This window comes from Serinicoccus shuyuelongi (genome assembly GCF_045032955.1).
In the GTDB taxonomy this organism is placed as follows: domain Bacteria; phylum Actinomycetota; class Actinomycetes; order Actinomycetales; family Dermatophilaceae; genus Ornithinicoccus.
Window position 1 is genome coordinate 110,950 of the sequence record NZ_JBJFZU010000006.1, and the last position, 113,391, is coordinate 224,340.

105 protein-coding genes and 1 tRNA gene (1 of these 106 only partly in view) are annotated in these 113,391 nt (G+C 73.1%); 32 read left to right on the forward strand and 74 right to left on the reverse strand.

What is annotated here, in order from left to right; translation table 11 throughout:
- From lepA to ACI3EY_RS09705, 6 genes are all read right to left on the reverse strand, one after another.
- Positions 1-218, reverse strand: partial view of a translation elongation factor 4 gene (gene lepA / locus ACI3EY_RS09680; RefSeq protein ID WP_405037559.1) — the beginning only. The gene continues 1,672 nt to the left of window position 1, outside the view; only the first 218 of its 1,890 coding nucleotides appear in the window; its start codon is at positions 216-218; the stop codon falls past the left edge of the window.
- A gap of 168 nt (positions 219-386) precedes the next feature.
- The gene (locus tag ACI3EY_RS09685; RefSeq protein ID WP_405040271.1) at positions 387-1,118 is read right to left on the reverse strand and encodes a fasciclin domain-containing protein; all 732 of its coding nucleotides are present in this window, start codon (positions 1,116-1,118) and stop codon (positions 387-389) included.
- A gap of 32 nt (positions 1,119-1,150) precedes the next feature.
- Positions 1,151-2,704, reverse strand: a complete 1,554-nt coding sequence (locus ACI3EY_RS09690; protein WP_405040272.1) for a molybdopterin-dependent oxidoreductase — start codon at positions 2,702-2,704, stop codon at positions 1,151-1,153.
- Between the two features lie 44 nt (positions 2,705-2,748).
- Positions 2,749-3,195 carry a GNAT family N-acetyltransferase gene (locus ACI3EY_RS09695; RefSeq protein ID WP_405037557.1) on the reverse strand — a complete coding sequence of 149 codons (447 nt, stop codon included), beginning with the start codon at positions 3,193-3,195 and terminating at the stop codon, positions 2,749-2,751.
- Between the two features lie 44 nt (positions 3,196-3,239).
- Positions 3,240-4,355 carry a heparan-alpha-glucosaminide N-acetyltransferase domain-containing protein gene (locus ACI3EY_RS09700; RefSeq protein WP_405040273.1) on the reverse strand — a complete coding sequence of 372 codons (1,116 nt, stop codon included), beginning with the start codon at positions 4,353-4,355 and terminating at the stop codon, positions 3,240-3,242.
- Positions 4,352-5,452, reverse strand: coding sequence for a hypothetical protein (locus ACI3EY_RS09705; protein WP_405040274.1), 1,101 nt, complete (start codon positions 5,450-5,452; stop codon positions 4,352-4,354). The genes ACI3EY_RS09700 and ACI3EY_RS09705 overlap by 4 nt, the downstream gene beginning before the upstream one ends.
- A gap of 105 nt (positions 5,453-5,557) precedes the next feature.
- Between ACI3EY_RS09705 and aceB the strand changes: the two genes are divergently transcribed.
- The 5 genes from aceB to ACI3EY_RS09730 are packed head-to-tail and all read left to right on the forward strand — an operon-like array spanning position 5,558 to position 12,098.
- Complete coding sequence (gene aceB / locus ACI3EY_RS09710) at positions 5,558-7,171, forward strand: malate synthase A (RefSeq protein ID WP_405040275.1); 1,614 nt, start codon at positions 5,558-5,560, stop codon at positions 7,169-7,171.
- 51 nt (positions 7,172-7,222) lie between these two features.
- A complete protein-coding gene (locus tag ACI3EY_RS09715) occupies positions 7,223-8,710 on the forward strand; it encodes an FAD-linked oxidase C-terminal domain-containing protein (protein ID WP_405040276.1) in 1,488 nt (495 codons plus the stop codon).
- The gene (locus tag ACI3EY_RS09720; protein ID WP_405040277.1) at positions 8,710-9,966 is read left to right on the forward strand and encodes an FAD-binding oxidoreductase; all 1,257 of its coding nucleotides are present in this window, start codon (positions 8,710-8,712) and stop codon (positions 9,964-9,966) included. Before ACI3EY_RS09715 ends, ACI3EY_RS09720 begins: the two co-directional genes overlap by 1 nt.
- The gene (locus tag ACI3EY_RS09725) at positions 9,967-11,346 is read left to right on the forward strand and encodes a (Fe-S)-binding protein (RefSeq protein ID WP_405040278.1); all 1,380 of its coding nucleotides are present in this window, start codon (positions 9,967-9,969) and stop codon (positions 11,344-11,346) included.
- Positions 11,343-12,098 carry an IclR family transcriptional regulator gene (locus ACI3EY_RS09730; protein ID WP_405040279.1) on the forward strand — a complete coding sequence of 252 codons (756 nt, stop codon included), beginning with the start codon at positions 11,343-11,345 and terminating at the stop codon, positions 12,096-12,098. The genes ACI3EY_RS09725 and ACI3EY_RS09730 overlap by 4 nt, the downstream gene beginning before the upstream one ends.
- Positions 12,099-12,117: 19 nt before the next feature.
- On the opposite strand, the gene ACI3EY_RS09735 is transcribed toward ACI3EY_RS09730, so the two are convergent.
- From ACI3EY_RS09735 to ACI3EY_RS09790, 12 genes are all read right to left on the reverse strand, one after another.
- The gene (locus ACI3EY_RS09735; protein ID WP_405040280.1) at positions 12,118-13,341 is read right to left on the reverse strand and encodes an MFS transporter; all 1,224 of its coding nucleotides are present in this window, start codon (positions 13,339-13,341) and stop codon (positions 12,118-12,120) included.
- A 61-nt stretch (positions 13,342-13,402) separates the two neighbouring features.
- Positions 13,403-13,475, reverse strand: a tRNA-Ala gene (locus ACI3EY_RS09740).
- Positions 13,476-13,553: 78 nt separating this feature from the next.
- Positions 13,554-14,177 carry a histidine phosphatase family protein gene (locus ACI3EY_RS09745; RefSeq protein WP_405040281.1) on the reverse strand — a complete coding sequence of 208 codons (624 nt, stop codon included), beginning with the start codon at positions 14,175-14,177 and terminating at the stop codon, positions 13,554-13,556.
- Between the two features lie 10 nt (positions 14,178-14,187).
- Positions 14,188-14,580, reverse strand: coding sequence for a ribosome silencing factor (rsfS, locus tag ACI3EY_RS09750; RefSeq protein ID WP_405037547.1), 393 nt, complete (start codon positions 14,578-14,580; stop codon positions 14,188-14,190).
- A complete protein-coding gene (gene nadD / locus ACI3EY_RS09755; protein WP_405037619.1) occupies positions 14,581-15,150 on the reverse strand; it encodes a nicotinate-nucleotide adenylyltransferase in 570 nt (189 codons plus the stop codon).
- 14 nt (positions 15,151-15,164) lie between these two features.
- Entirely contained in the window at positions 15,165-15,389 is a 225-nt protein-coding gene (locus ACI3EY_RS09760; protein WP_405037546.1) for a hypothetical protein, read from the reverse strand.
- A gap of 45 nt (positions 15,390-15,434) precedes the next feature.
- Positions 15,435-16,718: a glutamate-5-semialdehyde dehydrogenase gene (locus ACI3EY_RS09765; RefSeq protein ID WP_405040282.1), complete on the reverse strand. Its 1,284-nt coding sequence runs from the start codon at positions 16,716-16,718 to the stop codon at positions 15,435-15,437.
- A 37-nt stretch (positions 16,719-16,755) separates the two neighbouring features.
- Positions 16,756-17,901, reverse strand: coding sequence for a glutamate 5-kinase (gene proB / locus ACI3EY_RS09770; protein ID WP_405040283.1), 1,146 nt, complete (start codon positions 17,899-17,901; stop codon positions 16,756-16,758).
- Positions 17,902-17,982: 81 nt separating this feature from the next.
- Positions 17,983-19,488: a GTPase ObgE gene (gene obgE, locus ACI3EY_RS09775; protein WP_405037543.1), complete on the reverse strand. Its 1,506-nt coding sequence runs from the start codon at positions 19,486-19,488 to the stop codon at positions 17,983-17,985.
- A gap of 163 nt (positions 19,489-19,651) precedes the next feature.
- Positions 19,652-19,921: a 50S ribosomal protein L27 gene (rpmA, locus tag ACI3EY_RS09780; protein WP_405037542.1), complete on the reverse strand. Its 270-nt coding sequence runs from the start codon at positions 19,919-19,921 to the stop codon at positions 19,652-19,654.
- Between the two features lie 31 nt (positions 19,922-19,952).
- Positions 19,953-20,261: a 50S ribosomal protein L21 gene (rplU, locus tag ACI3EY_RS09785; RefSeq protein ID WP_405037541.1), complete on the reverse strand. Its 309-nt coding sequence runs from the start codon at positions 20,259-20,261 to the stop codon at positions 19,953-19,955.
- A gap of 160 nt (positions 20,262-20,421) precedes the next feature.
- Positions 20,422-22,998 carry an Rne/Rng family ribonuclease gene (locus ACI3EY_RS09790; RefSeq protein WP_405040284.1) on the reverse strand — a complete coding sequence of 859 codons (2,577 nt, stop codon included), beginning with the start codon at positions 22,996-22,998 and terminating at the stop codon, positions 20,422-20,424.
- 343 nt (positions 22,999-23,341) lie between these two features.
- On the opposite strand from ACI3EY_RS09790, the gene serC reads away from it, so the two are divergent.
- Together serC and ACI3EY_RS09800 are read left to right on the forward strand one after the other, a co-directional pair.
- Positions 23,342-24,421: a 3-phosphoserine/phosphohydroxythreonine transaminase gene (gene serC, locus ACI3EY_RS09795; protein ID WP_405040285.1), complete on the forward strand. Its 1,080-nt coding sequence runs from the start codon at positions 23,342-23,344 to the stop codon at positions 24,419-24,421.
- Between the two features lie 10 nt (positions 24,422-24,431).
- A complete protein-coding gene (locus ACI3EY_RS09800) occupies positions 24,432-25,634 on the forward strand; it encodes a phosphoglycerate dehydrogenase (protein ID WP_405040286.1) in 1,203 nt (400 codons plus the stop codon).
- Positions 25,635-25,643: 9 nt separating this feature from the next.
- On the opposite strand, the gene ACI3EY_RS09805 is transcribed toward ACI3EY_RS09800, so the two are convergent.
- Complete coding sequence (locus tag ACI3EY_RS09805) at positions 25,644-26,582, reverse strand: sugar-binding transcriptional regulator (RefSeq protein WP_405037537.1); 939 nt, start codon at positions 26,580-26,582, stop codon at positions 25,644-25,646.
- Between the two features lie 165 nt (positions 26,583-26,747).
- On the opposite strand from ACI3EY_RS09805, the gene ACI3EY_RS09810 reads away from it, so the two are divergent.
- From ACI3EY_RS09810 to xylB, 5 genes are read left to right on the forward strand one after another with little or no spacing between them, the layout of a single operon-like run.
- Positions 26,748-28,106, forward strand: a complete 1,359-nt coding sequence (locus tag ACI3EY_RS09810; RefSeq protein ID WP_405040287.1) for an ABC transporter substrate-binding protein — start codon at positions 26,748-26,750, stop codon at positions 28,104-28,106.
- Complete coding sequence (locus tag ACI3EY_RS09815) at positions 28,103-29,053, forward strand: carbohydrate ABC transporter permease (RefSeq protein ID WP_405037535.1); 951 nt, start codon at positions 28,103-28,105, stop codon at positions 29,051-29,053. The genes ACI3EY_RS09810 and ACI3EY_RS09815 overlap by 4 nt, the downstream gene beginning before the upstream one ends.
- The gene (locus ACI3EY_RS09820; protein ID WP_405037534.1) at positions 29,050-29,943 is read left to right on the forward strand and encodes a carbohydrate ABC transporter permease; all 894 of its coding nucleotides are present in this window, start codon (positions 29,050-29,052) and stop codon (positions 29,941-29,943) included. Before ACI3EY_RS09815 ends, ACI3EY_RS09820 begins: the two co-directional genes overlap by 4 nt.
- Entirely contained in the window at positions 29,940-31,445 is a 1,506-nt protein-coding gene (locus tag ACI3EY_RS09825) for a mannitol dehydrogenase family protein (RefSeq protein WP_405040288.1), read from the forward strand. Before ACI3EY_RS09820 ends, ACI3EY_RS09825 begins: the two co-directional genes overlap by 4 nt.
- Positions 31,432-32,865: a xylulokinase gene (xylB, locus tag ACI3EY_RS09830; RefSeq protein ID WP_405037532.1), complete on the forward strand. Its 1,434-nt coding sequence runs from the start codon at positions 31,432-31,434 to the stop codon at positions 32,863-32,865. Before ACI3EY_RS09825 ends, xylB begins: the two co-directional genes overlap by 14 nt.
- On the opposite strand, the gene ACI3EY_RS09835 is transcribed toward xylB, so the two are convergent.
- From ACI3EY_RS09835 to ACI3EY_RS09875, 9 genes are all read right to left on the reverse strand, one after another.
- Positions 32,853-34,691 carry an AMP-dependent synthetase/ligase gene (locus tag ACI3EY_RS09835; RefSeq protein WP_405040289.1) on the reverse strand — a complete coding sequence of 613 codons (1,839 nt, stop codon included), beginning with the start codon at positions 34,689-34,691 and terminating at the stop codon, positions 32,853-32,855. The two genes, xylB and ACI3EY_RS09835, sit on opposite strands and share 13 nt — an antisense overlap.
- Positions 34,692-34,756: 65 nt before the next feature.
- Entirely contained in the window at positions 34,757-35,872 is a 1,116-nt protein-coding gene (gene rodA / locus ACI3EY_RS09840) for a rod shape-determining protein RodA (RefSeq protein ID WP_405037530.1), read from the reverse strand.
- Between the two features lie 2 nt (positions 35,873-35,874).
- Positions 35,875-36,837 carry a bifunctional riboflavin kinase/FAD synthetase gene (locus ACI3EY_RS09845; RefSeq protein WP_405040290.1) on the reverse strand — a complete coding sequence of 321 codons (963 nt, stop codon included), beginning with the start codon at positions 36,835-36,837 and terminating at the stop codon, positions 35,875-35,877.
- Positions 36,838-36,847: 10 nt separating this feature from the next.
- Entirely contained in the window at positions 36,848-37,795 is a 948-nt protein-coding gene (truB, locus tag ACI3EY_RS09850) for a tRNA pseudouridine(55) synthase TruB (RefSeq protein ID WP_405040291.1), read from the reverse strand.
- On the reverse strand, positions 37,792-38,253 hold the full coding sequence (rbfA, locus tag ACI3EY_RS09855) for a 30S ribosome-binding factor RbfA (RefSeq protein WP_405037527.1): 462 nt from the start codon (positions 38,251-38,253) through the stop codon (positions 37,792-37,794). Before rbfA ends, truB begins: the two co-directional genes overlap by 4 nt.
- Before the next feature lie 212 nt (positions 38,254-38,465).
- Positions 38,466-41,312, reverse strand: a complete 2,847-nt coding sequence (gene infB / locus ACI3EY_RS09860) for a translation initiation factor IF-2 (protein WP_405040292.1) — start codon at positions 41,310-41,312, stop codon at positions 38,466-38,468.
- A 195-nt stretch (positions 41,313-41,507) separates the two neighbouring features.
- Positions 41,508-41,765 (reverse strand): YlxR family protein, encoded by a 258-nt coding sequence (locus tag ACI3EY_RS09865; protein ID WP_405040293.1) that lies wholly within the window; start codon positions 41,763-41,765, stop codon positions 41,508-41,510.
- 76 nt (positions 41,766-41,841) lie between these two features.
- Positions 41,842-42,873, reverse strand: a complete 1,032-nt coding sequence (gene nusA / locus ACI3EY_RS09870) for a transcription termination factor NusA (RefSeq protein WP_405037522.1) — start codon at positions 42,871-42,873, stop codon at positions 41,842-41,844.
- A complete protein-coding gene (locus tag ACI3EY_RS09875; RefSeq protein WP_405040294.1) occupies positions 42,873-43,388 on the reverse strand; it encodes a ribosome maturation factor RimP in 516 nt (171 codons plus the stop codon). The genes nusA and ACI3EY_RS09875 overlap by 1 nt, the downstream gene beginning before the upstream one ends.
- A gap of 93 nt (positions 43,389-43,481) precedes the next feature.
- Here ACI3EY_RS09875 and ACI3EY_RS09880 point away from each other — a divergent pair, with 93 nt between their 5' ends.
- The 4 genes from ACI3EY_RS09880 to ACI3EY_RS09895 are packed head-to-tail and all read left to right on the forward strand — an operon-like array spanning position 43,482 to position 48,965.
- Positions 43,482-44,459 carry a ferritin family protein gene (locus ACI3EY_RS09880; protein WP_405040295.1) on the forward strand — a complete coding sequence of 326 codons (978 nt, stop codon included), beginning with the start codon at positions 43,482-43,484 and terminating at the stop codon, positions 44,457-44,459.
- A gap of 53 nt (positions 44,460-44,512) precedes the next feature.
- The gene (locus tag ACI3EY_RS09885) at positions 44,513-46,522 is read left to right on the forward strand and encodes a thioredoxin domain-containing protein (RefSeq protein ID WP_405040296.1); all 2,010 of its coding nucleotides are present in this window, start codon (positions 44,513-44,515) and stop codon (positions 46,520-46,522) included.
- 11 nt (positions 46,523-46,533) lie between these two features.
- Positions 46,534-47,703: an LCP family glycopolymer transferase gene (locus tag ACI3EY_RS09890; protein WP_405037518.1), complete on the forward strand. Its 1,170-nt coding sequence runs from the start codon at positions 46,534-46,536 to the stop codon at positions 47,701-47,703.
- Positions 47,700-48,965 carry a CapA family protein gene (locus tag ACI3EY_RS09895; RefSeq protein WP_405040297.1) on the forward strand — a complete coding sequence of 422 codons (1,266 nt, stop codon included), beginning with the start codon at positions 47,700-47,702 and terminating at the stop codon, positions 48,963-48,965. The genes ACI3EY_RS09890 and ACI3EY_RS09895 overlap by 4 nt, the downstream gene beginning before the upstream one ends.
- A 10-nt stretch (positions 48,966-48,975) precedes the next feature.
- On the opposite strand, the gene ACI3EY_RS09900 is transcribed toward ACI3EY_RS09895, so the two are convergent.
- The 3 genes from ACI3EY_RS09900 to ACI3EY_RS09910 all read right to left on the reverse strand — a co-directional run bounded on the left by ACI3EY_RS09900 (position 48,976) and on the right by ACI3EY_RS09910 (position 52,938).
- Positions 48,976-49,770: a TSUP family transporter gene (locus ACI3EY_RS09900; protein WP_405040298.1), complete on the reverse strand. Its 795-nt coding sequence runs from the start codon at positions 49,768-49,770 to the stop codon at positions 48,976-48,978.
- 12 nt (positions 49,771-49,782) lie between these two features.
- Complete coding sequence (locus ACI3EY_RS09905) at positions 49,783-51,594, reverse strand: proline--tRNA ligase (RefSeq protein ID WP_405040299.1); 1,812 nt, start codon at positions 51,592-51,594, stop codon at positions 49,783-49,785.
- 102 nt (positions 51,595-51,696) lie between these two features.
- Positions 51,697-52,938 (reverse strand): cysteine desulfurase-like protein, encoded by a 1,242-nt coding sequence (locus ACI3EY_RS09910; RefSeq protein WP_405040300.1) that lies wholly within the window; start codon positions 52,936-52,938, stop codon positions 51,697-51,699.
- A 59-nt stretch (positions 52,939-52,997) separates the two neighbouring features.
- On the opposite strand from ACI3EY_RS09910, the gene ACI3EY_RS09915 reads away from it, so the two are divergent.
- Both ACI3EY_RS09915 and ACI3EY_RS09920 read left to right on the forward strand, forming a co-directional pair.
- Complete coding sequence (locus ACI3EY_RS09915; protein ID WP_405040301.1) at positions 52,998-53,831, forward strand: alpha/beta hydrolase; 834 nt, start codon at positions 52,998-53,000, stop codon at positions 53,829-53,831.
- 31 nt (positions 53,832-53,862) lie between these two features.
- Positions 53,863-55,929: a prolyl oligopeptidase family serine peptidase gene (locus tag ACI3EY_RS09920; RefSeq protein WP_405040302.1), complete on the forward strand. Its 2,067-nt coding sequence runs from the start codon at positions 53,863-53,865 to the stop codon at positions 55,927-55,929.
- 9 nt (positions 55,930-55,938) lie between these two features.
- On the opposite strand, the gene ACI3EY_RS09925 is transcribed toward ACI3EY_RS09920, so the two are convergent.
- Positions 55,939-56,781, reverse strand: a complete 843-nt coding sequence (locus ACI3EY_RS09925; RefSeq protein WP_405040303.1) for a GNAT family N-acetyltransferase — start codon at positions 56,779-56,781, stop codon at positions 55,939-55,941.
- Positions 56,782-56,944: 163 nt separating this feature from the next.
- Here ACI3EY_RS09925 and ACI3EY_RS09930 point away from each other — a divergent pair, with 163 nt between their 5' ends.
- The 3 genes from ACI3EY_RS09930 to glpK are packed head-to-tail and all read left to right on the forward strand — an operon-like array spanning position 56,945 to position 61,077.
- Positions 56,945-58,699 carry a glycerol-3-phosphate dehydrogenase/oxidase gene (locus ACI3EY_RS09930; RefSeq protein WP_405037510.1) on the forward strand — a complete coding sequence of 585 codons (1,755 nt, stop codon included), beginning with the start codon at positions 56,945-56,947 and terminating at the stop codon, positions 58,697-58,699.
- A 49-nt stretch (positions 58,700-58,748) separates the two neighbouring features.
- The gene (locus ACI3EY_RS09935) at positions 58,749-59,480 is read left to right on the forward strand and encodes an MIP/aquaporin family protein (RefSeq protein WP_405037509.1); all 732 of its coding nucleotides are present in this window, start codon (positions 58,749-58,751) and stop codon (positions 59,478-59,480) included.
- 46 nt (positions 59,481-59,526) lie between these two features.
- Positions 59,527-61,077: a glycerol kinase GlpK gene (gene glpK, locus ACI3EY_RS09940; RefSeq protein ID WP_405040304.1), complete on the forward strand. Its 1,551-nt coding sequence runs from the start codon at positions 59,527-59,529 to the stop codon at positions 61,075-61,077.
- Between the two features lie 30 nt (positions 61,078-61,107).
- Here the strand turns inward: glpK and ACI3EY_RS09945 are convergent, their stop codons facing one another.
- From ACI3EY_RS09945 to ACI3EY_RS09990, 10 genes are all read right to left on the reverse strand, one after another.
- Positions 61,108-61,815, reverse strand: coding sequence for a nucleoside/nucleotide kinase family protein (locus ACI3EY_RS09945; RefSeq protein WP_405040305.1), 708 nt, complete (start codon positions 61,813-61,815; stop codon positions 61,108-61,110).
- Positions 61,812-62,675: a GNAT family N-acetyltransferase gene (locus ACI3EY_RS09950; RefSeq protein ID WP_405037506.1), complete on the reverse strand. Its 864-nt coding sequence runs from the start codon at positions 62,673-62,675 to the stop codon at positions 61,812-61,814. The genes ACI3EY_RS09945 and ACI3EY_RS09950 overlap by 4 nt, the downstream gene beginning before the upstream one ends.
- A 42-nt stretch (positions 62,676-62,717) precedes the next feature.
- Entirely contained in the window at positions 62,718-63,863 is a 1,146-nt protein-coding gene (ispG, locus tag ACI3EY_RS09955) for a flavodoxin-dependent (E)-4-hydroxy-3-methylbut-2-enyl-diphosphate synthase (protein ID WP_405037526.1), read from the reverse strand.
- Between the two features lie 108 nt (positions 63,864-63,971).
- Positions 63,972-65,297 carry a M50 family metallopeptidase gene (locus tag ACI3EY_RS09960; protein ID WP_405040306.1) on the reverse strand — a complete coding sequence of 442 codons (1,326 nt, stop codon included), beginning with the start codon at positions 65,295-65,297 and terminating at the stop codon, positions 63,972-63,974.
- 2 nt (positions 65,298-65,299) lie between these two features.
- Positions 65,300-66,523, reverse strand: a complete 1,224-nt coding sequence (gene dxr, locus ACI3EY_RS09965) for a 1-deoxy-D-xylulose-5-phosphate reductoisomerase (RefSeq protein ID WP_405040307.1) — start codon at positions 66,521-66,523, stop codon at positions 65,300-65,302.
- 4 nt (positions 66,524-66,527) lie between these two features.
- The gene (locus tag ACI3EY_RS09970; protein WP_405040308.1) at positions 66,528-67,769 is read right to left on the reverse strand and encodes a threonine/serine exporter family protein; all 1,242 of its coding nucleotides are present in this window, start codon (positions 67,767-67,769) and stop codon (positions 66,528-66,530) included.
- Positions 67,770-67,786: 17 nt separating this feature from the next.
- On the reverse strand, positions 67,787-68,587 hold the full coding sequence (locus tag ACI3EY_RS09975) for a hypothetical protein (RefSeq protein WP_405040309.1): 801 nt from the start codon (positions 68,585-68,587) through the stop codon (positions 67,787-67,789).
- The gene (locus tag ACI3EY_RS09980) at positions 68,584-69,903 is read right to left on the reverse strand and encodes a hypothetical protein (RefSeq protein ID WP_405040310.1); all 1,320 of its coding nucleotides are present in this window, start codon (positions 69,901-69,903) and stop codon (positions 68,584-68,586) included. The genes ACI3EY_RS09975 and ACI3EY_RS09980 overlap by 4 nt, the downstream gene beginning before the upstream one ends.
- A complete protein-coding gene (locus tag ACI3EY_RS09985; protein ID WP_405040311.1) occupies positions 69,900-70,196 on the reverse strand; it encodes a hypothetical protein in 297 nt (98 codons plus the stop codon). The genes ACI3EY_RS09980 and ACI3EY_RS09985 overlap by 4 nt, the downstream gene beginning before the upstream one ends.
- A 99-nt stretch (positions 70,197-70,295) precedes the next feature.
- Positions 70,296-72,209 carry a propionyl-CoA synthetase gene (locus ACI3EY_RS09990; RefSeq protein WP_405040312.1) on the reverse strand — a complete coding sequence of 638 codons (1,914 nt, stop codon included), beginning with the start codon at positions 72,207-72,209 and terminating at the stop codon, positions 70,296-70,298.
- A gap of 35 nt (positions 72,210-72,244) precedes the next feature.
- Between ACI3EY_RS09990 and ACI3EY_RS09995 the strand changes: the two genes are divergently transcribed.
- Positions 72,245-73,468: an LOG family protein gene (locus tag ACI3EY_RS09995; RefSeq protein WP_405040313.1), complete on the forward strand. Its 1,224-nt coding sequence runs from the start codon at positions 72,245-72,247 to the stop codon at positions 73,466-73,468.
- Positions 73,469-73,598: 130 nt separating this feature from the next.
- Here the strand turns inward: ACI3EY_RS09995 and rlmN are convergent, their stop codons facing one another.
- The 6 genes from rlmN to rpsB form a co-directional block, all read right to left on the reverse strand.
- Entirely contained in the window at positions 73,599-74,798 is a 1,200-nt protein-coding gene (rlmN, locus tag ACI3EY_RS10000; protein ID WP_405040314.1) for a dual-specificity RNA methyltransferase RlmN, read from the reverse strand.
- A 118-nt stretch (positions 74,799-74,916) separates the two neighbouring features.
- Positions 74,917-75,810 carry a phosphatidate cytidylyltransferase gene (locus ACI3EY_RS10005; RefSeq protein ID WP_405037495.1) on the reverse strand — a complete coding sequence of 298 codons (894 nt, stop codon included), beginning with the start codon at positions 75,808-75,810 and terminating at the stop codon, positions 74,917-74,919.
- A 30-nt stretch (positions 75,811-75,840) separates the two neighbouring features.
- The gene (gene frr / locus ACI3EY_RS10010) at positions 75,841-76,407 is read right to left on the reverse strand and encodes a ribosome recycling factor (protein WP_405037494.1); all 567 of its coding nucleotides are present in this window, start codon (positions 76,405-76,407) and stop codon (positions 75,841-75,843) included.
- A 50-nt stretch (positions 76,408-76,457) separates the two neighbouring features.
- Entirely contained in the window at positions 76,458-77,213 is a 756-nt protein-coding gene (gene pyrH, locus ACI3EY_RS10015; RefSeq protein ID WP_405037493.1) for a UMP kinase, read from the reverse strand.
- Between the two features lie 161 nt (positions 77,214-77,374).
- A complete protein-coding gene (tsf, locus tag ACI3EY_RS10020) occupies positions 77,375-78,211 on the reverse strand; it encodes a translation elongation factor Ts (RefSeq protein WP_405040315.1) in 837 nt (278 codons plus the stop codon).
- A 39-nt stretch (positions 78,212-78,250) separates the two neighbouring features.
- Positions 78,251-79,216, reverse strand: coding sequence for a 30S ribosomal protein S2 (gene rpsB / locus ACI3EY_RS10025; protein ID WP_405040316.1), 966 nt, complete (start codon positions 79,214-79,216; stop codon positions 78,251-78,253).
- A gap of 314 nt (positions 79,217-79,530) precedes the next feature.
- Here rpsB and ACI3EY_RS10030 point away from each other — a divergent pair, with 314 nt between their 5' ends.
- Positions 79,531-80,694: a pyridoxal phosphate-dependent aminotransferase gene (locus ACI3EY_RS10030; RefSeq protein ID WP_405040317.1), complete on the forward strand. Its 1,164-nt coding sequence runs from the start codon at positions 79,531-79,533 to the stop codon at positions 80,692-80,694.
- Positions 80,695-80,706: 12 nt separating this feature from the next.
- Positions 80,707-81,639, forward strand: a complete 933-nt coding sequence (locus ACI3EY_RS10035; RefSeq protein ID WP_405040318.1) for a tyrosine recombinase XerC — start codon at positions 80,707-80,709, stop codon at positions 81,637-81,639.
- A gap of 57 nt (positions 81,640-81,696) precedes the next feature.
- On the opposite strand, the gene ACI3EY_RS10040 is transcribed toward ACI3EY_RS10035, so the two are convergent.
- The 8 genes from ACI3EY_RS10040 to rplS all read right to left on the reverse strand — a co-directional run bounded on the left by ACI3EY_RS10040 (position 81,697) and on the right by rplS (position 87,815).
- Positions 81,697-82,389, reverse strand: coding sequence for a M23 family metallopeptidase (locus ACI3EY_RS10040; protein ID WP_405040319.1), 693 nt, complete (start codon positions 82,387-82,389; stop codon positions 81,697-81,699).
- Positions 82,368-83,471 carry a DNA-processing protein DprA gene (gene dprA / locus ACI3EY_RS10045; protein ID WP_405040320.1) on the reverse strand — a complete coding sequence of 368 codons (1,104 nt, stop codon included), beginning with the start codon at positions 83,469-83,471 and terminating at the stop codon, positions 82,368-82,370. The genes ACI3EY_RS10040 and dprA overlap by 22 nt, the downstream gene beginning before the upstream one ends.
- On the reverse strand, positions 83,468-84,997 hold the full coding sequence (locus ACI3EY_RS10050) for a YifB family Mg chelatase-like AAA ATPase (protein ID WP_405037486.1): 1,530 nt from the start codon (positions 84,995-84,997) through the stop codon (positions 83,468-83,470). Before ACI3EY_RS10050 ends, dprA begins: the two co-directional genes overlap by 4 nt.
- Positions 84,997-85,374: a YraN family protein gene (locus tag ACI3EY_RS10055; protein ID WP_405037485.1), complete on the reverse strand. Its 378-nt coding sequence runs from the start codon at positions 85,372-85,374 to the stop codon at positions 84,997-84,999. The genes ACI3EY_RS10050 and ACI3EY_RS10055 overlap by 1 nt, the downstream gene beginning before the upstream one ends.
- A 141-nt stretch (positions 85,375-85,515) precedes the next feature.
- Positions 85,516-85,839 (reverse strand): DUF2469 domain-containing protein, encoded by a 324-nt coding sequence (locus ACI3EY_RS10060; RefSeq protein ID WP_405037484.1) that lies wholly within the window; start codon positions 85,837-85,839, stop codon positions 85,516-85,518.
- Positions 85,836-86,561, reverse strand: a complete 726-nt coding sequence (locus ACI3EY_RS10065) for a ribonuclease HII (protein ID WP_405037483.1) — start codon at positions 86,559-86,561, stop codon at positions 85,836-85,838. The genes ACI3EY_RS10060 and ACI3EY_RS10065 overlap by 4 nt, the downstream gene beginning before the upstream one ends.
- Positions 86,561-87,313: a signal peptidase I gene (gene lepB / locus ACI3EY_RS10070; RefSeq protein ID WP_405037482.1), complete on the reverse strand. Its 753-nt coding sequence runs from the start codon at positions 87,311-87,313 to the stop codon at positions 86,561-86,563. The genes ACI3EY_RS10065 and lepB overlap by 1 nt, the downstream gene beginning before the upstream one ends.
- 127 nt (positions 87,314-87,440) lie before the next feature.
- Positions 87,441-87,815 carry a 50S ribosomal protein L19 gene (rplS, locus tag ACI3EY_RS10075; RefSeq protein ID WP_405037481.1) on the reverse strand — a complete coding sequence of 125 codons (375 nt, stop codon included), beginning with the start codon at positions 87,813-87,815 and terminating at the stop codon, positions 87,441-87,443.
- Between the two features lie 231 nt (positions 87,816-88,046).
- Between rplS and serB the strand changes: the two genes are divergently transcribed.
- On the forward strand, positions 88,047-88,928 hold the full coding sequence (serB, locus tag ACI3EY_RS10080; protein WP_405040321.1) for a phosphoserine phosphatase SerB: 882 nt from the start codon (positions 88,047-88,049) through the stop codon (positions 88,926-88,928).
- 7 nt (positions 88,929-88,935) lie between these two features.
- Here serB and trmD read toward each other — a convergent pair whose 3' ends face one another.
- The 5 genes from trmD to ACI3EY_RS10105 all read right to left on the reverse strand — a co-directional run bounded on the left by trmD (position 88,936) and on the right by ACI3EY_RS10105 (position 92,746).
- Complete coding sequence (gene trmD, locus ACI3EY_RS10085) at positions 88,936-89,676, reverse strand: tRNA (guanosine(37)-N1)-methyltransferase TrmD (RefSeq protein WP_405037479.1); 741 nt, start codon at positions 89,674-89,676, stop codon at positions 88,936-88,938.
- A gap of 3 nt (positions 89,677-89,679) precedes the next feature.
- Positions 89,680-90,198, reverse strand: a complete 519-nt coding sequence (gene rimM, locus ACI3EY_RS10090) for a ribosome maturation factor RimM (RefSeq protein ID WP_405040322.1) — start codon at positions 90,196-90,198, stop codon at positions 89,680-89,682.
- Positions 90,199-90,289: 91 nt separating this feature from the next.
- Positions 90,290-90,532, reverse strand: a complete 243-nt coding sequence (locus ACI3EY_RS10095) for an RNA-binding protein (RefSeq protein ID WP_405037477.1) — start codon at positions 90,530-90,532, stop codon at positions 90,290-90,292.
- Positions 90,533-90,534: 2 nt separating this feature from the next.
- On the reverse strand, positions 90,535-91,089 hold the full coding sequence (gene rpsP / locus ACI3EY_RS10100; RefSeq protein ID WP_405037476.1) for a 30S ribosomal protein S16: 555 nt from the start codon (positions 91,087-91,089) through the stop codon (positions 90,535-90,537).
- Positions 91,090-91,222: 133 nt separating this feature from the next.
- Positions 91,223-92,746: a helix-turn-helix domain-containing protein gene (locus ACI3EY_RS10105; RefSeq protein WP_405040323.1), complete on the reverse strand. Its 1,524-nt coding sequence runs from the start codon at positions 92,744-92,746 to the stop codon at positions 91,223-91,225.
- Between the two features lie 117 nt (positions 92,747-92,863).
- Between ACI3EY_RS10105 and aceA the strand changes: the two genes are divergently transcribed.
- Both aceA and ACI3EY_RS10115 read left to right on the forward strand, forming a co-directional pair.
- Entirely contained in the window at positions 92,864-94,177 is a 1,314-nt protein-coding gene (gene aceA, locus ACI3EY_RS10110; RefSeq protein WP_405040324.1) for an isocitrate lyase, read from the forward strand.
- A gap of 49 nt (positions 94,178-94,226) precedes the next feature.
- Positions 94,227-95,828 carry a hypothetical protein gene (locus ACI3EY_RS10115; protein WP_405040325.1) on the forward strand — a complete coding sequence of 534 codons (1,602 nt, stop codon included), beginning with the start codon at positions 94,227-94,229 and terminating at the stop codon, positions 95,826-95,828.
- A gap of 57 nt (positions 95,829-95,885) precedes the next feature.
- Here ACI3EY_RS10115 and ACI3EY_RS10120 read toward each other — a convergent pair whose 3' ends face one another.
- Complete coding sequence (locus tag ACI3EY_RS10120) at positions 95,886-96,983, reverse strand: amidohydrolase family protein (RefSeq protein WP_405040326.1); 1,098 nt, start codon at positions 96,981-96,983, stop codon at positions 95,886-95,888.
- Between the two features lie 72 nt (positions 96,984-97,055).
- Here ACI3EY_RS10120 and ACI3EY_RS10125 point away from each other — a divergent pair, with 72 nt between their 5' ends.
- The gene (locus ACI3EY_RS10125; protein ID WP_405040327.1) at positions 97,056-97,760 is read left to right on the forward strand and encodes an N-acetyltransferase; all 705 of its coding nucleotides are present in this window, start codon (positions 97,056-97,058) and stop codon (positions 97,758-97,760) included.
- A gap of 33 nt (positions 97,761-97,793) precedes the next feature.
- Here the strand turns inward: ACI3EY_RS10125 and ACI3EY_RS10130 are convergent, their stop codons facing one another.
- Positions 97,794-98,966 (reverse strand): M4 family metallopeptidase, encoded by a 1,173-nt coding sequence (locus ACI3EY_RS10130; protein WP_405040328.1) that lies wholly within the window; start codon positions 98,964-98,966, stop codon positions 97,794-97,796.
- Positions 98,967-99,035: 69 nt separating this feature from the next.
- Here ACI3EY_RS10130 and ACI3EY_RS10135 point away from each other — a divergent pair, with 69 nt between their 5' ends.
- Positions 99,036-100,010: a hypothetical protein gene (locus tag ACI3EY_RS10135; RefSeq protein ID WP_405040329.1), complete on the forward strand. Its 975-nt coding sequence runs from the start codon at positions 99,036-99,038 to the stop codon at positions 100,008-100,010.
- A gap of 49 nt (positions 100,011-100,059) precedes the next feature.
- Here ACI3EY_RS10135 and ACI3EY_RS10140 read toward each other — a convergent pair whose 3' ends face one another.
- Positions 100,060-100,401, reverse strand: a complete 342-nt coding sequence (locus ACI3EY_RS10140; RefSeq protein ID WP_405040330.1) for a histone-like nucleoid-structuring protein Lsr2 — start codon at positions 100,399-100,401, stop codon at positions 100,060-100,062.
- 101 nt (positions 100,402-100,502) lie between these two features.
- A complete protein-coding gene (ffh, locus tag ACI3EY_RS10145; RefSeq protein WP_405040331.1) occupies positions 100,503-102,158 on the reverse strand; it encodes a signal recognition particle protein in 1,656 nt (551 codons plus the stop codon).
- A 78-nt stretch (positions 102,159-102,236) separates the two neighbouring features.
- Here ffh and ACI3EY_RS10150 point away from each other — a divergent pair, with 78 nt between their 5' ends.
- Positions 102,237-103,172: an oxygenase MpaB family protein gene (locus tag ACI3EY_RS10150; RefSeq protein ID WP_405040332.1), complete on the forward strand. Its 936-nt coding sequence runs from the start codon at positions 102,237-102,239 to the stop codon at positions 103,170-103,172.
- A 175-nt stretch (positions 103,173-103,347) separates the two neighbouring features.
- Here ACI3EY_RS10150 and ftsY read toward each other — a convergent pair whose 3' ends face one another.
- From ftsY to ACI3EY_RS10175, 5 genes are all read right to left on the reverse strand, one after another.
- Complete coding sequence (gene ftsY / locus ACI3EY_RS10155; protein ID WP_405040333.1) at positions 103,348-104,535, reverse strand: signal recognition particle-docking protein FtsY; 1,188 nt, start codon at positions 104,533-104,535, stop codon at positions 103,348-103,350.
- Positions 104,536-104,604: 69 nt separating this feature from the next.
- Complete coding sequence (locus tag ACI3EY_RS10160) at positions 104,605-104,898, reverse strand: hypothetical protein (protein ID WP_405037464.1); 294 nt, start codon at positions 104,896-104,898, stop codon at positions 104,605-104,607.
- Positions 104,899-104,982: 84 nt separating this feature from the next.
- Complete coding sequence (locus tag ACI3EY_RS10165) at positions 104,983-105,495, reverse strand: tetratricopeptide repeat protein (RefSeq protein ID WP_405040334.1); 513 nt, start codon at positions 105,493-105,495, stop codon at positions 104,983-104,985.
- On the reverse strand, positions 105,492-109,127 hold the full coding sequence (gene smc, locus ACI3EY_RS10170; RefSeq protein ID WP_405040335.1) for a chromosome segregation protein SMC: 3,636 nt from the start codon (positions 109,125-109,127) through the stop codon (positions 105,492-105,494). Before smc ends, ACI3EY_RS10165 begins: the two co-directional genes overlap by 4 nt.
- A gap of 124 nt (positions 109,128-109,251) precedes the next feature.
- On the reverse strand, positions 109,252-109,533 hold the full coding sequence (locus ACI3EY_RS10175) for an acylphosphatase (RefSeq protein ID WP_405040336.1): 282 nt from the start codon (positions 109,531-109,533) through the stop codon (positions 109,252-109,254).
- Positions 109,534-109,555: 22 nt separating this feature from the next.
- On the opposite strand from ACI3EY_RS10175, the gene ACI3EY_RS10180 reads away from it, so the two are divergent.
- Together ACI3EY_RS10180 and ACI3EY_RS10185 are read left to right on the forward strand one after the other, a co-directional pair.
- Positions 109,556-110,605: a Gfo/Idh/MocA family protein gene (locus ACI3EY_RS10180; protein WP_405040337.1), complete on the forward strand. Its 1,050-nt coding sequence runs from the start codon at positions 109,556-109,558 to the stop codon at positions 110,603-110,605.
- The gene (locus tag ACI3EY_RS10185; protein WP_405037459.1) at positions 110,602-110,868 is read left to right on the forward strand and encodes a hypothetical protein; all 267 of its coding nucleotides are present in this window, start codon (positions 110,602-110,604) and stop codon (positions 110,866-110,868) included. Before ACI3EY_RS10180 ends, ACI3EY_RS10185 begins: the two co-directional genes overlap by 4 nt.
- Here ACI3EY_RS10185 and mutM read toward each other — a convergent pair.
- The 4 genes from mutM to ACI3EY_RS10205 are packed head-to-tail and all read right to left on the reverse strand — an operon-like array spanning position 110,865 to position 113,387.
- Positions 110,865-111,791 (reverse strand): bifunctional DNA-formamidopyrimidine glycosylase/DNA-(apurinic or apyrimidinic site) lyase, encoded by a 927-nt coding sequence (gene mutM / locus ACI3EY_RS10190; protein ID WP_405040338.1) that lies wholly within the window; start codon positions 111,789-111,791, stop codon positions 110,865-110,867. The genes ACI3EY_RS10185 and mutM overlap by 4 nt on opposite strands.
- A gap of 3 nt (positions 111,792-111,794) precedes the next feature.
- The gene (rnc, locus tag ACI3EY_RS10195) at positions 111,795-112,574 is read right to left on the reverse strand and encodes a ribonuclease III (protein ID WP_405040339.1); all 780 of its coding nucleotides are present in this window, start codon (positions 112,572-112,574) and stop codon (positions 111,795-111,797) included.
- Positions 112,575-112,588: 14 nt separating this feature from the next.
- Positions 112,589-112,783: a 50S ribosomal protein L32 gene (rpmF, locus tag ACI3EY_RS10200; RefSeq protein WP_405037456.1), complete on the reverse strand. Its 195-nt coding sequence runs from the start codon at positions 112,781-112,783 to the stop codon at positions 112,589-112,591.
- A 1-nt stretch (position 112,784) separates the two neighbouring features.
- Entirely contained in the window at positions 112,785-113,387 is a 603-nt protein-coding gene (locus ACI3EY_RS10205; protein ID WP_405040340.1) for a YceD family protein, read from the reverse strand.
- Positions 113,388-113,391 lie beyond the last annotated feature (4 nt).

Below are 113,391 nucleotides of genomic sequence, written 5' to 3' on the forward strand. Positions count from 1 at the left end.
CTCTTGATGGTGATCCCGCGTTCCCGCTCGATGTCCATCCGGTCCAGGTACTGGGCACGCATCTTGCGCTGGTCGACGACGCCGGTGACCTGCAGCATCCGGTCGGCGAGCGTCGACTTGCCGTGGTCGATGTGAGCGATGATGCAGAAGTTGCGGATGACCTCGGGCGGGGTGGTCGCCGGCTGGGGCACCGAGTCGGGACGGGCGAGCGGAGACACGCTGGGTGAGCACCTCGAGGGATCGCGGGCGGGCTGGGCAGTGCTGCCAGTGTCCCACGGCGGGCGGCGCAGGGACGCCGGGGCACGGGAGGGGGGACACCGACCGCCCGCCACCTGCACAGGCAGGTGACGGGCGGCGGACCCGGGAAAGGGTCGTCAGGGCGGGGATCAGCCCTGCGGCATCAGGACCTCGTCGATGAGGTACACGGTGGCGTTGGCGGTCTGCACGCCACCGCAGATCACCATGGCGCCGTTGACCATCAGCTCGTCACCGGTACCGGTGATCTCGACGGTCTCGCCCTGCACGGTGGTCTGCTCACCGACGACCTCGTCCGGGGTCAGCTGACCCGGGACGACGTGGTAGGTGAGGATGCCGCTGAGCAGTTCGGAGTCCTCGCCGAGCGTGGTCATCGTCTCCTCGTCGATCGCCTCGAAGGCCTCGTCGACGGGGGCGAAGACGGTGAACTCGTCACCGTTGAGGGTGTCGACCAGGTCGACGTCCGGGTTGACCTCACCCGAGACTGCGGCGGTCAGGGTGGTCAGCAGCGGGTTGTTGCCCGCCGCCACGGCGACCGGGTCCTGGGACATGCCCTCGACCGAGCCGTCGCCCTCCGGCACCTGCTCCGCGTAGTCCGCGCAGCCGGCCCCGACCAGGTTGGCGGCCGGGTCGCCCATGGCGTCCTCGGTGGCCATCTCGTCGTCGGCCATGTCCTCCTCGGTGGCCATGTCGTCCTCGGCGGCCATGTCGTCCTCGGACTCCATGTCCTCCTCGGCCATGTCCTCAGTGGTCTCTTCCATGGCCGTGTCGTCGGCGGCCGGCTCTTCCGCCTCGCCGCCACAGGCGGACAGGGCGAGCATCGAGGCCATCGACACCGCAAGGAGTCCCTTGGAGATACGCATCATGCATTCCTTTCTCTGGGGGTGCGGTGGTCTCACGCGACGCTGACGGTCACGTTGTGCCACCCGGTTGACCCGTCCGGAGCAATGGGCTCCCGACGAGAAGTCTGTGTGTTTCCGTCGCGGTCCGTGGCGCGGACCTCGATGCGGTGGGAGCCGGGCTCGGCGTCCCAGGTGTGGCGCCAGGCGCGCCAGGTCTGGTCGTTGTCCTCGGTGGCCAGCTCGGCCTCGTCCCAGGAGCCGTCGCCCACCCGGACCTCGACACGCTCGATGCCGACGGTCTGGGCCCAGGCCACCCCGGCCACCGTGACCTCGCCGGCCTCCAGCTGGGCGAAGGAGGCGGGCACGTCGATCCGGGAGGAGAGCTTGATCGGGGCCTGCGCGGCATACCCCCGGTCGGTCCAGTAGGCGGTGAAGTCCTGGAAGCGGGTCACCTCGAGCTCGGTCAGCCACTTGGTGGCGGAGACGTAGCCGTAGAGGCCGGGCGTCACCATCCGCACCGGGAAGCCGTGCGTGGGAGTGAGAGGTTCGCCGTTCATCCCGACCGCGACCAGGGCCTCCCGGTCGTCGGTGAGCACGTCCAGCGGGGTGCCCGCGGTGAAGCCGTCCACGCTGGTGGACAGCACCGCGTCCGCGCCGGACTGCACCCCGGCCTCGGCCAGCAGGTCCCGCATCGGTATGCCGATCCAGGTCGCGTTGCCGAGCAGGTCCCCGCCGACCGGGTTGCTCACGCAGGTCAGCGTGATCCGGCGCTCCACGAGCTCGCGGTCCAGCAGGTCCTGGTAGGTGAGCTCCAGCGGGGTGTCGACCATCCCGGTGATCCGCAGCACGTAGTCCTGCACGTCGACCTGGGGGATCTGCAGCGCCGTGTCCACCCGGTAGAAGTCAGGCGTCGGGGTGAGGTGCGGGCTCAGCCCCGCGACGTCGAAGCTGACGCCCTCCGGGACCGCCGGGGCGAGGGAGCCCGGTGTCGGCAGGGCCACCCCGGCCGAGCCGGTCGACCCGCCCACCAGACCGCGGGCCGCGCCGCCGGCGGCACCGGCCGCGGCGACCGTGGAGGCAGCGACCAGGAAGCGGCGCCGGTCGAAGCCGGGGGCGTCCTCTCCCGGCTTCAAGGGGCTGGTGCGGGAGGTGGTCGACCTCGGCAGCCGGGTGAGCATCCAGGCGAAGCCGCCCACCCCGACCAGCGCCATCCCGCCGATGCCGGCACTCAGGGCGAGCACGGAGGAGGGGGCCGGGTTGATGATCATCGCGGCCGCGGCCAGCGCGACCAGGATGCCCATCCCGACCACGGTCGGGGTGCGACGACGCGAGCCGAACCAGCCCAGGACCAGGACCGCCAGCACGACGGTGGCCAGCACGCCACCGATCAGCACGGCCTTGTCGGCGGCGCCGAAGGTGGTGATGGCCCACTCCTTGACGGGGCGAGGGGTGAGGTCGACCGCGCGGTTGCCCACGGCGACGACCGGGCCGGTGCCGTCCAGCACCCGGGCCACACCCTCACCGACGAGCAGCCCGCTGGCGCCGGCCACCAGGCCGGTCGCCGCGCCGGCCATGCGGCGCGCGGTGGTGCTCCCAGGAGTGTTCATGCTGGTGATTCGGAACCACCAGCAGGACGGATGGGTGAACTAGGTCACGATTGTGTCTCGGGTCCGGTGAAGCGCACGAAGGCCCGGAGCCGGCCGTCCCCGTGGTCCCGGATCTCGCTCCACCCGAGCGACTCGTAGAACTTGCGCTGCCCCGGCTCGTCGTCGGTCAGCAGCACCTGCTGCCGGCACCGGGAGAACGGGGCGAGCGCCGCGTCGACCAGCGCCCGGCCGACCCCCTCGCGCTGCAGCTCGGGGCGGACCAGGACGTCCTGCAGGTAGGCGATGCTGGCGCCGTCCGAGACCACCCGGGCCAACCCGAGCAGCTCCCCCTGGTAGCGGGCGGTGACGACCTGGGTCGAGCCGCGGACCGCCGCCTCCAGCGTCTGCGGGTCCGTCGTGTACGCCGACCAGCCCACCGCGTCGTAGAGCTCCACCAGCTCCTGCCCGCTGGGTCGCTCCTCGGCGCTGATCTCGATCTCGTGGCCTGGCACGCGGCCAGCCTAGTGGCGCACGGGGCCCGACGGCGGGCGAACGGTCACGCCCTGACGTAGATCCCGGCCCGGTGAAGGAGCATGGCGACCGTCCACCACAGGGCGAGGCTCAGCACGACGAAGCCGACCTCCGGCCCCCCGGGCAGGGGCACCCACTCCCCCAGCCGCTGGGCGAGCGGGGGCTCACCGTGGCGGATCAGCAGCACCGCCAGCAGGTGCGACCCGAAGTAGACCAGCAGGGACTGCCGTCCGAGGGCCACCAGCGGCCAGGACGCACGGTCCCGCAGCCGCGCGGCCCGCCGGCGCGGCAGCACGTCGACGAGCACGTAGGCGACGAGCAGGACCAGCAGCCCCAGGGCTCCGGCGAGCAGCGAGAAGCTGGGCGTCCAGAGCCGCTTGAAGGGTTCCACCACCAGCGCCAGCGCCACGCCGGCCGCGGCGCACGCGATGGTCCAGGCGGACAGCCGCACCACTCCCACCCGCGGCGACCCGTGCCGGGCGTCCAGCACGAGGTGACCGGCGGTGGTCCCGGCGGCGGCGGTGAGGAAGGCCCCGGCGGCGGCCACCAGGCCCTCGGGGTCGTGCCCGGCCCGGCCCTGGGCATACATGTGCTCGCCGAGGAGGCGCCCGTCGATCCACCGGGACGGGTTGCACTCGGGGGTGAGCAGTGAGCCGGGGCACTGCTGCTGGGCCCAGAGGTAGACCACGGCGCCGACGAGCGCGGTGACCCCGGTGACCACCGCCCACCCCCAGGCGCTGCGGGTGACCTGGTGCAGCACCGCCGACACCAGGACCAGGAGCGCGTACAGCTGCAGCACCCCGGTCACGCGCAGCGTGGAGAGCTGGTAGTGGTCCCCGTGCACGGCGGTGTAGAGCACGCCGACCGAGAGCAGCACCAGGACCCGCCGGGCGGTCACCGCGACCCGGGTCGGGCTGCGGTAGGCGAAGGCCAGGCCCACCCCGGACAGGGTCACGAAGAGCGGGAAGATGAGGTCGTACGGGGTGACCCCGAACCAGGCGGGGTGGGTCATCCACGGCGCCGACGGCGGCAGCGCCGAGGCGGTGGTGACCGAGGCGATGAGGAACAGCCCGCGAGCCACGTCCAGCGACATGACCCTGGGCCGGGTGGGGGCCGGTGCTCCCACGGCCGGTGTGCTCACGGGGCGACCACCTCGTAGGACTGCACCCGCGGGAAGACGACCTGGGTGCTCTGCAGGGGCAGGTCCCCCACCCGCCAGACGTCCGGGAAGCCGAGCCAGCCGTAGATCCGCTGGTGGCTGCCCAGCCGGCGGGCACTGTCCGGGGCACCGGGACCCAGCTCCATGAAGGCGTCGTACACCTCGGGGGGCAGCGCCCGGTGCTCGGTCGCCGCGGGGTCGGAGGGGTAGGTCACCAGGAAGGAGCCCTCGGTGGTGCGGGGGGCCAGCTCCCGGGCGGCCTGCATGGCGGCGCGGTGGTCCTCGTGCGCGTACTCGTAGGCCCGCTCCCCGGCCGGGCACAGGGCCGGGGAGCCGCAGCCCGAGGAGTCGTCGGGGTCGTCGGCGCCGTCGGCGCCGGTGCCGACATAGGCGGAGGCGGTCACCCGGGTCAGCGGCAGGTCCGGCAGCGCGGTCCCGGACAGCGCGAGCACCTCCGCGACCGCCTCGCCGACCGCCTCGGGGGTGAGCCGTCCGTCACCCAGGTCGAGCGCGACCACGGTGGCGCCGCGTCCGCGCAGCAGCACGGCCGGCGACCCGCCGAGGGTGGCCGTCGTCTCCTGCGCACCGGACAGGTCCACCGCCGGGGTATGCCGTGCGGCCTCGCCGAGGGAGGCCCGGAAGGCGTCCCAGCGGGCCTGCCGGCAGGCGGGGGTGTCCCGGCCGGTGGTCGGGTCCGGCTCGGGAGGACGCTCGCCGAGCTCGACCTCCAGGTGCGTGGCGAGCACCTCCGGGGTGCAGCGGGCGGTCTGCTCACCCTGGGTGAGCAGCACCAGCACCGGGTAGAGGTCGGAACCGTCGGCCAGGGAGGTCCACCCGGACAGCTCGTCGTCCGCGTGCGGCACCAGGTACAGGTGCAGGCCACGGGCCTGGTCCGCGGTGACCACCTGCCCGGAGTGCACGGCAGGCACTACCCGGGCGAGCGCGACCTGCTGCACCGTCTGCGCGGGCCGCAGCAGGAAGCCGGTGCTCAGGGAGACCGTGACGAGGGTCAGCACCAGCGCCACGCCCACCACCCACCGGGCCGGTCCGCGCCGACGGAGACGACGGGCGGCGGGCATACGACCAGCGTAGGCGTGACCTCGGGCGCCCCCTCGACGGACACGGCCACCACCGCTAGAGTTCCACCATACAAACTTGGTGTTCCACCATACGAAAGGTATGCCATGGCTGCTCCCCCGATGACCCCGACCCTGGACCTGCCCGAGGGGGTGCTGGTCACCGGTGAGCTCCGCCCCGGCTACGAGCAGATCCTCAGCCGCACCGCCCTGGAGCTGGTCGCCAGCCTGCACCGGGCGCTGGAACCGGCCCGGCGGGAGCGGCTGGCCGCCCGGGCCCGGGTGGTGCAGGCCGTCGCCGAGGGCACCGACCTCCACCTCCTCCCCGAGACCCGGCACGTCCGGGACGACCCGGACTGGCGGGTCGCCCCGCCGGCCCCGGGCCTGGTGGACCGTCGGGTCGAGATGACCGGCCCGACCGACCGCCGGATGACCATCAACGCCATGAACTCCGGCGCCCGGGTGTGGCTGGCCGACCAGGAGGACGCCAACACCCCGCTGTGGGCGAACGTCGTCGAGGGCCAGATCAACCTGCGCGACGCGGTCGCGGGCACCATCTCCTTCACCTCGCCGACCGGGAAGGAGTACGCGCTGGAGAGCACCGACCAGCAACGGAACCCGACGATCGTGATGCGGCCACGGGGATGGCACCTGGAGGAGAAGCACGTCCTGGTGGACGGGGAACCGGTGGCCGGGGGGCTGGTCGACCTCGCCCTCTACCTCTGCGCCAGCGCACGCCTGCAGCTGGACGCGGGCAAGGGGCCCTACCTCTACCTGCCCAAGCTGGAGCACCACCTCGAGGCCCGGCTGTGGAACGACGCCTTCCTCTTGGCACAGGACGCCCTGGACCTGCCGCGCGGCACGATCAGGGCGACCTGCCTCATCGAGACCTACCCGGCGGCCTTCCAGATGGAGGAGATCCTCTACGAGCTGCGTGAGCACGCGGCCGGGCTCAACGCCGGCCGGTGGGACTACCTGTTCAGCGTGATCAAGACGTACCGCACCCGGGGCACCGAGTACATCCTGCCGGACCGGAACTCCGTCACGATGACCGCGCCCTTCATGCGCGCCTACACCGAGCTGCTGGTGCGGACCTGCCACCGGCGCGGGGCGCACGCCATCGGCGGCATGTCCGCCTTCATCCCGTCCCGGGACGAGGACGCGAACGCCATCGCGTACGCCGGGGTCACCGCCGACAAGCGACGGGAGGCGGACGACGGCTTCGACGGCTCCTGGGTCGCGCACCCCGGGATGGTCGAGACCTGCCGGGAGGTCTTCGACGCGGTGCTCGGCGACTCCCCGCACCAGCTGCACCGCACCCGGGAGGACGTCCGGGTCGGGCCCGCCGAGCTGCTGGACGTCGCTGCCACCCCCGGCCGCGCCACCCGGGCCGGGCTGCGCTCCGACATCGACGTGGCCGTGCAGTACCTCGCCGCCTGGCTCACCGGGAAGGGCGCGGTCGCGATCCATCACCTGATGGAGGACGCCGCCACCGCGGAGATCTCCCGCAGCCAGGTGTGGCAGTGGGTGCACCACGGCGTCGTCCTGGACACCGGCGAGCAGGTCACCCCGGAGCTGGTGCGCACGCTGACGGACGAGGTGCTGACCGGGCTGCCCGGCGGGCCGGACGCCCACCGGCAGGCGGTCGACCTCTTCCTGGAGCTCGCCCTGGGCGAGTACGTCGACTTCCTCACCGTCCGCGCCTCGGCGTCGCTGCCCTGAGCCGTGGGCGGTCACTAGGGTGGGCACGGACGAGCGGCGAGGAGGCCGGGGATGACCACGGGCGTGCAGCAGGTGCTGGCCGAGCTGGAGGGTGTCCTGCCCGCGCACGGACTGCTCACCGACCCCTCCCAGCGGGAGACGTATGCCTGTGACGGGCTCGCGGCATACCGGGTCATCCCGGCGCTGGTGGTGCTCGTCGAGAGTGCCGAGCAGGTGGCCGCGACGGTCCGTGCCTGCGCCCGGCACGAGGTCCCCTTCGTCGCCCGCGGGTCGGGCACCGGCCTGTCCGGTGGGGCGCTGCCGCACGCGGACGGGGTGCTCGTCGTCACCAGCCGGCTGCGCACGCTGCACGAGGTCCGCGCCGAGGACCAGCGCGCCGTGGTCGACCCCGGGGTGATCAACCTGGCGGTGAGCCGGGCGGCGGAGCCGGTGGGGTACTACTTCGCCCCGGACCCCAGCAGCCAGCAGATCTGCTCGATCGGCGGGAACGTGGCCGAGAACTCCGGCGGGGCGCACTGCCTGAAGTACGGCTTCACCTCCGGTCACGTGCTGGCCCTGGACCTCGTCACCCCGGACGGCGAGCAGGTGCGGATCGGCACCGAGGCTCCCGACTCCCCCGGCTACGACCTGGTCGGCACCTTCGTCGGGTCCGAGGGCACGCTGGGCATCGCGACCCGGGCGGTGGTCCGTCTCACCCGCCTGCCCGAGGAGGTCCGCACCGCCCTCGGCGGCTTCCCCACCATCGACCAGGCCGGCGCGGCGACCAGTGCGATCATCGCCGCCGGCATCATCCCGGCCGCGATCGAGATCATGGACGCCCTGGCCGTCGAGGCTGCCGAGAAGGCGGTCTCCTGCGGCTACCCCGAGGGTGCCGGCGCGGTGCTGGTCGTCGAGCTGGACGGACCGGCCGGCGAGGTGGCGCACGAGTTCGCCGAGGTGGAGCGGCTGTGCCGGGAGCACGGCTGCTTCGAGCTGCGGGTGGCCACCGACGCGGCGGAGCGGGCCGAGATCTGGAAGGGGCGCAAGTCCGCCTTCGCGGCGGTCGGTCGGATCTCCCCGGACTACATCGTCCAGGACGGGGTGGTGCCACGGACGGCGCTGCCCGCGGTGCTGGCGGAGATGGGGCGGATCAGCGCCGAGCGGGGGGTCCGGGTCGCGAACGTCTTCCACGCCGGGGACGGGAACCTGCACCCGCTGGTGCTCTTCGACGCCGCCGAGCAGGGTGCCACCGAACGCGCGGAGGAGGTCTCCGGGATGATCCTGGACCTGTGCATCCGGCACGGCGGATCGATCACCGGCGAGCACGGCGTCGGCGCCGACAAGGCCCGCTACCTGCCCCGCATGTTCACCGACGAGGACCTGGACACCATGCAGCTGGTCCGCTGCGCGTTCGACCCGGCGGGCCTCGCCAACCCGGGCAAGATCTACCCCACCCCGCGGTTGTGCGGTGAGCGACCGCGACGGGTCGGCGCCGCCGACCCCGCTCCCGCCGGGCCCGCGGGCGCGGCCGTCGACCTCGAGGGGGTCGAGGTCTTCTGATGGGCACCCCGCACCGTGAGCTGGACGGCATCTGCGCCCTGCGTCCGGCCGGTCCGCAGGACCAGGTCGGCGGGGTCGCCGGCTCGGTGGTCGCCACCCCGGCCACCACCGAGGAGGTCTCGGCGCTGCTCGCTGCCTGCCACCGGCAGCGGCTGCGGGTGGTGACCCGCGGGCACGGCACCAAGATCGGTTGGGGCCGTCCCCCGGAGGCCCTGGACGTGATCCTCGAGACCACCCGGCTGACCGGCCCGGTGGAGCACTCCCGGGGCGACCTGATCGCCACCGCGGGGGCGGGCACCCCGCTGGCACGGCTGCAGGAGGTGGTCGGCCAGGCCGGGCACCAGCTGGTCGTCGACGACCTGGTCGCGACGGCAGGGGGCCCGGGCAGCACCCTCGGCGGGGCGGTCGCCACCAACCTGGCCGGTCCCCGCCGCCTGTGGACCGGGGCGCTGCGGGACCTGGTCATCGGGGTGCGCCTGGTGCGCGCCGACGGCACCGTCGCCAAGGCCGGCGGCAAGGTGGTCAAGAACGTCGCGGGCTACGACCTGGCCAAGCTGCTGACCGGCTCCTTCGGCACCCTCGCCGTGCTCACCGAGGTCACCGTCCGGCTGCACCCGCAGCCCCGCGCCGCACGCTGGGTGGGCGGGCACCTGGCGCCGGACCGGCTGGCGCCCGTGCTGGCCGGGCTGCACCGTTCCCAGCTGGCGCTGCACGGGCTCGAGGTGCGCGCGGTGCCCGGCGGCGCGGTCGAGGTCTCCGCCCTCCTCACCGGCACCGCGGCGGGGGTCGGGCCACGGGCCACCGCCCTGGTCGAGGAGGCTCCGGACCTCGCCGTCGGCACGTCGGCGCCCCCGTGGTGGGGCGTCCTGCCGGGGGCCACGGGCCGGACCCTGCTGCGCACCACCGCCCGGTTGAGCGGCGTCGCGGAGCTGGTGGAGGTGGCGACCCGGCACGGGCTGGAGGTCACCGGGTCGGCCGGCGTCGGGGTGCTGCACGCGGCCTCCGCCGACGTCGATGACGGCGCCGGCGGCGGCGCCGGCGCCTCCGCCGACGTCACGGCCGCCGCGGTCGACGCGGTGCGGGCGGCCAGCGTGCGGCTCGGCGGCTCGACCGTGGTGCTGGAGGCCCCTGCCGAGGTCCGGGCCCGGGTGGACACCTGGGGACCGGTCCCCGGGCTTGCGCTGATGGGCCGGGTCAAGGCGGAGTTCGACCCCCGGCGGGTGCTCTCCCCCGGGCGCTTCGTGGGAGGACTGTAGATGAGCGACGACACCACCGGACGCCCGCGGACCACCCCGCTGGGGATGCCGCGGGTCCCGGGCCCTCCCCGGGTGGTGGCCGACCCTGCCTTCGACGACGTGCGTCCCCCCGACCCCGGCCTGCTGGACGACTGCGTGCACTGCGGCTTCTGTCTCACCACCTGTCCGACCTACAGCCTGTGGGGTGAGGAGATGGACAGCCCCCGCGGCCGGATCGACCTGATCAGCTCCGCGTCCCAGGGAGCCCCGCTGACGGCGGCGACCGTGGGCCACCTCGACGCCTGCCTCGGCTGCATGGCCTGTGTCAGCAGCTGCCCCTCCGGGGTCCGCTACGACCGCATCCTGGAGGCGACCCGGGCCCAGGTCGAGCGACGGGTCGAGCGTCCCCGCCGGGAGCGGGCGCTGCGGGCGCTGATCTTCGCCCTGTTCCCGCACCCGCGCCGGCTGCGGCTGCTGCGCGGGCCGCTGCGTCTGGCGCAGCGCACGGGCCTGCTGCGTGCGGTGCGCGCCACCGGGCTCGCCCGTCGGGCGGGACCCGGGCTGGAGGCCATGCAGTCGCTGGCCCCCACGCTCGGCCCCCGGGTCGAGGTCCCCGAGCTCACCCCGGCCTCCGGTCCCCGCCGGGCCGTCGTCGGCATGCTGACCGGCTGCGTCCAGCGGGAGTTCTTCGGCGAGGTCAACGCCGCCACCGCCCGGGTGCTGGCGGCGCACGGGTGCGATGTCCTGGCCCCCCGCGGGCAGGGGTGCTGCGGGGCGCTGTCCGTGCACAGCGGACGGGAGGAGGAGGGCCGGGCGCTGGCCCGCTCGCTGGTGGACACCTTCGAGGCGGCGGGGGTCGAGCAGGTGGTGGTCAACTCCGCCGGGTGCGGCTCGACGATGAAGGAGTACGCCCACCTGCTGGCCGACGACCCCGTGTACGCCGAGCGGGCCCGTGCCTTCGCCGGACGGGTCCGCGACCTGTCCGAGATCCTCGTCGAGCTGGGGCCCGTGGCCCCCCGGCACCCGGTCACCGCCCACCGCCGGGAGCTGGTGGTGGCCTACCACGACGCCTGCCACCTGCGGCACGCCCAGGGCGTTGTGGACCCGCCCCGGGAGCTGCTGCGGGGCATACCGGGCGTGCGGCTCGTGGAGATCGCGGATGCCGAGATCTGCTGCGGGTCCGCAGGGATCTACAACATCCTGCAGCCAGGAACCGCGGCCGAGCTCGGGGACCGCAAGGCCACCACCGTGCTGGGGACGGGTGCCGAGCTGCTGGTCACCGCCAACCCGGGGTGCCTCATGCAGATCGGCCAGGCCCTGGAGCGGGCCGGTCGCCCGGTGCCGCTGGTGCACACTGCGGTGCTGCTGGACGCCTCGATCCGTGGCCAGGAGCTGGCGTGACGCCCCCGCCGCCGGACCGTCCCCGGGGCGTCCAGTCCGTCGACCGCACCCTGGACATCCTCGAGCTGCTGGCCTCCTCGCCCGACCCGGTGGGGGTGACCGAGGTGTCCCGCCGCCTCGGGCTCGCCCAGGGCACCGCGCACCGGCTGCTGGGGGCCCTGGTGCAGCGTGGCTGGGCGCGGCACGACGCCGGACGCCGGTATGCCGTCGGCCCGGCCGCGATGAGGGTCGGCGACGCGGCCTACCGGGCGCTGGGCAGCAGCGCCGGCCCGGTGCTGCGGGACGCGGTCCAGGCCACCGGGGAGACGGCCAACCTGGCCGTCCTGGAGGGCACGCAGATGGTCTACGTCGCCCAGGCACCGTCCCCGCACACGCTGCGGATCTTCGCCGAGGTCGGGCGCCGGGTCCCGCTGCACTCCACCGCGGTCGGCAAGGTCGCCCTCGCCCGGATGGCGCCGGCCACCCGCCGGGCCCTGCTCGGGTCCGGCCCCCTGCCCTCCCGCACCCCGCACACGGTGACGACCCCGGACCGGCTGGAGGCGCACCTGGTGCGCGTGCACGAGCAGGGTTTCGCGCTGGACGACGAGGAGCAGGAGCTGGGGGTGCGCTGCGTGGCGGTGCCGGTGCCGCTGGCCGGACTGGAGGTGTCGCTGTCGGTGAGCGGACCGACGGAACGGATGACCCCCGAGACGGCACGCGCAGCGGTGCCGGCCCTGCAGCGCCTGGCACGCCTGCTCAGCGACAGCGGCTGAGACCGCTGCATCCCTCGGGTCAGGGGGCGTCCCGCTGCGCCCGGGCCAGCCCCCGACGGCCGCGGTCGATGCGGGACACCCGGTGCGCCACCCAGCCGCTGCCGGCGAGGCAGGCGGCCCCGAGGGTGAGGCAGACCACCCCCAGGGGCAGCACCAGGGCCAGCGCGCTGACCACCAGCGGTCCGCCGGCTCCCCCGATGTCACCGGTCAGCCGGAAGCCGCCGAGGTACTGCGCCCGCCCCTGCTCAGGGGCGGTGTCCGCGCCCAGGGTCATCACGATCCCCGAGCCGAGGCCGTTGCCCACCGCCATCAGCAGCGCCAGCGCGGTGAACCCGACCAGACCCGAGGTGAGCGGCAGGCTGAGCACACCGAGGCCGAGCAGGGCCACGACCGGCACCGCGACCGCGGTGCGCCCGTGCCGGTCCATCACCCAGCCGGCCGGGTAGAACAGGGCGATCTCGAGCAGCGCGGCGGCCCCGAAGACCAGGGAGGTGGTGGAGGCCGAGATGCCGAGATGGTCCGCCCACAGCGGCAGCAGGGTGATCCGCAGCGACCGCGCACCGGCGATCACCACGACGGCGCTACCCACCGAGAGCAAGGTGCGCAGATGCTGGCGCAGGACCCGCAGCACCGACTCCGGCCGTGCCCGTCCCGGGCCACCCTCGTGCTCCGCGGTGAGGTCCGGGGCGAGCACCACCACCAGCGCGGCCAGCAGGGCCATCACCGCCGCCAGCCAGAAGACCGAGCGCAGGTCCTGGGTGAGCGCGAGCAGCCCACCACCGACCACCGGCCCCACGAAGGCCCCGATCCGGTGGCTGCCCCCCAGCGTGGACATGGCCCTCGCCCGCAGCTGCGGTGGGGCCACGACGATGAGGAAGCCCTGCCTGGCCAGCAGGAAGACCGTCCACGCCATCCCGCTCACCACCACGGCGACGCCGAGCACCCACACCGAGGGGGCGAGCGCGGCCAGGGCCATCGCGGCCGCGTCCACCACCCCCGCCAGCACGAGGGCACGCCGCTCACCGATCCTGGCCACCAGGGCGCCGGCCGGCAGCGAGCCGACGAGGCTACCCAGCCCCAGCAGGGCCACCACGAAGGCCGCCTGGCCGACGCTGGCCCCCAGGTCCCGGGCCAGCAGGGCCAGCACCGGGGTGATGGCGCCCAGGCCGACGGCGTTGACGATGCTGGGGGCGAAGGCCGGCACGGCGACGTCGCGCAGGCGGAAGTCCGCGGCCGACGACATGCGAGCTCCCCTCGACGTGAACGGGCCGGACACCACTGCGGTGTCCGGCCCGTTCGTCCGGTGGAGCTGAGGGGATTCGAACCCCTGACCCCCTCCATGCCATGGAGGTGCGCTACCAACTGCGCCACAGCCCCGTGCTCGAGGACTGGACTACTTTATCCAGGGCCGCAGGCAAACACCAAATCGCTGGTCAGGGCCCCGTCACGGACCCTTCAACGTCCGGTGGCGGCGGGGGCGCCGGTGTTCCAGGCGTCCAGCCGCCACCCGATGTCGTGCTCGACGAGCTCGGCCCAGTGACAGTTGTGCAGCCCGACCAGGGCCTGGGTGAGGCGGGTGAAGTCCATGCCCAGCACGTCCGCCACCAGCGCCCGGCTGGCCAGTCCGTGGCTGGCCAGCACCACCGTGGAGTCCTGTTCCTGGGTGGCGACCACCTCGTCGAAGACCGCCCGCATCCGGCGTGCGACGTCGCGCACCCGCTCGCCGGTCTCGCCGCGGCGGACGTCCTGGCCCTGCTCCAGCTCGGCCTGCAGCTCGGGGAAGCGGGCACGCACCTCGGGGTGGGTCAGCCCCTGCCAGCGCCCGACGTCGATCTCCCGCAACCGACGGTCCGGCTCGACCGTGAGGCCGGACGCGGAGGCCAGCGCGGCCGCCGTCGTCGCGGCGCGGGTCAGGTCGGAGGCCACCAGACGGGCCGGGGACCGCTGCGCCAGCAGCTGCGCAGCCGTGGCCGCCTGCTCCCGCCCCCGGGCGGACAGGGAGGTGTCCAGCTGCCCCTGGTAGATGCCTGCGGCGTTCTGCTCGGTCTCACCGTGCCGCCAGATCAGGACGCGTCGCACAGCCGGCCGCTCAGCCGGGGTCGACGGGGCTCTCCCCCGGACCGTCGGGGGCGGGCAGCACCACCGGGGGGCAGTCGCCCCACAGCTTCTCCAGGTCGTAGAACTCCCGGTCCTCGGCGTGCATGACATGCACCACGATGTCGCTGAAGTCCAGCAGCACCCAGCGACCTTCCCGCCGTCCCTCACGCCGCAGCGGCTTGGACCCCAGCTGCAGCAGGCGCTCCTCCACCGCATCCACGATGGCGCTCACCTGCCGCTCGGTGGGTGCGGAGGCGATGACGAAGACGTCGGTCAGGGCGAGCTGCCCGGACACGTCGAGGCCGACCACGTCCGTGGCCAGCTTGTCGTGGGCCGCAGCGGCGGCCGCCTGGGCCAGCTCGACGGCGCGTTGGGTGGCTCCCACTCAGGAGTCCTTCCGATAGAGGTCGTACTTGCCGATGTACTGCACGACCCCGTCCGGCACCAGGTACCAGACGGGATCTCCGTGGCCGGTGCGTTCCCGGCAGTCGGTGGAGCTGATGGCCATCGCGGGGACCTCGAGCAGGGTCACCTTGTCCTCGGGCATCCCGGCGTCGCTGAGGACGTGGCCCGGACGCGTCACCCCCACGAAGTGCGCCAGCTCCCAGAGCTGGTGGACACCCTTCCAGGACAGGATCTGGGCCAGGGCGTCGGCGCCGGTGATGAAGAACAGTTCGTCGTCGGGGCGCTCCTCGTGCAGGTCGCGCAGCGTGTCCATGGTGTAGGTCGGGCCCTCGCGGTCGACGTCGACGCGGCTCACCGTGAAGCTCGGGTTGGACGCCGTCGCGATGACGGTCATCAGGTACCGGTGCTCGGCGTCGGTCACCTCGGTGACGTCCTTGCGGTAGGGCTGTCCGGTGGGCACGAAGACGACCTCGTCCAGCCCCAGCAGGTGCGCCGCCTCGCTCGCGGCCACCAGGTGGCCGTGGTGGATGGGGTCGAAGGTCCCACCCATCACTCCCAGGCGCATCAGTGCGCGCTGCCGCCCCGCCCGGTGTCCGGGTCGTGCGCGCCCTCGGCGACACCGTGCGGGTCCAGGGCGAGGGTGTTGCGGAAGGAGTAGAGCAGACCGAGCAGCCCGAGGAAGGCGATCAGCGCGAAGACGCCGAACATGATCGGCGGGAAGGGCAGCTCGTTGACGATGTGGTGGCCACCGTCCTCGGCGGCCGTCAGCAGGGTCTGCGCAGGCGTCATGACGCACACTCTACCGGCCCCCGGACGGCCCCGGCTCCCGCCCGGCTAGCGCACCTGCCCGTCGCCCTCCACGACCCACTTGGTGGTGGTCAGCTCTGGCAGCGCCATCGGTCCCCGGGCGTGCAGCTTCTGCGTGGAGATCCCGATCTCCGCGCCGAAGCCGAACTCCCCGCCGTCGGTGAACCGGGTGGAGGCGTTCACGAGCACGGCCGCGGCGTCCACCTCGGTGGTGAACCGCCGGGCGGCGGCCCGGTCGTCGGTGACGATCGCCTCGGTGTGCCCGCTGCTGTGCTCCTGGATGTGACGGATGGCCTCGTCCAGGTCGTCCACCACCCGGGCCGAGATGTCCAGGGACAGGAACTCGGTGTCGTCGTCCTCGGCACTGATCGGGACGTGCTGCGCCCCGGCGGAGCGCGCATACCGGTTCATCGCGTCGTCGCCGTGCACGGTGACGCCGGCCGCCGCCAGGTCGGCCATCAGGCCCGGCAGCACCCGCTCCGCGGCGTCCCGGTGCACCAGGAGCGACTCGGCGGCGTTGCAGACCGAGGTCCGGTGGGTCTTGGAGTTGAGGACGATCTCGGTCGCCATCCCCGCCTGCGCGCCGGCATCGACGTAGACGTGGCAGTTGCCGATGCCGGTCTCGATGACGGGGACCGTGGACTCGGTCACCACCGTCCGGATCAGGCCGGCGCCACCCCGCGGGATGACCAGGTCGACCAGGCCGCGGGCGGTCATCAGGGCCCGGGCCGCGTCGTGTCCGCCGCCCGAGAGCAGCGAGACGGCGTCCGGGTTCAGCCCCTGCCCGGCCAGCGCCGACCGCAGGAGGCCGACCAGGGCCTCGTTCGTGGAGGCGGCGGCCGACCCTCCGCGCAGGATGACCGCGTTGCCGCTCTTGAGCGCCAGCCCGGCGGCGTCGACGGTGACGTTGGGGCGGGCCTCGTAGATCATCCCGACCACTCCCATCGGCACCCGCACCTGCCGGATCTGCAGGCCGTTGGCCAGGCTCGACCCGCGGACCACCTCACCCACCGGGTCGGCCAGCCCCGCCACCTGGCGCAGGGCGTCGGCCACCGCGTGCACCCGCGTCTCGTCCAGCCGCAACCGGTCCAGCAGGTTCTCCGCCAGCCCGGCACCGGCACCCCGCTCCAGGTCCTCGGCGTTGGCGGCGACGACGTCGGCGGCACCGGTGTCGACGGCGTCGGCGAGCGCGTGCAGCGCGGAGTCCTTCTCGGCGCGGGTCAGCAGCGCCAGCTCGCGGGCGGCCACGCGGGCCGCCCGGGCCACGCCCGCCACCCGGTCGATCACGTCGGGGTCGATGGTGGTGCTCATACGGTGCTCCTGCGGTGGGGTCGGGTCTGCGTCGGGGTCACGGGGTGGGTATGCCTTCGCCGAGGACGACGAGGTCGTCCCGGCGGACCACCGGTCGGGGGGCGGGGTCGCCGCTGCGCATCCGGGGGTCGCGCAGCAGCCGTCGCCCGACCAGGGGTCTGAGCTCCTCGGAGTCGTAGCCGACCAGGCCGCGGGCGACGACCTTCCCGTGCTGGTCGCAGAGGTCCACCGGGTCGCCAAGGGCGAACCGTCCCTCGACGCGGGTGACGCCGACCGGCAGCAGCGAGGTCTGCCGGCGGACCACCGCCTCGACCGCGCCGTCGTCGAGGACCACGCGCCCGGAGGCGGTGCTGGCGTGCGCCAGCCACCGACGCCGCGCCGGGCTCTTGGTGCCGACCGGGGTGAACAGGGTCCCCACGTCCGCGCCCGCGAGGGCGGGGTTGACCAGCTCGGCGCTGGTGAGCAGCACCGGGATGCCCTCGGCGACGGCCATCTGGGCGGCGGCCACCTTGGTGGTCATCCCGCCGGTGCCGACGTGCGACCCGGCCTGCGAGACGTCCACCTCGGTGATGTCCTCCGCTCCGCGCACCACCGGGATCCGGCGGGACCCGGGGCGGGAGGGGTGACCGGTGTAGAGGGCGTCCACGTCGGACAGCAGGACCAGCGCGTCCGCGTCCACCAGGTGGGCCACCAGCGCCGCCAGCCGGTCGTTGTCACCGAAGCGGATCTCGTCGGTGGCCACCGTGTCGTTCTCGTTGATGATCGGGACGACCTCCAGCTCCAGCAGCCGCTCCAGGGTACGGGAGGCGTTGACGTAGTGGCTGCGGCGGTGCATGTCGTCCGCGGTGAGCAGCACCTGCCCGACCGCCACCCCGTGCAGCGTGAAGGCACGGGAGTAGGCGCTCATCAGCGCGCCCTGTCCGGCGCTGGCCGCCGCCTGCTGGGTGGCGAGGTCCTTGGGCCGTCGGGTGAGGCCCAGCGGCCCCATCCCCGCCGCGATGGCCCCGGAGGAGACGAGCACCACCTGGGTGCCGAAGAGCGACTGCTTGGCCAGCGTCGTCGCCAACGCCTGCAGGCGGAAGTCGTCGAGGCCGCCGTCGTGCTCGGTGAGCGAGGAGGAGCCGACCTTGATCACGACGCGGTGCGCGTCACGGATGACGGAGCGGTCGGAGCTGGGACCCATAAGGACGAATACTATTCCATGTCAGCGCATACTCATGCACTCAGAGGGGACCCGGCCCAGGACGGCCCAGCCCCGGTGGTGTCAGTCGTCCTCGGTCCAGAACCCGGCGCGCCGCTCCGCCTCGAGCTGCTCGCGCGCCGCGGTCCCGGCGTCCTTGCGGTCGTGGAACTCGTCCCGCTTCTGCGACCGGGTGGGCCGCGAGCGCTCGTCCAGCCGCAGGTCGGTGCCCCGGGCGCCGAGCAGCTCCGCACCGGCCATGGTGGGCTCCCAGTCGAAGACCACGGCGTCGTCCTCGGGGCCGATCAGCACCGTGGACCCGGCGACCGCGCCCGAGCGGAGCAGCTCCTCCTCGATCCCCAGCCGGTTGAGCCGGTCCGAGAGGTACCCCACCGCCTCGTCGTTGGTGAAGTCCGTCTGGCGGACCCACCGGGTCGGCCGCTCCCCCACCACGCGGAAGAGGTCCTCCCCGGAGGAGGTCTTCTCCCGCCGCACGCTGAAGCCCTGGTCGTCGACCGCCTTGGGCCGGATGACCACCCGCTGCGGCTCGACCACCACCTGCTCCTCGCGGGCGGTGCGCACATGACCGGCGAGGGCGAAGGTCAGCTCCTTGAGGCCCTGGTGGGCGACGGCGGAGATGACGTGCACCTCATACCCCTGCTCCTCCAGGTCCGGGCGCACCATCTCGGCGAGCTCACGCGCCTCCGGGACATCCGCCTTGTTGAGCACCACCACCCGGACCCGCTCCGCCAGCGGGATGCCCCCGAGCCGGCCGTGCGGGACGTAGGCCGCCAGCTCGGCCTCGATCACCTCGAGGTCCGTCACCGGGTCGCGTCCTGGCTCCAGGGTGGCGCAGTCGATGACGTGCACCAGCACGTGGCAGCGCTCGACGTGCTGCAGGAACTGCAGGCCCAGCCCCTTGCCCTCGCTCGCCCCCGGGATCAGCCCGGGCACGTCGGCGACGGTGAACCGGTCGCCGCCGGCGGTCACCACGCCCAGATTGGGGACCAGGGTGGTGAACGGGTAGTCGGCGATCTTCGGGCGGGCCGCGGACAAGACGCTCACCAGGGAGGACTTGCCGGCCGAGGGGAACCCGATGAGGGCGACGTCGGCCAGGGTCTTGAGCTCGAGGACGACCTCGTTCTCCTCCCCCGGCTCGCCGAGCAGCGCGAAGCCCGGGGCCTTGCGGCGAGGGGAGGCGAGCGCCTTGTTGCCCAGGCCCCCGCGGCCGCCGCGGGCCGGGACGTACTCCATCCCCTCGCCCACCAGGTCGGCCAGGACCTCACCGCCGCGGGTGGTCACCACGGTGCCGGAGGGGACCGGCAGCACCAGGTCCTCCCCCTGGGCGCCGTTGCGCTCGTCCCCCTCGCCGGGCTTGCCGTTGGGGGCGCTGCGGTGCGGGCCGTGGTGGTAGTCGATGAGGGTGGTCATCTGGGAGTCGACGCGGAGCACGATGTCGCCACCCCTACCCCCGTTGCCGCCGTCGGGACCCCCCAGCGGCTTGAACTTCTCGCGGTGCACCGAGGCCACGCCGTGGCCGCCGTTGCCCGCGCGCAGGTGCAGGACGACACGGTCGACGAAGTTGGCCATGGGGCGATCCTCTCAGGTGCGGTCCACGCGGGGGCGCGGACCGGTGGGGCGGTCGGGGTGGACGTCCGCCCGGGGACAGCACGACGCCGGTGGGACGAGCCCACCGGCGTCGGGTGCGCCGGTCACGGGGTGCGGACCGGCGTCACGGGTGTGGTGTCGCGCCTCAGGCGTCGACGGTCGCCGCCTCGGCGACGATGTTCACGGTCTTGCGGCCGCGCTTGGCGCCGAACGCCACCACGCCGGGGACCAGCGCGAAGAGCGTGTCGTCCTTGCCCCGACCGATCCCCTCACCGGGGTGGAAGTGGGTCCCGCGCTGCCGGACGATGATCTCGCCCGCACCGACGACCTGCCCGCCGAAGCGCTTCACGCCGAGGCGCTGGGCGTTCGAGTCCCGACCGTTGCGGGTCGAGGATGCACCCTTCTTGTGTGCCATCTGCTGCTCCTCTTGTGGGTATGCCCGACGCTCAGGCGTCGATCGCGGTGATCTTGACCTGGGTCAGCGGCTGACGGTGACCCTGGCGCTTCTTGTAGCCGGTCTTGTTCTTGTACTTCTGGATGATGATCTTCGGACCCTTGGTGGCACCGAGGATCTCGGCGGTGACCTTGACCTTGCCCAGGGCACCGGCGTCGGTGGTCACCGTGGAGCCGTCGACCAGCAGGACGGGAGCGAGCTCGACGGTCTCGCCGGCCTGGCTCTCGACCTTGTCGATGGTCAGGACGTCGCCGACGGAGACCTTCTCCTGGCGGCCGCCAGCACGGACGATCGCGTACACGTTGAACTCACTTTCTGCTGCTACGAGTGGGGTTGACAGCTCCGGGACCTCGTCAGACGTGCTCGAGCCGCCGCAGGTGCGTCGTACCTCAGAGCCCGTCCCGACAGACCAGGGCGAACCGACGCACCAGACTAGCGCGCGGGCCGCCCGGTCTCCAAACTCAGCCGGGCTCTTCCTCGCCGACCGGAGGGCCGGCGGGGGCGACGACACGACCTCGGCGACGACGCTTGGGGGCCGGCGGTGCAGGCTCGGCGACCGGCTCCTGCACGGGGTCGGGCACGACCTCCGGCACGACGTCCGACACAGCGACCGGCTCCGGCACGGGGTCGGGCACGACCTCCGGAACGACGTCCGGCTCCACGGCCTCGGTGGCGACCGCCTGCGCGGCCGCGTCGGCCGTCTGGCTGCTGGCACCCACCTGGAGCGCGGCCGCGTGCGCGGCCGCCGCGATCTGCGCCGGCGTCGGTCCGTTGGGGTTGGGCGGGGGCAGCACGTTCTTCGGCTCGGTGGATCCCGCCCCGTTGCCGGAGCTGCTGCCGTTGCCGTTGCGACCCTTGCCGCGTCGCTTGGCACCGCCGCCGCCCGTACCGCCGTTACCGGCGTCCTCGCCACCGCCCCCGGACTTGCCGACCGGCTCGGTCTGCACCTCGATCCCCCGACCTGCGCAGTGCACGCAGGTCTCGGAGAAGACCTCGATCAACCCGGAGCCGACCCGCTTGCGGGTCATCTGGACGAGCCCGAGCGAGGTGACCTCGGCCACCTGGTGCTTGGTCCGGTCCCGGCCCAGGCACTCCAGCAGGCGGCGCACGACCAGGTCCCTGTTGCTCTCCAGCACCATGTCGATGAAGTCGACGACGATGATCCCGCCGATGTCGCGCAGCCGCAGCTGCCGCACGATCTCCTCGGCCGCCTCGATGTTGTTCTTCGTCACCGTCTCCTCGAGGTTGCCCCCGGAGCCGGTGAACTTGCCGGTGTTCACGTCCACCACCGTCATCGCCTCGGTCCGGTCGATGACCAGCGAACCCCCCGAGGGGAGCCACACCTTGCGGTCCATCGCCTTCGCGATCGCCTCGTGCACGCGGTAGGTGGTGAAGACGTCCGAGGTGCCGGTGTACTTCTCCACCCGCGGCGCCAGGTCGGGCGCCACGTCGTCGATGTAGCGCTTGACCTCGCTCCAGGCCTGCTCGCCGGAGACGACGAGCTTCGCGAAGTCCTCGTTGAAGACGTCGCGGATCACCCGCACCGTCATGTCGGCCTCACCGTGCAGGAGCACCGGCGCGTTGGCGCTGCCCGACTTCTTGTCGATGCGCTCCCAGGTGGCGGTGAGCCGCTCGACGTCGGCCCGCAGCTCCGCCTCGGAGGCACCCTCGGCGGCGGTCCGCACGATCACGCCGGCCTCGCTGGGCACCACCTCCTTGAGGATCTTCTTGAGCCGGGTGCGCTCGGTGTCGGGCAGCTTGCGCGAGATCCCGGTCATCGAGTTGCCCGGGACGTAGACCAGGTACCGACCGGGCAGGGACACCTGGGAGGTGAGCCGGGCGCCCTTGTGACCGATCGGGTCCTTAGTCACCTGGACCAGGACGGACTCGCCCGACTTGAGGGCGTTCTCGATGCGCTTGGGCTGGTTGCCCTCCAGGCCGGCCGCGTCCCAGTTGACCTCGCCCGCGTAGAGGACCGCGTTGCGCCCCTTGCCGATGTCGACGAAGGCCGCCTCCATGCTGGGCAGCACGTTCTGCACCCGGCCCAGGTAGACGTTGCCGACCATGGTCGTCTGCGCCGAGCGGGACACGTAGTGCTCCACCGGCACCCCGTCCTCGAGCACGGCGATCTGGGTGCGGTCCTCGAGCCCGCGCACCACCATCGTCCGCTCGACGCTCTCCCGCCGGGCGAGGAACTCCGCCTCGGTGATGATCGTCCGTCGGCGACCCGCCTCGCGACCCTCACGACGTCGCTGCCGCTTCGCCTCGAGCCTGGTGGAGCCCTTGACCGAGGTCACCTCGTCCTTGGCCGACCGCTCGCTGCCGCTGCGGCTGCGGCGCCGACGGCGCTTCGTGCCGGCCGCCGTGTCGGACTCGGACTCGCCGCCCCCGTCGCCGTCGTTATCGCCCCGACCGGCGGCGTCGGGCTGCTGGCCCTTGCCGTTGTCGTTGCCGGTCGCGTCCCGGCGGCCGCCCCGGCGACGACGACCTCCCTGGTCGCCCTCCTGCTCGGTCGACGGCTGGTCGCCGGACTCCGACGACTCCACGGAGTCACCGGCGTCGCCGCCACCGGAACGGGAGCGTCGACCCTTGCCGCCGCGACGCCGGCGCCTGCCCCGACCGCCGGACTCGTCGTCCGTGTCGTCACCGGTGTCGTTGTCGTCGTCCCGCACGTCGCCGGCACCGTCGTCGTTGCTGCCGCCGGCGCCACGACGACGCCGGGCCTGCTCGGCGGCGCCGTCCGGCCGGCGGGCCTCCTGCTCGTCCTCCGCGGCGGGCTGCTGGCCACGCTCCGGCGGGGCGGAAGCGGCGACCGTGGCACGGCGCGACCGCCTCTTCGGCAGGTCGCTCAGGTCGGGCGCCTGGAACACCAGGCCGAAGGAGGAGGCCGCGGCGGCGGGTGCCGGCTCGTCCTGCTCCGGCGACTCCTGCTCCGGCAGCTCGGGCTCCTCGGCCTGCGGGTCCGCAGCGACGGCCACGACGGGCACGTCCTCGGTCCCGGCGGCGTCCGTGTCGGGGGTGGTGCGTTCGTCAGACACTGGGTGTCCTTCCAGGCCGCACGGGTTCAGTCCACATCCGGGCCCCTGTCCGAGCCCACTGCCCGCGCAGCGCGGGTGCTGTGTCGCCGCGACCGGTCGACCGCGACGGAAGTCATCCGTCCACCGTGGCGGCTCGCGTTCCAGCGCGGCACCCTCACGGCGCGGCGAAACCTCTTCGACGCGTCCTGTGGCGTCGCGCGTGCCGACCGTGGCCGCACCGCGAGGGCTCCTACCGAGCCGGGCGACGCTGTGGGACGTCGCTCGACCAGGACCGAGTATCGCACACCACGCCGGGGCGACCACCCCGGCGCGCCCGCCGCAGGTGCCGGTACGGTGGGTCATCGTGCGCGTCTACAACTTCTCCGCCGGCCCAGCCACCATGCCCCTCCCGGTCCTCGAGCAGGCCCGGTCCGAGATGACCGACTGGCACGGTTCCGGGATGTCGGTGATGGAGATGTCGCACCGCAGCCCGGAGTTCGTCGGCATCGCCGCTGCCGCAGAGGCGCGGATGCGCTCCCTCCTCTCGGTGCCCGACGACTACGCGGTGCTCTTCCTGCAGGGAGGGGCGACCGGACAGTTCTCCGCGGTCCCGCTGAACCTGGCCTCCCCCGACCGGCACGCGGCATACCTGAACACGGGGTCGTGGTCGGCCAAGGCGATCGAGGAGGGCCGCAAGTACGTCGATGTCCGGGTGCTGGCGGACGAGAAGGACTCGCGCTACGCCGACGTCCCGACGGAGGGCTCCTTCGAGGTGGCCCCGGACGCGGCCTACCTGCACCACACGCTGAACGAGACGATCGGCGGGGTCGAGTTCCCGTACGTCCCCGAGGCCGGCACCGTGCCGGTCGTCACCGACGCCAGCTCGACGATCCTGTCCCGCACGATGGACGTGAGCCGCTACGGCGTGGTCTACGCCGGAGCGCAGAAGAACCTCGGCCCCTCCGGCCTGTGCGTCGTCATCGTGCGCCGCGACCTGCTCGGGCACGCCCGGCCGGACGTCCCCGCCGCGCTGGACTGGGCGGCCATGGACAAGGCCGACTCGATGCTCAACACCCCGCCCACGCTGGCCTGGTACCTGGTCGGCCTGGTCCTCGAGTGGGTGGAGGAGCAGGGCGGGGTGAGTGCGATGGGCGAGCGCAACCGCGCCAAGGCGGACCTGCTCTACGGCACCATCGACCGCTCCGACTTCTACTCCAACCCGGTCGCGCCCCGGGCACGCTCCTGGATGAACGTGCCGTTCCTGGTGCCGGACCCGGCGCTGGAGAAGCCCTTCGTGGCGGCCGCCGCCGAGGCCGGTCTGTCCGGGCTGGCCGGCCACCGCAGCGTCGGTGGGATGCGCGCCAGCATCTACAACGCCATGCCGATCGAGGGCGTCCAGGCCCTGGTCGACTTCATGACCGACTTCGAGCAGCAGAACGGCTGAGCACCCAGACATGAGCACCTTCGCCATCCAGACCCTCAACGCCATCTCCCCGGTCGGCCTGCAGCGGCTCGACCGCGACGTGTTCGACCTGGGCACCGACATCGCCGCACCGCGAGGCATCCTGCTGCGCTCGGCGGACCTGCACTCCTACGAGGTCCCGTCCTCCCTCTACGCGGTGGCCCGCGCCGGCGCCGGCACCAACAACATCCCGGTGGACGCCCTGGCGGCGCGCGGCATCCCGGTGTTCAACACCCCGGGCGCCAACGCCAACGCGGTCAAGGAGCTGGTCATCGCCGGCATGCTGCTGGCGGCCCGCAACCTCTACCACGCGGCCGACTACACCCGGGCGCTGGTCGCCGAGCAGGGTCTGTCCGGCTCCGAGCTGGACACCCAGGTCGAGGCCGGCAAGAAGCAGTTCGCCGGCTACGAGCTGCCCGGCCGCACCCTCGGGGTCATCGGCCTCGGTGCGATCGGCGTGCTGGTCGCCAACGCGGCCCAGTCGCTCGGCCTGCGGGTGCTGGGCTACGACCCGGCCATCACCGTCGAGCGGGCCTGGCAGCTCTCCCCCAACATCGAGCAGGTCACCAGCGTCGAGGAGCTGTTCTCCCGGTCCGACATGATCACCCTGCACGTGCCGCTGATCGAGGCCACCCGGGGCCTGGTGGACGCCCAGCGGATCGCGATGATGCGCCCCGGCGGGGTGGTGCTCAACTTCGCCCGTGGCGGTGTCGTCGACGAGCAGGCGGTCCTGGAGGCGCTCGACTCCGGTCAGCTCCACTCCTACGTCAACGACTTCCCCAGCGAGCAGGGTGCGGTGCACCCGCGGGTCATCACCCTGCCGCACCTGGGCGCCTCCACCGGTGAGGCGGAGGACAACTGCGCGGTGATGGCGGCCGAGCAGCTGGCGGACTACCTGCTGCACGGGAACATCCGCAACTCGGTGAACTTCCCCGAGGTGGTGATGGCGCGCACCCCGGGCACCACCCGGCTGGGCATCTTCAACGAGAACAAGCCCAACATGATCGGTCAGATCACCGCCGCCCTGGCCGACGCCGGGCTCAACGTGGCGGAGTTCACCAACCGGTCCAAGGGCGAGGTGGCCTACACCCTGGTCGACGTCGAGGGTGAGGTCCGCGACGGCCTCAAGGACGACATCCTGGCGATCGAGGGGATCATCCGGGCCCGCCGGATCGACGGGCCCGCACCGGCCTAGCCGCCGGACTCACCCCAGCAGTGTCCGCGCGGTGTCGTGCGTGGTGACCAGGCCGCTGATCAGCCCTCCGGCCATCGCCGCCCGCACCGCCGCCACCTTGCCCGGTCCGTGGGCGATCGCGATGACCTGCGGGATGTCACGCAGCTGCTCCGGGCCCAGCGCGATGAGCCGTTCGGACAGGCAGGTGGTGACCAGCCGGCCGTCGGCGTCGAAGCAGGTGCCCACCGCCTCCCCCACCACGCCCTGGTCGGTGATCTCGTTCCGGCACTCCTCGTCCAGCATGTCGTAGATGGTCGAGCCGCCCGGGCCCCATGCACCGACACCGACCATCGCGACCGTCACGTCGCCGGCGGATGCCAGGGTGTCGCTCACCGCGGCGTCCCGGCGGACCGCGTGCGCGGCCGCGGCGTCGGGCATCAGCAGCGGCGCGAAGAAGACCTGACGCCCTCCTCCGGCGATCCTGCCGGCGCGGCGCACCAGGTCCACCGCGCTGGAGTCCTCCCGGGTGGTCGCCAGCGCCCCGCTGAGCTGCACGATGGGCACCTTCGGGAGGCTCTCGAGGGCATACACCATGTCGTGCACGGTGCGGCTCCAGGGCAGCCCGAGCACGTCTCCCTCGCGGACGGTGTCGCCCAGCAGCCGCGCTGCCGCGGCGCCCACCTCGCCGCGGACCTCAGGGGCGGTCGAGGACATCGGCACCACCGCGCACCGGGTCAGCCCGAAGCGGTCCATCAGCTCGTCGGCCAGCCCGCCGCCCCTCGGCTCGGGCTCGACGATCTCGATCCGCACCACCCCTGACTCCAGGGCGAGGTCCAGCAACCGGGCCACCTTGAAGCGGCTGATCCCCAGCGCCTCGGCGATGTCCGTCTTGGCCTGACCCTGCTCGTAGTGCCGACGGGCCACCGCGACCGCGAGCATCAGGTCGTCGTCGGAGCGTTCCTGGGCCATCCTCGCCTCTCCTCACGTCGTCGTGCTCGGTCCACACCCTGCTGACCCACCGCCGACGGTCTTGACAGCACGGCAGCGATCCGATGTGATGAGCATACTCATCCGTGCACACTTTTGCGCTCATATGTGCACCTGTTCTGGAGGGTCGGTTTGACAAAGAAGTCCGTGCCGCCACGAAGCCTTGCCGTGGTCGCCACCTCGTGCATCGCTCTCACCACCACCGCCTGCGCCGGTTGGGGAGGTGGAGGCATCGGCGGCGGGGGTCCCGACTCGATCAACGTGCTCATGGTCAACAATCCGCAGATGGTGGACCTGCAGAGCCTCACGGCCGAGCACTTCACGGCGGAGACCGGGATCTCGGTGAACTTCACCGTGCTCCCCGAGAACGACGTCCGGGACAAGATCAGCCAGGAGTTCAGCAGCCAGGCGGGTCAGTACGACGTCGCGACGCTGTCCAACTTCGAGATCCCGATCTACGCCCGCGCCGGCTGGGTCGCCCCGCTCGACGACTTCACCGCCCAGGACGAGGAGTTCGACTTCGACGACATCCTGGAGCCGATGCGGACCTCGCTCTCGGACGACGGGGTCGCCTACGGCATCCCGTTCTACGGCGAGTCCTCCTTCCTGATGTACCGCCAGGACGTGCTCGAGGCGGAGGGTGTGACCATGCCCGAGCGGCCCACCTGGGACGAGGTCGCGGAGATCGCCGCCCGGGTCGACGGTGCCGAGCCGGGGATGAGCGGCATCTGCCTGCGCGGCCAACCGGGATGGGGCCAGGTGATCGCCCCGCTGACCACGGTGGTCAACACCTACGGCGGCACCTGGTTCGAGGAGGACATGACCCCGCGGATCGACTCCCCCGAGTTCACCGAGGCCGTCGACTTCTACGTGGACCTGGTCCGCGAGCACGGGCAGAACGGTGCCCCCGCCTCAGGGTTCGTGGAGTGCCTGAACAACCTCCAGCAGGGCAACTCGGCCATGTGGTACGACGCCACCTCGGCGGCCGGGTCGCTGGAGGCGCCGGACTCGCCGGTCAAGGACCTCATCGGCTACGCCCCCGCCCCGGTGAAGGACACCGACAGCGCCGGCTGGCTCTACGCCTGGTCCTGGGCGATCCAGGAGGCCAGCGAGAACCAGGACGACGCCTGGGAGTTCGTCTCCTGGGCCTCCAGCGCGGAGTACGAGGAGCTGGTCGGCGAGGAGCTCGGCTGGTCCCGGGTCCCGGCCGGCAAGCGCTCCTCGACCTACGACAACGAGGCCTACCTCGAGGAGGCCGGCCCGTTCGCGGAGGCGACCCGGGCGGCGATCGAGTCCGCGGATCCTGAGAACCCCGGGGTGCAGCCGCGGCCGGCGATCGGTGTCCAGTTCGTCGGCATCCCCGAGTTCCCGGACCTGGGCACCCAGGTCAGCCAGGACATCAGCGCGGCCATCGCCGGGCGGATGAGCGTGGAGGAAGCCCTGGAACGCGGGCAGCGCGTCGCCGAGGACATCTCGGAACGGTACGAGGAGAGGGCACAGGGATGAGCACCACCACCGACACCAACCCGGAGCAGGGGACCACCGGGGCGGGCACCCCGGCCCAGCGGCGACGCACCCGGTCCTCCTCCTGGCAGCGGCGGCTCCCACTGCTGCCGGCCCTGATCTTCGTCATCGTGATGACGCAGCTGCCGTTCCTGGGCACCATCGTCATCTCGTTCATGAACTGGAACGCGTACTACCCCGACGAGCGCGGGTTCGCCGGGTTCGCGAACTTCGCCCGGGTGTTCACCGACGTGAACGCGCGCTCCGCGGTCCTGGTCACCATCCTCATCACGGTGGCCACGGTGCTCATCAGCCTGGCCCTCGGGCTGGCCATCGCGCTGCTGCTGGACCGCAAGTTCCGCGGCCAGGGCATCGTCCGGACGATGATGATCGCGCCCTTCCTCGTGGTCCCGATCGCGGCGGCGCTGCTCTGGAAGCACGCGCTCTACAACCCGGAGTACGGCCTGTTCAACGGGTTGCTCACGCTGGTCCTGGGGGACGACGCCCCGCAGCCCGACTGGGTGGGCTCGATGCCGTTGCCGGCGCTGGTCGCCGCCCTGGTCTGGCAGTGGACCCCGTTCATGATGCTCATCCTGCTGGCCGGGCTGCAGAGCCGACCGCTGGACGTGGTCGAGGCCGCCCGGATCGACGGTGCCTCGGAGTTCCGGATCTTCACCAGCATGACCCTGCCCCACCTGCGCCAGTACATCGAGCTGAGCACCCTGCTCGGGACGATCTACGTGGTGCAGAACTTCGACCACGTCTTCACCATCACCGCCGGCGCGACCGGCACGGCGAACCTGCCCTACTTCATCTACCAGACCTTCTACACCGCTCAGGACTACGGACGTGCGTCCGCGGCCGGCGTGGTGACCGTGGTCGGCACCCTCGTCGTCGCCATGTTCGCCCTGCGCACCGCGTTCGCCATCTTCAAGGAGGAAGGCCGATGAGCACCACCTCGCAGTCGCCCAGCGCCGACACCGGGACCCGTGACCGGGCAACCGGCGGCGCCGCCTACACGCACGCCCGGAAGCCGCGGCGGGGCACCTTCCTCACCGTGCTGGCCTGGGTCGTCGGGTTCCTCTTCTTCTTCCCGGTGCTGTGGATGGTGCTCGTCTCCTTCCGCCCCGAGACGAGCGCCGCGAGCAACCCGCCCGAGCTCTTCGCCCCGGTCAGCCTGGAGGGCTACCGCGCCTTCTTCGCGGCCGGCCCCTGGCCGCCGCTGCTGAACTCGCTGACCGCCAGCGTGGTCTCCACCATCCTGGTGCTGCTGCTGGCCTTCCCGGCGGCCTACGCGCTGTCCATCCGTCCGGTGAAGAAGTGGACGGACGTCCTGTTCTTCATGCTCTCCACCAAGATGCTGCCGATCGTGGCCGGCATCCTGCCGATCTACCTCTTCGCCTCGGCGACGAACCTGCTGGACAACATCTGGCTGCTGATCATCCTCTACACCTCGATGAACATGCCGATCGCGGTGTGGATGCTGCAGTCCTTCCTGGCCGAGGTGCCGGTGGAGATGCTGGAGGCCGCCCAGGTCGACGGGGCCGGGCTGATCACCACGCTGCGGACCGTCATCGCGCCCGTGGTGATGCCCGGGATCGCGTCAGCCGCGCTGATCTGCTTCATCTTCAGCTGGAACGAGCTGCTCCTGGCCCGGGTGCTGACCAGCACGGTGGCCACCACCGCCCCGGTCTTCCTGACCAGTTTCGTCACCAGCCAGGGCCTCTTCCTGGCCAAGGTCTGCGCCGCCTCCTTCATCGTCTCGCTGCCGGTCCTGGCAGCCGGTTTTGCGGCGCAGGACAAGCTGGTGCAGGGTCTGTCCATGGGAGCAGTGAAGTGAGCCCGGCCATCCCGCTCAGCGAGGAGACGCTGTCGCAGGTCACGACGGAGGTGGCCAGGCCGGGGTATGACCGCTCCCGCCTGTCGCCGGGGATCGTGCACTTCGGGGTCGGCGGCTTCCACCGGGCGCACCAGGCGATGTACCTGGACGCCCTGCTGGAGGACGGCGTGGACGAGGCCTTCGGCTGGGGGATCGTCGGCGTGGGCACGATGCCCGGTGACGCCCGCATGCGGGACGCCCTGCAGGCCCAGGACTGCCTGTACACGCTGGTGGTCAAGCACCCCGACGGCCACCTGGAGCCGCGGGTGGTCGGCTCGCTGTGCGACTACCTCTTCGCCCCCGAGGACCCCGGGGCGGTGCTCGACCGGCTGACCGACCCGGACGTCCGGATCGTCAGCCTGACCATCACCGAGGGCAGCTACCACGTCAACCAGGTCACCGGCGAGTTCGACCCGAAGGACGACGCGCTGCAGGCGGACATCGCCGACCCCGGGGCGCCGCGCAGCGCCTTCGGCTTCATCACCGAGGCGCTCCGCCGCCGGCGGGCCGCAGGAACCCCGGCCTTCACGGTGATGTCCTGCGACAACCTGCCGGGCAACGGCGACGTGGCCGCGGCCATGCTGACCGCCTTCGCCGCGCTGCAGGACGAGGCGGCGGACGGTCCCGCGCTGGCGCCCTGGATGGGCGAGCAGGTGGCCTTCCCCAACGCCATGGTCGACCGGATCACCCCGGTCACCACGCCGGAGGACATCGAGGCCCTGGCCACCCGGTTCGGCGTCGCCGACCAGTGGCCGGTGGTGTGCGAGCCGTTCACCCAGTGGGTGCTCGAGGACCACTTCCCCACCGGACGTCCCGCGTTCGAGGAGGTCGGCGTCCAGCTGGTGGACGACGTGGTGCCCTACGAGCTGATGAAGCTGCGGCTGCTCAACGCCGGGCACCAGGCCTTGTGCTACCTGGGCTACCTGTCCGGCTACCGCTACGCCCACGAGGTGTGCCAGGACCCGCTCTTCGTCGACTTCCTGCTCGGCTACATGGAGCACGAGGGGACACCGACGCTGCCCGAGGTGCCGGACGTCGACCTGGCCGCCTACCGTCATACCCTCATCGAGCGGTTCGCCAACCCCGAGGTGCGCGACACCCTGGCCCGGCTGTGCGCCGAGAGCTCGGACCGCATCCCCAAGTGGCTGGTGCCGGTCATCCGCCACCAGCTGGAGCACGACGGACCGCTCGAGCGGTGCGCGCTCGTGGTCGCCTCCTGGGCCCGCTACGCCGAGGGCGTGGACGAGCAGGGCGAGCCGATCGAGGTCGTGGACCGGCACCGGGACCGGGTGATGGCCGCCGCCGCGGCCCAGCAGGAGGACGCGCTGGCCTTCCTGCGGGACGAGACCTTCTTCGGTGACCTGGCCCAGCAGGAACGTTTCACCCAGCCCTACACCCACTTCCTGACCCGGCTGCGCACCGACGGTGCCCGTGCCACACTCGAGGACCATGACTGGACCTGACCTGACCCTCGTCGCCGGCGTCGACACCTCCACCCAGGCCTGCAAGGTCGTCGTCTGCGACGCGGACAGCGGAGAGGTGGTGCGCCAGGGGCGCGGGCAGCACCCGAGCGGCACCGAGGTGGACCCGGAGCACTGGTGGAGCGCCTTCGAGGAGGCCACCGCCGGTGGCCTGCTGGACGGCGTGGAGGCCATCGCCGTCGGTGGGCAGCAGCACGGCATGGTGCTGCTGGACGAGGACGACGCGGTGGTCCGCCCGGCGCTGCTGTGGAACGACACCCGGTCCGCCCGGAGCGCGCAGGACCTGGTGGCCGAGCTCGGCGGGCCCCGGGCCTGGGCGGACCGCACCGGGGTCGTGCCGCTGGCGGCGATCACGGTGAGCAAGCTGCGGTGGGTCGCGGAGCACGAGCCCGAGCACCTGGCGCGGGCCGCCACCTGCGTGCTGCCGCACGACTGGCTGACCGGTCAGATCCGGCGACGGCTGGGTGGCGGACCGGGCGGGTGGACCACCGACCGGGGGGACGCCTCCGGGACCGGCTACTTCAGCGCCGCCACCGGGGACTACGACCAGGAGCTGGTCCGGCTGGCGATCGGCCGGGACCTGGACCTGCCACAGGTGCTGGGGCCTACCGAGAGCGCCGGCACCACCGGCGCCGGGGCCGTCGTCGGCCCGGGCACCGGCGACAACGCCGCCGCGGCCCTGGGGCTGGGGCTGACGCCCGGGGACGTCGTGATGTCGTTGGGCACCAGCGGCACCGCGTTCGCCCGGCACCACACCCCGAGCGCCGACGTGCGCGGCGAGGTGGCCGGGTATGCCGACGCCACCGGGCAGTTCCTCCCCCTGGTCTGCACCCTCAACGCTGCCCGGGTGCTCAGCGCCGGGGCCACCATGCTGGGCACCGACCTGGCCGGCCTGGAACGGCTGGCCCTGGCGGCGCCGCTGGGGGCGCAGGGACTCACCCTGCTCCCCTACCTGGACGGCGAGCGGACCCCCAACCTCCCCGAGGCCACCGGCACCCTCTCCGGGATGACCCGGGAGAACCTGACCCCGGAGAACGTGGCCCGCTGCCTGGTCGAAGGGATGCTGCTCGGGGTCGGCGCCGGGATCGACTCGCTGCAGCGCGAGGGCGTCGACGTCCAGCGGGTCCACCTGATCGGTGGGGCGGTGGCCTCACGCGCCGTCCGGGAGATCGCGGCCGACCTGCTGGAGGTCCCGGTGGTGGTTCCCGAGCCGGCCGAGTACGTCGCTCTCGGAGCTGCCCGCCAGGCGGCCTGGACGCTGCGCGGCGGGGACCAGCCTGACTGGCCGGTGCCGCGGGCGGCCAGCCTGCAGGCCCGGCCGGGCAGCGCCGCGCACGAGGTGCGCGCCCGCTACCGCGAGCTCGTCACCACCGTGCACGGCGGCGGGGCTCAGTCCGTGTAGAAGCGGTCCAGCTCGGCCCGGTACTTCTGGGTCACCGCGCGACGCTTGAGCTTCATGCTCGGGGTCAGGTCACCCTCCTCGATGGACAGGTCGTGGTCGAGCACGTGGAAGTGCTTGACCTGCTCGTGCCGGGCCAGCTGCTGGTTGAGCTGGTCGACGTAGCCCTGCACCATGTCCCGGGCCGCCTGGGAGGTGACGATCTGGGCATACGAGTCGCCGGCCATACCGTTCTTGGCCGCCCACCCGGTGATGGCGTCCGGGTCCAGCGTGATCAGCGCGGAGACGAAGTTGCGTCCGTCGCCCTCGACGATGAGCTGGCTGGCGTAGGGGCAGGTCCCCTTGAAGAGCGACTCGATCCGGGAGGGGGCGACGTACTTGCCGCCGGAGGTCTTGAAGAGGTCCTTCTTGCGGTCGGTGATCCGGACGTGCCCGCTGTCGTCGATCTCGGCGATGTCCCCGGTGGCGAGCCACCCGTCCTGCAGGGCCTCCGCCGTGGCCTCGTCGTTCTGGTGGTACCCGGTCATGACGCCGGGGCCGCGCATCAGCAGCTCCCCGTCCTCCGCCAGCCGCACCTCGGTGCCCGGCAGCGGCCAGCCCACGGTGCCGATCCGGTTGGCCCCCGGGTGCGGTCGGTTGACGATGGAGGCGGCGCTGGACTCGGTCAGCCCGTACCCCTCGATGATCGTCAGCCCCATCGCGTCGAACCAGCGCGCGATGTCGTGGTTGAGGGCGGCCGAGCCGGAGATGAAGAACCGGATCCGGCCCCCGAAGCGCTCCCGGATCTTGGAGAGCACCAGCTTGTCGGCCAGCCCGTGCTTGAGCTTGAGCAGACCCTTCGGCTCCCCGCCGGAGGCGCGCATCTGCGCTACCTCCGTGCCGACCCCGGCGGCCCAGCCGAAGAGCTTCGCCTTCACCCCGCCCTCGTCGGCCACCGTGGTGGTGATCCGGCCGTAGGCCTTCTCGAAGATCCGCGGGGCGGCACCCATGAAGGTGGGGCGCACGACCGCCAGGTTGGCGACGATCTTGTCCACCCGCCCGTCCACCGCCGTCGGGAAGCCGATCTGCAGCGGCAGCACGAGCAGCATCTTGCCGAAGACGTGCGCCAGCGGCAGCCACAGGTACTGCAGGTCGTCCTGGCTGAGGATCCGGACCGCGTCGACGGCCGCCCCCTCGTAGGTCCAGGCCGAGTGCGGCAGCCGGACGCCCTTGGGACGACCGGTGGTGCCGGAGGTGTAGATGATGGTGGCCAGGTGGTCGGCGGTGAGGGTGTCGATCCGGGCGTCCACGACCCCGGGCTCGGCCTCCAGCCTGGCCCGCCCCAGCTCCTCGAGCGCGGCCAGCGAGATGACGTCGCCGCCGTCGCCCACGCCGTCGATGACGACGATCTTGAGCACGTCGCCCAGCTCGGAGCGGTGCTCCAGGACCTTGGCCACCTGCTCGTCGTCCTCGGCCACCACGACCCGGCTGCCGGAGTCGGTGATGATGAAGGCCACGTCACCGGAGAGCGTGGTGGGGTAGATGGTGGTGGTCGCCGCCCCGGCGCACATCACCGCCAGGTCCACCAGGACCCACTCGATCCGGGTCGAGCAGGCCAGCGCCACCCGCTCCTCGGGCTGCACCCCCAGCTCGATCAGGCCGGCCGCCAGCGCGTACGCCCGGTCGCGGGTGCCGCTCCAGGAGATCGCCGGCCAGCTCTCCCCGTCGGGGTAGAGGAAGGCGTCCGCGTCCGGGGTCGCGGCGACCCGGTCCCGGAAGAGGTGCCCCACGCTGGGGACACGCTGGTCGATCAGGGCGAGGTCGGGGTTCTCGTCGACGAGCCGGGCCATGGCAACTCCTGTGTCGGATGGTCCTGAGGGGGACATCCTGTCAGGTCCGGACCGGGTATCCAAGGTCACCGGGCCGGACGGGCCTCCGGCGCGCCGGAGAGCGCCAGCAGACCGAGCGCCAACCAGCAGGCCAGCATCGACGACCCGCCGTAGGACAGGAACGGCAGCGGCAGCCCGGTCACCGGCATCAGGCCGAGGTTCATCCCGATGTTCTGGAAGATCTGGAAGGCGAACCAGGAGGCCACCCCCACCGCGACCAGCCGCGCGAACCGGTGCTCGCTGCGCAGCGCCACGAGCAGGGAGCGGACCACGAGGAACCCCAGCAGCAGCACCAGGCCCAGGCAGCCGACGAAGCCCAGCTCCTCCCCCGCCACCGAGAAGATGAAGTCGGTGTACTGGAACGGGATGAACCCGCCCTGGGTCTGCGGGCCCTCGCCGAGGCCGGTGCCGGTCCAGCCGCCGGACCCGATCGCGGCCCTGGCCTGGCGGGTCTGGTAGCCGATGCCGTCCGGGTCCAGGGACGGGTCCCGGAACGCCAGCAGACGGTCGACCTGGTAGGGGTCGAGCAGCGGCACCCGCAGCGCCGCCACCACCAGCGCCCCGGCCGCGGCCAGGGCCGTCGCGGTCCACCGCCAGGACGCCCCAGAGGTGGCGATCATCACCAGCGTGAGCACGGTGAACACGAGGGCGCTGCCCAGGTCGGGCTGCAGCATGATGAGCCCCACCGGCAGGGCGGCCAGCAGCCAGGCCGGGACCACCTCGCGCCACCGCGGTGGGCCGTAGGGGTCCCGCGGCTCGGCCAGGATCATCGCCAGGCCCACCACCACCCCGATCTTCGCCAGCTCCGCCGGCTGCAGCGAGAAGCCTCCGGGCAGGAACAGCCACGACCGTGACCCGTTCACCGTCTGCCCCAGCGGGGTGAGGACCAGCACCAGGCCAGCCACCCCCGCCAGGTAGAACCATAGCGCCGCGGCCCGCAGCCGTCGCACGTCCATCGCGACCAGCGCCAGGGCCAGGGCCACGCCGACGCCGGTGTTGACCAGGTGCCGGACCGCCAGCGCGGGTCCCGCCCAGGTGTGCGTGGCCGACCAGACCAGCGTGGCGCCCACCAGGCTGAGCCCCAGGGCGGCGACGAAGGGCGCCCAGTCCGTGCGGCGCAGCCGCTGCGCGAGGTCCGGCACGGTCAGGGCAGCAGCAGGGTCCGGGCGCGGTCGACGTCCTGGCCCATCTGGGCCATCAGCTCCTCGACCGACCCGAAGCGCACGTTGCCCCGCAGCCGCTGCACGAACTCGACCCGGACCGTCTCGCCGTAGAGGTCGAGATCGGTCCTGTCCAGCACGTAGGCCTCCACCGTCCGCTCGACGACGTCGTCGAAGGTCGGGTTCGTGCCCACCGAGACCGCAGCCGGGAGCCGGCGGTCCGGGTGGCCCACCGGGACCTCGGGCCGCTCGAGCCAGCCGGCGTAGACCCCGTCGGCGGGGACCATCCCCTCGCTCTCGTGGGCCAGGTTGGCGGTGGGATAGCCGAGCTCGCGGCCCCGGTGGTGGCCGTGCACGACCTCCCCGGAGACCCGGTGCGGCCGGGCCAGGATCTCGGCGGCAGCGGCGACGTCCCCGTCGGCCAGCGCCTGCCGGAGGGCGGTCGATGACCAGCTGCGCTCGCCACCGTCGAGGTCACCGGCCGTGTCCTGGACCACCACGTCGAAGCCGTGCAGGGCACCCAGCTCGCGCATGGTGGAGACGTCTCCGCTGTTGTGCAGGCCGAACCGGGTGTCCTGGCCGACCACCACCACCTCGGCCCGCAGCCCGTCCACGAAGGTCTCCACGACGAAGTCCTCGGGGGAGGCGCGGGCATACTCCTTGGTGAACTCGATGACGACCACCGCGTCGAGCCCGGCCTCCTCGAGCAGGTCGAGCCGGTGCTCCAGGCCCGCGATCTCCTGCGGTGCGCGGTCCGGGTGCAGGACCGCGACCGGGTGCGGGTCGAAGGTGACCGCGACCGAGACCAGACCCCGCTCGCGGGCCATCGTGGTGACCGTCTCCAGCACGGCGCGGTGCCCCCGGTGCACCCCGTCGAAGTTGCCGAGGGTGGCGAGGGTCGGGCCGAGGTCGGCCGGGACGTCCTCCAGGCTGGTCCAGCGATGCACGGGCGTCACTCTAACCGGCGCCGGCCGGTGCCAGGACCACGTGCGGTCGTGCCCGCTCGCCGGACTCGTCCAGCATCGCGACCAGGGTGCCGTCCGGGCCGATGGCCGCCACCGCGTCGGCACGGCCGGGGACGGCGGAGGGTATGCGCTGACCGAACCCGAGCGCCCGCGCCTCGGGCTCGCTGAGCTCACGGACGGGGAAGGCGGCCCGGGCCGCGGTGGCCAGGTCCACCAGCCGCTCCCCCACGCCAGCACCGGCCCCGGCGTCGGCGCCGGCATGCAGGCCCTCGAGCTGCTCGAGGGTCGCAGCGTGCTCCAGGGTGATGCCACCGACCCTGGTGCGGCGCAGCGCGGTCAGGTGGCCGCCGACCCCGAGGGCGGCGCCCAGGTCCCGGGCCAGGGCCCGGACGTAGGTCCCGGAGGACACCTCGACCTGCACGTCGACGTCCAGCAGCCCGCCGTGCCGTCGGGTGGCGAGCACCTCGAAGCGGGAGACCCGCACCGGCCGTGCTGGCAGCTCCACCTCCTCGCCGGAGCGGACCCGGGCGTAGGAGCGGCGTCCCTGCACCTTGATGGCGCTCACCGCGCTCGGCACCTGGTGCAGGTCGCCGGTCAGGTCCACGACCGCCGCCCGGACCCGGTCCTCGTCCAGCCCGGAGGCGTCCTGGCCGCCGGTCACCTCCCCCTCCGCGTCGTCGGTGAGGGTCTGCTGGCCCAGCCTGACGGTGGCCGTGTAGGCCTTGTCGCTGCCGACCAGGAAGGTCAGCAGCTTGGTCCCCCGGCCCACGCCCAGGACCAGCACCCCGGTGGCCATCGGGTCCAGGGTGCCGGCGTGCCCGACCTTGCGGGTCCGGCACAGCCGGCGCCCCCGGGCGACGACGTCGTGGCTGGTCCAGCCGGAGGGCTTGTCGACGACCAGCAGCCCGTCACCGATCGACCCCTCGGTCGTCCGGGTCATCGGGCGTCGGGAGCGTCGGGGGCGTCCCCGTCCTCCTCGGTGCGCGGCTTGCGGTAGGGGTCCGGCTCACCGGCGAAGTCGCCCCGTGCCCGGGCCGCGGCCAGCTCGGCGTCGCGGGCGGCCACCTCCCGCAGCAGCTCGTCCATGTGCTGGGCGTCCTCGGGCAGCGCGTCCAGGATGAACTCCACGCTCGGGGTCAGCCGGATCCCCAGGCCCTTGCCCACGAAGGAGCGCAGCCGTCCGCGGTAGGTCGCCAGGATCTCGGCCGCGGTCTCGCGGTCCTCCGGCGTCCCGAGCACGGTGTAGAACACGCTGGCGTGCTGCAGGTCACCGGTCACCCGGACGTCGGTGATGGTGATGAAGCCGACCCGCTCGTCCTTGACCACCTGGGTGAGCCCCTGCGTCACCAGCTGCTTGATGCGCTCGGCGATCCTGCGCGCCCGTGCCTGGTCGACCATGCGGTCCTCCTCGGTCGTCTCGTCGTCTCGGCCCGCTGCCGCGGGCGAGGTCCATCCTACGGACCGTCCGGGGACGGTCCGGTGCCGTGCCACCACAGGCCCGGGGGGGGGGGGGGGGGGGGGGGGCGGGGGGGGGGGGGGGGGGGTGGGGGTGCAGCGCCCGGACCCGCGGTCGCGGGTCCGGGCCTGTGGGGTCGTGCGTGCCTGGGCACTCAGCTGCGGGGGATCTCCCGCATCTCGTAGGTGGTGATCAGGTCGTCCGGCTGCAGGTCGTTGAACGACCCGAGGTTGATGCCGCACTCGAAGCCCTCGCGGACCTCGGTGACATCGTCCTTGAAGCGCCGCAGACCAGCGATCTCCAGGCCCTCGGTGACGACCACGCCGGCACGGGTGATGCGCGCCTTGGCGCCACGGCGGATCTCGCCACCGCGGACCAGGCAGCCCGCCACGTTGCCGAACTTGGAGCTGCGGAAGATCTCGCGGATCTCGGCGGACCCGGTCTCGAACTCCTGGTACTCCGGCTTCAGCATGCCGGTCAGCGCGTTCTCGATGTCCTCGATGGCCTGGTAGATCACCGAGTAGTACCGGATCTCCACGCCTTCCTTGTCGGCGTAGTCGGCGTTCTGGCCCTCCGCCCGGACGTTGAAGCCCAGGATGATGGCGTCCGAGGCGACCGCGAGGTTGATGTTGTTCATCGTGATCGCACCCACACCGCGGTCGATGATCCGCAGGTCGACCTCGTCGCCGACGTCGATCTGCAGCAGCGCGTCCTCGAGCGCCTCCACCGAACCGGAGACGTCACCCTTGAGGATGAGGTTGAGGGTCTCGACCTTCCCTTGGGCCAGGGCCTGGTTGAGGTCCTCCAGGCTGATCCGCTTGCGCGACTTGGCCAGCGCGGCCTGCCGGTCGGCAGCCTCACGCTTCTCGGCGATCTGCCGCGCGGTCCGGTCGTCCGGCGGCACCACGAAGGTGTCGCCGGCCCGGGCCACGGTGTCCAGACCCAGCACCTGCACGGGACGCGACGGCGGCGCCTCGGTCAGGTTGTTGCCGTGCTCGTCGAGCATGGCCCGCACACGACCGTGGCTGGAGCCGGTGACGATCGAGTCCCCGACCCGCAGGGTGCCCTGCTGGATGAGCACGGTCGCGACCGCACCCCGGCCCTTGTCCAGGTTCGCCTCGATGGCCACGCCACGGGCGTCCTTGTTCGGGTTGGCCCGCAGGTCGAGCGCCGCGTCCGCGGTCAGCAGGACGGCGTCGAGAAGGCTCTCGATGTTGAGCTCGTTCTTGGCCGACACGTCGACGAACATCGTCTCGCCGCCGTACTCCTCGGCGATGAGGTTGTACTCGGTGAGCTGCTGGCGCACCTTCGCCGAGTTGGCACCCTCCACGTCGATCTTGTTGACGGCGACCACGATCGGCACGTCCGCGGCCTGGGCGTGGTTCAACGCCTCGATGGTCTGCGGCATGACGCCGTCGTCGGCGGCGACCACCAGGATGGCGATGTCCGTGACCTTGGCGCCACGGGCACGCATGGCCGTGAAGGCCTCGTGTCCCGGGGTGTCGATGAACGTGATGGCGCGCTCGGCACCCTCGTGCTCGGTGTGCACCTGGTAGGCACCGATGTGCTGGGTGATGCCACCCGCCTCGTCGGCGGCGACGTCCACCCGCCGGATGGCGTCCAGCAGGCGCGTCTTGCCGTGGTCCACGTGACCCATGACGGTGACAACCGGCGGCCGGGCCACCAGGTCCTCGTCGGCCTCTGCCTGGGCCTCTGCCTCGAGGTCGATGTTGAAGGAGCTGAGCAGCTCGTGCTCCTCCTCCTCCGGGGACACCACACGGATGTTGTAGTCCAGCTCGGAGCCGAGCACCGAGAAGGTGTCCTCGTCCAGCGACTGCGTCGCGGTCGCCATCTCGCCCAGGTGGAACAGGACGGTCACCAGCGATGCCGGGTCGACGTTGATCTTGTCCGCGAAGTCGGTGAGCGAGGCACCGCGGCGGACCGTGATGCTCATGCCGTTGCCGCGCGGGATGCTGACGCCACCGATGCTCGGTGCCTGCATCTGCTCGAACTCGGCACGCTTGGCCCTCTTGGACTTCCGTCCGCGGACCTTGCTGCCGCCGCGCCCGAAGGCACCCTGCGTGCCACCGCGTCCGCGGGGGCCGCCACCGCGGCCGCCGGGGCCACGGAACCCACCGGGTCCGCCGGCGGGTGCACCACCGGGGCCACCGCCGGGACGTCCACGACCGCCGCCGCCACCGCGGGTCGGGCGCTCGCCCGGACGGGGGACGGAGGCGCGCTCGGGCATCATCCCCGGGTTGGGGCGGGGGCCGCCGGGACGCGGGCCACCGGGCCCGGCCGGACGCTCGCTGCCGGGACCACGGCTGCCACCGGGACGGGGCATACCCTGGCTCGGCGCGAAGGGGTTGTTCCCGGGACGGGTGCTGGCCGGACGCTCGGAGGAGCCGCCCTGCCCGCTCGACCTGTCCGGGCCGCCCCGCCGGTCACGGGACTGGCCCATGCCCTGGTTGGAGCTGAACGGGTTGTTGCCCGGTCGGGGCCCGGGCTTCACGCCGGGACGCGGGCTCTTCGGCGAGGCCTTGGCCGCGGGAGCGGCCGGGGTGGGCTCCGCGGGAGCCGGGCCGGGGGTCGCCGGCTTCGGCGTGGCGGCCTGCTCGGTCGGCGCGCCGGGCGTCGGCTCGGGGCTGGCGGGCTCGGCCTGCCGGGGCGCGGGGCGCTTCGGCTCCTCGCTGGCGGCCGGGGCCGGTGTGGCTGCCGGCTTCTTCGGGCCGGGCTGCGGACTGCTGGGGCGCGCCGGACCGGGGGTCGGCGCCTTCGGGGCAGCGGCCTGCGGGCCGGGCTTGGTGGCGGGAGCCTTGGTGTCCTCGTCGGCGCCCTTCGCGGCGGCCGGCGGGTTCTCCCGGATCTTGCGGACCACGGGGGGCTCGATGGTCGACGACGCCGACCTCACGAACTCTCCCTGGGTCTTCAGGTGGGCGAGCAGCTCTTTGCTCTCGACCCCGAGCTCCTTGGCGAGCTCGTAAACCCTGAGCTTTGGCACGGTGTGGTGTCTCCTTGTGGTTGCGCCACGGCCGTGCCCCGCACAGGGGTGACCGTGACTAGTGCTGCTGGGTGCTCATCGCTGAGTACTCATCGGGTGCTCATCAGCGTCAAACCCGCTTCCGGTGTCCTCGATGACAGGCCCGGTCGGACCCGCCCTTGCTTCCTGACCGCGCCGGGTGGCCCGGTCAGACTGTCACGTGCTCTGCTGCGCCATCCGCTCCTCGACCTCCGCCAGCTCCACCTCGCTCCCCGCCGGCAGGCGGAGGGCGCGGGTGAGACCTCGACGGGTGATCGCGGACCGCAGGCACTGCGGGTCACGGTGCAGGTAGGCACCACGGCCCGGCTCGCGTCGACGCTCGTCCACCAGGATCCTCCACCGGGTGGTGGATCCGTCCGGGCGGGCGACGACCCGCAGCAGTGCTGACTGTTCGTCCCGGGATCGACATCCCACACAGGTGCGCACCGGCGTCTGCCGAGCACGCCCGTCCCGTGCGTCTGCGAGCTCGGTCCGGACAGTTGGACCCATCTTACATGCCGGGGGCGTCGGCCCCCGCCGTGGACCCGCCGTCGACCAGCTCCTCGGTGTCGGCGCGGATATCGATCTTCCAGCCGGTCAACCGGTTGGCCAGCCGTGCGTTCTGGCCCTCGCGACCGATGGCCAGCGAGAGCTGGTAGTCGGGGACGACCACCCGGACCTGCTTCGTCTTGAGGTCGACCACCCGGGAGGAGGCGACCTTGGCCGGCGAGAGCGCCGCGGCCACGAACCGGGCCGGGTCCTCGTCGTAGTCGACGATGTCGATCTTCTCACCCTGCAGCTCGGCCATCACCGCACGCACCCGCTGACCCATCGGCCCGATGCAGGCCCCCTTGGCGTTCACGCCGGGGACCGTGGAGTGCACGGCCATCTTGGTCCGGTGTCCCGCCTCGCGGGCGATCGCGGCCACCTCGACGGTGCCGTCGGCGATCTCCGGCACCTCCAGCGCGAAGAGGCGTCGGACCAGGTTCGGGTGGGTGCGGGACAGCATCACCTGCGGGCCACGCATACCGCGCTTGGCGCTGACCACGTAGCAGCGCAGCCGCTGCCCGTGCTGGTACGACTCCCCCGGCACCTGCTCGGCCAGCGGCAGCTCACCCTCGACGGTACCGAAGTCGACCAGCACGAAACGCGGGTCGCTGGACTGCTGGATGATGCCCGAGGCGATGTCGCCCTCGCGTCCTCGGAAGTCGCCCAGGACCGCGTCGTCCTCGAGGTCCCGCATCCGTTGGGTGATCACCTGCCGGGCGGTGGAGGCCGCGACCCGGCCGAACCCCTCCGGCGTGTCGTCGTACTCGGGGCCGGGCTCGCCGCGGGTGCCGTCCTCGGCCACCTCGGGTGCCTCGCGGGCCCAGACCGTGACGTGCCCGCTGGAGCGGTCCAGCTCCACCCGGGCGTGCCGGGCGTGGCCGTCCTCGCGCTGGTATGCCGACAGCAGTGCCTGCTCGATCGCCTCGACGATGATGTCCATCGGGATCTCGCGCTCACGCTCCAGCAGCCGCAGCGCAGCCATGTCGATATCCATCAGTCGTCCTTTCGGTCGGGGCGCGAGAACTCCACCTGAACCGTCGCCTTGGTGATGTCGGTCGGGGTGAGCCGGTCGGTGCCGTGCTCACCCTCGACAGTGAGCTCGTCCGGAGCTGCGGAAGTGAGTCGTCCGGTGAGCGTGGAGCCGTCGGTCCTGGTCACCTTCACCAGCCGGCCCACGGAGCGGCGGAACTGGTCGGCGGTGGTCAGTGGGCGGTCCAGACCGGCCGAGCTGACCTCCAGGGTGTAGGGGCGCTCCCCCATCGCGCCACAGCTGTCCAGGGCGTCGGAGATCTCCCGGGTGGCCGCCGCGACCTCGTCGAGGCTGAGCGGCTCCACGCCACTGGTGGTGTCCTCGGCCGCGAGGTCGGAGACGTCACGGGCCAGCAGGATGCGTACCAGGCGCCGACGTCCCGCCTCCTGGACGGTCGCCCCGTCGACGACGACCTCGCCGCCGGACAGGGCCCGGGAGGAGTGTTCGGTGATCGTCGCGGCGACTGCGCGGGCGTCCATGGGTGCTCCTCCGTCTCTTCTGCTGTGGGCCGTCGGGCGGGCACCCAAGGGTGCCGGACCGTCCGACCGGAAACGCTCACCCTACCGTCTGAGATGATCGCCGTCATGCCTGCCGCCCCGTCCCGACGTGCCGTCCTCCGGCTGGGCGGGCTGGGTCTGGCCGCGGTCGCGGTCTCCGGCTGCAGCGGGGACCGGCGACGCACGCCCTGGTCCCCGAGCCCGGGGGTGGAGGAGGCCGACCCGTCCCCGCCGCCGGACACCGAGCTGCTGGTGGCGGCCCGTGACCGGGTCGCCCGCTACCGCACGATGCTCGCCGGCGTCACCCCCGAGGGCTCGGGACAGCGGGCCGAGGTGAATGGCCGTCAGGAGGTGTGGCCGGTCCAGCAGGAGCGTCTGGAGACGCTCCTCTCCCTGTCCGGGGTGGAGCCGGCGCCGGCCGACGACGCGGCCCTGACCTCGGCGCCCGAGGGCGGGAGCAGCACCGGTGCCCCGGTGGCCGTGGCGGACCTCGCGCAGGCGCTGCTGGCGGACCTGCCCACGGCCTTCGCGGAGGTGGCCCGCTCGACCCCGACCAACCGCGCGATGCTGACCTCGCTGGCCGCCGAGCACGCGTTCGCGGCGCAGGCCCTGGGGGCGGACCCGCCGTGGCCGATGCTGGTCGGGCCCGCCGGGACCGCGGCGGTGCCGGTGCTCGGCGCCACCCGCCCGGCCGCCGTCGGCCTCGAGGTGGTCGCCGCCCGCTCGGGTGGTGAGGAGCGCGAGCGCTACGAGTCGATCCTGGCCTCGCTGCAGGCGATCACCCGCACGCTGACCACCCTGGCCGGGGACGCCGCCCCGGTCCCCCCGCTCGGCTACGACCTGCCGGAGCCGCTGGACACCGCCGACCAGCGCGCGGAGCTGGCCCGGACCCTGGTGCTGGACATCGCCCCGGCGGTGCTGTCCGTGGCCGACCGTGCCGGCAGCTCCGCGGAGCAGGTCCGGTCCCTGGTCCGGATCGTGGTGGAGGCCAGCACCTGGGGCCGCCGGCTCGGCGCGCCGGTGGACGCCTTCCCCGGGATGACCCTGCCCTGAGCCGGCTCCCGGCCCCACCGGGGCCCGCGGGGCGGGATGGCAGGGTGGGACCCGTGACCAACCGACTCGCCGCCAGCACCTCGCCCTACCTGCTGCAGCACGCCGACAACCCCGTGGACTGGTGGGAGTGGGGCGAGGACGCCTTCGCCGAGGCGCGGCGCCGGGAGGTGCCGGTGCTGCTCTCGGTGGGTTACGCCGCGTGCCACTGGTGCCACGTGATGGCGCACGAGTCCTTCGAGGACCCTGGGGTGGCGGAGGCGATCTCCGGTTTCGTCGCCGTCAAGGTGGACCGCGAGGAGCGCCCCGACGTGGACGCGGTCTACATGAGCGCGACCACCGCCCTCACCGGGCAGGGCGGGTGGCCTATGACCTGCCTGCTGACCCCCGAGGGGGAACCGTTCTGGGCCGGCACCTACCTGCCCCGGGAGGATCTCCTGCGTCTGCTGGAGGCCGCCGGTGAGCAGTGGCGTGCCGACCCGGAGCGGCTGCGCGGTGGCGCCCGGCAGATCCTGAGCGCCCTGCGTGAGGCCCAGGAGCGTGGAGCCGCGACGGGACCGGGCGCGCGCCCCGGGGACGGGACCGCACAGGCCCTCGGACCCGAGGACCTGGCGGCGGCCACCGAGGGCCTGCGTGGGGATCAGGACCACCAGTGGGGCGGCTTCGGCGGCGCCCCGAAGTTCCCGCCGTCCATGGTGCTGGCCTTCCTGCTGCGTCAGCACGGGCGTACCGGTGACCCGGGGACGCTGGACATGGTCCGCGACACCTGCGAGGCGATGGCCAGGTCCGGTCTCTACGACCAGGTCGGCGGCGGCTTCTCCCGGTATGCCGTGGACCGCGCGTGGGTGGTGCCGCACTTCGAGAAGATGCTCTACGACAACGCCCTGCTGCTCGGTGTCTACGCCGACCTGGCACGGCTGGACGAGGCCTCGCGCCCGTGGGCGGAGCGGGTGGTCCGGGAGAGTGTCGAGTGGTTGCTCCGGGAGCTGTGGACCGAGCAGCAGGCCTTCGCCAGCTCGCTGGACGCGGACACCGCCGGGGTGGAGGGGGCGACCTACGTGTGGTCCCCTGAACAGCTGCGGCAGACCCTGGGTGAGGAGGACGGTCGGCGCGCCGCGGACCTGCTGGGCGTCACCGAGGCAGGGACCTTCGAGCACGGGGCCTCCACCCTGCAGCTGCGCGAGGACCCCGAGGACGCCGCCTGGTGGGCGGGCGTGCGCCAGCGCCTGGACGTGGCCCGCAGCCTGCGTACGCAGCCGGCCCGGGACGACAAGGTGGTCACCGCCTGGAACGGGCTCCTGGTGTCCTCGCTGGCCCACGCCGGCTGGGTCCTCGAGGAGGACGACTGGGTGGACGTCGCCGCTCGGTGCGCGGACTTCCTGCTGGCCACGCACGTGCACGAGGGCCGCCTGCACCGCAGCTCCAAGGACGGGGTGCGCGGCACCGCGCTGGGCGTCGCGGAGGACTACGGCGCCCTGGCCGACGGGCTGCTGACCCTGCACAGGGTGACCGGGGCCCAGCGGTGGCTGGACGCGGCGGGAGCGCTGCTGGACGCCGCCCTCGACCTGTTCGGGACCGACGACGGCGGGATCGCCGCCACCGGGCACGACGCCGAGCGACTGGTGCTGGCGCCGACGACCACCGGCGACAACGCCGAGCCCGGCGGGCTCTCCGCGATCGCGGTGGCCCTGGTCCGGCACGGGGCGCAGGGCAGCCGTTCCGACCACCTCCGGCGCGCCGAGCGGGCCCTGCTCCACGCCGCGCCGCTCGCGCGGCAGGCCCCCCGGTTCGCCGGCTGGGCGCTGGTCGCCGCGGAGGAGCTCGTGGCCGGCCCGACCACGGTGCGCCTCTCACCGGCCGCCGCCGGCGAAGGGCGGGACGACGCGCTCGGGCGGGCGGCGCGGCATACCCCGGCGGCCACCTTGGTCGTCGACGGTGACCCGGCGTTGAGCACCGGCCCGGAGGCGCGCACGGCGATGGTCTGCCGCGGCACGGTGTGCGACCTGCCCACCCGCGACCCACGGGACCTGCCCTCCCCGGCTGACGTCGGCACCGGGCTCGGGTGATGATGGGACGCATGCGACGCCGACTCCTCTGCCTGGGGCTGGCCGCCGGCCTGGTCCTGTCGGCGTGCGGGGACGGTGAGGACACCGTCTCCGCCCCGACCACCCCGGACCCGGTGGTGGCCACCGCCACCGAGGCCCCCGCCCCTGACCCCTCCCCCTCGACCGACACCGCCGACGCCACGAGCACCCCGACGGCGTCCGACACCTCGGACAGCACCGCGGGCACGGCCGACGCCGGGCGCGCCACCGGTACCCCGGAGGAGCCCGCCGCGCCGTCCACTCAGGAGGCCACGGCAGCTCCGTCCACGGAGGAGGAGACGGAGCAGCCTTCGGAGGAGCCGGCCACGGCGCTGGAGGACGGCCCCGTCAACGTGCTGCTGATCGGCACCGACGCCCGCGACCCGTCCTCGATGAGCGGGCAGGCCGACACCATCATGCTGCTGCACCTGCCCGCGGACCGGGACCGCGCGGCGTTGATCTCCTTCACCCGAGACATGTGGGTGGACATCCCCGGGCTGGGGTCGGGCAAGATCAACTCCGCGTTCGCCCGCGGCGGCACGGACACGCTGGCCGCGACGGTCTCCGGGATGCTCGGGGGCGTGGACATCGACCACACCGTGCAGGCCAACTTCCAGGGCTTCATCAACCTCACCCGGTGGCTGGAGGGGATCGAGGTCGACAACCAGTACGCGACCACGGTCACGGTGGAGTCGACCGGGCGTCAGATCGCCTTCACCGAGGGCCCGCTGCGGTTGGAGAACACCGACGCCCTGATCTACGCCCGCCAGCGGATGGGTCTGCCCCTGGGCGACCTGGACCGCACCGAGCGTCAGCGCGCGGTGATGATCGGGATCATCGACCGGATGCAGGAGCGGCTCGAGGACGACCCCGCGGCCTTCCCCGAGCTGGTCCGCAACCTGCACGGCAACGTCCGCGTCACCGGTGGACTGGACGCCGCCGACATGATCGGGCTGGTCCCGCTGATGGCCGAGCTGGACCCCGAGGACACGCTGTCGCTGATGGTGCCGGTGACCGGTTTCGGCACCGTCGAGGGCGCGTCCGTCAACCTGGTCGACGAGGCGCGCACCGCCGCCCTCGGCGAGGCCCTGCGCGAGGACGACCTGGACGGGTACGTGCAGCAGTACGGCACCGGCTACGCCCCGGGCGGAGGGCGCCGGTGACCCGCGCCCGCGCGCTGGCGGTGGCGGCGGGCGTGGCCCTGGCCCTCACCGCCTGCCAGCCGGGGCCGGGGGACGTGCCCGAGGACGAGGCCGCCGCCCCCACGAGCGGGGAGTCGGCTTCGCCGCCCGCCGCGACGAGCGAACCGGGGCCTGAGTCCGGGTCGGAGCCGACGACGACCGAGCCTGAAGGTGCGCTGGAGGTGAGCCTCGCGGCGATCGGTGACGTGCTGCCCCACCACACGCTGAACCGCTCGGCCAGCGCCTATGCCGGCGGCGGGGAGGGTGAGTACGACTACGCCCCGATGCTCGCTGACGCCGCCCCGTTGCTCACCGGCGCCGACCTGTCGCTGTGCCACCTGGAGACCCCCGTCTCGGCGGACAACACCCAGCTGTCGGTGCCGGACACGCTCACCTTCAACTCGCCCCACCAGCTCGTCGACGCGCTCGCCGGGGCGGGCGTGGACGGCTGCGACTTCGCCTCGAACCACACGATGGACCGAGGGATGGCCGGGATCGCCACCACCGAGCAGGTGCTGCGCGAGGCCGGTCTCGGGTATGCCGGTCCCGCCGCCGAGGAGGACCGGGCCGGGGTGGCGGAGGTGTACGACGTCGAGACCGCGGACGGGGCGCGGGCCCGGGTGGCCCACCTGGCCTACACCTACACCTATCCCAACGACGGCAGCCCGACCACCCACATCCCGGGCGAGGCCCCGTGGCTGGTCGAGTCCTCGTGGCCATCGATCGGCGGCCAGGGGATCCGGGAGCAGGCGGCCACCGCCCGCGAGGAGGGCGCCGACTTCGTGGTCGTCTCGATGCACTGGGGGCAGGAGTACCAGGCGGAGCCGACCGCCGACCAGACCCGTCTGGCGCAGGAGCTCCTCGGCTCCTCGGACGTGGACCTCATCCTGGGGACGCATGCCCACGTCATCCAGCCGTGCCAGCAGGTCGACGGCAAGCACGTGCTCTACGGGCTGGGCAACTTCCTGTCCAACCAGAGCCCGCAGACCAACGTGAACCTGGGTCCGGGCACCCAGGAGGGGATGATCGCGCTGGTCACCCTGCGCCGGGACGAGCAGGGCACCGTCACCACCGAGCTCGCCTACCAGCCGACCCGGGTCGAGATCTCCCCCGAGGTCGTGCCCAGCCACCTGGTCCGGCTGGTCTCGCCGAGCAGCTACCCGGAGACGTGGGAGCGGACGGCCGCCACCGTCGACCAGCTCGGCGGCTGCGAGGCCGAGCAGCTCGACCCCGACCGGCCCTGATCCACCGGGCTCACCCGAGGAACTGGACCCAGGTGTCGTAGCCGATCTTGAGGATGAAGGCCACCACGAGCACCACGAACACCGACCGCACGAAGCCGCTGCCCCGGGCCACCGCCACCCGGGCGCCCAGGTAGCCGCCGAGGATGTTGCCCACGCCCATCAGCAGACCCACCGGCCAGATCACCGCGCCCTGCGGCACGAACACGACCAGCGCCGCCAGGTTGGTGGCGAGGTTCGCGATCTTGGCCTTGGCGCTGGCCTCCAGGAAGCCGTAGCCGAGGGCACTGACGAGCGCGAACACGAAGAAGGACCCGGTGCCCGGGCCGAGGGCACCGTCGTAGGCACCGACCGCGAGCCCGATGACCGCCGCGGTGCCCAGGTGCCGGCGCCTCGAGTGGCCGAAGCGCAACGCCTGCATCTGGCCCATCGTGGGCCGAGCCAGCGTGTAGCAGCCCACCACCACCAGCACCACCAGGATGATCGGGTTGAAGGCCTCCTTAGTGATCAGGAAGGCCAGGGCGGCGCCGCCCAGACTGCCCACGAAAGCCGCTGCGGCCAGCGGCAGCGCGGTCCGCAGGTCGGGGCGGATCCGTCGGACGTAGGTGATCGAGCTCACCGTGGTGCCGCAGATCGACCCCACCTTGTTGGTCGCCAGCAGCTGCACGGGGGTGGCGCCGGGCAGCCCCACCAGCAGGGCCGGCAGCTGGATCAGCCCACCGCCGCCGACGACGGCGTCGATGAAACCGGCTGCCAGCCCGGCCAGGGCCAAGAAGACCAGGACACCCGGGTCCAGGCTCTCCAGCACCGGGGTCGGCGCTCAGTCGCCTGCGGGTGCGCTGCCGCGCACCTCGGCGAGGACCTCCCCGACCGCGCGCTCCACCGCGACCTCACGGCGGGTGCCGCTGAGCCGGTCCTTGATCTCGATCACACCGTCGGCCAGGCCCTTGCCCACCACCACGACGGTGGGGACACCGAGCAGCTCGGAGTCCTTGAACTTCACCCCGGGGCTCACCTTCGGCCGGTCGTCGTGGATGACCTCCAGGCCGGCGGCCGCGAGATCCTGCACCAGACGCTCGGCGTGCGCGAAGACCTCGGGGTCCCGGCCGGTGGCGACGACGTGCACGTCGGCGGGCGCCAGCTCGCGCGGCCACAGCAGACCGACCTCGTCGTGGGTCGCCTCGGCGACCGCAGCGACCGCCCGCGAGACGCCGACGCCGTAGGAGCCCATGGTGACGGTGACCAGCTTGCCGTTCTCGTCCAGGACCTTGAGGTCGAGCGCCTCGGCGTACTTGCGACCGAGCTGGAAGATGTGGCCCATCTCGATGCCGCGCGCCAGGGTCAGCGTGCCGGCCCCGTCCGGGCTGGGGTCGCCCTCCCGGATGGCCCCGGCCTGGATGACGCCGTCGGCGGTGAAGTCCCGGCCGTGGACGAGGTCGAAGACGTGCCTGCCGTGCGCGTCCGCGCCGGTGACCCAGGCGGAGCCGCGGGCGACCGAGGGGTCGAGCAGGTACCTGATCCCGCTGCCGCCGCGCTGCTCGCTGTCCGTCCCCAGCACCCCGGGGCCGATGTAGCCCTTGGCCAGCATCGGGTATGCCGCGAAGTCGTCCGCCTCGAAGGGTCGCCAGGTCGCGGGCGCCACCTGCGCCTCCAGGCGCTTGGCGTCGACCTCCCGGTCACCGGGCAGGCCGATCGCCAACGGCTCGGTGCGCCCGTCCGGGTGGGTGAGCAGGACCAGCACGTTCTTGAGGGTGTCCGCGGCCGTCCAGGAGCGGCCGTCCGCCCGCGGGTGCAGGGCGTCGGCCTGGGCGACCAGGGTCGCGATCGTGGGGCTGTCGGGGGTGTCCTCGACGTGGGCGGCCGGGGTGGCCGCCACCGTCGCCTCGTCGACGTCCGGTGCCTGCGGCACGACGACCGCCTCGACGTTGGCGGCATACCCGCTCGCCTCGCAGCGCACGAAGGTGTCCTCCCCGACCGGGCTCACCGCGAGGAACTCCTCGCTGGCCGAACCGCCCATCGCGCCGGAGTCGGCGTGCACGACGACGTAGTCGAAGCCGAGCCGGTCGAAGATCCGGACGTAGGCCTCCCGGTGCCGCTGGTAGGCGGCCTCCAGCCCGGCGTCGTCCACGTCGAAGGAGTAGGAGTCCTTCATGATGAACTCGCGACCGCGCAGCAGGCCGGCCCGGGGCCGGGCCTCGTCACGGTACTTGGTCTGGATCTGGTAGAGGGTCAGCGGCAGCTCCTTGTAGGAGCTGAACATGTCCTTGACCGCGAGGGTGAACATCTCCTCGTGCGTGGGACCGAGCAGCATGTCGACGCCCTTGCGGTCCTTCAGCCGGAACAGGTTCGGGCCGTACTCGGTCCACCTGCCCGTGGCCTCGTAGGGCTCGCGCGGCAGCAGCGCCGGGAAGGACAGCTCCTGGCCGCCGATGGCGTCCATCTCCTCGCGGACGACGGCCTCCACCTTGCGGAGCACCCGCAGCCCCAGCGGCAGCCACGAGTAGACGCCCGGGGCGGCACGGCGCACGTAGCCGGCGCGCACGAGCAGCTTGTGGCCCGGCAGCTCGGCATCGGCCGGGTCCTCGCGCAGGGTCCGCAGGAACAGGGTCGACAGGCGCAGCGGGCGCGTCACGTGGATGCACTCCTCGGGTGGGTGGGGCGGGTCCGGGACCGGACCCGGGTCAGGCCGTACGAGCGTACCTGCCCGGGCCGGCCGGGACCGCAGGCTTTTCGCTCAGCCGACGAGCTCGGCCACGCCCGCGACGAGCCGGTCCACCTCGGCCTCGGTGGTGTACGGGGCGATGCCGATCCGCACTCCCCCGGTGGTGCCGAGCCCGAGCCGCTGCGAGAGCTCCCAGGCGTAGAAGTGGGACGCGGGCGCGTTGACGCCCAGCCCGGCGAGGTGGGCGTGCACCGCGGCGCTCTCCGTCCCCCGGACGGTGAAGAGCAGGGTGGGCGTGCGGTGCGCGGCCCGCGAGTGCAGCCGCAGACCCTCGATCGCGCCCAGCCCGGCCTCGGCCCGGGCCAGCAGCGCGTCCTCGTGCTCCTCGATCACGGCGAAGGCGCGGGTCAGCCGTGCCGGACGCGAGTCCCCCGGAAGATCGCCGTCGCCGTCGCCGTCGGCGTCGGCGCCGCCGCCGAGACCGGCGAGCAGGTCGACGGCGGCGGTGGTGCCGGCCAGCAGCTCGTAGGGCAGCGTGCCGAGCTCGTACCGCTCCGGGACGGCGTCGCTGGAGGGCACCAGCTTGTCCGGGCGCAGGTCCTCGAGCAGGTCCGCCCGCCCGCACATCACGCCCAGGTGCGGGCCGAAGAACTTGTACGGCGAGACGGACAGCAGGTCGGCGCCCAGCTGCTCCCGGTCGACCCGGGCGTGCGCGGCCAGGTGGACCGCGTCCACGTGCACCAGCGCACCGGCGTCATGGCTGGCCCCGATGATCCGGCGCAGGTCCGGTCGGGTGCCGATCAGGTTGGCGGCACCCGTGACCGCCACCAGCCGGGTGCGCTCCGAGAGCACGTCGAGGACCTTCTCGACCGGCAGCTCACCGGTGTGCGGGTCCACCTCGGCCCAGCGCACCCGGGCCCCGACGGCCTCGGCGGCGAGGACCCACGGCCGGATGTTGCTGTCGTGGTCCAACGAGGTCACCACCACCTCGTCCCCCGCACCCCACCCGCGGCACCGGGCCAGGGTGCGCGCCATGTCCATGGTCAGTGCGGTCATGCTGCGCCCGAAGATGACCGTCGCGGGGTCGGTGCCCAGGAAGTCGCCCATCGCGCGCCGCGCGTCCTGCACGACCGTCTCGGCCCGTCGCTCCGAGGCGGTGACGCTCCCCCGGTTGGAGATCGAGCTCAGCATGGTCCCGGCGATCGCCTCGGCCACCGGGCGGGGTGTCTGCGACCCCCCGGGCCCGTCGAAGTGGGCGGTGCCCCCGTCCAGGGCGGGGAACTGGGCACGGAGGGCGTCGACGTCGAACGGCATACCTCCACCCTAGGGGGATCGCGGGGGACCGCACCGGACGGCAGCCCTACCCTGAGCGCATGGACCTGCGCGTGACCGACCTGGTGCCCGTCGACGAGCCCGGGATCCACGGCGACCTGCGGATCTGGTCCGACCTCGAGCTGCCCGGGCTGGGCCGACGGGCCGACGTCTACGTGTGGCTCCCGCCCGGCTACGCAGCGTCGCAGGAGCGTTACCCGGTCCTCTACCTGCACGACGGCCACAACCTCTTCCTGCCCGACCGCAGTTTCGCGGGCGCCGTCTGGGAGGTGGACCTGGCGATGTCGCGCCTCGCCGAGGACGGCATCGAGGCGATCGTCGTCGGGATCCCCTGCCACCCGGAGCAGCGCGGCCAGGAGTACACCCCGTACCCCCATCCCGAGCACGGTGGCGGCCGCGCCGACGACTACGTCACCTTCCTGGTGGACCAGCTCAAACCGGCCGTCGACGCCGCCCTGCGCACCCGGCCCGGGCGCGAGCACACCGTGGTGGCCGGCAGCTCCCTCGGCGGTGTCATCAGCGCCTACCTCTGGCAGCAGCGGCCCGACGCCGTCGGCGGGGCGGGCCTCTTCTCCCCCGCCTTCTGGTGGCCAGGCGAACGGTCCCTGACCGACCTCGAGCAGGCCCTGGCGGACGGGCTGGACGGCAGGGTCTACCTGGACGTCGGCGGGCACGAGCAGCCCGACGCCCCCGACGTCGAGGCCGCCTACGTCGCCGACGCGCAGCGGGTCCTGGCCGCCCTGCGCCGGGCCCGGGTCCCGGTCGGCTACCTCTACGACTCCGCCGCCCACCACCACGAGAGCGCCTGGGCGCGGCGTTTCCCGGCGGCAGCCGCGTGGCTGCTCCAGGGGTATGCCGTGACCGCCCCGTCGTAGCCCACGCACGTCATGTGATGAGGTGGGTGGCGTGAGCGACGCACCGATGCAGACCGACCCGTACCGCTGGCTCGAGGAGGTCGAGTCCGAGCAGGCGCTGGACTGGGTCCGCGAGCGCAGCTCCGCCAGCGAGCAGGCCCTGCAGGCGACCTCGCGCTACCCGCAGCTGCACGCCGGCATCCAGGACGCCCTGGAGGCCAGCGACCGGATCCCCCTGGTCTCCCAGGTCGGTGACCACCTCTACGGCTTCTGGACCGACGCCGAGCACCCGCGCGGGGTGTGGCGGCGCACTACCTGGGAGTCCTACCGCAGCACCGACCCCAGCTGGGAGGTGCTGGTCGACGTGGACGCGCTGGCCCGCGACGAGGACGTCCCGTGGGTGTGGCAGGGCGCCAGCATCCTGCGGCCCACGCTGGACCGCGCGCTGGTCCAGCTCTCCCGCGGCGGCTCCGACGCGGGCACCACCCGGGAGCTGGACCTGGGCACCGGCGACTGGGTCCCCGCACCGGAGGGCTTCACCAAGGGTGAGGCCAAGGGCCGGCTCGCGTGGCGGGACCGTGACCACGTCTACCTGACCACCGCCGCGGACCCGCTGGGGGCGACCCGTTCCGGCTACCCCCGGGCCGCAAGGCTCTGGCGGCGCGGCACCCCGGTCGAGCAGGCCGAGGTCGTGCACACCGTCCCCGAGGCGGACCTGGGCCTGTTCGCCCACCATGACCAGCAGCAGGACCGGACGGTGCTGCGCCGTGCGCTCGCGTTCTACCGGGAGCAGACGCTCGTGCTCAGCGGCGGCGTGGTGCGTCCCCTCGAGCTGCCCGACAGCGCCGACTCCTCCGTGCACGGCGACCACGTCGCGGTCCGGCTCCGGCACGCCTGGTCGCCGGCCGGCGAGGACGGTCCCGACTTCCCCGCGGGGAGCCTGGTCGTGGCGCCGCTGGCCCAGGTGCTCGACGACGCGGCGGGGGCGGCGTGGACGCCGCTCTTCGTCCCCGACGAGCGCACCGCGCTGGTGGACCTGACCTGGACCGCCACCCAGCTGGTGACGACCACGCTGAGCGACGTGCGGCATACCGTGCAGGCGCACCGCTGGACCGAGGACGGCTGGCGCAGCACCGACCTCACCGACGCCCTCGACATCGGGCTGCGCACGGTCGGCGTCGCGGCCGTCGACGACGACGACAGCGACGACCTGTGGCTGGTGACCACCGGCTTCCTCGACCCGATGACGCTGTCGCTGGCCCACCTCGACGACGCCGGCGACGGGGTGCGGGTGGAGCAGCTCAAGGCGGCACCGGCCCGCTTCGACGCAGCGGGGATGGCCGTCACCCAGGAGTGGGCGGTCTCGCAGGACGGCACCCGGGTCCCCTACTGGCAGGTCGGGCCGGCGGACCTGCCGCTGGACGGCACCACCCCCACCGTGCTGCACGGCTACGGCGGCTTCGAGCACGCCCTCACCCCCGCCTACGACCCGATCGTGGGCCGCTCCTGGCTGGCGCACGGTCACGTGCACGTGGTCGCCGGGATCCGCGGCGGCGGCGAGTTCGGCCCGCGCTGGCACCAGGCCGCGCTGCAGGAGCAGCGGCACCGCGCCTACGAGGACTTCGTCTCGGTCGCCCGGGACCTGGTCGGCCGGGGGGTGACCTCGGTGCCGCACCTGGGCACCACCGGCCGCTCCAACGGTGGCCTGCTGGTCGGCAACATGATCACCGGCTACCCGGAGGACTTCGGTGCGGTCGTCTGCCAGGTGCCGCTGCTGGACATGGGCCGCTACCACCACCTGCTGGCCGGGGCGTCCTGGATGGCCGAGTACGGCGACCCGGACGACCCCGAGCAGTGGGAGTGGCTGCGCACCTTCTCGCCCTACCAGCGCTTCGACCCGGACCGGCCGACCCCCGCGGTCTACCTGGCCACCTCCACCCGGGACGACCGGGTGCACCCCGGGCACGCGCGCAAGATGGCGGCCCTGCTCGAGGAGCACGGGCGCGACGTCACCTACTGGGAGAACACCGAGGGCGGGCACGGCGGCGCGAGCACGGCGGCGCAGTGGGCCACCTGGCACGCGTTGGCCTGGGCGTTCCTGCACGAGCGCCTGGCCTGAGGGCCGGCCTCAGAGCAGGACGGTGGCGAAGGTGCCGGTCTGCACGAAGCCGGCCCGGCGGTAGGTGGCGACCGCCGCGGCGTTGAAGTCGTTGACGTAGAGGCTGACCACCGGCGCCACCTGCGCGATGGTGTGCTCGACCACCGACACCATCGCCGGCGCCGCCAACCCCTGGCCGCGGTACCGCGGGTGCACCCACACCCCCTGCACCTGCGCCACCCCGAGGGCGACCGACCCCAGGTCGGCCTTGAAGACCACCTGCCCGTCCTCGACCCGCACCAGCGTGCGCCCCTGCTCGATCAACCCCTGCACCGCGCGCCGGTATGCCGCACCGCTGCCCTGGTAGGGCGGGTAGCCGATCTCCTCGGTGAACATGGCCTCCGCCGCCGGGACGACGAGGTCCAGCTCCTCGGGGCGGGCGGGGCGTACCTGCGCGTCCCCGGTCAGGCCGAGCAGCGAGGGCGGCACCTGCATGGTCAGCACCAGCTGGTTCTCGCGGATCTCCCGCGGGACGCCCCAGTGCCGCTCCAGCCGGCCCCACAGGTCGAGCACCTGGTCGGCCGGGCCGAAGATCGAGCTGGCCGTCGCCCGGCGCCGGACCACCTTGGCCGAGAGCGCCGCGAGCGCCTTCGGGGAGGCCTCCACCGGGACCACGTTGGCCGCGCACCAGCACAGCGCGTGCTCCTCCCCCGAGGCGTAGCCGAACAGCGGCCCGCGGGTCCCGAGCAGCCCCGACTCCAGGATCCTGGCGGCGACGAAGACGTTGCTCACCGGGTCCTGCGCGCACACGTCGAGGGCATGCTGCACGTCCTGCAGGCCGTAGGCCCGCACCTGACCGAGGGTGCGCAGCATGCCCCCAGCCTGCCGCACCGCTCACCCGCCGGCCACCAGGGGTGCGCCACGGGCGCGTCCCGAGGCATACCCCGATCCCGACGCGACGGCCCACGACCCGCGTGCGACCCTTGCGGGAGACCCTGCTCAGGGGGCAGGATCACCTTCGAGAGAAAGGCCGACCATGCAGCCACGCGCACTCACCGGTGAGAGCCGCGAGCGGGGCCTCCGGGCCCTGCGGGAGAGCATGGTCGGGGATCCCCTCGACGTGCTCGTCATCGGGGGCGGGGTGACCGGGGCGGGGGCCGCGCTGGATGCGGCGACCCGGGGCCTGTCCACCGCCGTCGTGGAGGCCCAGGACTGGTCCTCCGGCACCTCCCAGTGGTCGACGAAGCTCGTGCACGGCGGCCTGCGCTACCTGCAGATGCTCGACTTCAAGCTCGTCCACGAGGCGCTCACCGAGCGGGGGCTGCTGCTCAACACCCTGGCCCCGCACCTGGTCAAGCCGATGCCCTTCCTGATCCCGCTGGAGCACCGGGTCTGGCAGCGCGCCTACTACGGCGCCGGCGTCACCCTCTACGACGTGCTCGCCAACATCATGCCGGGCCGGCGTGCGCTGCCGATCCACCAGCACACCTCCCGCGGCGGCCTGCAGAAGCAGTTCCCGGACCTGCGGCACGACACCGCGATCGGCGCGGTCAAGTACTGGGACGCCACCGTCGACGACGCCCGGCTGGTGACCACGCTGGTGCGCACCGCGCACACCTACGGCGCGCACGCCACCAACCGGGTGGAGGCCGTGCGGATCGTCAAGGACGAGCACGGCACGGTCATCGGGGCCGAGCTGGCCGACCTGGAGACCGGCGAGCGCTTCGAGGTGCGGGCCAAGCACGTCATCAACTGCACCGGGGTCTGGACCGAGGACGTCTCCGACCTGGCCGACACCGACGGCGGCCTGTCGGTGCTGGCCTCCAAGGGCATCCACGTGGTGATCCCCCGGGACCGGATCCAGGGCACCTCCGGGCTGTTCCTGCAGACGGAGAAGTCGGTGCTGTTCTTCATCCCCTGGTCCCGCTACTGGATCCTCGGCACCACCGACACCCCGTGGGAGCTGGACCGGCAGAACCCGGTGGCGACCTCCGCCGACATCGACTACGTGCTGGAGCACGCGAACGCGGTCCTCAAGACCACCCTCACCCGGGACGACGTCGTCGGCTGGTATGCCGGTCTGCGGCCGCTCCTGCAGCCGGGCACCAAGGAGGGCACCGACTCGGCGAAGGTGAGCCGTGAGCACACCGTCGCCAGCCCGGCGCCGGGGCTGACGGTGATCGGTGGCGGCAAGCTGACCACCTACCGGGTGATGGCCAAGGACGCCGTCGACTTCGCGCTCGGCGGCCGGGCCGAGGAGCTGCCGTGCATCACCGACCAGATCCCCCTGCTGGGCGCCGTCGGTGAGGCCGCCATGCGGCGCCGGATGCCGGCCCTGCGCAGGCGCTTCGGCTGGAGCGAGCAGCTCACCGACCACCTGCTGCACCGCTACGGGTCGTTGGTCGAGGAGCTGCTGGCGATGATCGAGGAGGACGCCTCGCTGGCGCAGACCCTGGAGCACTCGAGCGCCTACCTGCGGGCCGAGATCGCCTACGCCTGCCGCAGCGAGGGTGTGCTGCACCTGGAGGACCTCATGATGCGCCGCACCCGGCTCATCTACGAGGCACCGCGCAAGGGGCTGGACACACTGCCCGAGATCGCGGCCCTCGCCGCGGCCGAGCTCGGCTGGGACGAGGCCCGCGTCACCTCCGAGATCGAGGCGTACACCGCTCGGGCGGAGGCGGAGATCGCTGCCGCCGACGAGCCGGACGACCAGAGCGCCGCCCGGGTGCGTGACCACCTCGGAGAGGTGGCGCCGCTGCAGGCGATGGGGTCGGGCAACGACGCCTGACCGACGGACCCGGCGCACGCCGGACCGTGACTCGAGAAAGGACTGATCCGTGGCAGAGATCTTCGTCTCGGAGGTGCTCGGCACCGCGGTGCTGCTGCTCTTCGGCTGCGGTGTGGTGGCCAACGCCATCCTGCCGGCCACCAAGGGTTTCGGCGGCGGTGGCGGCGGCGCCTGGCTGATGATCAACTTCGGCTGGGGCCTGGGCGTCTTCGCCGGTGTCTTCGTCGCCTTCAAGTCGGGCGCCCACATCAACCCGGCCGTGACCATCGGGCTGCTGGCCAACGGGGCCGAGTTCGCGCCCGGTGTGCCGGGCACCTTCGGGAACATGCTGATCTACTGGGCCGCCCAGATGCTCGGCGCCTTCCTCGGTGCCGTGCTCGCCTGGATGGCCTACAAGCAGCACTTCGACGCCGAAGGACCGGCGGCGGCCAAGCTGGGCGTCTTCTCCACCGGCCCGGAGATCCGGGGCTACGGCTGGAACTTCGTCACCGAGGTGATCGGCACCTTCGTGCTGGTCTTCGTGGTGATCGCCTTCGGCAACACCCCGAACGAGCTCGGTCCGCTGGCGGTCGCGCTGCTGGTCGTCGGCATCGGCGCCAGCATCGGTGGCCCGACCGGGTATGCCATCAACCCGGCCCGTGACCTGGGGCCCCGGATCGCGCACGCGCTCCTGCCCATCCCGGGCAAGGGCAGCAGCGACTGGGCCTACTCCTGGGTCCCGATCGCCGGCCCGCTCGTCGGCGGCCTGCTCGCCGGGCTGGCGGCGGCGCTCTACATGTGAGTCCCGCGACACCACCCTGACCACAACGACGTGAAGGAGCACCACCATGGCGGACTACGTCCTGTCCATCGACCAAGGCACCACCAGCACCCGGGCGATCGTCTTCACCAAGTGCGGGGACATCCACTCGGTCGGCCAGAAGGAGCACGAGCAGATCTTCCCCAAGGCCGGGTGGGTCGAGCACGACCCGTCGGAGATCTGGGTGAACACCCGTGAGGTCGTCGCCCTCGCGCTGTCCCGCGGCAACATCAATAAGGACGCGATCGCCGCGGTCGGCATCACCAACCAGCGCGAGACCGCGGTGGTCTGGGACAAGAACACCGGGGAACCGGTCTACAACGCCATCGTCTGGCAGGACACCCGGACCGACAAGATCGCCGCCCGGCTCGCCGGTGACGAGGGACCCGACCGGTACAAGCACATCTGCGGGCTCCCGCTGGCGACCTACTTCTCCGGGCCGAAGGTGGCCTGGATCCTGGAGAACGTCGACGGGGCGCGCGAGAAGGCGGAGGCCGGTGACCTGCTCTTCGGCAACACCGACACGTGGGTTCTGTGGAACATGACCGGCGGCACCGACGGTGGCGTGCACGTCACCGACGTCACCAACGCCTCCCGCACCATGCTGATGGACCTGAAGTCGCTCAGCTGGTCCGAGGAGGTCGCCGGCGATATGGGCATCCCGCTGGCCATGCTGCCGGAGATCCGGTCCTCCTCGGAGGTCTACGGCCAGGGCCGCAGCGCCGGCCCGCTGGCCGGGGTCCCGATCGCCGGCATCCTCGGCGACCAGCAGGCCGCCACCTTCGGGCAGGCGTGCTTCGAGAAGGGGATGAGCAAGAACACCTACGGCACGGGCAACTTCATGCTGCTCAACACCGGCACCGAGATCGTGCCCAGCGAGAACGGCCTGCTGACCACGGTCTGCTACAAGATCGGCGACCAGGACGCGGTGTATGCACTGGAGGGCTCGATCGCGGTGACCGGCTCGCTGGTGCAGTGGCTGCGCGACAACATCGGCCTGATCTCCGAGGCGCCGGAGATCGAGACGATGGCCACGAAGGTCGACGACAACGGCGGCTGCTACATCGTGCCGGCCTTCTCGGGGCTCTTCGCGCCCTACTGGAAGGACGACGCGCGCGGCGCCATCGTGGGCCTGACCCGGTACGTGAACAAGAACCACATCGCGCGGGCCGCGCTGGAGTCGACCGCCTACCAGACCCGGGAGGTGTCGGACGCGATGAACGCCGACTCCGGGGTCGACCTGGCGGAGCTGCGCGTGGACGGCGGGATGGTCGCCAACGAGACGCTGATGCAGTTCCAGGCCGACATCCTCGGCGTCGACGTGGTCCGCCCGAAGGTCGCGGAGACCACCGCGCTGGGTGCCGCCTACGCGGCCGGCATCGCCGTCGGCTTCTGGTCCGGCGAGCAGGACGTCATCGACAACTGGGAGGAAGGCAAGCGCTGGAGCCCCTCGATGGGTGAGAAGGAGCGCGAGCGCCTGTTCCGTCAGTGGAAGAAGGCCGTCACCAAGACCTTCGACTGGGTGGACGAGGACGCGGAGGCCGCCGAGGAGGCGGTGGAGGAGGCCGCGGCCGAGTAGCGCGCGGGTCGGGCTGGTCCGGCCGGGCTCCTACTGCTCGAACCACTGCGGTTCGTCGGGGTCCGGCCAGACCAGCTCCGGCCGCTGCAGGTCGGTGTTGTCGACGATCCACTCCGGCGGCCAGGTCCGGGCCTGCAACCGGTAGAGGCGCTGGGCCTCGACGTAGCGCTCGTTGGCGGGGTGGGCAGGGTCCTCGTCCCCGGCCACCCGTGAGGCCGGGAACCGGGCGTTGCCCCGCGGCACGCTCACCGGAGCGGGAGCAGTGACCAGGCAGGTCGCGTCCCACTCCCCGCGCAGCTCGGGACGCCGCAGGAAGACCCCCTCGACCAGCAGCAGCGCGTCCTCCGGCAGCGCGACGGGCGCAGGGTCGACGGGCACGTCGGCGGCGACGTCGAAGGCTGCCGGCACGATGTCCCTGCCGGCCCGGAACGGCCGTAGCACGCGGGCCCGCAGCGCCTCGTAGTCGTAGGAGTCCTGGTAGCACGTCTGCCCGGTGCGTCCCCGGGCATACCGGTGCGCACGGGGGTGGTGGAAACCGTCCACCGAGACCGTCTGCACGGCTCGCCCGGCGACGTGCCCGGCCAGCGCCACCAGCTCCTGCGCCAGGTGGGTCTTGCCGACCCCGTCCGGGCCGTCGACCGCGACCACCGCCCGTTGGCCGGGGCGGGTGCCGAGGATCAGGGCCAGCAGGTCGACCAGCACCAGCTGGCGGGTGGGGACGAATCCTGGCGCGCTCATCGGTCCAGGGTAGGGGGCGCGGTCGACCACTCCAGATACACACCGTTGTCCAGCAGGGTCGCGTCCGGCGGAGCGGGCCGCTCCACGAAGCCGACCGTGCGGTAGAGGCTGCGGGCGCGGGTGTTGTCCGCGCTCACGTCCAGCCAGACCCGTCGCACCGCGGGGTTGGCCAGCGCATGCTCCAGCAGCTGTCGGACCAGCAGCCTGCCCAGGCCCTGACCCCGTCCCTCGGGCGCGACGACCATCCGCCGGATCTCCACCACGGTCCCGGTCCGCAGGCCTGCCAGGATGCCGAAGGCCATCACCTGGTCCAACCGGTCGACCAGCACCCAGTGCTCCATGTCCTCGTCGGTGAGGGCGGCGGTGTGCCACTCCCGGCCACCCTGCCCCAGGAACTGCCGGGTGTCGCCGGCCTCCTCGAACGCGACCACGGCGTCCAGGTCACCGACCCGGGTGGGCCGCAGGTAGGAGCCGACGACCAGCCGGGTGCCCTCCTCCGCGCCCCGGCGGGGACGCCGTGCGTGCGGTCGCCCCGGGACGCGGGGGCAGCTGACCACCAGCATGACCAGGTCCTCGGACCCGTCGTTGCGCATGTGGTGCTGGGCCCGTGGGGGCACCTCGATGCCGGATCCGGCGGGCACCTGCACCTCCGCCGAGTCCACGGTCAGGGTGCCGGTCCCGGAGAGGACCTGGAAGAACTGACGGGACCGGGCGTGCACGTGCGACTCCCCCGAGGTCCCGGGTGGCATGTGCTCCTCGACCACGGACAGGTCAGCCCGGTCCACCAGGTGGAAGGCCTGGCAGACCTCGTTCCACGTCGAGCTGCGGGCGGTATGCCTGCTGACCGGGTCCGGGACCATGCGCCGACGGTAGCGGGTGCGGGCCCCGTCCGCGACCAGCAGCTACCCGACGGAGACGGTCGGCGAGCCGGAGCCGGCGGCGTCCTCCGGCAGCTCCCCCATCTCCTCGGCGATCCGCATGGCCTCCTCGATGAGGGTCTCCACGATCTGGCTCTCGGGGACCGTCTTGATGACCTCGCCCTTGACGAAGATCTGGCCCTTGCCGTTGCCGGAGGCGACCCCGAGGTCGGCCTCCCTGGCCTCCCCGGGCCCGTTGACCACGCAGCCCATGACGGCCACCCGCAGCGGCACGTCCAGGCCCTCCAGGCCGGCGGTGACCTCGTCGGCCAGGGTGTAGACGTCCACCTGGGCCCGGCCGCAGGACGGGCAGGAGACGATCTCCAGCTTGCGCGGCTTGAGGTTCAGGCTCTGCAGGATCTGGTTGCCGACCTTGACCTCCTCCACCGGTGGCGCGGACAGCGAGACCCGGATGGTGTCGCCGATCCCCTGCGAGAGCAGGGTGCCGAAGGCCACCGAGGACTTGATGGTGCCCTGGAAGGCGGGGCCGGCCTCGGTGACCCCGAGGTGCAGCGGCCAGTCCCCCCGCTCCGAGAGCAGCTGGTAGGCGCGGACCATGATGACCGGGTCGTTGTGCTTGACCGAGATCTTGAAGTCGTGGAAGTCGTGCTCCTCGAAGAGGCCCGCCTCCCAGACGGCCGACTCGACCAGTGCCTCCGGGGTGGCCTTGCCGTACTTGGCCATGATCCGCTTGTCCAGCGACCCGGCGTTCACGCCGATCCGGATGGAGACCCCGGCGTCCTTGGCGGCGCGGGCGATCTGCTTCACCTGGTCGTCGAACTTGCGGATGTTGCCGGGGTTGACCCGGACCGCGGCGCATCCGGCGTCGATCGCGGCGTAGACGTACTTGGGCTGGAAGTGGATGTCCGCGATCACCGGGATCTGCGACTTGCGGGCGATGATCGGCAGCGCGTCCGCGTCGTCCTGGGTGGGGCAGGCGACCCGGACGATGTCGCACCCGGTGGCGGTGAGCTCCGCGATCTGCTGCAACGTCGCGTTGATGTCGGTGGTCGGGGTGGTGGTCATCGACTGGACCGAGACCGGGGCGTCACCGCCGACCTCGACCTTGCCGACCTTGATCTTGCGCGTGGGGCGCCGGGGCGCGAGCACCGGGGCCGGGGCGGCGGGCATACCGAGCGAGACGGGGACTCCAGCAGTCATGACCTCAGTGTCTCACCTGGCGCTGGCTGCTCCCTGGGTACCCGCTGGGCGCGGCGGGACCGTCGCCGCGACCGGGCCTCAGAACAGCTGGACCGGCCGCACGATGTCGGCGTAGATCAGCAGCGCCGTCATCCCGAGCAGACCGATGGCCACCACGTACGCCACGGGGAGCGCCGCGGCGGTGTCCACCGGGCCGGGGTCGGGGCGCCCGAAGACCCGGGCCCAGGTCTTCTTGACGCCCTCCCAGAGCGCACCGGCGATGTGTCCGCCGTCCAGGGGCAGCAGCGGGATGAGGTTGAAGACGAAGAGCGCCATGTTGAGCGACGCGACGAGGGAGACCAGCAACCACATCCGGTCCCCCATCGTCTCCAGCGCGCCCCCGGCACCGTCCTGCGTGACCTCCCCCGCGACCCGGCCCACACCGACCACCGACATCGGCCCGTCGGGGTCGCGCTCCTCGGAGCCGAAGGCGGCCTGCGAGACGTCGACCAGCCGCTGCGGCAGGGTGAGGACGATCCCGGCGGTCCCGGTGAACATCTCCCCCACCACCGGGGGCACAGCCGTGAGCGGTTGCTTCTCCATGACGACCGTCGGGGACGCGCCCAGGAAACCCACCTGCCCGGTGATCGGGTCACCGTCGTCGTCCAGGCCCAGTGCCTCCCCGTCAGGGCCGATGAGGGGGCGCTCGCGCAGCACCAGGTCGGCGGTGAGCGTCTGGCGGGCCCCGTCCCGCTCCACCAGGAAGGTGGCCTGCTCGCCCGCGTTCTGGATGGCGTAGGTGGTGGAGACCCAGTCCTGCACGGGGGTGCCGTCCACCTCGACGATGGTGTCCCCCACCTCGAAGCCGGCCTCCGCGGCCGGTGAGAGCGGCTGACCTGTGCAGTCCTCGTTCTCCACGTCGGTGTTGGCGCACGTCGCGACCGTGGTGATGGAGGGGGTCGCCACGGCCACCCCGTGGCTCATCAGCAGCACCGCCATCAGGCCGAAGGCCAGGGCAAGGTTCATCAGCGGGCCGCCGGCCATGATGATGACGCGCTTCCAGACGGGCAGGCGGTAGAACACCCGGTCGTGGTCCTCCGGGCGGACCTCCTCCAGCGACTCCTCCCGGGCCTGCTCGATCATCAGGTGCATCGGGTTGGAGCTGCTGGCCCGGAGCCGGCCGCCGTCACCGGCGCGGGGCGGGAACATGCCGATCATCCGGACGTAGCCGCCGAGCGGGATCGCCTTCACGCCGTACTCGGTCTCGCCGCGTCGGGTGGACCACAGGGTCGGACCGAAGCCGACCATGTACTGGGTGCAGCGGACGCGGAAGAGCTTGGCCGGGACCAGGTGTCCGATCTCGTGCAGCGCGATGGACGCGGCGATGCCGACGACCATGATGAGCACGCCGAGCAGATACAGCACGGTCAGGTCCTCTCGGGCGGTGCGGCGGTGGTGATCACGGCGGTGGCGGCGTCCCGGGCCCAGGCGTCGGCCGCGAGCACCCCGTCCACCGACAGGTCAACCGACGAGCCCGCCGAAGGGTTCCCGTCGTGCTCCTCCACCACCCGCGCCACGGTGTCCACGATGTCCGGGAACGCGATCTCCCCCCGGTGGAAGGCGGCGACGCACACCTCGTTGGCGGCGTTGTAGACCGCGGGGAAGGTGCCGCCGGCCCGGCCGACCTGGACCGCCAGCCGGACCGCGGGGAAGGCCTCGTCGTCGAGCGGCAGGAACTCCCAGGTCGAGGCCGTCGTCCAGTCGCACGCCGGGGCGACGTTGGGGAGGCGGTCGGGCCAGGACAGGCCGAGCGCGATCGGGATGTGCATGGTCGGCGGTGAGGCCTGGGCCAGGGTGGAACCGTCCACGAACTCGATCATGGAGTGCACGACCGACTGCGGGTGCACGACGACGCTGATGTCGTCGAAGGGGACGTCGAAGAGCAGGTGCGCCTCGATCACCTCCAGCCCCTTGTTGACCAGGGTGGCGGAGTTGGTGGTCACCACCTGGCCCATGTCCCAGGTCGGGTGCGCGAGCGCCTGCGCCGGGGTCACGTCCTGCAGCTGGGCCCGCGTCCGCCCGCGGAACGGGCCTCCGCTGGCGGTCAGCACCAGGCGGCGCACCTCCTCCCGGCGGCCGGCCCTCAGGCACTGGGCCAGGGCGCTGTGCTCGGAGTCGACGGGCACGATCTGCCCCGTGGCCGCGGCCCCGGTGACCAGGGCGCCGCCCACGATGAGCGACTCCTTGTTGGCGAGCGCCAACGTCGAGCCGGCGGCCAACGCCGCCAGCGTGGGGCGAAGGCCGATGCTGCCGGTGATGCCGTTGAGGACCACGTCGGCACCGTTGCCGGCGACGGTGGTGCCGGCGCGCGAACCGGTGAGCACCTCGGGGCGGTACCCGGCCCGTCCGGCGGTGCGGGCCGCCTGCTCGAGGGCGTCCCGCAGGTCCGGCTCCGCGGCCGGGTCCTCCCGGGCGACGGCGACCTGCTCCACCTGCAGCTCCACCGCCTGCCGGGCCAGCAGGTCGAGGTCGCGTCCCCCGGCGCTGAGCGCCAGCACCCGGAAGCGGTCGGGGTGTGCGCGCAGCACGTCGACGGCCTGGGTGCCGATGGATCCGGTGGACCCGAGCAGGGTCAGGGTGCGCTCGCTCACCGGGTCATTGTGCCCTGTCCCGTCGGCGCCAGGTGGGGGCCGGTCGAGACAGCGGCAGGGCCAGCGCGGAGCCCAGCAGCAGGCCGAGGGCGATCGCGGACACGATGGACACCGCGCCGAACAGGGTCGCGGTGTCACCGGCGCCCGAGCCGATCTGGCTGACGCCCATGAGGCCGACGGTGCCGGGCACCAGCAGCCAGAACGAGGGCAGGAAGGCCACCAGCCGTGGGACGTCGGCGCGCATCCTGCTCAGCAGCGAGGGGACGAAGGAGGCGACGAGGGCCCCGGTGAAACCGCCCAGGGGCAGCGACGAGCCGCTCTGCTGGCCGGCCAGCTGCGCGCTGAAGGTGAGGACCAGCACCAGCCCCGACCAGCGCAGCAGGGTCCACGGCAGGGCCTCGGACAGGGTGATGCCGAGGGTGATGAGCAGCAGGCCCAGCGGCGCCGACCACAGCCCGGGTCCTTCGACCCGGATGTTGGCGTAGGCCTGCTCATCCACCCCCAGCAGCATCGCCGCGCCGACCACCCCGAGGGAGAAGAGGACCAGCTGGACCAGGCCGTAGAAGACGCGCGAGGACCCGGCGACCATGGCGCCCTGGGCGAGCTCGTTGACGCCGGTGACGAGCAGGGCACCGGGCAGCAGCACCGCCAACGGGCAGATCACCGTGCGCAGCGGCCCCTCGAGGAGACCGAGCTCATACCCGCCGAAGGCCAGCACCGCGGCGGTGAAGGCGGCCACCGAGGGCAGCAGCGCACCGAGCAGGGTGTGCCGTCCTGCCTGCGTCATCAGCAGGCTGACCAGCAGCGACCCCAGGGCGGCGACGACGATGTTGGGCAGCCCCGGCTGGAGGACGAGCGCGATCCCGACGGACACCGACATCAGACCTAGGTGCCGGACCCAGGCCGGGTAGGGGTGCGGTACCTGCCGCAGGGCGTCCAGCCGATCCCCGGCCTGCGCCATCGTGACCTCTCCCCGGCCGAGCTGGTGGCGCACCGCGTGCACGGCCGCGGTCTGGTCCAGGCGCAACGGCCCACGAACCGGGGCGATGGCGGCCGGTGCGCCGGCGTCCAGGCTGAGGAAGACCGCGGTGGGGCTGGCCGCCACCCGCAGGTCCGGGTGCCCGGCCGCCGCCCCCAGCCGACGCGTCTCGGTCTCGGCCTGGGTGACCGGCTCCCCCGCCGCCACCAGGTCGGCGGCGAACCGGGACAGGAAGGCTCGGACCGGGAGGTCGGCGTCGTGGGGCACGGACCCACCGTAGGGGCTCACCCGCCCGGGTGGACCGTCTCCTGCACCCAGCGGGTCACCAGGTCCTGCACGTCTCCCGGCGAGACCGGCGTGAACGCGAGCTCCGGCTGAGCGTCTGGCGGTTGGGGGTTCGGTGACTGCCCGTCCGGCGGCGAGCGGTCAGGGGGCTGCGGGCGCCGGGCCAGGAAGCAGCCGGCCCGTCCCACCGCCAGCAGGTATGCCTCGACCCGCTCCCCGTCCGCCCCGGCCAGGGTGAGCTCGGCCAGCACACCGGGCTGCTCGAGGACCGCCGCGACCAGCTCCGGGTGGGCGGGGTCGACGTGGCGCTCCGCTCCCCGGCCCGCCCGGGCGCCCGAGGGCAGCACCGGCGCGAGCGCCGCCTGCACCAGGTCGGCGGCGTCGACGTGCAGGTCGAGACCGTGCAGCCCCTGCGGGTGGACGTCCTGCACGACCCCTCCCTCGGGGACCAGGTGCAGGATCCGCAGGTCCGCGCGGTGCTCGTGCCCGGCGACGATGCGTTCCACGACGAGCAGCGCCCGGGCCGCGAGCCGGACGTCGAGCAGCAGCTCGGCCAGGTCGGCCGGGGCGGAGCGTCCGAGGTGGCCGTCCTCGTCGATCAGTCCGCGTCCCAGCAGCGAGCGCCGCGCCTCGGCGAGCGGCCGGGCCTCGGGGGTGTCGCCGGGCTCCCTCGCCTCCTGCTCTCCCGCGCCGGCCAGCCCCCGCAGGTGCGCCCGCTCCAGCACGGCCAGCTCGGCACCGGTCACGACCAGCAGCGGCCCGGGTGGTCGGTCGGGCGGGACCGGCTCCTCCTCGGTCACGGCCAGAGCCGTCCGAGCTCGATGGGGGCCCGCAGCACCGGTCCCAGGGGTACCTGGGGGAGCCGGATCGGCTGGCCCACGTCGCGCCACCACCGGCGCACCGGCTCCACCTCCGGCAGCCGCCGCAGCACCGTCTCGACGGCGTCCTGGACCCGGTCCACCCGGTGCCCCACCTCCAGGGTGAGCCGCTGCCCGGCAGCGACGGTCCGGTGCCGGACCTCGTGCAGGCGGAGCGACGCCCGTGCTGCGGCGCGGGCCACCCGGGCCCGCAGCTCGGGCAACCGGCCGGCGAACCGGCGGACGTAACGGCGCACGGTCCCCACACCGTCCCAGGCCAGGTTGCCCAGCGTCCACGCCTGGTATGCCCCGACCAGACTCACCCCGGCCACGGCCGCCGGGGGGAACCAGAACCCGAGCACCGCGACCGGGCCCCCACCGATCGCCCCCGCCGCGAGCACCCGGGTGATACCGCCGCGCCAGCCGGCATACCCGCCGCCGTCCCGGACGTCGGACCAGGCGCCGACCCAGGCCAGGGTCATCCCGAGCGGGCCGGGGGTGAGCGAGAGGCCCCGCAGCTTCGCGGACCCGCGGCCGGTCCGGGACAGCGCCCGCAGCCGCTGCATCAGCGCCCGCGCCCGCCGGGCCGCGCCGGCCCTCACCGTTGCGGTCCGGGCCCACCGTGCCCGGGCGAGCTCCAGGGCCGTCTCGGTCGCGAGCGCGAGCCGGGCCACCGTGCCCACCGCATACCCGGTCGCCTTCCACGCCCGCTCCGGGACCCTGGCCATCTCCACCACGTCCTGGGCCACCGTCCACGCCCGGGTGATCGCGTCGGCCGCGAGCCGCTGGGCGGAGAGGTATTCCTGCTCGGCCTCCTGGGACCACCTCCGGGCCAGCTCCTGCTCCCGCGCCAGCTCGACCAGTCGCTGCCGCCACAGCTCGACCGCCGTGGGCTCCGGCGGTGGACCCAACGCCCTCAGCGCCTGGATCTGCTCCAGCGCGCGGTCCCGGACCCGGTCCCAGGAGCGCACCTGTCCCGCGGCGCTCTCGGCCACCTCGGCGCAGCGCTCCACCGCTGCGGCCGCCTCCCGGGGTGGCGCCGCCGCCGAGACGACCAGGGTCTTGACCGAGCACACCCGTGCCCGCTGCTCCCATGCGGCCAGCCCGGACCAGGCGTCCGTCCCGGGCCCCTCGCTCACCCGGACCCCGACCGTCTCGAGCTCGTCCCCCACCGCACGCAGCAGTCGGCAGGCCCGGTGCAGCTCCTCCGGCGAGGCGAGCAGCACCGACGGGGCGCCGGGACCCGGGAGGCTGCTCACCGCGCCCACACCGCTGTGTGCAGGGTCTCCACCTCGGCATACCGCGCCGCGGCCTCCTGGGTGGCCCGGCCCAGGGCTGCACCCTGCCCGGCCACCGCATGCAGGCCGGCGGACCACCGGGTGGCCGCGACGCTCGCCGCCTCGCTCAGGTCACCACCCCCGCCGGCGCCCGCGACGGCACCGAGCGCCCGGGACAACGCGCCCGCCAGCTCGTCCAGCTCACCGCCCACCCGCACCAGCTCGGCCCCGTGCGTCGCCACCCGCGCGCTGTCGACCTGCACGACATACCCCATCTGGGCACCCCCTCGTCCCGGCCGGGTGCCCTGCACCCGGTCCGACCCCGAGGCTAGGAGCCTCGCGTCACCCGGCGCAGAAGTTGTCCACAGGCACGCTCAGCCCTCGCGCAGCACCGCGGTGAGGTCCTCCAGGACGGCCGGGTCCTCGATCGTGGAGGGGACCTGGGCCGGCTCACCGTCGGCGAGCTGGCGCATGGTCCGCCGCAGGATCTTGCCGGACCGGGTCTTCGGGAGCGCCTCGACGATGTCCACCCGCCGCAGCGACGCCACCGCACCGACCTCCTCGCGCACCCTGGCCACCAGCTCCGCACGCAGCCTCTCGGGGGCGTCCCCGGAGAGGTCGATGCCGGACTTGAGCACCACCAGCGCCCGCGGGACCTGCCCCTTGAGCTCGTCGGCGACCCCGATCACGGCGCACTCCGCGACCGCCGGGTGCCCGGCCAGCGCCTCCTCCAGGGACCCGGTCGAGAGCCGGTGCCCGGCGACGTTGAGCACGTCGTCGGTGCGTCCCATCACGTAGACGTAGCCGTCCTCGTCGAGGTATCCCCCGTCACCGGAGAGGTAGTAGCCCTCGAAGGCGGACAGGTAGGAGGAGACGTACCGTTCGTCGTCCTCCCACAGGGTGGGCAGCGTCCCCGGTGGCAGCGGCAGCCGCAGGCAGAGGGCGCCCTCGGTGCCGGGCGGGACCTCCTGCCCCCGCTCGTCGAGGACCCGTACGTCGTAGCCGGGCACGGGCAGGGTGGGGCTCCCGGGTCTGATCTCGAAGCGTGCCAGGCCGAGCGGGTTGGTCGCGATCGGCCACCCCGTCTCGGTCTGCCACCAGTTGTCGACGACCGGCACCCCCAGGTGCTCCCCTGCCCACCGCCAGGTGTCGGGGTCCAGCCGTTCACCGGCCAGGAAGAGCGCGCGCAGGTGCGACAGGTCGTGCTCGGCGACCGCGGTGGCGTCCGGGTCCTGCTTCTTGATGGCCCGGATCGCGGTCGGCGCGGTGAAGGCCGCCACCGCCCGGTGCTCCTCGATCACCCGCCAGTAGGCCCCGGCGTCCGGGGTGCCCACCGGCTTGCCCTCGTAGAGGATCGTGGTGGCCCCGGTGAGCAGCGGCGCGTAGACGATGTAGGAGTGGCCGACCACCCAGCCGACGTCCGACCCGCAGAACCAGGCCTCGCCGGGGTGCACGTCGTAGAGGTTCGTCATCGACCAGCGCAGCGCGACGGCATACCCGCCGCTGTCCCGGACGATGCCCTTCGGGCGTCCCGTGGTGCCGGAGGTGTAGAGGACGTAGAGCGGGTCGGTGGCGTCCACGGAGACGCAGGCGGCGGGGGCGACCGCGTCCGGGTGCATCAGCCGGGCCCACTCCAGGTCCCGCTCCCCCAGCTCGCAGGTCAGCTGCTTGCGCTGCAGGATGACGCAGTGGTCGGGTGTGTGCGCCGAACGCTCGATCGCGGCGTCCAGCATCGGCTTGTAGGGCACCACCCGGGTCGGCTCGATGCCGCAGGAGGCGGACACCACGACCTTCGGGCGGGCGTCCTCGATCCGGGCGGCGAGCTCGGCGGGCGCGAAGCCGCCGAAGACCACCGAGTGGACGGCGCCGATGCGGGCGCAGGCGAGCATCGCGATGACGGCCTCGGGGACCATCGGGAGGTAGATGACCACCCGGTCCCCCACACCGACGCCCAGGTCCCGGAGCACACCGGCGAAGCGGGCCGTGAGGTCGAGCAGCTCGGCGTAGGTGTAGCTGCGCGCGGTGCCGGTGACGGGGCTGTCGTAGACGAGCGCCGTCTGGTCCGCACGTCCGCGGATCACGTGCCGGTCCAGCGCGTTGTAGCAGACGTTCAGCCGGCCACCGGTGAACCAGCGGTAGAACGGCGGGTGGCTGTCGTCCAGCACCTGGGTCGGCGGGGTGAACCAGTCGATCAGCCCCGCCGCCTCACCCCAGAACGCGCCGGGGTCGCGCAGGCTGGCCTCGACGGTCTCGCGGTAGCTGGTCCGGGCTGCGGCGTCGTTGCTCATGCCCACATCCAACACCCCGGCTAGGGTCGGGCGGTATGCACAGCACCGCAGCAGGGGCGTCCGGGGACGGCGGCAGGTCGGTCGGGACCCGTCCGGTGGGCACGGGTGAGACCTGCGAGGTGCGCTACCACCGGGTCGAGGACACCTCCCCTCCGCCCGGTCGGGACGTGGAGAGCCAGGGCGCGTGGCGGGACTGGCTGCGCTCCCCGGACCCGCTCCCGCCGTTGCGGGTGCAGGGGCTGGACCTGCGGGTGCACGCCGAGCTGTTGCTGGCCCGGGACGACCTCGGCGAGCTGGTCGTGCTCGGCGGCCGCCTGGACCCGGCGGTCGAGGCGCACCTGACCCGGCACGGTGCGCTGGTCTTCCCGGCGGCACCGCACGCCCCGGTCGACCCCTACCGGGCACACCTCTACACCGCCCAGGAGCTCTACGCCGGGGTGGCCGAGCACGGCTACGTCTCCACCGTGGACGCCCGGGCCTACCGCTGGTATGCCGACGCCACCGTCCGCCACGACGCCTACGTCTCGGCGCTGCGGGCGATCCACGACGACGCGATGTCCGATGCGCTCGCCGCGGTGCTCGCCGAGCGCCGCGTGGTCGGGGTGATGGGCGGGCACGCGCTGCGGCGCGGCACCCCCGACTTCGCGGCCGCCGCCGTGCTCGGGCACCGGGTGGCCCGGGCCGGCGCGGTGGTCCTCACCGGTGGCGGGCCGGGCGCGATGGAGGCGGCCAACCTCGGTGCCTGGGCCGACGACACGGACCTGCTCGCACGGGCTCTGCAGGAGGTGGCGACGGTGCCCGACTTCGCCCCCGACGAGGGCGCCTGGGTCGCACCGGCCCTGCGGCTGCGGGAGCAGGCCGTCGGCGGGACCACACCGCGCGAGCTGCGCAGCGTCGGCATACCGACCTGGTACTACGGACACGAGCCGCCGAACGCCTTCGCCCAGCTCATCGCCAAGTTCTTCTCCAACGCCCTGCGCGAGGACCTGCTGCTGGCGCACTCGCGGGCGGGGGTGGTGGTGCTGCCGGGCGCGGCCGGCACGGTGCAGGAGGTCTTCCAGATGGCGACCCGCCTCTACTACGCCACCGAGGAGGAGCCGCTCGCCCCGCTGGTCCTCGTCGGTCGGGAGCACTGGACGGACCGGCTGCCGGTGTGGCCGCTGCTGCAGGCGCTCGGCGAGGGTCGGGCCATGGCGGGGGCGCTGCACCTGGTCGACACGGTCGAGGAGGCCGCCGCGCTGGTGTCGACGCACGGCTGACCCCGTGGTCCGTCGGGGGCCCGTGGTTGATGGATGACCCCACGCTCGATGGATGGCCCCGCCGCTACGACGGTGGGGCCGTCGGTCACAGGTGGGGCGCCCGGTCAGGCGTGGGGGTCGACCGGTGCGGTCAGACCGTCGCGGCGAGCTGCCCGCAGGCGCCGTCGATGTCCGAGCCCCGGGTGTCGCGGACCGTGGTCGGGATGCCGTGCGCGATCAGCCGCTCCACGAACTGCTGCTCGACGCCGCGGCGGGACGCGGTCCATTTGCTGCCAGGCGTCGGGTTGAGCGGGATCGGGTTGACGTGCACCCATCCCCGTCCCCGTGCGTTGAGCTTCTCGCCCAGCAGGTCCGCCCGCCAGGCCTGGTCGTTGATGTCCCGGATCAGGGCATACTCGATCGACACCCGGCGACCGGTCACCTCGAAGTAGCGGCGGGCGGCGTCCAGTGCCTCGTCGACTTTCCAGCGCGTGTTGATCGGGACCAGCTCGTCGCGCAGCTCGTCGTCGGGGGCGTGCAGCGACAGCGCGAGGGTCACGGGTATGCCTTCTCCCGCCAGCTTGTCGATGGCCGGCACCAGACCCACCGTCGACATCGTCACCCCGCGGGCGGACATCCCCAGCCCTTCGGGTGCGGTGTCCACCAGGCGGCGGATGGCGCCGATGGAGGCCTTGTAGTTGGCCAGCGCCTCACCCATCCCCATGAAGACGACGTTGCTGACCCTCAGGGCCTCGCGGGTGCCCGCCGCGGTGCGCCCGGCCTCCTCCTCGGGCTCCCCCTCGGTGCCCTCCCCGCCGAGGTCGCCGTGCCGCAGGGTGCGGGCGGCCGCGACCACCTGCTCCACGATCTCCGCGGTGGACAGGTTGCGGGTCAGCCCCGCCTGGCCGGTGGCGCAGAACGGGCAGTTCATCCCGCACCCGGCCTGGCTCGAGATGCACATGGTGACCCGACCCGGGTAGCGCATGAGGACCGACTCGACCATCGCCCCGTCGTGCAGGCGGTGCACCTGCTTCAGGGTGGCCCCGTCGTCCGCCGACAGGGTCCGGACCGGTGACAGCAGCTCCGGGAGCAGCCCGGCGACGAGCTCCTCACGGCCCGCCCGCGGCAGGTCGGTCATCTGCTCGGGGTCGGTCACGAGCCGTTCGAAGTAGTGGCGGCTCACCTGGTCGGCACGGAAGCCGGGGATGCCGAGGTCGGCGGCCCAGGCCTTGCGGCCGGCGAGATCGAGGTCGGCGAGGTGGGTCGGCGCCTTTCCGCGGCGCGGCGCGCTGAAGGTCAGCTGGCCGGGGGCGGGGCGTCCGGGGGACGGGGTCGGCAGATCGGTGGTCATCACCTCCAGTGTGGCAGGTGTCGGGCGTCTGCCCGGCCCACGGCCAACCACGAGCGACGCCCGGTGGGTCTGAGGGCAACCACCGGCGACGCTCGGTGGGGTTGGGGTGGGGGTGTGGTCAGACGAAGATGTGCAGCAGGGCCCAGCAGACCGGGACCGTCACCAGCAGCGAGTCCAGCCGGTCCATCACCCCGCCGTGCCCCGGCAGGATGGTGCCCATGTCCTTGATGCCGAGGTCCCGCTTGATCGCGGACTCCGCGAGGTCGCCCACGGTCGCGAAGGTGGCGGCGACGGCGCCGACCACGGCGCCCGCCCACCAGGGGCCGTCCAGCAGCAGGCCCACGCACAGCACCCCCACCAGGGCGCTGGTCCCGACCGAGCCGGCGAAACCCTCCCAGGACTTCTTCGGCGACAAGGACGGCGACATCGGGGTACGTCCCAGCAGGACGCCGACGGCATACCCGCCGGTGTCGGAGGCGACCGTCACCAGGATGAAGGTGAGGATCCGCCAGGCCCCGTCGTCCTGGGCGAGCATCAACGAGGCGATGGCCGCGAGCAGCGGCACGTACGCCACGATGAAGACCCCACCGGCGATGTCCCGGGCAGCCCCGTCGCAGGGGCCGACGCTGCGCCACAGCAGGACCAGCGCCGCGCTGGCGGCGAAGCCCGCGGCCAGCGCGTCCGGCCCGCCGTAGTAGGCGAGCGGGACCAGCGCGGTCGAGGCCAGCACCGGCGGCAGCGGCGGGTCGATGCGGCCGCTGCGCAGGGCGTCGTCCAGCTCCCACACCCCGACCACGGCGGCGGCCGTCACCAGCCAGACGAAGGCGGGCGGCCAGAAGACCAGGCTGGCCAGGATGAGCAGGATCAACCCCACCCCCACCGCGACCGCCGCGGGCAGGTTGCGCCCGGCGCGAGGGGCCGGTCGGGCGGGACCCGCCGTGGCCGCCGCTCGAGCCGCCCGGCGCGTCATCGGCGTCTCGGGCGGGGCGGTCGGCACCTGGGGGTCGGTCATCCGGCGGCTCCGGGGCGAGGGCCGGACTGCTCAGACTGCGAGCAGCTCGGACTCCTTGTGCTTGAGGATGTCGTCGACGATGTCCACGTGCTTCTTGGTCAGCGCTTCGAGCTCCTTCTCCGCGCGCGAGCCCTCGTCCTCACCGATGTCACCGTCCTTGACGGCCTTGTCGATGACGTCCTTGGCGTGCCGCCGCACGTGCCGCACGGAGACCTTCGCCTCCTCGCCCTTGGTGTGCGCCAGCTTGATGTACTCCCGGCGGCGCTCCTCGGTCAGCTGCGGCATGACGATCCTGATGGCGTTGCCGTCGTTGCTGGGGTTGGCCCCCAGGTCGGAGATCATCAGCGCCTTCTCGATGTCCTTCATCGCGCTCTTGTCGTAGGGCGTGATGAGCACCGTGCGGGCGTCCTGCACGGTGAAGCTGGCCAGCTGCTGCAGAGGGGTCGGGGTCCCGTAGTAGTCCACGTCCAGCTTGGCGAACATCCCCGGGTGCGCGCGGCCGGTGCGGATGGAGGCCATGTCCTCCCGGGCGACCTCCACGGCCTTGCCCATCTTCTCCTCGCCCTCCAAGAGGGCCATCTCGATGACCTCGGACATCAGCGGGTGCTCCTTCAGGTATGTGGCGTGCGGTCCGGTCGGCGCTGGTGTCAGCCCGAAGTGACCAGTGTCCCGATCCTCTCACCCTTGATCGCCCGGGTGATGGAGTCCGCGCCGTCCATGCCGAAGACCAGCATCGGCAGGTCGTTGTCCATGCAGAGGCTGAAGGCGGCCGCGTCGACCACCCGCAGGTTGCCGGTCAGGGCGTCGGAGAAGGTGAGCTCGTCCAGCTTGGTCGCCCCGGCGTCGGTCCGGGGGTCCGCGGTGTAGACGCCGTCCACCCCGTGCTTGCTCATCAGCACCTGGTCGCACTTGATCTCCAGCGCGCGCTGCGCCGAGACGGTGTCGGTGGAGAAGTACGGCATACCGGCACCGGCGCCGAAGATCACCACCCGGCCCTTCTCCAGGTGCCGCATCGCCCGACGCGGGATGTAGGGCTCGGCGACCTGCCCCATGGTGATGGCGGTCTGCACGCGGGTGTCGACGCCCTCCTTCTCGAGGAAGTCCTGCAGGGCGAGGCAGTTCATCACGGTCCCCAGCATGCCCATGTAGTCGGCGCGCGAGCGCTCCATCCCCCGCTGCTGCAGCTCGGCGCCGCGGAAGAAGTTGCCGCCGCCGATGACGACCGCGATCTCCACGTCGGAGCGGTGGGCGTCCGCGATCTGGTGCGCGATCCCCTTGACCACGTCCGGGTCCACCCCGACGTGCCCGCCACCGAAGGCCTCGCCGGAGAGCTTGAGGAGCACCCGGCGGCGGTCACCGGCGGCCTCGGGGGCGGTATGCGGCGCGGGCATGGTGGTCGTCATACGGGTCCTCCTGGACTCGGCTCCGTGGGCAGGGGCGAAGGCGTGGGCGCAGTCGCTCGATCCTGCCACACCGGGTGCGGGGTCACCGACGAGCGCCGGGCAGCGAGAAGGCCGGGCCCCTGGTGGGGCCCGGCCTTCTCGTGGTCAGGGTCGGCCTGGTCTCAGACGCCGACCTTCAGACGGGCGAAGCCGGTCACCTGGGCGCCGGCCTCGTCGGCGACCTTCGCGACCGTCTTCTTGGTGTCCTTGGCGAACGGCTGGTCCAGCAGGACGTTCTCCTTGAAGAAGCCGTTCACCCGGCCCTCGACGATCTTGGGCAGCGCCTGCTCGGGCTTGCCCTCCTCGCGGGCCGTCTCCTCGGCGATGCGACGCTCACCCTCGACGGTCTCGGCGGCGATCTCGTCGCGGCTCAGCACGGAGGGCGAGAACGCCGCGACGTGCATCGCGATGTCGCGCGCCACCTGCTCGTCGCCACCGGTGGTGGCGACCAGGACACCGATCTGCGGGGGCAGGTCGGGCATCGTTTTGTGCAGGTAGCTCACCACGGAGCCACCCTCACCCGCCTCCAGGCGGGCGACGCGACGGACCTCGATCTTCTCGCCGATGGTCGCGTTCGCCTCGTCGAGGACGTCCTTGACCGTCTTGCCGTCCATCTCCGAGGCCAGCAGGGCATCGGCGTCGGTCGCGCCGACGGCCACCGCCTGCGCCAGCACCTGGTCGGCGAGCTCGGCGAACTTCGGGCCCTTGGCCACGAAGTCGGTCTCGCAGTTGACCTCGACCAGGGTCCCGACGCCGCCGTCGACCTGGGCGCGGACCAGACCGTTGGAGGCCGAACGCCCCTCCCGCTTGGTCACGCCCTTGAGGCCCTTGACGCGCAGGATGTCGGTGGCCTTGCCGGTGTCGCCGTCGGCCTCGTCGAGGGCCTTCTTGACGTCCATCATGCCCGCGCCGGTGGACTCACGCAGCGCCTTGATGTCAGCGGCCGTGTAGTTCGCCATGAGTGGTTGGTACTCCTTCGTGAAGTCGGGTGGTGCGGGTCAGGACTGCGTGGTCTCGGGGACCTCGTCAGCGGTGGCCTCGGGGGTCTCCTCGGTCGAGGTCTCCTCCGTGGCGTCCGCCTCAGGAGCAGCAGCCTCCGAGGTCTCCTCGGGAGCAGCAGCCTCCGGGGTCTCCTCGGTGGCGTCCGCCTCGGGAGCAGCAGCCTCCGGGGTCTCCTCGGCGGCCTTCTCGTCGCTACCGGTGAGCAGCTCGCGCTCCCACTCGGCCATCGGCTCGGCACCGGTCGCGGCGTCGCCGCCCTCGGACTTGCCGCCGGAGCGGGAGATCAGGCCCTCGGCCACGGCGTCGGCGACGACCCGGGTCAGCAGGGTGACCGACCGGATGGCGTCGTCGTTGCCCGGGATCTTGTAGTCGACCTCGTCCGGGTCGCAGTTGGTGTCCAGGATGGCGATGACCGGCAGGCCGAGCTTGCGCGCCTCGGTGACCGCGAGGTGCTCCTTCTTGGTGTCGACGACCCACACGGCCGAGGGCACCTTCTGCATGTCGCGGATACCGCCCAGCGTCTTGCTGAGCTTGTCGTACTCGCGGCGCATCATGAGGAGCTCCTTCTTCGTGCGACCGCTGCCGGCCACGTCGTCGAAGTCGATCTCCTCGAGCTCCTTCATGCGGGTGAGCCGCTTGGAGACGGTCTGGAAGTTGGTGAGCATGCCACCGAGCCAACGGTGGTTGACGTACGGCATACCGACGCGGGTCGCCTGCTCGGCGATGGACTCCTGGGCCTGCTTCTTGGTGCCGACGAAGAGGATGGAGCCGCCGTGGGCGACGGTCTGCTGCACGAAGTCGAAGGCCTCGTTGAGGTAGGTCAGCGACTGCTGCAGGTCGATGATGTAGATGCCGTTGCGCTCGGTCATGATGAAGCGCTTCATCTTGGGGTTCCACCGGCGGGTCTGGTGCCCGAAGTGGACGCCGCTCTCCAGGAGCTGGCGCATGGTGACGACGGCCATGCCGTGTCTCGCTTTCTACTCGGTTGCAGTTGAGTTCCTGGCCCGGGGACGCTCCCCACCCGACGGCATCCGTACCGCCGGGACCGCGGGGTGCGCCACCGGCCTGCTGGCCGGACCACCAACGGTGGTGCGGTGCTGACCGGTCGCGCCCGGGCGCGAATTCATGCCTCTCCACCGACCCGTGGGCAGGGGAGGGTGCACGTCCCTCGATGGTACGCCAGCAGGGGGCCAGCACCGAATCTGCCCGGACCCGCCGCGACGGGCCCCGCCCGTGCGCTCGTCCGGCCCGCGCCTCAGGTGGCTACGGTGAGGTGATGGACTCCCCCCTCGTCAGCCGCCTGCAGCCGTTCGGGACCAGCGTCTTCGCCGAGATGACCCAGCGTGCGCTGCAGTTCGACGCCGTCAACCTGGGACAGGGCTTCCCGGACACCGACGGCCCGTCGGAGATGGTGGACATCGCCGTCCGGGGGCTGCGGGAGGGTCTGAACCAGTACGCCCCCGCCCGTGGCCGCCCCGAGCTCCGGGAGGCGGTCGCCGCCCACCAGCAGCACTGGTACGGCATACCCCTGGACCCGGGGTCGGAGGTGCTGGTGACCGTCGGTGCCACGGAGGGGATCGCCGCCTCCCTGGTCGCCTTGGTGGAGCCGGGTGACGAGGTGCTGGTCATCGAGCCGTACTACGACTCCTACAGCGCCTGCATCGGCATCGCCGGCGGGGTCCGCCGGAGCGTGCAGCTGTCCTTCCCGGACCTCGCCCTGGACGTCGACGCGCTGCGCGCCGCGGTGACCGACCGGACCAGGGTGCTGCTGCTGAACACCCCGCACAACCCGACCGGCAAGGTCTTCACCGCGCAGGAGCTGGAGCAGGTGGCGCAGGTCGCCCGCGACCACGACCTGGTGGTGATCTCCGACGAGGTCTACGAGCACCTGGTCTTCGACGGTCGGCGGCACATCCCGATCGCCACCCTGCCCGGGATGGCCGAGCGGACGCTGACGATCTCCTCGGTCGGCAAGACCTTCTCGCTCACCGGGTGGAAGACCGGGTGGGTGAGCGGTCCGGCCCGGCTGGTGGACGCCGTCGCCGCGGTCAAGCAGTTCCTCACCTTCGCCGGGGTCAGCCACGTCCAGCCGGCGGTCGCGCACGGCCTCGGTATGCCGGACGCCTTCTTCACCGGGTTCGCCGCCGAGCTGCAGGCCAAGCGTGACCTGCTGGTCTCCGCGCTCGACGAGGTCGGCGTCCCGGTCAGCCCCTGCGCGGGGACCTACTTCGTCATCGCGGACCTCGCGGGCCACGGGGTCCAGGACGCGGTGGACTTCTGCCGGCGGCTGCCCGAGGAGCTCGGCGTGGTGGGGGTGCCGGTCTCGGTCTTCTGCGACGACCCGGAGCCGGTGCGCAGCCTGGTGCGTTTCGCGTTCTGCAAGAAGGACCACGTCCTGGAGGAGGCGGCGCGTCGGCTGCAACGGCTCGGATCGGCCTGAGACGCTGGACGGATGGCACCGGCCGATCACCCCACGAGCCCGGTCCCGGAGCAGCTGCTGGACGCCTTCGAGCGGCACCTGCTCCTGGAGAAGGGTCGCTCGGCGCACACCGTCCGCGCGTACCTGGGTGACCTGCGCTCGCTGGGAGCCTTCCTCGCCGACCGGGGCACCGGCCACCTGGGGGACGTGCGACTGGCCGACCTGCGCGCCTGGTTGGCCGGACTGGGCGAGGCCGGTGGCTCGCGCTCAAGCATCTCTCGGCGAGCCGCGGCCGCCAAGACGTTCTTCCGGTGGGCCCGCCGGGCAGGACGGATCCCGACCGACCCGTCGCTGCGTCTGGTGGCGCCCGGTAAGGAGAAGCACCTGCCGGGAGTGCTCCGCCGGCCGCAGGCAGAGGAGCTGATGGACCTGGCGGCGGTCGCCGCCGACGACGACGACCCGGTGCACCTGCGCAACCGCGCGATGCTGGAGCTGCTCTACGCCTCCGGTATGCGCGTGGGCGAGCTCACCGGCCTGGACGTGGACGACCTCGACCTGGGGTCCGGGACGGCCCGCGTGCTGGGCAAGGGCGACAAGGAGCGGATCGTCCCCTTCGGCACCCCCGCGGCGGACGCGGTGGCCCTCTGGCTGGGCAGCGGTCGACCCCGGCTGGCCGGGGGGCACTCCGGCGCCGCGCTGTTCCTCGGGCGCCGAGGGGCGCGGGTCGATCAGCGCCAGGTCCGCTCGTCGCTGCAGGAGCTGCTGCGCCACCTCCCGGACGCCCCGGCGATGGGCCCGCACGGCCTGCGGCACAGCGCCGCCACCCATCTGCTCGAGGGCGGCGCCGACCTGCGGACCGTGCAGGAGCTGCTGGGGCACGCCAGCCTCGCCACCACGCAGATCTACACCCACGTCTCGGTGGAGCGGCTGCGCGAGGCGCACCGCCAGGCACACCCCCGCGCCTGAGGGCACCTCTCTCCATCAGCACCGGCCCGAGCACCTCCCCCGGCCCCACGGCTCCCGTTACCGGCCGACGGGACGCAGGGTGAGCTCCACACCGAGCAGCAGCGGCATCGGGTCCACGTAGCCGTCCCGCCCGCGGACCGCCCCGAGGTGCAGGCAGTCGCCCGGGGTGCAGTGGCCGCCGACGTCCAGGCGCCCGAGGACCGCCCCGCGCGCCACCCTGTCCCCCCGCTCCGGCCGGTCCGAGACGGGTTGGTAGGTGCTGCGCAACCCGCTGGTGTGGGTGAGGCTGACCACACCGACCCCCGCGACGACGCCGCTGTAGGTGACCACACCGGCCTGCACCGCCAGCACCGGCTCACCGGCCACCCCGGCCAGGTCGATGCCTCGGTGGCCGGCGGACCAGCGGTGCTCGGGAGGGTCGAAGCCATGGACGAGGTCCGGGACCCCGGTCAGCGGCCACCCCCAAACCGCGGTGTCCACCCGGTCCCGGGCCGTGCCCGCCGTCTCCCGGGTCCCGAGCACCTGGGAGGTCATCATCGCCCGCCCGGGCCCGGCCACCCCCGCGGCCGCGCCCCCGTCGCCGGTGGCGGTGCCGGTGGCACTGTTGGTGGCATCCTCCGACCCACCGGCCGGTGACGTCGCCGCGGCGGGCAGCACGAGGCACCAGACCAGCAGCGCCCCCGCGGCCCGCATCACCCCCGCGGCCGGCATCACCCCCGCGGCCCGCATCACCCGCGTCGGCGCCGCCACCCGTCCAGCACCTCCTCCGCATGCCCCGAGCGCTCGAGCTCACGCAGGGCGGCCAGGGTCTCCCGCAGCCCCAGGCCGGAGCGGAGCATCACCTCGTCCACGGTGCTGGAGGTGCGGGGGCGCAACCACTGCCAGACCCGGCGCAGCTCCTCGGCGAGCGCGTCCTCCCCACGGGTCGGACCGTGCTTGGCCGGTGCCAGGTCGAGCCCGAGCCGGCCCACCAGCTCGACCACCTCGGCCGCGTCGGTGACCAGCTCGGCGCCCATCCGTATCTCGGCGTGGCAGCCCTGGGAGAGCAGGCTCTGCACCGGGCCGGGGACCGCCATCACGTGCCGTCCGAGCTCCCTTGCGTGCTTGGCGGTGGACCGGGCCCCGGAGCGCAGCCCCGCCTCCACCACGACGGTCCCGAGGGACAGCGCGGCGATCACTCGGTTCCGGGAGAGGAAGCGCATCCGAGCGGGGGCCCCGCCCGGCGGTGTCTCGCTGACCAGGGCGCCGGTCCGGGCGACCTGGTGGATCAGCTCGGTGTTGGCCCGCGGGTAGGCGACGTCCACCCCGCCGGCGAGCACCGCCACCGTGCACCCGTCCACGGCCAGCGCCGCCCGGTGCGCCGCGGCGTCGATGCCGAAGGCCGCCCCGGAGACGACGGTGAACCCCCTCCCGGCCAGGTCGACCGCAAGGTCGGCCGTCACGTGGTCGCCGTAGGCGGTGCTGGCCCGGGCACCGACCAGCGCCACCGCCCGGGTGGCGACCTCGTCCAGCCGTGCGGGGCCCTTCACCCACAGGCACCACGGGGGCGCGCCGAGCTCGTCCAGGCATACCGGCCACTCGGGATCGCCCGGCACCAGCACCCTGGCGTCCAGGACGGCCGCGACCCGCACGTCGTCCTGCGCGGTGGCGCGTTCGGCGCGGGCCGCCATCCGGGCCAGGCCGACCCCGTCGGGGGTCCGCCCGTCACGCAGGGCGTATCCCACCAGGTCCAGCGGACCGTGCTCCTGCACCAGCGCCTGCACCCCGTCGTCGTAGGGCTCCGCCAGCCTGCAGAGCAGCACCCGGGCGGACCGTTCGTCGAGGGGTCTCATGCCACCTTCACCCCGGTCGGGGTGCGCAGGTCCAGCGCCAGGGTCACGTCCTGCAGGGTCGGCACCGTCGCACCCCGCAGGTCGGCCAGCGTCCAGGCGACCCGCAACGAACGGTCCAGCCCGCGCAGGGTGAGGGCCCCCCGGTCCAGGGCCTGCTCCAGCGGCCTGCGCTCCCGCGGTCCGAGCCGCCACGGGCGCTCGCGCAGCACCGAGCCGGGCACCTGCGCGTTGAGCCGGTAGGACAGCGCCCGCCAGCGGTCCGCCTGCCGGTCCCGGGCCTGCGCCACCCGCGCGGCCACCACCCGGGAGGCCTCCCCGGCCGGCAGCGTCAGGTCACCACGGGTCACCGCCCCCACCGCCAGCTTCAGGTCCACCCGGTCCAGCAGCGGGCCGGAGAGACGGCCCAGGTAGCCGTCCCGCCGGAAGGGCGGGCACAGGCAGCGTCCACCGCCGCTCCCGCACGGGCACGGGTTGGCGGCCAGCACCAGCTGGAACCGGGCCGGCAGCCGCACGTGCCGGTCCGCGCGGGCGATGACCACCTCGCCCGACTCCAGCGGCTGCCGGAGCCCGTCGAGCACGTCCCGCCGGAACTCGGGGGCCTCGTCCATGAAGAGCACCCCGTGGTGCGCCCGGGAGACGGCACCGGGGTGCACCGCCCGGGTGCCGCCGCCGATCACCGCGGCCGTGGACGCCGTGTGGTGCGGGGCCACGAACGGAGGACAGGTCAGCAGGCTGTCGTCCGCGGGCAGCATCCCGAGCACGGAGTGGATGGCGGTGACCGCGAGCGCGTCCTGGGGACTCAGCGGCGGCAGGATCCCGGGGAGGCGCTCGGCGAGCATGGTCTTGCCCGCGCCGGGCGGTCCGACCAGCAGCAGGTGGTGCCCACCGGCGGCCGCGATCTCCAGCGCCTGCCGCGCCACCGCCTGTCCGACCACATCCGCCAGGTCCGGGACCAGGGCCGCGGCGGGCACCCGCGGGTCCGGCATCGGGAGCACGGCGTCGGTGCCCGCGGCTCGCGCCCGGTAGTGCTCACGGACCTGGGACAGGGTGCGCACCGGGTGCACCCGGACACCCGCGACCAGGCCCGCCTCCCGGGCCGCGTCGGCCGCGACCAGCACCTCGCGGATGCCGGCCGCGGCGGCAGCGACCACCATCGGCAGCACCCCGGGCACCGGGCGCACGTCGCCGGCGAGGCCGACCTCCCCGATGTGCGCGACCCCGCTGACCACCCCGGCCGGGACGTGCTTCTCGGCGGCCATCATCGCGACCGCGATGCCGAGGTCGAGGCCGCTGCCGGCCTTGGGGACCCCGGCCGGTGACAGGTTGATCGTCCACCGCCGCGGCGGCATCGCCATCCCGCAGTTGCGCAGCGCCGGGCGCACCCGGTCGGGCGCCTGCCGGCAGGCGTTGTCCGCCAGCCCCGTCATCACCGTCGCCGGCAGGCCGTCGCCGCCCTGGGCCTCGACGGTGACCAGCTGCCCCTCGACGCCGGCCAGGGTGACCGCGTGCGTGCGCGCCAGGCCCATCAGGCCACGCCCTGCAGGTGGGTCAGCTCAGGACGTTCCCCGGGGCGGCACAGCACGCCCAGCACGTCGATGCGGAACCGGCTGCCCTGTGCGTCGTGGGCCCGCAGCCAGGCCCACGCGAGCCGGCGCAGACGCAACGCCTTCTCCTGGTCCACGGCCTCCACCGGCTCCCCGAAGCGCACCGAGCGGCGGGTCTTGACCTCGCAGAAGACCAGCGTCTCCCCCTCCCGGGCCACCACGTCCAGCTCCCCCGCCGGGCACCGCCAGTTGCGCTCCAGCACCTCCCAGCCCAGCGTCCGCAGGTGCGCGCAGGCCAGTTCCTCCCCGCGGTCACCGACCGCCCTCGCCTGCGCCCACGGCATACCCCCGGTGTCCATGTCCCCTCCTCGCCCGCCGCCACGGCCGGGCGGCACCCCCAGCCAACGGCGCGGGCACCACGGGGACAAGGGCCTGGCCCGGATGTGGACGACGCCCGGGCCCCGCGCAGAGGATGTGGACGATCGGCCACACCCTCGGTGTCAGCCGCCGAACGGACCGTCCTCGGGGATCTTCAGGTCCGACTTGGCCAGCTCCTCGACGTTCACGTCCTTGAAGGTGATCACCCGGGCCTGCTTGATGAAGCGGGCCGGGCGGTACACGTCCCAGACCCAGGCGTCGCTCATCGTCACCTCGAACCAGGTCTCGCCGCCGTCGCTGCGCACCTGCACGTCCACCTCGTTGGCCAGGTAGAAGCGACGCTCGGTCTCCACCACGTGCGAGAACAGCCCCACCACGTCCCGGTACTCACGGTAGAGCGCCAGCTCGGCGTCCATCTCGTACTTCTCCAGGTCCTCGGCACTCACTCGGGTGCTCCTCTCGTCGTGGCTTCAGGCCCCGCGGCCCGGGTGATGTTCCAGCTGCGCCGGTGCCAGGTGCTCGGCCCCAGCCGGGTCAGCGCCTCCAGGTGCTCCGGGGCGGCATAGCCCTTGTTCTGCTCCCACAGGAAGGCGCGGTACTCCTCCTGCTCGGCGGCCTGCACCATCAGGGTGTCACGCTCCACCTTGGCCAGCACCGAGGCCGCGGCCACCGACGAGCAGCGCAGGTCCGCCTTGACCATGGTGCGGACCGGGGGCGGCGGCGAGGCGTCCAGCATCCCGAACAGGCCCACCCGGCCGGGGTCGGTGAGCCAGTCGTGGTTGCCGTCCAGCAGCACCAGGTCGGGCCTCGGCTCCAGCTGCGCCAGGGCCCGCTCCCCCGCGAGCCGCAGCGCGGCCATGATCCCGACGGCGTCGATCTCCTCGGGCCAGGCGTGCCCCACCCCGTGCCCGAGGGCCCAGCGCCGGATCCGCGGCACCATCGCCTCCCGCGCCGCCGGGGCCAGGAGCTTGGAGTCCTTGACGCCTTGCGGTGCGCTGCGGCACCCCGGGTCGATCGCCACCACCCCGACGCTGACCGGGCCGGCGAGCGCCCCCCGGCCGACCTCGTCCATCCCGACCAGCACGGCATACCCCTCCCGCTGCAGGGTGCGCTCCACCCGCAGGCTGGGGCGCCGGGACGGGGTGCGTCGTGAGGTGGTGGCGGTCATCAGGGCTCCGGGACCTCCTCGAAGGTGTCCGGCACGGTGAACCAGTCGAAGTTCTCGAACGGGAAGAGCAGCACGAAGGCCTGGCCGACGACGTTGTCCAGCGGCACCGACCCGGCGGCCCCGGTGCCGTCGTCGTTGGCCCGGGAGTCGCGGGAGTTGGAGCGGTGGTCCCCCATCACCCACATGTGGTCCTGGGGCACGGTGACCTCGAAGTCCACCGAGCTCGGCTCGTCGCCCGGGTAGAGGTAGGTCTCCTCCAGCGGGACCCCGTTGACCGTCAGCGCACCGTCGTCGTCGCAGCAGGCAACCGTGTCGCCGGGGAGCCCGATGACCCGCTTGATCAGGTGCCCACCCTGGGAGGAGGGTGCCACGCCCACGAACTCCAGCCCCCGGACGAGCCCGTTGACCAGCGGTCCCCGGTCGACCTGCTGCACCGGCGGGAGCCAGCCGCCCGGGTCCTCGAAGACGACGATGTCGCCACGGTCCACGGCGAGCGGGCCGGCCTGCACCTTGCTGACCATCACCCGGTCGCCGTAGACCAGGGTCTCCTCCATGCTGCCGGAGGGGATCCAGAAGGCCTGCGCCACGAAGGTCTTGACCAGGAAGGAGATCAGCAGCGCCGTCGCCGCGATGACGGCGATCTCCCGCACCGCCGCGAGGATCCCGCCGCGACGTTCCTCCGGCTGTCGGCTCCGGCGCTCGCCGAGGTCGGTCCCGTCACCCGCCTGGGTCTCGGGGGTGGGATCGCTCACCGGCTGCCGTCCTAGGGTTCGAGAAGAGTGGCCTGCCCGACCCTAACCCCGCGGGCTGGGAGGACAGGACGATCCCCCGCCGGCCGGGGCCGTGCGGGGGATCGTGAGGTGCGGGTATGCCGGGGGCTCAGCTGTTCTTGGCGCCCTTGGCCGGCACGTTGTCCCGACGCTCGCGGATCTTGGCGGCCTTGCCGCGCAGGTCGCGCAGGTAGTACAGCTTGGCGCGCCGCACGATGCCGCGGCTGTCGAGCTCGATCTTCTCGACGTTCGGGGAGTGCAGCGGGAAGGTGCGCTCGACGCCCACGCCGAAGGAGACCTTGCGGACGGTGTAGGTCTCACCGATGCCGCCTCCGTGGCGACGGATGACGATGCCCTTGAAGACCTGGACACGGGAGCGGTTGCCCTCGATGACCTTGACGTGGACGCTGATGGTGTCACCGGCGCGGAACTCCGGGATGTCGGTGCGCAGGTTGGGTGCGTCGAGATCGGCAAGCTTGTGCATGAGGTGTCTCCTGCTCGTGGGCGCCACAGGTCACCCGCGGCGGTTCGGTGCCGACGCAGCGGACTGCGCTCGGGCACGATCGTCGGTGGCACGTCCCCGGCGCGGGCACCACCCGCACGACTCCCCCTGTGGCAGGGGCACGGGTCCTGTCGGCACGGCGCCGGGACGCAAGGGACCAGTCTGCCAGAGGTGCCCCGCCGGTCCAAGTCCGACGCCGCATACCATCGCGGGGTGCCCGTGCTGACCCTGCTGACCGACCCCACCCGTCCCACGCTGACCCTGGCGGACGTCGAGGAGGCGGGCCGGGGCCGGGGCGCGGGACCCCCGCGCTGGCTCAGCCCGGGGGCCGCCGTCGAGGTGGACGTCGAGCCGGGGACCGGGCTCGACGAGCAGCTGCGCGACGACTGGCAGCGTCGCGGCGTCGACCTGGTCCTGCAACCCGACGGCGAGCGCCGACGACCGGTCTTGCTCGCCGACATGGACTCCACGATGATCGAGCAGGAGTGCATCGACGAGCTGGCCGCGTACGCCGGGGTCGGCGACCTGGTCGCCGCCATCACGGCCCGCGCCATGGACGGGGCGCTGGACTTCGAGGCGGCGCTGAGGGAGCGGGTCGCTCTGCTGCGCGACCTGCCCATCCACGTCGTGGACACCGTGCTGCGCGAGCGCATCACCCTGACCCCGGGTGGTCCGGCACTGGTCGCCACCACCCGGGCGCACGGCGGGTATGCCGCCCTCGTCTCCGGCGGGTTCACCGTCTTCACCGAGGTGCTCGCCGGCCGGCTCGGCTTCGACGAGCACCGGGCCAACACCCTGGAGGTGCACGACGGCAGGCTCACCGGGCAGGTGGTGCCCCCGGTCGTCGGCCGGGAGGCCAAGGTCGCGGCGCTGCGGGAGATCAGCGCCCGGGCCGGGCTGACACCGGGCGACGTGCTGGCGGTCGGCGACGGGGCGAACGACGTGCCGATGTTGCGGCTGGCCGGCACCGGGGTGGCCCTGCACGCCAAGCCGTCGGTGGCGCGCGCCGTCGACGTCCGCGTGCAGCACGGCGACCTCACCGCGCTGCTCTACCTGCAGGGGTATGCCGACGCGCAGATCGTGCGCCCGTCCTGACCAGAGGTCAGGAGCGGCCCACGTCCCCGTGGTCCTCGTCCTCCCGGTAGCGCTGCATCAGGTCCGGGCGCCGGGCGGCGGTCCGCTCCAGGCGCTGCTGGTGCCGCCAGTCGGCGATCTGCCCGTGGTGCCCGGAGAGCAGGACCGGCGGGACCTCGTGCCCGCGCCAGCTCGCCGGCTTGGTGTACACCGGGTACTCCAGCAGCCCGCCGGTGTGCGACTCCTCCTCCAGCGAGGCCTCGTTGCCCACCATCCCGGGCAGCAACCGGGCGATCGCCTCGGTCATCGCCAGCACCGCGACCTCGCCGCCGTTGAGCACGTAGTCGCCCAGGCTCAGCACCGAGAGCGGGTAGCGGCGGGCGAACTCCAGGTAGACGCGCTCGTCGATGCCCTCGTAGCGGCCGCAGACGAAGACCACCCAGTCCAGCTCGAGCGCCATCGTGCCGGCGGTCCGTTGGGTGAAGACGTCACCGCCCGGCCCGGGGACCACCACGTGCGGGGTCCGCCCGGGCAGCGACGCGCATACCTCGTCCAACGCCTCCCCCCAGGGCTCGGGGCGCATCACCATCCCCGCCCCTCCCCCGTACGGGGTGTCGTCCACGGTGCGGTGCCGGTCGTGCGTCCAGTCCCGCAGGTCGTGGACGTGCACCTCCAGCAGCCCTTCCCGCTGGGCGCGGCCGAGCAGCGACAGCTGCAACGGGGCGAGGTAGTCCGGGAAGATCGTGATGACGTCCACGCGCAGGGCCATCGGCTACTCCCCCAGCTCCAGCAGCCCGGGGGGCGGGTCCAGCACGACCAGCCGCCGGTCCTCGTCGACCTCCGGCACCAGGTCCTCGACGAAGGGCACCAGCACCGTGCCCCGGTCGGTGCCGACCTCGAGCAGGTCCTGGACGTCGCGCAGGTGCAGAGCGCTGACCTCCCCGACGTGCCGGCCGTCCGTGAGCTCGACCCGGAAGCCGATCAGGTCCTCCTCGCGCCAGCCGTCCTCGCCGTCACTCTCGCTCTCCCCGTCGTCGTCGACGAGCAGACGGGTGCCGCGCAGGGCCTCCGCCGCGGAGCGGTCCGGGTGGCCCTCGAAACCGAGCAGGTAGGTGCCCTGGTGCACCCGCACACTGCGCAACTGCAGCGGACCGCGGTCCTGCGGGTCGGTGGGGAACGTGGCACCCGGCACGAAGCGGGTGTCCGGGTCGTCGGTGTGCACCTGCACGGTGACCTCCCCCCGCAGTCCGTGGGGTCGGCCGATGCGGGCGGCGATGAAGCTGTCGTTCATGGGTCCCTCTCAGGAGACGGGCCGGGATGCACGCAGGCCCGCCCGGGCGTGCTGCCCGGGCGGGCCGGTGGTGCGTCGAGATCGGGCCGGTTCAGCGCACCCGGTCGGTGTCGACGATGTCGACGCGGACGGATCCGCCGCCGGCCAGGGCGCCCATCACCGTGCGCAGGGCACTGGCGGTACGGCCCCGTCGGCCGATGACGCGCCCCAGGTCGTCCGGGTGCACCCGGACCTCGAGGATGTCACCGTTGCGCACGTTCTTCGTGCGGACGGCGACGTCGCCGTCGTGGTCGACGATGCCCTTGACCAGGTGCTCCAGGGCTTCCTCGAGCACGATCAGGCCTCGTCGGTCTTCTCGGTGGTGGCCTCGGCGGTCGGCTCCGCGGCGGTGTCCTCGGTGGCCGGGGCCTCCGGGGTGCTCTCCTCGGCCGGGGCGCTCTCCTTGGACGAAGCGCTCTCCTTGGCGGGGGCCTCGTTCTCCTGCGCCTTCGGCTCGGCCTTGTCGGCCTTCTTCTTGCGCGAGGTGGTGGCGCCCGAGGTGTCGTCGTCACCGGCGGCGCTGAGCGCTGCCTCGTAGAGCGACCTCTTGTCGGCCTTGGGCTCGCGGACCTTCAGGGTGCCCTCGGCACCCGGCTCGCCCTTGTGCTTCTGCCAGTCACCGGTGATCTTCAGGAGCGCGGCGACCTGCTCGGTCGGCTGCGCACCCACCCCGAGCCAGTACTGCGCCCGCTCGGAGTCGATGTCGATGAGCGAGGGCTCCTCGGTCGGGTGGTACTTGCCGATCTCCTCGATCGCACGGCCGTCGCGCTTGACGCGCGAGTCCATGACGACGACACGGTAGTACGGTGCACGGATCTTGCCCATGCGCTTCAGGCGAATCTTGACAGCCACGTGTGCGGTGTCTCCTCATTCTGTCTTGGTGAGCGTCCTCGACGTCCGCGTGGGGAAACACGCGCAGCCGACGAGGGCGCGAACGGACACATCCGGGCACGGTGAGAGGGGCCGGGCACAGATGAGTACGCCTTCATTGTGCCACATGGTCGTCGGCCGAGGTCGCGTGACCGGCGACGAAACGCAGCACCTCGGTGTCGTCGACGCCGGGGAAGACCCCGGGCGGCATCACCGCGAGCAGGTGCGAGTGGGCCCGTGCGCTCGGCCACACCTGCCCGTCCCAGGCCCGGGCCAGCTCCGCCGGGGGCCGGGTGCAGCACCCAGGGTCGGGGCAGCCCGAGACCCGCCGCTCCCGGGTGTCCCTCCCGCGCATCCAGCGCACCTGGTCGAAGGGGACGCCCACGCTCACCGAGAAGGGGCCGGCCGAGGTCGGCTCGGCGACCGCCGTGCACCAGTAGGTCCCCCGCCCGGTGTCGGTGTACTGGTGGTAGACCTCGCCCACCGGTCGCCCGAAGACGACCCGGGCGGTCCACGACCGGCATACCCTGGCGCCCTCGATGGCACCGGAGGCATCCATCGGGAAGCGCACGCCGTCGTTCTCGTAGGCCTTGTAGATGACCCCGTCCCGGCTGGTCCGCATGAAGTGCACCCGCAGCCCGAGGTGCTCGGTGGCCAGGTTGCAGAACCGGTGCGCCGCCGTCTCGTAGGAGACGCCGTAGGCGTCCCGCAGGTCCTCGACGGCGATGTCGCGCTCCTGCCGGGCACGCTGGAGCTCCGGCACCACGCTGCTCTCGGGGACCAGCACGGCCGCGGCGAAGTAGTTGATCTCGACCCGTTGCGCCAGGAACTCGGCGTAGTCACGCGGTGGCCGGTGCCCCAGCACCACGTGGCCCAGGGCCTGCAGCGCTGCGGCCCGCGGGTCGTGACCTCCCCGGGAGGGCAGGTAGACCCGCCGGTTCGACAGGTCGGTGACCGTGCGGGTGGAGGTCGGCACGTCCGGGACGGTGCGGATCTCGAAGCCCACGTGCCGCGCGATCCGGTGCACCGCCTCGCGGGTCACCGGCCCACGGGTATGCCCGACCGCGCGCACCAGCTCGGCGGCACGGGCCTCGATCTCCGGGAAGTAGTTGTCCGCCTCGCGCATCAGCGCCCGCAGCTCGGCGTTGGCGAGCCGAGCGAACTCGGGGGTGGCGGCCCGCTGCTGCTGCAGCCCGACCACGGTCTCGTAGAGCCCCACCAGGGCCTCCAGCGCGTCGTCCGGCAGGCCCGCCCCCACCCGCACCGCGGGGATGCCGAGGGTCTCGAAGCCAGGCGCCCGCTGGGCGTGCTCCCAGCGCACCTCGAGGGAGGACCGGCGGGTGGGCGGCCCGCCGGAGAGCAGCTCCGCGGGCTCCACCCCCAGGGCTCGCGCGATCTCGCCGAGCACCGAGACCCGTGCCTCACGTCGCCCGTTCTCGATCAGCGACAGCGCCGACCCGGACAGCGACACCTTCGTGGCGAGGTCGGCCAGCGTCAGCCCCTGGCGACGACGGTGGTGGCGGACCCGTCGCCCGACACTCACCGGGTCGCTACCGCCGGCCGCCGAGGAGCCGTGCTCACCGCCCTCCAGACGCGCGGCGGGGCGGAACGGCAGGACCCGGGGGTGGGAGAACGGCATACCTCCACGATAGCGAAACTTCGGAGTTTCTTGACTGCCCACCGGGTCCACAGGTCGGGTCCGGCGCCCCACAGTGGTGGCAGGACGCTTCTCTCCACCACCCGAAAGGGGTCGACGATGACCACCACCGCACGGACGCAGCCGCCCACCACCGGCGCACCCGCCGCCCAGCAGGCGCTCGAGCTCGAGCAGCAGTGGGCCGGTGACCCCCGCTGGCGGGACGTGCACCGGACGTACACCGCGCAGGACGTGGTCCGGCTGCGCGGCTCCGTCGTCGAGGAGCACACCCTGGCGCGGCGCGGTGCCGAACGTCTCTGGGATGCGCTGCACACCCGCCCCTACACCCGGGCCCTCGGTGCGTTGACCGGCAACCAGGCGGTCCAGATGGTCAAGGGCGGCCTGGAGGCGATCTACCTGTCCGGCTGGCAGGTGGCCGCGGACGGCAACCTGGCGGGACAGACCTACCCCGACCAGAGCCTCTACCCGGCGAACTCGGTCCCGGCCGTGGTGCGGCGGATCAACAACGCCCTGCTGCGGGCCGACCAGATCGCCTGGATGGACGGTGACACCGGCACCGACTGGCTGGTGCCGGTCGTGGCTGACGCCGAGGCCGGCTTCGGCGGGCCGTTGAACGTCTTCGAGCTGATGAAGTCGATGATTGCCGCCGGTGCCGCCGGGGTGCACTGGGAGGACCAGCTGGCCTCCGAGAAGAAGTGCGGGCACCTGGGCGGCAAGGTGCTGGTGCCCACCTCCCAGCACGTGCGGACCCTGGGCGCGGCGCGCCTGGCGGCGGACGTGCTGGACGTGCCCTCGGTGGTCATCGCCCGCACCGACGCCCTCGCCGCGGACCTGCTGACCAGCGACGTCGACGCCGTGGACCAGGAGTTCATCACCGGGCAGCGGACCGCGGAGGGTTTCTACCGGGTCCGGAACGGGATCGAGCCGGTGCTGGCGCGGGCGAGGGCGTACGCCCCGCACGCCGACCTCATCTGGGTCGAGACCGGCACCCCGGACCTGGGTCTGGCACGGGAGTTCGCGACCGAGCTGCACAAAGACTTCCCGGACCAGCTGCTGGCCTACAACTGCTCGCCGTCGTTCAACTGGCGGGCAGCCCTGTCCGACGACGAGATCGCCCGGTTCCAGGACCGGCTGGGCGAGCTGGGCTACGCCTTCCAGTTCATCACCCTGGCCGGGTTCCATGCGCTCAACCACTCGATGTTCCAGCTGGCGCACGGCTACGCCCGGCACGGTATGTCGGCCTACGTCGACCTGCAGGAGGCCGAGTTCGCGGCGGCCGGGTCCGGCTACACCGCCGTGCGCCACCAGGCCGAGGTCGGCACCGGCTACTTCGACGCGGTCAGCACGGCGGTCAACCCGCACTCGTCGACCACCGCACTGTCGGGGTCCACCGAGTCCCAGCAGTTCCACTGACCCCGTCGGTGGGCATCACCCACCACCCCACCCACCCCAGGAGGTCGTCATGGACACCTACCCCGCAGCGCTGCTCGACGAGGCGCTCAGCCAGCGCCTGGTCGAGCTGGAACGGACGCTGCGGCCGCGCCGCCGGGAGCTGCTGGCGGACCGCAAGGAGCAGTCGAGGGCGGTCCGGGCCGGGGTCGAGCTGACCCAGGAGCCAGCCTCGGCCGCGCTCAGGGCCGACCTCGGCTGGCAGGTCGACCCTCCCCCGGCCGACCTGACCCACCGCCTGGTCGAGCTCGCCACCCCGCCGACGGCCGAGCACGCGAAGGGTGCCCTGGCCTCGGGCGCGGACGTCTGGGTCGCTGACCTGGAGGACATGCTGGTGCCGACGCCGCACCATCTGCTCGCGGGGCAACGGGTGATCGCGCAGGTGGCGGCCACCCGCACCGGCGACCCCGAGCCGGGCGTGCCGACGTTGATGGTGCGCCCTCGCGGCCTGCACCTGGACGAGGCCCATCTGGAGGTGGACGGACAGCCGGCGAGCGCCTCGGTGGTGGACACCTTCACCTTCCTGGCCGGGTGCGCCACGGTGCTGCTGGAGGCCGGGACCGGTCCCTACCTCTACCTGCCCAAGCTGGAGACGGCTGCCGAGGCGCTCTGGTGGGACGACCTGGTGACCCGTTGCGAGACGGCGCTCGGGCTGCCCGCGGGGTGCGTGCGGGTGAGCGTGCTGGTGGAGACGGTGCAGGCGGCATACCAGCTGGACGAGATCCTGCACGCGCTGCGGCACCGGGTGACCGGCCTGGCGGCCGGCCGATGGGACTACATCTTCTCGCACCTGCGGACCTACGGGACCCGGCCCGACCACGTGCTGCCCGACCGGGACGCGTTCACCATGAACACGCGCTTCCTGCGGACCTACAGCGACCTCATCGTGCGTGCCTGCCACCGCCGCGGGGTGCAGGCGATCGGGGGCCCGATCGCGCTGGCCGCCGGTGGCCCCTTCGACGACTCGGTCGCGATGACGCACGCCCGGGTGCACCGGGACAAGGCACGCGAGGCGAAGCAGGGCTTCCACGGGGCGTGGGTCCTGCACCCGGCGCTGGTGCCGGTGGCCCGGGCGCCCTTCGAGGAGCGCGACCGCTTGGCCGCCACCGCCCGGGAGGTCGCGGGCGGGCCGGGGACGGACCCCGGTGAGGGGACCGTGGACGCGCAGGCGCTGCGCGACGTCAGCACCATCCCCGGTGGCGCCACCCTGACCGGGGTACGCACCGCGATGCGGTCCTCGCTGACCTACCTGACGGGATGGCTGGCCGGCGAGGGCACCGCCACCCTCGCCGGGCACGTGGAGGACTTCGGCACCGTCGAGCTGGCCCGGATGCAGCTGTGGCAGTGGCTCAGCCACGGCCAGCGCCTCGCGGAGGGGCCGACCATGTCCGAGCTCCTGCTGGACCGGATGCTCGAGGACGAGGTGGCGCTGCTGCGTCGCCGCGGAGCCCGGGAGGACCTGCTCGGGCATGCCGTCGACCTGCTGCGCGGGTCGGTGGTGGCCGAGGAACCGCCTGCCTTCCTGTCCCAGCAGGCCTACGCGGTGCTGCTCCGGGTGGACGCGGCGCGGGCCGAGGGTGAGGCTTCCGACGCCGGCTCCTCCGACGCTGCCTGACCGCGGTGGCTTCGGGTGGCCCTGGCTACCTGTCGCCACCGCGGTGGGCGGTTGGGATCAGGGGCGGGCGCCGGAGTGCGCGTGGGACACCCCGCGCAGGACGACCCGGTAGGGGTCGGCCAGGGTGCGCACGTCCTCCCGGGGGTCGTCGCGGTAGACCACCAGGTCGGCCGACTCCCCCTCGGCGATGCCGGGACGGCCCAGCCAGGCCCTGGCCCCCCAGGTGGCGGCACCGATCGCCTGCACCGGACTCATCCCGACCTTGGTCAGGGCGTGCACCTCCTGGGCCACCAGGCCGTGCGGCAGCTGACCCCCGGCATCGGTCCCCACATAGACGGCCACCCCGGCCTCGTGCGCCTTGGCCACCGTCTCGTAGCGGCGGGAGTAGAGGTCCATCATGTGGTCGGCGTAGGTCGGGAACTTGCCGCGCCCGGCGTCGGCGAACATCGGGAAGTTGTCGATGTTGACCAGGGTCGGCACGATCGCGATCCCCTGGGCGGCGAAGGTGTCGATGGTCTCGTCGACCAGCCCGGTGGCGTGCTCGATGCAGTCGGTGCCGGCGGCGGCGAAGTCGACGAGGGACTGCTCGGCGAAGCAGTGCGCGGTGACCCTGGCCCCCTCCTCGTGCGCGGCGGCGATGGCCTCGGTCAGCACGTCCACCGGCCAGCAGGTGCCGAGGTCACCGGCCTCCCGGTCGATCCAGTCCCCCACCAGCTTGACCCAGCCGTCACCGTTGCGGGCCTCCTGACGCACGTAGGCGACGAGGTCCTCGGGCTCGATCTCCCAGGCGAAGTCGCGGATGTAGCGCCGGGTCCGGGCGATGTGCCTGCCGGCGCGGATGAGCCGCGGGAGGTCGTCCCGCTCCTGGACCCAGCGGGTGTCCGCCGGGCTGCCGGCGTCCCGCAGCAGCAGGGCACCGGCGTCCCGTTCGGCCAACGCGTGCTCCTCGGCGCGCGCGTCGTCGACCGCCCCGTGCGCCTCCAGACCCACGTGGCAGTGGGCGTCCACCAGGCCCGGCAGGGCATACCCGTGGACGGTCTCGACGTCCCCGGTCGTCGGCGGGCTCAGGCTCACCCGGCCGTCCACCACCCAGACGTCCTCGAGCTCCTCGTCCGGACCGGTGATGATCCGTCCCGTGATGTGCAGCGCGCTCATCTGCCCCTCGCCTCCGTTGCGGGTATGCCGTCCGGCCAGGGTAACCGCGGGTGCCTCGTAGACTCGGCGACCGTGCCCGACCACACCCCAGCGGCCCCGCCGTCGCCCCGCTCCGCCCGGTTGCGGGTGCCTCGGGTCGACCTCGGCCGGCTGCTCCGGGACGCGGCGCAGGGGACCTTCCCGGCGGCCGACGGCGGCTTCTCCCGGTCCGCCCCGTGGCGGGCCGGTGTCGAGGCGGCAGTGGCCTTCACCGGGCATGCCGTGCTCGTCGTCGGCGAGGACGTCACCGACGGTGAGCTCGCCGCGCTGGGGGTGCACGGCCTGGGTGGTGCGCACGACCCACGGGTGACGCTGGGTCTGGCCGGTGAGGGCCCGGTGGGCGTCCTGGACGCGCTGCTGCTCGGCCGGGGCACCGGACGGGGTGGACCGCTGGTGCCCCGCGACGACCTGGCCGGCACCGACCGGGCCGCCCACGCCGGCGAGTGGCGCGACGAGGTCAGGGTGTACGGACTGGCGGAGCAGGGGTCGAGGTCGTTGGTGACCCTGTCCCGCGGGATCGGGGGGCTGCCCGAGGTCGGGCTGCAGGCCGAGCACGGTGACGCGGCCCGTCTCCTGGAAGGGGCCCTGGGTCTGCTGCCCGCAGGCGAGGTGGTGGTCGCCTCGGTCACTCCCGGCAACGCCAGGTCGCTGCGCTTCTTCCTGGCCCACGGGTTCGTGCCGGTAGGCAGCGAACAACTGTGGAAACCCCGACGTCGTGGGCTGCCGGTCCGGAGCTGAGGCCCGCCGGCTCAGCCCCGCTCACGCTCGTGCTCAGTCCACCTCGAGCCCCACCCCCGACCAGGCACCCAGCAGCGCCTCGACCACCTCCGGGTCCTCGGCATACCGGTCCCGGGCGGTGGTGAGGGTGGCCGAGGCGAAGGTGAGGAAGTCCGCGTCGCGGGGGATCAGACCCCGGGTGGCCAGGGTGTCGAACCACACCTGACCGGCACGCTCCCAGGAGCTGCCGCCGAGGGCGGTGGCGAACAAGTGAAAGGCCCGGTTGGGGATCCCCGAGTTGATGTGCACGCCACCGTTGTCGTTGTCCGCGTCGTGCGGCAGGTCGACGTAGTCGTCCATGTGCCCCGGCTGCGGGTCCGTGCCGAGCGCCGGGTCGTCGTAGGCGGTACCCGGGGCCGCCATGGAGCGCAGCGCCACCCCCCGCACCCGGTCGGTGACGAGCTGCGAGCCGATCAACCAGTCGGCCTCCGTCGCGCTCTGCCCCAGCACGCGCTGCCGGACCAGCGACCCGATGACGTCGCAGACGGACTCGTTGAGCGCCCCGGGCTGGCCGACGTAGGTCAGCCCGGCGGTGTACTGCACCAGGCCGTGCGCCAGCTCGTGCGCGATGACGTCCAGGCTGGCGGTGAACCGGGTGAAGTAGACCCCGTCCCCGTCGCCGAACACCATCTGCCGACCGTCCCAGAAGGCGTTGTCGTAGTCGCGCGAGTAGTGGACGGTGGCGGGCAGGGTGAGCCCCTGACCGTCCAGGGAGTCGCGGCCGTAGACCCGGGCCAGCAGGTCCCAGGTCGCGCCGAGCCCGTCGTAGGCCTCAGTGACGGCCACGTCGTCGGTCTCCGGGTCGCCCTCGGCACGAACCAGCGTGCCGGGCAGGGTGGTGCCGTGCTGCGCGTCGTGCACCCGACGCTCCGGCCTCGCCTCCTCGGGGACCGCGGAGGCGAGGGCTCCGGCGCGACCGGGTGCTTCCTCCGGCGCGGACGGTGGCGCGGGGGTGGAGGTCGGCACCGGCATGGTGGGCGGCAGGATGCCGCCCTGCAGGGGCGCGTGACCGCCCGGCCAGCGGGTCGCCTCGATCTCCCGGCGGCTCCGGGTCCGGGACCCGTCCTGCAGGGTGAACTCCACCGCCGGTGCCAGCTCCGGCTCGGCCTCGGCCAACCGGTGCAGCAGGTAGCCCGGGATGATCGTGCAAGGCTGTGAGGTCGTCATGGTCAGACTCTGCCACCCCGCTCCGACAAGGGCTGGCGGAGCCGACCCGACGACCACTAGGGTCTCGTCATGGCGGTGAGACCCGTGACTCCCGTGCACCGGCCGACGGTGGTCGTCGCGCTGTGCTGCGTGCTGAGCGGCTGCGGTGGGCCCACGCCGGACCCTCCGGCGGCGCCCGACCCGGCGCCCGTGACCGAGGCGACCACCGCCTACCCATCAGCCGCCACCGCGGCACCCGCAGACGCGACGGTGACCTCGGCCACCACCTCTCCGACGACCGAGCCGTCCCCTGAGCCGACACCCCGGGCGACCGATGCCCCCGCCGCCACCGGCCTGGAGGAGGTGGACCTGGGCGAGGCCGACTGGATCTTCCGGCCCGGCGCCAGCGTCCCCGAGACCGTGCCGGTGCCGCTGCGCGACGGCACGGCGACGGTCGACACGGTCACCTACACCCTGGGCGAGGTGCTGCACGTCGATCTCAACGACGACGGTCTACTGGACGCGGCCGCGCAGCTGACCGCCACCGACGGCAACGGGCTGGACGACCAGTGGTACCTCTGGGTGGCCACCGACGAGGACCCGTACCAGGTGAGCCTGCCGGTCGCCCGGACGGCCCGCTGCGGCACGGTCACCGAGTCGGTCAGCGCGGTGCAGGGCGGCGTCGAGGTGCACGAGCTGCGCCGCGGCCCCGGCGAGGACGGGCTCGACTGCGCCAGCGCGGGCAGTGACGAGCGGACCCGCACCGTCGCGGTCGTCGAGGCCCGCAACACCGGTGAGTGGTGGCCGGCCCAGGTCGCCCCTGCGGGCGGTTTCGGCGGCCTCTGCCCCACCGCGGTCGAGCTCGACGGCTTCCCGCACGACGGTCCGCTGTATGCCGCTCCCGACACCGCGACCGCGCCGGTGACCGGTGACGGGTCCGTCGGCGTCTTCGCGCTCGAGGGGTGGCCCGTCTACGGCGAGGCGTTCCCGGGCTGGGTGCTCGTCGGGGTGGTCGACACCGTCGGTGGCAACCTGCGGTGCGCCTGGAGCGAGGTCACCGGCTGAGCACGCCGACCCTCGGCGGCCATCCGCCCTGGCCGCTACCCGCGACCTGCTACCGGCCACCCTGGTGGGCGGCGTCGTAGGCGTCGATGACCTCCTGCGCGATCCGTCCGCGCACCGAGATCCGGTAGCCCTGCTCATCGGCCCAGGCGCGGACCTGCGCGAAGTCGTCCCGGCTCGCGCGCCCGGCCGTGCCGGCCTGCTTGCGGCCACCGACCCGACGGGCCGCCTGCACGTAGGTGCCCAGGACCGCGGCGAGCTCGTCCGCCTCCGCCGGCGCGAGGTCGATCTCGTAGTCCACCCCGAGGTACCCGAACCTCACGGTCCGCCCGTCCTCGCCCAGCTCAGTGCCGGACATGTCCGAGATGTACTGCGTCACTACCTTCTGCGCCACGTCCTGGCCTCTCTGCGGTTCGCCGTTCTTACGGTGCAAACCTACAGGGTGTGACCGGCGGGCTGACGTAGGGGCACCCGGAGCGTCGCGAGAGCGGTCGGCTACCCCTTGTCGCCGTCGCCCTTCGACAGGTACTTCTCGAATCCGGAGGGGAGCTTCAGGCCGGAGAGGTCGTTCCCCGCACCACCGGCGTCGCCCTCGTCGCCGGCAGCGCCACCACCGAACGCGCTCTCGAACGACCGCTCCCGGGCGGCCTGCTCCTTCTGGACGGCCTCCTGCTCCTGCTGGGCGCGCTTGGCCGGGTTGCCCGACTTGCCCTTGCGGCGCTGCGGCTGCTTGCCCTTCTTGCCGCCCCCGTGACCGCCCATGCCCGGCATCCCGGGCATCCCGGGCATCCCCGGCATCCCGCCACCCTTCTTGAGCTGGCGCATCATCTTCTGCGCGTCACCGAAGCGTTCCAGCAGCTGGTTCACCTCGCTGACCGTGACCCCGGAGCCGCGGGCGATCCGCGAGCGGCGGGAGCCGTTGATCTGCTTGGGGTTGTTGCGCTCGAACTTCGTCATCGAGCGGACCATCGCCTCGACCCGGTCGAACTCCTTCTCGTCCAGGGAGTCCAGCTGCTCCCGCATCCCCTGCATCCCCGGCATCATGCCGAGCATCTGCTTGAGCGAGCCCATCCGCTTGATGGCGGACATCTGGTCCAGGAAGTCGTCGAAGGTGAAGTCCTCCTCCGACATGAACTTCCGGGTCATCTCCCGGGCCTGCGCCTGGTCGAAGGCCTGCTCGGCCTGCTCGATCAGGGTCAGCACGTCGCCCATGTCGAGGATCCGCGAGGCCATCCGGTCCGGGTGGAAGAGCTCGATGTCCTTGACGCCCTCGCCGGTGGAGGCGAAGAGGATCGGCTGCCCGGTGACGGTCGCGACCGACAGGGCGGCACCACCGCGGGCGTCGCCGTCCAGCTTCGTGAGCACCGACCCGGTGATACCCACGCCGTCCGCGAAGGCCTTGGCGGTCTCGACCGCGGCCTGGCCGATCATCGAGTCGATGACGAAGAGCACCTCGTGGGCCTGCGTCTCCATCCGGATGTCGTGCGCCTGCCGCATCAGGTTCACGTCGACCGCGAGCCGGCCGGCGGTGTCGATGATGACGATGTCGTGGTTCTTGCGGCGGGCCTGCTCGACCCCGTCCACCGCGACATCCACCGGGTCGCCGAAGGACCGGGTGCCCTCGCCGGTGTCCAGCGCCGCGTCGTGGCCGTGGATGTTGCCCCGCTCGGGGGCGAACACGCGCACCCCGGCCCGCTGCCCGACCACCTCGAGCTGGGTGACCGCGTTGGGCCGCTGCAGGTCGGCGGCCACCAGCAGCGGGGTATGCCCCTGGTCCGCGAGCCACTTGCCGAGCTTGCCGGCGAAGGTGGTCTTTCCCGAGCCCTGCAGACCGGCCAGCATGATCACCGTCGGCGGGTTCTTCGCCAGGTTCAGCCGGCGGGTCTGCCCACCCAGGATGGAGACGAGCTCCTCGTTGACGATCTTGACGATCTGCTGCGCCGGGTTCAGCGCCTTGTGGACCTCCGCACCGAGCCCCCGCTCGCGCACCCTGCCGGTGAACTCCTTCACGGCGGGCAGCGCGACGTCCGCGTCCAGCAGCGCGAGCCGGATGTCGCGGACGGTCGCGTTGAGGTCGGACTCGGTGACGGTGCCCTTGCGCTTGAGGTTGCGGAAGGTGTGCGTCAGGCGGTCGGAGAGGCTGTTGAACACCGACCCAGGATACGTGCCGGGCGCCACGCCCCCGCCAGCCGCCGCGCGGGGCCACCCGGCCCTGGACATACTGGGTGGGTGTCCCGTCCCACCCCGACCCGGATCGTCCGCCACCGACTCTCCACCGCGCTGCGGGACCGGGTCGCCGGCGCGGACGCCGAGCGACGCGCGCACGCGATCTGGCTGGCCGACGGTCCGCGACGGTTCGCCCCGCTCGACCCGATCTGCCGGGTGCACGGCCATCCGGGGATGTATGCCGGGGGCATCCGGGCCCTGCTGCTGCAGGCGCTGCACCCGCTGGCGATGGCCGGGGTCGGCGAGCACTCGGGCTACCGGGGCGACCCGTGGGGCCGGTTGCAGCGCACCAGCGAGTTCATCGCGATGACGACCTACGGCCCTATGGACGCGGCGCAACGGGTCATCGACCGGATCAACCGCGTGCACACCACCGTGCGCGGCACCGCCCGCGACGGCCGCCCCTACGCGGCCACCGACCCGCACCTGCTGCGCTGGGTGCACGTCGCCGAGATCGACAGCTTCCTGCGCGCCCACCAGCACTACGCCAGGACGCCGCTCACCGCGGCCGACGCGGATACGTACGTCGACCAGGCGGCCTGGGCGGCCACCCGGCTCGGGGTGGACGACCCGCCCCGGAGCACGGCCGACCTCGAGGCGTCGCTGGCGGCATACCGGCCCGAGCTGGAGTCGACCCCGGGGGCCCGGGACGTGGCCCGCTTCCTGCTGGCCGAGCCCCCGCTGCCCGCGCTCGCCCGCCCGGGCTTCTGGCTGCTGGCCGCCGGCGCCGTCCAGCTGCTCCCCGGGTATGCCCGGGACCTGCTCGGCCTGCACCTGCCCGGGCGGACACGGGCCCTGGAGCCGCTGGCGCTGCGCGGCGTCGCGGACCCCCTGGGCCGGCTGGGCACGGCGGCCGTCGGGTGGGCCCTGTCCAGCCCGGAGGACCCGAGGAACGCGCCGTACAGCTCTGCCGTCGTCGACCGGCGTGGCGTGGCCTGAGGGTCGGCGGTGTCGGCGGTGTCGGCGCACCGATCGGTCGGAACCTCACGGGGCACACCAGCACCGGCCCTCACACGATGCCGCGAAAAGCCTGATCCGCCCCCGTCATATCCTGCGCGGATCTGCTCGTCGTGGCGCCGGGGGGCTTACCGTCCCCGGACGGTCGTGCACAGGCTCAGGGTCCACCGACGATGGCCTCGACGAAGGCCTCCGGGTCGAAGGGAGCCAGGTCGTCCGGCCCCTCCCCGAGGCCGATCAGCTTGACCGGGACCCCGAGCTTGCGCTGCACGTTGACCACGATGCCGCCCTTGGCGGTGCCGTCCATCTTGGTCAGCACGATCCCGGTGATGGCGACCTCCCGGGCGAACTCCTCGGCCTGCCGCATCCCGTTCTGGCCGGTGGTGGCGTCCAGCACCAGCAGCACCTCCCCGACCGGGGCGACCTTCTCCACGACCCTCTTGATCTTGCCCAGCTCGTCCATCAGCCCACGCTTCGTGTGCAGCCGGCCCGCGGTGTCGATCAGCACCACGTCGCACTCGGCCTCCACCCCGGCCCGGGCGGCGTCGAAGGCCACCGAGGCAGGGTCGGCGCCCTCGACGTCGGAACGGACGGTGGGCACCCCGACCCGCTCGCCCCAGGTCTGCAGCTGGTCGGCGGCGGCCGCCCGGAAGGTGTCGGCAGCACCGAAGAGCACGTCCTTGTCCTCGGCGACCAACACCCGCCCCAGCTTGCCGACGGTGGTCGTCTTCCCGGTGCCGTTGACCCCGACGACCAGGATCACGGCCGGGTGCTCCTCGGTGCGGCTGGCGATGATCCGGCGGTCCATCGTGGGGTCCACCAGGCGCAGCAGGTCGTCGTGCAGCCACTGGCGCACCTGGTCCGGGTCGGTGGTGCCGTCCACCCGCACCTGCCGGCGCAACGCGTCGACCAGCTCGGTGGTCGCCTCGACCCCCAGGTCGGAGGCGAGCAGCGTGTCCTCGACGTCCTCCCAGTCCTGCTCGCTCAGCCCGTCACGGGACAGCAGCGCCAGCAGCACCGTGCCGAAGGCGTTGTTCGACCTGGCCAGCCGGGCCCGCAGCCGTTGCAGCCGGCCGCGTGCCGAGTCCGGGCGCTCCAGCGTCGGCGACCCGGGCTCCGCAGGGGCATCGACGAGCACGCCGCCCGCGGGGTCGTCGTCGTCGACGTCGGCGTCGGGGCGCGACCGCGGGTCGGTGAGGGTGTCGGTGCCGTCCGGCCCGCGGGGCGGAAGGTCGGGGCTGCGCCCCCCTCGCCCCCGCACCAACGCCACCATCAGCGCCAGCCCGCCGAGCACGACGGCGGTGACGAGGGTCAGGATCTCCCAGAGCTCATTGATCGGTCCCACGCGGCACAGTCTCTCAGAAGCGCGCGGCACCCCTGACCGTCAACGGCGGTGAGCACCGCCGGGTGGTGCTCAGCTGGCGGTGCGGAGCTCGTCCCGGTCGTCGCCCTCGCCTCGCGTGTCGTCGACACGCATGTCCTCGTCACGTCGGGAGACGGGAGCGGATGCCTCCCGGGCGTCGGCATACCGCTGCTCACCCCGGCTGCGGACCCTCTCGCCGGTGCGGCGCACGCCCGCGATCAGCTCCTCGCCCTCGGGTGTCCAGAAGTCCCCCCGACCCTCACGACGCGCCTCGATCATGACGTACCCCACGACCCCCGCGCCCAGGGCGACGCACAGCAGCATGGCCAGGACAAGTGCAAGCATGACCCCAGTGTGCGGCCCAGCCGGCGCCGGAGCGGAACCCTCGACCGGCGTGTCCGCCTGGGCCACGCCCAGACGTGACGAGGATCACGCAGACGGACGGAGGTCGCGGTCGATCCGGGCCAGCACCTGACGGCTGGAGGCCACCAGCCCCGGGTCCCCCGACCCCTCGCGCAGGGCCAACGCCCGGGCTGCCGGAGTCCGTGCCTCCGCCGGTCGGCCCTGGTCCAGCAGCACCGTGGCCCGCTGCGCCAGGACGAGCGCGGTGCGGGCCGCGTCCCCCTCGAAGACGGTGGCGGCGGCGTCCAGCAGCTCGTGCGCGTCGGCATACTCCCCACGCCAGTGGTGCACCTGCGCGAGCCGCACCGCGGCGCCCGCCCAGGCGCGTGAGCCGGGCTCGTGCTCGAACAGCCGCTCCTGTCCTGCCCCCAACGCCCTGTCGAGCTCCCCCAGCATCCGCCAGAAGCTGACCGCGTACGGGTCCTGAGGAGTCTCCTCGCACCACTCGCGCGCCTCCTCCTCGTCGAGCAGCTCCTCGCGCAGCGACTCCGGGTCGATGACGTAGGCCGGGTACTCCGCCCCGCCGTAGACGACGGTCACGACAGCGCCGGTTCCGGGTCCGGTGCGACGAACGCCTCCGGGGCGACGTCACGGACCCGCTGGCTGACCACGGTGGTCACCCCGTCGCCGCGCATGGACACCCCGTAGAGGGCGTCCGCGATCTCCATGGTGCGCTTCTGGTGGGTGATGACGATGAGCTGGCTGGAGTCCCGCAGCTCCTCGAAGAGGGTGATCAGCCGGCCCAGGTTGGTGTCGTCCAGGGCGGCCTCGACCTCGTCCATGATGTAGAACGGGCTCGGGCGGGCTTTGAAGATGGCGACCAGCAGGGCCACCGCCGTCAACGACCGCTCGCCACCGGAGAGCAGCGAGAGCCGCTTGATCTTCTTGCCCGGGGGCCGCGCCTCCACCTCGATGCCGGTGGTCAGCATGTTGTCCGGGTCGGTCAACGTGATGCGGCCCTCGCCCCCGGGGAAGAGCCGGGAGAAGACCCGCTCGAACTGCGCGGCCGTGTCCTGGAAGGCCTCGGTGAAGGCCCGCTCGACCCGGTCGTCGACCTCCTTGACGATCTCCAGCAGGTCCTGCTTGGACCGGCGCAGGTCCTCGACCTGCTCGGTCAGGAAGGTATGCCGCTCCTCCAGCGCCGCGAACTCCTCCAGCGCGAGCGGGTTGACCCGCCCCAGCTGGCCCAGCTGGCGCTCTGCCCTGCGCAGCCGCTTGTCCTGGACCTCGCGGACGAAGGGCTGCGGATCCGGCCAGGTCGACGGGTCCTCCGGGTCGTCCTCGGGACCGGGCACGTGCGGGATCGGCTGGTGCGGGCCGTACTCCTCCATCAGCGTGCCGGGGTCCGTGCCCAGCTCCTCGACCGCCCGCGACTGCAGCGCCTCGATCCGCATCCGCTGCTCGGCGCGGGCGATCTCGTCGGCGTGCACGGAGTCGGTCAGGTCCCGCAGCTCGTCGGCCAGGTCCCGCGCCCGCTGCCGGGCACCGGCCAGCGCCCGGTCTCGCTCCGCCTGGTCCGCGAGCGCCCGCGTCCGCTCCTGGCCCGCCCCCTCCAGCACCACCTCGGCGCGCTCCACCAGGTAGCTCGCGCCGGCGCCGACGGCCCGCGCGACGGCCCTCTCCCGCACCCGACGGGCGCGACGCTCCTGCGCCCGCTGCCGGGCCGCCAGCTCATTGCGGGCCGCGGCCTCCAGGCCGTCCGCCCGACCCGCCAGCGCCCCCGCACGCTCCTCCTGCGTGCGCAGCGCCAACCGGGCCTCGGTCTCGGTGCTGCGGGCGCGGGCCGCCTGCTCGGCGAGACGTTCCCGCTCACCGGTGTCCGGCTCCTCGGTGCCCTCCTGGCCGGCGGTGGACTCGGCGTCCTCGAGACGCTGCTCCAGCTCGGCGAGCTCGGTGCGGGTGGCCTCCAGGCTCTGCTGCGCGGCACCGATCGCCGCGGTGGCCCGCTCGTGCTCACCGCGGGCCGTGCGCATGGTCTGACCCAGCTGACCGAGCTGCTCGGCCACCGCGGTCATCCGCGCGTCCGAGTCGTGCAGGGCGTCCAACGACGCGTCCGCCGCCTCGGTGGCCCGGGACAGCTCGTCCCGGGCAGCGACCAGGGCGAAGGTGGCCCGTTCGGCGCGCCCGGTCGCGTCCTCGACACCGGCCCGGGCCTCGTCCAGCGCCGACTGCAGCTCGAGCAGGCTCGGCGCCGCCGACGACCCGCCGCGCACCCAGCCGGGTCCGTAGACGTCCCCGTACGCGGTCACCACCGCCAGGCCGGGGACCTCGCGCACCAGCTCGGCCGCCTGCTCGGCATCGTCCACCAGGGCGACCTGGGTGAGCAGACCGGTCACCGCCCGGCCCAACGCCTCGTCCCGGGCGTGCACGACGTCCGCGGCCCACACGGCATACCCCGGCAGCGCGGGCCACCCGGACCGGTCCACGGCGACCGCGGACTCGGGCACCAGCAGCCCGGCCTGGCCCTGGTCCTGCTCCCGCAACCAGTGCAGCGCCTCGCGGGCCGGACCCAGGCCGTCCACCACCAGGGCCTCCCCCGCCCAGCCGAGCGCCGCCGCGACGGCGGCCTCACGCCCGCCGTCCACCTGCAGCTCGCCGGTGACGGTCCCCCGCACCCCGCGGACCCCGTCCGCGGCCAGCAGGGCACTGGCCCCGTCGGTACGGCGCAGGCTCATCGACAACGCCTCCACCCGTGCCTGCAGGGCGGCCTGCTCCGCCTGCGCGGTGCGCAGCTCCTCGGTGAGCCGGTCCACCTCCTGCTGCGCCTGCTCCTGCCGTTCGTGCGCCTGCTCGTGCTCGGCGTCCAGGTCCTCCTCGCCCTGCTCCACGTCCAGCACCGTGCCCTCGAGCGCGGCGAAGTCCTTCTCGGCGGAGTCGGCACGGGCGATCACCGCCGCGGCGACCTCCTGCAACCGGGCGATCTCCCCCTCGCCGGCCTCCACCCGGGAGCGGCGGGCCGCGACCTGCCCGGCGAGCCGCGCCAGGCCCTCCCGACGGTCCGCGACGGCGCGGGCAAGCCGCTGCAGCCGCGACTGCTCCTCGGCGTGCGCCTGCTCGGCGGCGGCCCTGGCCCGCTCCGCCTCGGCGAGGGCGTCCGCCAGCTCGGCCACCCGGGCCTGCAGGACGGCCTCCTCCTCACGCACCCTGGCCGCCTGCTCACGCAGCTGCTCGGGGTCCCGGGAGCCGGAGCGACCGCTGGCCTCCGCGGCGAGCTCCTCCTCCTCGGCCCCCAGCAGCCGCACCCGCTCCGCGGCCAGGTCCCCCAGCGCCCGCGCGCGTTCGAGGACCGAGGAGACGGCATACCACCGGTCCTGCACCGCGGTGAGCTGCGGCGCGGCAGCGGCCCGCTCCTGCTCCAGCTCGGCCACCGCCCCCTCCGCCGCCCGCGCGGACTCCTGGACGGCGGTGCGTCGGGCGACCAGGGCGCGCTCGTCGGCCAGCTCCTGCTCCAGTGCGCTGGTCAGCTGCACCAGGTCGTCGGCGAGGATGCGGGCGCGGGCGTCGCGGACCTCCGCCTGGATCGTCGCCGCCCGCCGGGCGGTCTCCGCCTGCCGGCCCAGCGGCCCCAGCTGGCGCCGGATCTCGGTGGTGAGGTCGGCCAGCCGGGTGAGGTTGCCCTCCATCGACTCCAGCTTGCGCAGCGCGCGCTCCTTGCGACGACGGTGCTTCAGCACGCCGGCCGCCTCCTCGATGAAGCCGCGCCGCTCCTCCGGGGTCGCCCGGAGCACCGCGTCGAGCTGCCCCTGCCCGACGATCACGTGCATCTCGCGTCCGATGCCCGAGTCCGAGAGCAGCTCCTGCACGTCCAGCAGCCGGCACGAGGTGCCGTTGATGGCGTACTCGCTGCCGCCGGTCCGGAACATGGTGCGGGTGATCGTCACCTCGCTGTAGTCGATCGGCAGCGCCCCGTCGCTGTTGTCGATCGTCATCGAGACCTCGGCCCGGCCCAGCGGCTGCCGGCCGGAGGTGCCGGCGAAGATGACGTCCTCCATCTTGCCGCCGCGCAGGCTCTTGGCGCCCTGCTCCCCCATCACCCAGGCCAGCGCGTCGACGACGTTGGACTTGCCGGACCCGTTGGGCCCCACGATGCAGGTGATGCCCGGCTCGAGGCGCATCGTCGTCGCCGAGGCGAACGACTTGAACCCCTTGAGGGTCAGGCTCTTCACGTACATGCCGGGGGCCTCGCGACTCGTTGACTGGCTGGGCAGCGCTGTCCGGTCAAGATACCCGGGCGCCGTCCTCGGCCCCGGCAGCCACACGCCAGCCCGCCCGCGACACGCTCGGGCGCCGCCGCCCTCAGCGCTCGCGGAACCCGGTGAGCCCGTCCCGGACCGGGTGCTCCTGCACCACCACACCGTCGACACGGCCAGGTCTGCTGCGGGTGCTCGGGTCCTCGCGCAGCAGGGCGATCAGCGCGTCCACCGCGGCCGGCCCCCCCTGCGCGCAGACCTCGACCCTGCCGTCGGCCATGTTCATCGCGTGCCCGACCAGGCTGAGCTCCAGCGCCCTGGCCCGGGTCCACCACCGGAAGCCCACGCCCTGCACCCGGCCGCGGACGAAGATCACGACGCGTCGCATGTCGCCAGACTACGGTGGGCTCATGGAGACGACGCCGAGCAGGCATCCCGACGGACCGCACTCCGGGGCACCGCTGCGCTGGGGCCTGCTGTCGGCGGGGTCGATCGCACGCACCCTGGCGCAGGCGATCGCCCAGGTCGAGGGCGGCGAGGTGGTCGCGGTCGCGGCCCGCGACGGGGACCGCGCGGCGGCCTTCGCCGCGGAGCTCGGGATCCCCCGGTCCTACGGCAGCTACGCCGAGCTCTACGCCGATCCGGACGTCGACGCTATCTACGTCGCCTCCACCCACCCCTTCCACCGGGACCAGGCGCTGGCCGCGGTCGCGGCCGGCAAGCACGTGCTCATCGAGAAGCCGCTGACCCTCACGGTCGCGGACACCGAGGAGGTGCTGCAGGCCGCCCGGGACGCCGGGGTGCTCGCGATGGAGGCGATGTGGACCCGCTTCCAGCCGGTCGTGCTGGACGCCCTGGAGCGGGTGCGCCGCGGGGACATCGGTGAGGTGCGCAGCGTGCAGGCCGCTTTCACGGTGCCCTTCGTGTATGCCGCCTCGCACCGTCTCTTCGACCTGGCCAACGGCGGCGGTGCCCTCCTCGACCTGGGCATCTACCCGGTCACCGTGGCTCACCTCTTCGCCGGCCACCCGACGCACGTGCAGGTGCTCGGCTCCCGCGTGGAGACCGGGGCCGACGCCCTGGTGTCCTTGCAGTGGATGACCCCGCAGGGGGCGGTGGTGCAGGTGGTCACCGACTCGCAGTCGCACGGCGCCTCGGAGACCGTCGTCCGTGGCACCCGCGGCTGGCTCCAGCTGCACGGGCCGGTGAACAACCCCACCTCGTTCACGGTGCACACCGCGGACGGTGACGTGCTCGTCGAGGGCGACCGGCGCGGCTACCAGCACGAGGTCGAGGAGATGCACCGGTGCGTGCGCGAGGGCCTGCTGGAGTCCCCGCTGGCGCCGCACGCGGACACGGTGGCGATCATGACCATCCTGGAGTCGGCCCGGCGGGAGCTGGGCGTGCGCTACCCCCAGGAGGACGCACCGCGGACCTTCGACGGGATGGCCGCGCCGTGATGCAGCTCGTGCTGCTCGTGCTGCTGGCGGTGCTGCTGCTGGCCTGGCTGGGCCGGATGGGCACCCCACGCTCGCAGCGGCTGCCCTTGCGGCAGTGGACGCCGGTGCACGTGATGGACCTGACCGGACGGGGTTTCCGGGTGCTCGTCGACGCCGGCCAGGAACGGCAGCGGCGCGCGGAGGCAGCGCGGGAGAGCGTGGAGGGACGCGACCCCCCGCCCGGGGACGAGGACGGCAGCCCGCCTCGCGGGCCGACGCCCTAGCGGGGCCGGCGGGGCCGCACCTGGCAGCGCGGGCAGCTGTGCGAGCTCCGGTTCATGAAGGTCTCGCGCCGGATCGGCGCCCCGCAGCGGGGGCACGGACGTCCCGTCTGCCCGTAGGCGGCGAGCGAACGGTCGAAGTACCCGCTGGCGCCGTTGACGTTGACGTAGAGCGCGTCGAAGCTGGTGCCGCCCTGCCCCAGAGCCTCGGTCATCACGTCGGCGGCGTGCCCGAGGAGTCGCACCAGGGCGGGTCGGGTCAGCGACGAGGCCGCCCGCGCGCCGTGCACCCTGGCCCGCCAGAGCGCTTCGTCGGCGTAGATGTTGCCGATCCCGCTGACCACCGTCTGGTCCAGCAGCAGCCGTTTCAGGGCGACGTCCTTGGCCTTCATCCGGCGCGCGACGGCCGCCGCGTCGAAGGCCGGCTCCAGCGGGTCCGGCGCGATGTGCCGCACCGGCTCGGGTATGCCGTCGGCGTGCGCGGCGCCCGGTCCGGCTCCCCCGCCCGGGTCACCGGGTGGGGTGTACGGGTCGGGCACCATGCCGGTGAGCGCCAGCCCGCCGAAGGTCCGTTGGTCCACGAACCGCAGCTGGGGCCCGGCGTCGGCGAAGTCGAGGGTGGCGTGCAGGTGCTTCTCGCGGGGCGCCTCCGGTGGCTGGACGAGCATCTGTCCGCTCATCCCGAGGTGGACGACCAGCGCCGCCGGGTCGTCGTCGGGCGGGTCCAGCACCAGCCAGAGGTACTTGCCGCGCCGGTCGGCGGCACGGATGAGCGCGCCCTGGACACGGGCCGCCAGGTCCGCCGGGCCGGCCTCGTGCCGACGGGCGACCCGGGGACCGGTCAGCCGGGCCCGGGAGATCTCTCGGCCGATGACGTGCTCCGCCAGGCCGCGGCGCACGACCTCGACCTCGGGCAGCTCGGGCACCGGCTAGCCCGGGTGAGGCGCGTCGGGACCCGTGGGGGGCACCGGCGGGGTCGGCACCGTCGCGGTGGGCTGCACGGTGGCCATCTCCGCGGCCCGGGTGGTGAGCAGCCGCCAGGCGGCCTCGGCGGCCTGCTGCTCGGCCAGCTTCTTGGAGCGGCCCTCACCGGTGCCCACGACCTCGCCCCCCACGACCGCCCTGGCGGTGAAGCGCTTGGCGTGGTCGGGGCCCTCGGCGTCGATCTGGTACTCCGGCGGGGTCAGCTCACCGGTCGCGGCGATCTCCTGCAGGCTCGTCTTCCAGTCCAGCCCGGCGCCCAGCTCCGCGCTGCGCTGCAGCAGCGGGTCCAGCAGGTGGTGCACGAAGGCGTCCGCGGCGGGCATACCGCAGGAGACGTAGAGGCAGCCGATGACAGCCTCGGTGGTGTCCGCGAGGATGGAGTCCTTGTCCCGACCCCCGGTCGCCTCCTCACCCTTGCCCAGCAGCACGTGGTTGCCGAGGTCGACGACCCTGGCCACCTCGGCGAGGGCCCGCGAGTTGACGACCGCCGCCCGCAGCTTGGCCAGCTGGCCCTCCGAGAGGTCGGGGTGGGTGCGGTAGAGCGTGTCGGTGACCACCACCCCCAGCACCGAGTCGCCGAGGAACTCCAGGCGCTCGTTGTGCGGCTGGCCGTCGTGCTCGTAGGAGTAGGACCGGTGCGTCAGGGCGCGCAGGAGCAGCGCCTCGTCGCAGCGCTCACCGACGACCTCGAGGAGGTAGTCGTTGAGCTCGGCGACGGGGCGCATCCGGCGCGTCCCGGTCAGGCCTGGTGCTCGGTGCGCTCGGCGGCGGCGTAGTGCCGTCCGCCGTAGGTGCCGCACGAGGGGCAGGCCTGGTGCGGGGTGCTCACGGCCTTGCACTGGGGGCAGGTCGACAGCGCGATGGGCGCAGCCTTCCACTGGGAGCGGCGGTGCCGGGTGTTGCTGCGGGACATCTTCCGCTTGGGAACGGCCACGTCAGATCCTCTTCTCGTCGTCTGCGGTCGGCGTGGCCATTGCGGCCAGTGCCGACCACCGGGGGTCGATCACGTCGTGATGGTGCTCGGGGTCCTTCGCCAGCTGCACACCGCACTCGGAGCACAGACCGGGACAGTCGTCCTGGCACGCCGGCTGGAAGGGTAGCGCAGTCACGACGGCGTCCCGGATGACCTCCTCGAGGTCCATCAGGTCACCGTCGAGCATACGCTGCTCGTCCTCGTCGGCTGGTGCCTCCTTGTCGCCACCCGCACGACCCGCCACCTTCTGGTGGTGCGCGGCCCGCTCGGGGTAGACGAACAGCTCCTGGAACGGCACGTCGAGGGGCTCGACGACCGGGTCCAGGCAGTGCACGCACTCGCCCTCCGCGGAGGCCTGGGCCGAACCCGTCACCAGGATCCCCTCGACGACCGACTCCAGCCGCAACTCCACCTGGACCGGACGGTCGGTGGGGATCGCGATGACGTCGGTGCCCATGGGCTCCTGGGTGGTCACCGCACGGGAGACCTCACGCATGCTGCCGGGCCTGCGGACCAGCTCCCGGGTGTCGAACACCCAGTCGCGTTCCGTCTGCTGGGCAGCCATGATG

Excerpts from the sequence above, each read along its gene's own strand:
- ACI3EY_RS09685 (WP_405040271.1), bottom strand. The coding sequence starts at position 1,118 with ATGCGTATCTCCAAGGGACTCCTTGCGGTGTCGATGGCCTCGATGCTC.
- ACI3EY_RS09690 (WP_405040272.1), bottom strand. The coding sequence starts at position 2,704 with ATGAACACTCCTGGGAGCACCACCGCGCGCCGCATGGCCGGCGCGGCG.
- ACI3EY_RS09705 (WP_405040274.1), bottom strand. The coding sequence starts at position 5,452 with ATGCCCGCCGCCCGTCGTCTCCGTCGGCGCGGACCGGCCCGGTGGGTG.
- aceB (WP_405040275.1), top strand. The coding sequence starts at position 5,558 with ATGGCTGCTCCCCCGATGACCCCGACCCTGGACCTGCCCGAGGGGGTG.
- ACI3EY_RS09715 (WP_405040276.1), top strand. The coding sequence starts at position 7,223 with ATGACCACGGGCGTGCAGCAGGTGCTGGCCGAGCTGGAGGGTGTCCTG.
- ACI3EY_RS09720 (WP_405040277.1), top strand. The coding sequence starts at position 8,710 with ATGGGCACCCCGCACCGTGAGCTGGACGGCATCTGCGCCCTGCGTCCG.
- ACI3EY_RS09725 (WP_405040278.1), top strand. The coding sequence starts at position 9,967 with ATGAGCGACGACACCACCGGACGCCCGCGGACCACCCCGCTGGGGATG.
- ACI3EY_RS09735 (WP_405040280.1), bottom strand. The coding sequence starts at position 13,341 with ATGTCGTCGGCCGCGGACTTCCGCCTGCGCGACGTCGCCGTGCCGGCC.
- nadD (WP_405037619.1), bottom strand. The coding sequence starts at position 15,150 with ATGGGTGGGACCTTCGACCCCATCCACCACGGCCACCTGGTGGCCGCG.
- ACI3EY_RS09760 (WP_405037546.1), bottom strand. The coding sequence starts at position 15,389 with ATGACGCCTGCGCAGACCCTGCTGACGGCCGCCGAGGACGGTGGCCAC.
- ACI3EY_RS09765 (WP_405040282.1), bottom strand. The coding sequence starts at position 16,718 with ATGAGCACCACCATCGACCCCGACGTGATCGACCGGGTGGCGGGCGTG.
- proB (WP_405040283.1), bottom strand. The coding sequence starts at position 17,901 with ATGGGTCCCAGCTCCGACCGCTCCGTCATCCGTGACGCGCACCGCGTC.
- obgE (WP_405037543.1), bottom strand. The coding sequence starts at position 19,488 with ATGGCCAACTTCGTCGACCGTGTCGTCCTGCACCTGCGCGCGGGCAAC.
- rpmA (WP_405037542.1), bottom strand. The coding sequence starts at position 19,921 with ATGGCACACAAGAAGGGTGCATCCTCGACCCGCAACGGTCGGGACTCG.
- ACI3EY_RS09800 (WP_405040286.1), top strand. The coding sequence starts at position 24,432 with ATGAGCACCTTCGCCATCCAGACCCTCAACGCCATCTCCCCGGTCGGC.
- ACI3EY_RS09805 (WP_405037537.1), bottom strand. The coding sequence starts at position 26,582 with ATGGCCCAGGAACGCTCCGACGACGACCTGATGCTCGCGGTCGCGGTG.
- ACI3EY_RS09815 (WP_405037535.1), top strand. The coding sequence starts at position 28,103 with ATGAGCACCACCACCGACACCAACCCGGAGCAGGGGACCACCGGGGCG.
- ACI3EY_RS09820 (WP_405037534.1), top strand. The coding sequence starts at position 29,050 with ATGAGCACCACCTCGCAGTCGCCCAGCGCCGACACCGGGACCCGTGAC.
- xylB (WP_405037532.1), top strand. The coding sequence starts at position 31,432 with ATGACTGGACCTGACCTGACCCTCGTCGCCGGCGTCGACACCTCCACC.
- ACI3EY_RS09835 (WP_405040289.1), bottom strand. The coding sequence starts at position 34,691 with ATGGCCCGGCTCGTCGACGAGAACCCCGACCTCGCCCTGATCGACCAG.
- truB (WP_405040291.1), bottom strand. The coding sequence starts at position 37,795 with ATGACCCGGACGACCGAGGGGTCGATCGGTGACGGGCTGCTGGTCGTC.
- rbfA (WP_405037527.1), bottom strand. The coding sequence starts at position 38,253 with ATGGTCGACCAGGCACGGGCGCGCAGGATCGCCGAGCGCATCAAGCAG.
- nusA (WP_405037522.1), bottom strand. The coding sequence starts at position 42,873 with ATGGATATCGACATGGCTGCGCTGCGGCTGCTGGAGCGTGAGCGCGAG.
- ACI3EY_RS09875 (WP_405040294.1), bottom strand. The coding sequence starts at position 43,388 with ATGGACGCCCGCGCAGTCGCCGCGACGATCACCGAACACTCCTCCCGG.
- ACI3EY_RS09880 (WP_405040295.1), top strand. The coding sequence starts at position 43,482 with ATGATCGCCGTCATGCCTGCCGCCCCGTCCCGACGTGCCGTCCTCCGG.
- ACI3EY_RS09890 (WP_405037518.1), top strand. The coding sequence starts at position 46,534 with ATGCGACGCCGACTCCTCTGCCTGGGGCTGGCCGCCGGCCTGGTCCTG.
- ACI3EY_RS09910 (WP_405040300.1), bottom strand. The coding sequence starts at position 52,938 with ATGCCGTTCGACGTCGACGCCCTCCGTGCCCAGTTCCCCGCCCTGGAC.
- ACI3EY_RS09915 (WP_405040301.1), top strand. The coding sequence starts at position 52,998 with ATGGACCTGCGCGTGACCGACCTGGTGCCCGTCGACGAGCCCGGGATC.
- ACI3EY_RS09925 (WP_405040303.1), bottom strand. The coding sequence starts at position 56,781 with ATGCTGCGCACCCTCGGTCAGGTGCGGGCCTACGGCCTGCAGGACGTG.
- ACI3EY_RS09930 (WP_405037510.1), top strand. The coding sequence starts at position 56,945 with ATGCAGCCACGCGCACTCACCGGTGAGAGCCGCGAGCGGGGCCTCCGG.
- glpK (WP_405040304.1), top strand. The coding sequence starts at position 59,527 with ATGGCGGACTACGTCCTGTCCATCGACCAAGGCACCACCAGCACCCGG.
- ACI3EY_RS09945 (WP_405040305.1), bottom strand. The coding sequence starts at position 61,815 with ATGAGCGCGCCAGGATTCGTCCCCACCCGCCAGCTGGTGCTGGTCGAC.
- ACI3EY_RS09950 (WP_405037506.1), bottom strand. The coding sequence starts at position 62,675 with ATGGTCCCGGACCCGGTCAGCAGGCATACCGCCCGCAGCTCGACGTGG.
- ispG (WP_405037526.1), bottom strand. The coding sequence starts at position 63,863 with ATGCCCGCCGCCCCGGCCCCGGTGCTCGCGCCCCGGCGCCCCACGCGC.
- ACI3EY_RS09985 (WP_405040311.1), bottom strand. The coding sequence starts at position 70,196 with ATGGGGTATGTCGTGCAGGTCGACAGCGCGCGGGTGGCGACGCACGGG.
- ACI3EY_RS09990 (WP_405040312.1), bottom strand. The coding sequence starts at position 72,209 with ATGAGCAACGACGCCGCAGCCCGGACCAGCTACCGCGAGACCGTCGAG.
- ACI3EY_RS09995 (WP_405040313.1), top strand. The coding sequence starts at position 72,245 with ATGCACAGCACCGCAGCAGGGGCGTCCGGGGACGGCGGCAGGTCGGTC.
- rlmN (WP_405040314.1), bottom strand. The coding sequence starts at position 74,798 with ATGACCACCGATCTGCCGACCCCGTCCCCCGGACGCCCCGCCCCCGGC.
- ACI3EY_RS10005 (WP_405037495.1), bottom strand. The coding sequence starts at position 75,810 with ATGACCGACCCCCAGGTGCCGACCGCCCCGCCCGAGACGCCGATGACG.
- frr (WP_405037494.1), bottom strand. The coding sequence starts at position 76,407 with ATGTCCGAGGTCATCGAGATGGCCCTCTTGGAGGGCGAGGAGAAGATG.
- pyrH (WP_405037493.1), bottom strand. The coding sequence starts at position 77,213 with ATGACGACCACCATGCCCGCGCCGCATACCGCCCCCGAGGCCGCCGGT.
- tsf (WP_405040315.1), bottom strand. The coding sequence starts at position 78,211 with ATGGCGAACTACACGGCCGCTGACATCAAGGCGCTGCGTGAGTCCACC.
- rpsB (WP_405040316.1), bottom strand. The coding sequence starts at position 79,216 with ATGGCCGTCGTCACCATGCGCCAGCTCCTGGAGAGCGGCGTCCACTTC.
- ACI3EY_RS10030 (WP_405040317.1), top strand. The coding sequence starts at position 79,531 with ATGGACTCCCCCCTCGTCAGCCGCCTGCAGCCGTTCGGGACCAGCGTC.
- ACI3EY_RS10035 (WP_405040318.1), top strand. The coding sequence starts at position 80,707 with ATGGCACCGGCCGATCACCCCACGAGCCCGGTCCCGGAGCAGCTGCTG.
- dprA (WP_405040320.1), bottom strand. The coding sequence starts at position 83,471 with ATGAGACCCCTCGACGAACGGTCCGCCCGGGTGCTGCTCTGCAGGCTG.
- ACI3EY_RS10050 (WP_405037486.1), bottom strand. The coding sequence starts at position 84,997 with ATGGGCCTGGCGCGCACGCACGCGGTCACCCTGGCCGGCGTCGAGGGG.
- ACI3EY_RS10055 (WP_405037485.1), bottom strand. The coding sequence starts at position 85,374 with ATGGACACCGGGGGTATGCCGTGGGCGCAGGCGAGGGCGGTCGGTGAC.
- ACI3EY_RS10065 (WP_405037483.1), bottom strand. The coding sequence starts at position 86,561 with ATGACCGCCACCACCTCACGACGCACCCCGTCCCGGCGCCCCAGCCTG.
- rplS (WP_405037481.1), bottom strand. The coding sequence starts at position 87,815 with ATGCACAAGCTTGCCGATCTCGACGCACCCAACCTGCGCACCGACATC.
- trmD (WP_405037479.1), bottom strand. The coding sequence starts at position 89,676 with ATGGCCCTGCGCGTGGACGTCATCACGATCTTCCCGGACTACCTCGCC.
- rimM (WP_405040322.1), bottom strand. The coding sequence starts at position 90,198 with ATGAACGACAGCTTCATCGCCGCCCGCATCGGCCGACCCCACGGACTG.
- ACI3EY_RS10105 (WP_405040323.1), bottom strand. The coding sequence starts at position 92,746 with ATGCCGTTCTCCCACCCCCGGGTCCTGCCGTTCCGCCCCGCCGCGCGT.
- aceA (WP_405040324.1), top strand. The coding sequence starts at position 92,864 with ATGACCACCACCGCACGGACGCAGCCGCCCACCACCGGCGCACCCGCC.
- ACI3EY_RS10115 (WP_405040325.1), top strand. The coding sequence starts at position 94,227 with ATGGACACCTACCCCGCAGCGCTGCTCGACGAGGCGCTCAGCCAGCGC.
- ACI3EY_RS10120 (WP_405040326.1), bottom strand. The coding sequence starts at position 96,983 with ATGAGCGCGCTGCACATCACGGGACGGATCATCACCGGTCCGGACGAG.
- ACI3EY_RS10130 (WP_405040328.1), bottom strand. The coding sequence starts at position 98,966 with ATGACGACCTCACAGCCTTGCACGATCATCCCGGGCTACCTGCTGCAC.
- ACI3EY_RS10135 (WP_405040329.1), top strand. The coding sequence starts at position 99,036 with ATGGCGGTGAGACCCGTGACTCCCGTGCACCGGCCGACGGTGGTCGTC.
- ACI3EY_RS10160 (WP_405037464.1), bottom strand. The coding sequence starts at position 104,898 with ATGCTTGCACTTGTCCTGGCCATGCTGCTGTGCGTCGCCCTGGGCGCG.
- smc (WP_405040335.1), bottom strand. The coding sequence starts at position 109,127 with ATGTACGTGAAGAGCCTGACCCTCAAGGGGTTCAAGTCGTTCGCCTCG.
- ACI3EY_RS10175 (WP_405040336.1), bottom strand. The coding sequence starts at position 109,533 with ATGCGACGCGTCGTGATCTTCGTCCGCGGCCGGGTGCAGGGCGTGGGC.
- ACI3EY_RS10180 (WP_405040337.1), top strand. The coding sequence starts at position 109,556 with ATGGAGACGACGCCGAGCAGGCATCCCGACGGACCGCACTCCGGGGCA.
- rnc (WP_405040339.1), bottom strand. The coding sequence starts at position 112,574 with ATGCGCCCCGTCGCCGAGCTCAACGACTACCTCCTCGAGGTCGTCGGT.
- ACI3EY_RS10205 (WP_405040340.1), bottom strand. The coding sequence starts at position 113,387 with ATGGCTGCCCAGCAGACGGAACGCGACTGGGTGTTCGACACCCGGGAG.